This is a genomic window from Bradyrhizobium glycinis, from assembly GCF_016031655.1.
In the GTDB taxonomy this organism is placed as follows: Bacteria; Pseudomonadota; Alphaproteobacteria; order Rhizobiales; family Xanthobacteraceae; genus Bradyrhizobium; species Bradyrhizobium glycinis.
Window position 1 is genome coordinate 1 of record NZ_JACCHQ010000016.1, and the last position, 115343, is coordinate 115343.

Consider the following 115343-nt stretch of genomic DNA (forward strand, 5'->3'; position numbering starts at 1 on the left):
GTCATGGCTCGGCAATCCATGCTTAAGCACCAGCACGTCCTGCCAAAGATAAGCCTTCAGCCGCGCAAACAGCGCCATGTCGGTGCAACTCGTCGCTCCGCACAACGTGGCCATCAGGGCGATGAACAAGAGCTCCGTCAGATCGTGCAGCGCATTGTCCGCACGTGGGTCGGGCAGGTCTTCGAAGCACTCCGAAAATCGATCCATGGGTCGCTCCTTCCAACTCCAGGAGCCACCTTCAGAATCGATTTCTCTCCAAATCGCAATGCCTTAGGATCACATGCGATTCCCCTGCCCTGGAGGGGGAGGGTCGATCGCGCGCAGCGCGAGCGGGGTGGGGTGATCTCTCCACTCGAACAGTGCCCGTGGGGAGAGATCACCCCACCCCGTCTCACATGTCGCTGCGCTCCATGTGAGCCGACCCTCCCCCTCCAGGGGAGGGTAAGGCGGAATCCACAGCAGCTCAGTAGTTGCTGGCCGCCGCTCCGTTCGGAATGCCGTCGATCGGACATTCCTCGGTACCCGGCGTCGCGCGGGTCATGGCCTCGACCATGTCGCGCGTGCCTTCGGGATCCCTGATCCAGTTCTTGTAGAAATCATATGGGCAGGCCGCGACGCCGCGCGGGCTGTCGCCGGAATTGATCATGCCGGTGTAGCCGCGGTGAACCAGCTTGTAGAGATGGTTCTGTGACTGGCCGTTGCGGCGCGCATCGCGGATCAGATGCTTCGACAGCTGGGCGTACTGGATGCCGTAATCCTCCTCGCCGCATTCGCCGAGGGTGCGGCCGTCGAAGCCGATGATCGCGGAGTGGCCGAAATAGGAATAGACGCCGTCGAAGCCGGCGGCATTGGCGACGGCGACATAGACGTTGTTGGCCCAGGCCATGGCCTTGGAGATCATGACCTGCTGCTCCTTGGCCGGATACATGTAGCCCTGGCAGCGCACGATCAGCTCCGCGCCCTTCATGGCGCAGTCGCGCCAGATCTCAGGATAGTTGCCGTCATCGCAGATGATCAGGCTGACCTTGAGCCCCTTCGGGCCCTCGGAGACATAGGTGCAATTGCCGGGATACCAGCCCTCGATCGGCACCCACGGCATGATCTTGCGGTACTTCTGCACGATCTCGCCCTTGTCGTTCATCAGGATCAGGGTGTTGTAGGGCGCCTTGTGCGGATGCTCCTCGTGGCGTTCGCCGGTGAGCGAGAACACGCCCCACACTTTTGCCTTGCGGCAGGCTTCCGCGAAGATCGCGGTCTCCTCACCCGGCACCATTGAGGCCGTCTCGTACATCTCGTTGGCATCGTACATGATGCCTTGCGTGGAATATTCCGGGAAGATCACGAGATCCATGCCGGGCAGGCCGACTTTCATGCCGACGATCATGTCGGCGATCTTGCGGGCGTTGTCGAGCACCTCGGCCTTGGTGTGCAGGCGGGGCATCTTGTAATTGACCACGGCGACGCCGACCGTGTCGTTGCTGCTGGAGATGTCACCGTGAAGCATGTCGAGCGCTCCTGTCTCTTATTCGTTTGAGGTCATCGCGGGGGGTTAGTGACTGATCATCCAGGGACGTGCGGTCGGAAAGCCCTTGGCGCCGCTCCTGGTCTTGGTCATCAGCCGCGCCGGCTTTGTCCTGTCCGCCGTGCCCTTGTCCTTCACGGTCTTGCCCGAGGAACAGCAGCCGCAGCCCGGACCGTGCGAGGCCTTGTATTGCGCCAATGTCTGCGGCGCGTGCGTGCTGCGTTCGTTGACGGCGCGGGCCTTGCGCTTCTCCGCCGGCATGCAGAAGAAGTTCGGCGCCGTCAGGATGACGCGGGGCGCCATGGTCGCGCAATGCGGGCAGCTTTGCGGATCATCGCATTCCGCCATCGGGCGCAGGTCCTTGAAGGGACCGCAATCGTCACAGAGATATTCGTAGACCGGCATCGCATCACCTACGCTGTTGCTTGTTCACAACTCGCTACCACCATTCGCGTGGAGACAGCCCCTCACCCCAGCCCTCTCCCCGTAAGAACGGGGAGAGGAGCGCACCGCCTACTTGTCCGGCGAGATCGGCATCTGAATGTCGCCGGTGATGTGCTTGATGGGACCTGCCGCCGACGGCATCACGTCGAAATCGAAGATCTCGGTCGGCAGCCACAGCGTGGCGCAGGCGTTGGGCACGTCAACGACGCCGGAGATGTGGCCCTGGCACGGCGCGGTGCCGAGGATGGAATAGGCCTGGGCGCCGGAATAGCCGAACTTCTTCAGATATTCGATGGCGTTGAGGCAGGCCTGGCGATAGGCGATGTGGACGTCGAGATAATGCTGCTTGCCGGCTTCGTCCACCGAGATGCCTTCGAAGATCAGATAGTCCTTGTAGTTCGGCGTGATCGGCGACGGCTTGAAGATCGGGTTCTTGATGCCGTACTTGGCAACGCCGTCCTTGATCACCTCGACTTTCAAGTGCAGCCAGCCGGCCATCTCGATGGCGCCGCAGAAGGTGATCTCGCCGTCGCCCTGGCTGAAGTGCAGGTCGCCCATGGAGAGACCGCCGCCGGGGACATAGACCGGGAAATAGATCTTCGAGCCGCGCGAGAGATCCTTGATGTCGCAATTGCCGCCATGCTCGCGCGGCGGCACGGTGCGCGCGCCCTCGGCGCCGATCTTGGCCTTGACGTCGCCCTTGGCGCGGCCGCCGTGCGCGGTCGGCGCGAACGGCGGATTGGCCAGACCAGGCACGCGGGTCGGGTTGGTCGAGATCAGCTCGGCCTCGCGCTTGTTCCAGGTGTCCAGCATCTTGGGATCGGGCAGACAGCCGATCAGGCCGGGATGGATCAGGCCGGCGAAGCTGACGCCGGGCACGTGGCGGGACGAGGTGTAGAGACCCTTGATGTCCCAGATCGACTTCTGCGCCAGTGGGAAATGATCGGTGAGGAAGCCACCGCCGTTCTGCTTGGAGAAGAAGCCGTTGAAGCCCCACAGGCTCTCCTTGAGCGGGCCGACGTCGAGCAGGTCGACGACGAGGAGATCGCCCGGCTCGGCGCCCTTGACTCCGATCGGACCGGACAGGAAGTGCACGATCGACAGATCGATGTCGCGCACGTCGTCGGCGGAATCGTTGTTCTTGATGAAGCCGCCGGTCCAGTCATAGGTCTCGATGATGAAATCGTCGCCGGGATTGACCCAGGCCACGATCGGGATATCGGGGTGCCAGCGGTTATGCACCATGTCGTTTTCATAGGCCGATTTGGTGAGATCGACCTTGATCAGTGTCTCTGGCATCGAGATGCTCCCCTTTTACACGGTTGGTTAGACGGACAGATATTTCGAGACCTGCGCGGCATCGACGGCGTCGCGCGGATCATCGCGCACGATCTCGCCGTTCTCGATCACCAGCACGCGGTCGGCGATGTCGAGCGCGAAGCTCAGGACCTGCTCGGAGACGACGATCGAGAGCCCCTTCTCGTCGCGGATGCGCTTCAACGTGCGCGCCATCTCCTTGATGATCGAGGGCTGGATGCCTTCGGTCGGCTCGTCCAGCAGCAGCACCTTCGGCTTGGTGGCGAGCGCGCGGGCGATCGCGAGCTGCTGCTGCTGGCCGCCGGAGAGATTGCCGCCGCGGCGGCCTTTCATCTCCAGCAGCACCGGGAACAGCTCGTAGATGTCGTCAGGCACCTCCGACCCGCCAGAGACGACGAGCCCGGTCTCGATGTTCTCCTTCACCGTCATGGTGGAGAAGATCATGCGGCCCTGCGGCACATAGGCGAGGCCCTTGGCGACGCGCTCAAAGCTCTTGAGGTTTCCGAGCTCGGCGCCATCCATGTTCACCGAGCCGCTTTTAGCCGGCAGGATGCCCATCAGCGACTTCATCAGGGTGGTCTTGCCCATGCCGTTGCGGCCCATGATCGCGACGATCTCGTTGGCCGCGACCTTGACGTTGAGCCCGTGCAACACCTCGCTCTGGCCGTAGGCGACGTGAAGATCGGAAATAGCCAGCATCGATTACTCCCAGGCTCGGTGTGTCTCTTTCCTTCTCCCCTTGTGGGAGAAGGTGGCGCGGGCGAAGCCCGCGACGGATGAGGGGTCTGCATCGGTGGATGCGACAGGCAGTTGGATGCGCGGAGAGATACCCCTCACCCGGATCGCATCTTGCGATGCGATCCGACCTCTCCCACAAGGGGCGAGGTGCACCGTCACTGCCGCAACAGATGCGCTCGACATCGCCACGGTCAGTGCCCCAAGTACACTTCAATGACCTTGGGATCGTTCTTCACCTTCTCCATCGTTCCTTCCGAGAGGATCTGGCCCTGGTGCAGCACGGTGACCTTGTGCGCGATGTCCTCGACGAACTTCATGTCGTGCTCGATCACCAGCACCGAACGGTTCTTGATGATGCGGTTGAGCAGCTCGGCGGTCTTGGCGCGCTCCGATACGCTCATGCCGGCGACGGGCTCATCTAACATCAACAGGTCGGGGTCCTGGATCAGCAGCATGCCGATCTCGAGCCATTGCTTCTGGCCGTGACTGAGCTCGTCGGCATAGGTGTTGAGCTTGTCCTTGAGGAAGATCATCTCCGCGACCTCCTCGACCCGGTCCTCCACCAGTTGATCGCGCTGAAAGGTCAGCGAGCCGAATACGGTGCGGCCGCGCGGGAACGAGATCTCGAGATTCTCGAACACGGTGAGATCCTCGAACACCGACGGCGTCTGGAACTTGCGCCCGACGCCGGTCTGCACGATCTCGTTCTCCTTCATCTTCGTGAGCTCCTTGCCACGAAACTGAATCGAGCCCGAGGTCGCCTTGGTCTTGCCGCAGATCAGGTCGAGCACCGTGGTCTTGCCGGCGCCGTTGGGGCCGATGATGACGCGGATCTCGTTCTCCTCGACATAGAAGGAGAGGTCGTTGACCGCCTTGAACCCGTCGAACGAGACGGTGAGGCCGGAGACCGCGAGCAGGAATTCCTTGGGCTGATGACCGATGAGCATGATTTCATCTCCTCACTGTCAGCGCGGCATCGGCATCGTGATGTCCGATGAGCATGATTGACCCCTCACTCTGCCGGCGCGCCGTCGGCGACGGAATTGTCAGCCCACCCCGCCTTCGCCCTGCGCGAGGCGAACAGCCGATCGATGCGCGGCTGCACGTAATCGGCCCAGAGCCCGGACAGACCGTTGGGGAAAGCAAGCACGACGGCGATGAACAGCGCGCCGAGACCGAACAGCCAGAGTTGCGGGAAGGATTCCGACAGGCTGGTCTTGGCGAAATTCACCAGGATGGCGCCCCAGATCGCGCCGAAGATCGACATCCGTCCGCCAACCGCGGTGTAGATCACCATCTCGATCGACGGCACGATGCCGACGAAGGACGGCGACATGAAGCCGACATTGAGCGCGAACATGGCGCCGCCGATCGCGGCGAAGATCGCGGCCATGCAGAAGGCGAAGATCTTGAAATTGGCGACGCTGTAGCCGGAGAAGCGGACGCGGTCTTCCTGCTCGCGCATCGCGACCAGGATGCGGCCGAGCTTGGTCAGGCGGATGAACTGCGCGATGCCGATGCAGGCGAACAGCAGCACCACCTCGACGAAGTACAGGATGATCTTGGCATGGTCGGGCCGGATGTCCCAACCCTTCAGCGTGCGCAGGTCGGTCATGCCGTTGATGCCGCCGGTATAGCCCTGCTGGCCGACAATCAGGATGGTGAGGATGGCGGCGACGGCCTGGGTGATGATCGCGAAATAGGTGCCGCCGACGCGGCGCTTGAACATCGCGGTGCCGATGATCAGGGCGAACAGGCCGGGGACCAGGATGATGGCGAGGATGGTGAAGGTGAGGCTGTGAAACGGCTGCCAGAAGAACGGCAGCGCCGTGATCTGATTCCAGTCCATGAAGTCAGGAATGCCGGGCGTCGATTGGATCTTGGTGTTCTCGACGCTGGAGGCCTCGAGCTTGAGGAACATCGCCATGCAATAGCCGCCGAGGCCGAAGAACACGCCCTGCCCCAGGCTCAGGATGCCGCCATAGCCCCAGCACAGCACGAGGCCGATCGCGACAAAGGCGTAAGTCAGATATTTCGCGACCAGGTTGAGGCGGAACACATCCAGCGTCAGCGGCAGGATCACGAACAGTACGGCCGCGAGCGCAATGAAGCCCATCAGTTCGGAGCGGTTGAAGAAGCGTGAGTTGATGATCATGACTTGCCTGCTTCTCGTTATTTGCGGACCTTGAGGGCGAACAGACCCTGCGGCCGCAGCATCAGGATGCCGACGACGGCGAGCAGCGTGAGCACCTTGGCCATCGAGCCCGACATGAAGAACTCGAGCGTCGATTGCGTCTGTGAGATCGAGAACGCGGAAGCGATGGTGCCGAGCAGGCTGGCGGCGCCGCCGAACACGACAACGAGGAAGGTATCGACGATGTAGAGCTGGCCCGACGTCGGCCCGGTCGAGCCGATCATGGTGAAGGCGCTGCCGGCGACACCGGCGATGCCGCAGCCGAGGCCGAAGGTGTAGCGGTCGACCTTCTCGGTGTTGATGCCGACCGCGCCGGCCATGATGCGGTTCTGCACGACCGCGCGCACCTGGCGGCCCCAACGCGACATGTAGAGAACATAGGCGACGGCAATGGTGATCAGCACGGTGAGGCACATCACGAAGACGCCGTTGATCGGCACCTCGATGCTGTCGGTGACGCGCAGCGAGCCCAGCATCCATTGCGGCAGCTCGACGCCGACCTCGCGCGCACCGAACACCGAGCGATAGGCCTGCTGCAGCATCAGGCTGAGGCCCCAGGTCGCGAGCAGCGTATCGAGCGGACGCTTGTAGAGGTGCCGTATCAGCACCCATTCCACCAGCATCCCCAGCGCGCCGGATGCGAGGAAGGCCAATATCATGGCAAGGAAGAAGTAGCCGCTGAACAGGCTCGGCAAATAGGCCTGGAAGAGATTGGAAGTCATCCAAGTGACGTAGGCCCCGAGGATCATGAACTCGCCATGGGCCATGTTGATGACGCCCATCTGGCCGAAGATGATGGCAAGGCCAAGTGCCATCAGGACATAGACCGAGAACAGGATCAGTCCGGCGAACCCCTGCATGACGAAGATCGAGCCAAGGTCGCCAATCGAATAGTCGCCGAACATCCATGTCCTCCGTCGGGAAAGGGTCCCGCGTCGCGAGCAGGTTCGCGACGCGGGGGCTTGAGGCATGGACTTGCGATCCACGCCAGGGAGCGGTTTTGCCTTGAGGGAAAGTGCGACGGGCGCCGCGACTTACTGGTAGCGCTTCTTACTGGTAGCCCTTCGGGAACGGATCCGGCTCGACGAGATCGGCGGTCTCGTAGATCAGCTCGAACTGGCCATCGAGCTTGGCGCGTCCGACGCGGGTCTTCGACCAGAGGTGATGGTTCTCGTGGATGCGCACATAGCCTTCCGGCGCACCCTTGAACTCGACGCCGGGCGAAGCCGCCGCGATCTTGTCGACGTCGAAGGAGCCGGCTTTCTCGACCGTCAGCTTCCACAGCCAGGGGCCGAGATAGGCAGCCTGGGTGACGTCTCCGATCACGGTCTTCTCGCCCCACATCTTCTTGAACGCGGAGACGAAGGCCTTGTTGTTCGCATTGTCGAGCGACTGGAAGTACTTCATGCAGGCATAGGCGCCAGCGATGTTCTCACCGCCGATGCCGTCGATCTCGTCCTCGGTCACCGAGATCGTGAGCAGTGGCTGCTTGGCGAGATCGACGCCGGCCGCCTTGAGCTGCTTGTAGAAGGCGACGTTGGAGCCGCCGACGACGTCGGTGAAGATCACGTCCGGCTTGGTCAGCTTGATCTTGTTGATGACCGAGTTGAACTGCGTCGAGCCGAGCGCATAATATTCCTCGCCGACGACCTTGCCCTTGAGCACGTTCTCGACGTGCTTGCGCGCGATCTTGTTGGAGGTGCGCGGCCAGATGTAATCCGAGCCGATGAAGAAGAACGACTTGGCGCCCTTCTCCTTGGCGATCCAGTTCAGGCCGGCAAGAATCTGCTGGGTCGCTTCCTGGCCGGTGTAGATGACGTTCTTGGACTGCTCGAGGCCTTCGTAGAAGGTGGGGTAGTAGAGCATGCCGTTATACTGCTCGACGACCGGAAGCACTGCCTTGCGCGAGGCCGAGGTCCAGCAGCCCATGATGGCCGCGACCTTGTCGTTGACGAGCAGCTTCTTCGCCTTTTCGGCGAAGGTCGGCCAGTCCGACGCGCCGTCCTCCTGGATGAACTTGATCTTGCGGCCGAGCACGCCGCCGGCCGCGTTGATCTGCTCGATCGCGAGCTTTTCGGCCTGGATCGAGCCGGTCTCGGAGATCGCCATGGTGCCGGTCGCCGAATGCAGGATGCCGACCGTGACCTCGGTGTCCGTGACGGCCAAACCCGTGGTGTTGACCGCCGAGGTCGCCGGCGCCTGCGCAAAGGATGCCCGCGGCAGCATGGTGATGGCCGGCACCGCGGCCATTCCCATCAACAATTTGCGCCGCAGCGGCGACAACAGGCCCTTGTTTGCTTCGTCTGACATGAGCACCCCACTTTTGTTCGAGAACACGCGATTGGTGGCTGTGAGGATGGCTCGAATTTATGCAGGCCGCGCATACGCAAGATCGCGTATACTGCACCGCAAAATGCCGACGTAGGCTTCTGGTACGGAATTTGCGAGGGGTCCGGGTCCGTATCGGGAGTGGGGTTAGTGGCAGGGCGGCAGCGAATAGACCGCGTCAGGCGCCAATACAATCAATGGGTCGCCAACCAGACGCTGGAAGATTACGCCCTGCGCTTCACCGCCAAGAGCGCGCGGCGCTGGTCCGCCGCCCGCGTCGCCAACACGGCACTGGGCGCGATCTCGTTCCTGGCGATGGAGGCGATCGGCGGGACCATCACGCTGAACTATGGCGTCACCAACGCGACTGCCGCCATCGTCGTGGTCTCCATCATCATCTTCGGCTGCGGGGTGCCCATTGCGTATTATGCCGCCAAATGCGGCATCGACATCGACCTGCTGACGCGGGGTGCCGGCTTCGGTTACATCGGCTCAACCGTCACCTCGCTGATCTACGCCTCCTTCACCTTCATCTTCTTCGCGATCGAGGCCGTGATCCTCGCCTCCGCGCTCGAGATGTGCTTCGGGATTCCGCGGCCCGTCGGCTATCTGATCAGCGCCGTCGTCATCATCCCACTGGTGGCCTACGGCATCACACTGATCAGCCGCTTCCAATTGTGGACGCAGCCGCTGTGGGTGATCCTTCACATCATTCCGTTCGCCGCGATCGCCTGGCACAACCCGCACTCCTTTGCGGAGTGGCACAAGTTCTCCGGCGAGCACGGCAATCTCAACGGGCATTTCGATCTGCTGTTGTTCGGCGTTGCGGCCTCGGTCGTGTTCTCGCTGGTGGCGCAGATCGGCGAGCAGGTCGACTTCCTGCGCTTCCTGCCGCGCGACCGCCGGGCTTCCAGGACCTCCTGGTGGGTGGCGCTGATGAGCGCGGGCCCAGGCTGGATCGTGCTGGGCGCGCTGAAGCTGCTGGCCGGCTCGTTCCTCGCCTTCTTCGCGCTCAGCCATGGCGTGCCGCCCGAGGAGGCCGCCGAGCCGGCGCACATGTATCTCGAAGCATTCCGCTACGTGCTGTCGCAGCCTGACCTCGCCCTGGCCCTGACCGGCACCTTCGTGATCCTGTCGCAGGTTAAGATCAACGTCACCAACGCCTATGCCGGCTCGATCGCCTGGTCGAACTTCTTCTCGCGCTTGACCCACAGCCATCCCGGGCGCGTGGTCTGGCTGGTATTCAACGTCATCGTGGCCCTGCTGCTGATGGAGATCGGCGTCTACAAGGCCCTGGAGCAGACGCTGGCGCTCTATTCCAACGTCGCGATCGCCTGGGTCGGCGCGCTGGTCGCCGACCTCGTCATCAACAAGCCGCTCGGATTGCGGCCGCAGCAGATCGAGTTCAAGCGCGCCCATCTCTACGACGTCAATCCGGTCGGCGTGGGAGCGATGACCATCGCGACCATCGTCTCGATCAGCGCCTTCTACGGCCTGTTCGGGCCGACCGCGAAGGCGCTGTCGGCCTTCATCGCGCTCGCGGCGGCCTTCCTGACCGCGCCGTTGATCGCCTGGGCCACGGACGGCAAGTACTACATCGCGCGCAAGCCGAAGCGGAGCTGGCAGAACATCGAGGCGATCCAGTGCTGCATCTGCGAGCACTCGTTCGAGCCGGAGGACATGGCCTCCTGCCCCGCTTATGCGGGCCCGATCTGCTCGCTGTGCTGTTCGCTGGATGCGCGCTGCCACGATCTCTGCAAGCCCCACGCGAGATTCCAGGCGCAGGTGTCGGAGACCCTGGGCCGGCTGATGCCGCAGCCGATCTACGCCCGGATCAACTCGCAGGTCGGCCACTATATCGGCGTGTTCGTGGTCTCCGCCGGCCTGATCGCCCTGGTGCTGGGACTGATCTATCTGCAGACGTCGGCGAGCGTTCACGGCGACAACGAGCTCGTGTCCGACGTGCTGTGGAAGGTGTTCTTCTCGCTGAGCATCATCATCGGCGTGGTGGCGTGGCTGTTCGTGCTGGCGCAGCAGAGCCGCCGCGCCGCCGAGGCCGAGACGCGGCGGCAGACCGCGCTGCTGATCCAGGAGATCGATGCGCACAAGCGCACCGACGCCGAGCTCCAGCGTGCCAAGGAAGTCGCCGAATCCGCCAACCTCGCCAAGAGCCGCTACGTGGTCGGGCTGAGCCACGAGCTGCGCTCGCCGCTCAATGCGATCAGCGGCTATGCGCAGCTGCTCGAGCAGGATACGAGCCTCGGCGCCAAGCCGCGCGACCAGGTCCGCGTCGTCCGCCGCAGCGCCGACCATCTCTCCGGCTTGATCGACGGCATCCTCGACATCTCCAAGATCGAGGCGGGGCGGCTGTATCTGTCGCGCGACGAGGTGCGCTTGAGCGAATTCCTCGACCAGCTCGTCGGCATGTTCCGTCTCCAGGCCGCCGCCAAGGGCATCGATTTCGTGTTCAGGCGGCCGCCAACGCTGCCGCGCGTGGTCTATGCCGACGAGAAGCGGCTGCGTCAGGTGCTGATCAACCTGCTCTCGAACGCCATCAAGTTCACCCAGTCCGGCAGCGTGCAGTTCGTGGTGCACTACCGCAGCCCGGTCGCCGAGTTCGAGGTGATCGACACCGGCCCGGGCATCCAGGGCGGCGATCTCGAACGCATCTTCGCGCCGTTCGAACGGGGTGCGCTCGGCGCCTCGCAGCCGCAGACCGGCACCGGCCTCGGACTCACCATCAGCCGCCTGCTCGCCGGCGTGATGGGCGGCGACATCAAGGTCACGAGCACGGTCGGCACGGGCTCGACGTTCAAGGTCAAGATCCTGCTCTCGGAGGTCACCAATCCCCAGCGCATCGCGCCGGTGGAGGCGCCGGTCTCCGGTTATCACGGCCCGCGCAAGACCATCCTCGTCACTGACGATGATCCCGTGCATCGCGACCTCCTGCGCGAGGTGCTGACGCCGCTCGGCTTCATCCTGCTCAGCGCGCCCGACGGCGCCGGCTGCCTTGCGCTGGCGCAGCATTGCCGGCCCGATCTGTTCCTGCTCGACATCTCGATGCCCGCCATGGATGGCTGGGCCGTCGCAGAGGCCTTGCGCGCCAGCGGCCATCATCAGGCGCGCATCCTGATGGTATCGGCAAGCGCGCTCGAGGCTCATGGCGCGCCGCTGGCGCAGCCCTTCCACGACGGCTACCTGATGAAGCCGATCGACATCCCGCGGTTGCTGGAGACGATTCGCCAGCTTCTCAAGATCGAATGGCAATACGGCTCGGACGAGGTCGCAGCGCCTTTCTGGCATCCGGAGACGGGATCGAAGCCGCCGCTACGGCACATCGAGGCGCTGATCGGGCTCGGCCAGATCGGCTACGTCAAGGGCATTCAGCTGAAGCTGGACGAGATCCGCAGCGAGCACCCCGAGCATGCCGACTTCGTCGCGCAGATGCGGTCGCTGGTCGATCGCTTCGATCTCGACCTGTACATGGCCACATTGAAGACGTTGCATGCTTATGAGCATTGAACCGAAGAAGCGCGACGTCGCGCTCGTCGTCGACGATTCCCCGGAGACGCTCCGGCTGCTCACTGATGCGCTCGACGGCGCCGGCATGACGGTGATGGTAGCGCTCGACGGCGCCGCGGCGATGCGCATCATCGACCAGATCACGCCCGACATCATCCTGCTCGATGCCGTGATGCCCGGCATCGACGGTTTCGAGACCTGCCGCCGGCTCAAGCGCGATGCGGGTCTCGCCAACGTCCCGGTCATCTTCATGACGGGTCTCGCCGAGACCGAGCACATCGTGCGTGGATTGGAAGCCGGCGGTGTCGACTACGTGACCAAGCCGATCGTGATCGAGGAGATGCTGGCGCGCATCCGCGTCCATCTCGGCAATGCCCGGCTGACCCAGAGCGCGCGCGCCGCGCTCGATGTCTCCGGCCGTTTCCTGTTCGCAGTCAATCGCCAGGGCAGCGTGCTGTGGGCGACGCCGCAGGCGCAGAAGCTGCTATCCGACCATCACGGCGCGCAGGCCGACGACTTCGTGCTGCCGCCGGCGCTGCTGCAATGGCTCGAGCAGGCGAAGGCCAAGAGCGGCTCGAAATCCCAGGCAGCGTCGCTGCCCGACAATCCTCAGCTCCGCGTCTACTACATGGGCGAGACCGCACCGAACGAATTCCTGCTGCGGCTGTCCAAGGAAGCCGGCACCGCACTGCCGCCCGAATTCACCAGCGAGCTCGGCCTCACGACACGCGAAGGCGAGGTGCTGGCCTGGCTCAGCAAGGGCAAGACCAACCGCGACATCGCGCAAATTCTGGGCCTCAGCCCGCGCACGGTCGACAAGCATCTGGAGCAGATCTACGCCAAGCTCGGCGTCGAGAACCGGACCGCGGCGGCGGCGATCGCCGCGAATGCGACGAGACGGAATTCGTAGCGGCGGTGTAGATGAGTTGAAGCGCTGCCAACCGAGCAAACGGTGTCGTCCCGGACAAGCGCGCCTCAAGCGCGCGCCGATCCGGGACCCATAACCCCAGGGAGTAGTTTGGCGAAGACTCGGAGTGACCAGCTCGCTTCATAACCACTCCCTGTGGTTATGGGTCCCGGGCTCGCTTCGCGCCCCGGGACGACAGTGGAGGGCGAGGCGAGCGCGTCGCCTCCCCTGCTACATCACCCGTAGACAAACGCCTTGTCGTCGAGGTCCGTCTTCGGGATCTCGTCCTTCTCGGTCCAGTAGTCCTGGCTGTGCTGCCATTCCGGCTTGTCGCCGCGCTTGGGCAACAGGTCCATGTTGCGCATCATGTAGCCGGGGTTGAAGTTCTCCGGATCGATCCAGGGCAGGATCGGCATGTTGTGGTCTTCAGGCCGCAGCTTGACTTCGACCTTCCTTGCACCCTTCGCCTTCATGTGGCCGAGCAACCGGCAGACGAAATCGGCGACGAGGTCGACCCGCAGCGTCCAGCTGGCGCGGAAGTAGCCGAACACCCAGACCATGTTCGGCACGCCCGTGAACATCATGCCGCGATAGGTGACGGTGTCGCCGAAGGCGAGCGGCTTACCGTCGATCTCGAAGGCGATGTCGCCGAGCGCGGCAAGATTGAAGCCGGTCGCGGTGACGATGACGTCGGCCTCGAGCAGCTTGCCGGACTTGAGCTGGATGCCGTTCTCGACGAAGCATTCGATCTCGTCGGTGACGACGGAGGCCTTGCCGCTGGCAATGCCCTTGAACAGGTCGGCATCCGGCACGAAGGCGATGCGCTGCCGCCACGGCCGGTATTTTGGCGTGAAGTGGGTCTCGACGTCGTAGTCGGGACCGAGCACGGCCCTGATCTGGCCGATCAGCTCTTTCTTCACCTGCTCGGGCTTGGACACGCAGAGCTTGGTGAAGGCGTCCTGCTCGAACAGGATCTTGCGCCGGACGATCTCGTGGATCCAGGCTTCGTCGACTTGCAGCCGGCGCAGCTCTTCCGCGATCTCGATCGCGTTGCGGCCGAGGCGGAAGTAAGTCGGCGAGCGCTGCAGCATGGTGACATGGGCGCACTTGTCGGTGATGTTGGGCACCAGCGTTGCCGCGGTCGCGCCCGAGCCGATCACCACGACCTTCTTGTTCGTGAGGTCGAGATCGTCGGGCCAGGTCTGCGGATGGACGATGCGGCCCTTGAAGCGGTCCATGCCCTTCCATTCCGGTGTGTAACCTTCGGAATGACGGTAATAGCCCTGGCACATCCAGAGGAAGTTCGCGGTGAAGGTCCTGGGCTCGCCGGTGTCGGTCGTCACCGCCTCGATGGTCCAGAGATTCTGCTCGCTCGACCAGCTCGCGGAATTGATCTTGTGCTTGTAACGAATGTGCCGCGCGATATCGTTCTCGTCGATCACCTCCTTCATATAGGAGAGGATCTCCTCGGCGGTCGCAATGGGCGGGCCGACCCAAGGCTTGAAGCTGTAGCCAAAGGTATGGAGATCGCTGTCGGAGCGAATGCCGGGATAGCGATGTGTGCTCCAGGTGCCGCCGAAAGTTTCCTGCGTCTCCAGGATGACGTAGCTCGTGCCCGGAAGCTGCTTCTGGATGTGATAGGCGCTACCGATGCCGGAGATGCCGGCGCCGACGATCAGCACGTCGAAATGTTCAGAACCCTGTTTGGCCGTGGCGTGACTGCGAACAGCGACATTCATTGTTGCTTCTATGCCTTGCTTGTCTTTGTGGCCGTCCTTGATGGACAGCGCGTTTCCTCCGCGACGGGCATGATCACCCGCCGCGCCTCCGCTTCAAAATGACATAGATCAAGTCGCGGTCAAATCACAGAGCCGCACCCCAGCTCCGCGCGGTCTGCAAGATCCAGTCGCGATAGAGCGTCAGCGGCGTCAGGCCGGTCAAGCCCCCGCAACCGTCGGCGTTGTTCGGTCCTGTCGACCAGCTGATGAGGCCGACGAGCACGGGACCGTTCGGCCTGTCCTCGAACACGGGACCGCCGGAATCGCCGGTGCAGGCGCCAATTCCGTCGCGAACACCGTTGGTTACCGGATCGACCAGGCGAATCTGGAGCGTGCCGGGCTGTCCGGTTGCAACGAGGCCGGCAACGCGCGTCGTGCCGCCGCTCTTGCCGTCACCGCGAACCGTGACGCCGATGCCGGCGATGACGAAGCGGCTGCCGACCTGAATCGGAATGGTCGGCGCGCCGACCATCACCGTGGATTTTCCTTTCAATGGAATTTCCAATTGCAGCAGCGCCACGTCGGCGGTGGCGCGATGCGCCTGCATCGCCTGCATGTTGAAATTCGGATGGATCGCGACGGTGCGCACGTTCAGCAATTGCGGCTGGCCGTCGGCGCCGCGATCGACGACCTTGTAGTCCGCGCCGGGCTGCACGCAATGGGCGACCGTCAACACCAGCTTCGGGGCGATCAGGCTGCCGGTGCAGAAATTGCCGCGCGAGCCGACAATGGTGACGACGGCGCGGGCGACGCCGTCGGCCTGCGGCGTGCCGCCGCCGACGATGGCGAAGGCTGGCGTCGCAAGCAGCAGCGCGGCTGCGATGAAAGCGGCAGGCATCTTCATGGGAACAGGCATCGGATGAAGGCGGGCGATTGCTTCGGACTGGTTCTTGGCGATAGCGCATGCTAGCCCTGTTGGAAAGCAATTGACGAGGGCAGGACCTTGGCGATCGAGGCGGTGATCTTTGATTTCGGCGGCGTGCTGACGAGCTCGCCCTTCGAGGCGTTCACGCGGTTCGAGACCGAACGCGGCCTGCCCGCCGATATCATCCGGCGCACCAACGCCGCCAATCATCTGGAAAACGCCTGGGCCAAATTCGAGCGGGCCGAGGTCGATATCGAGACGTTCGACGAATTGTTCGCTGCCGAATCGCTCGCGCTCGGCGCGGAGGTGCGCGGTCGTGACGTGCTGCCGCTGCTGCAGGGCGATCTGCGCCCGGAGATGGTCGAGGCCCTGAAGCGCATCAAGGCGAAATTCAAGACCGGCTGCATCACCAACAATCTGCCGGCCAACGCGATCGGCAGCATGACGGGGCGCTCCCTCTATATCGCCGAAGTCATGGTGCTGTTCGATCACGTCATCGAATCCGCCAAGATCGGCCTGCGCAAGCCGGATCCACGCATCTACCAGATGATGGTCGAGACGCTGAAGGTCGATCCGAACAATTGCGTTTATCTGGACGATCTCGGCGTCAACCTGAAGCCGGCGCGTCAGATGGGCATGACGACGATCAAGGTCACGAGCGGGGCGCAGGCGATCGCGGAGCTGGAGAAGGCGACGGGGCTGAAGCTGCGGTAGCGTGTCATTCTCCGTCATTGCGAGCGCAGCGAAGCAATCCAGACTGCATCCGCGGAGGAATTCTGGATTGCTTCGCTGCGCTCGCAATGACGGCCGTGGCGAGATATCGCCCGGCCAAGGCTACTTCACCGCAGCAGAGCTCCGCTCCGGAAACGCCGCCGCCAGCGATGCGCGATCCGGCTTCAGCACGCCGCGCTCGGTGATGAGACCGGTGACGAGCCGCGCCGGTGTCACGTCGAAGGCGTAGTTCGCGACCGGCGAGCTCTCGGGCACGATGCGCACTGTCTCCAGCCGGCCGTCCGAGGTGCGGCCGGTCATGTCGGTGACCTCCACGCCGCTGCGCTGCTCGATCGGGATGTCGCGGATGCCGTCATGAACGGCGAAATCGATCGTCGGCGACGGCAGCGCGACGTAGAACGGCACGCCGTTGTCATGCGCGGCCAGCGCCTTGAGGTAAGTGCCGATCTTGTTGCAGACATCGCCATTGGCGGCGACGCGGTCGGTGCCGACGATGGCAAGATCGACCATGCCATGCTGCATCAGGTGCCCGCCGGTATTGTCCGGGATCACCGTGTGCGGCACGCCGTGATGGCCGAGCTCCCAGGCGGTGAGCGAGGCGCCCTGGTTGCGCGGACGCGTCTCGTCGACCCAGACATGGACCTTGATGCCGCGCTCGTGCGCAAGATAGATCGGCGCCGTCGCCGTGCCCCAATCGACGGTGGCGAGCCAGCCGGCGTTGCAATGGGTCAGCACGTTGACCACGTCGCCCGGCTTTTTCGCCGCGGTCGCCTCGATCAGCTTCAGGCCGTTGTCGGCAATGCCGCGGTTGATCTCGACGTCCTGCTCGGCGATCTCGTCGGCGCGCGCATAGGCCGCTTCCGCTCGTTCCACCGGATCGATCGGCGCGAGCGAAGCGCGCATCTCGTCCAGCGCCCATTTCAGATTGATCGCGGTCGGCCGCGCCACGACGAGGGTGTCATAAGCGCGTTGCAGCCCGGCGTCGGAGGCGTCCTCGCGCATCGCGAGCGCCATGCCGTAGGCGGCGGTGGCGCCGATCAGCGGCGCGCCGCGCACAAGCATGTCGCGGATGGCAACGGCCGCATCTTCACACGAGGTCAGCTGCGCAATGACGAATTCGTGCGGCAGCCGGCGCTGATCGATCGCCCCGACCGACCAGCCGTCGCGCTCGCGCCAGATGCTGCGGAAATGCTTGCCGTCGACCTTCATGGCATTCTGCCTTTTCGTTCTAGTCTCACGCCCGCAGGATGCGCCCGGCCACCGCGTCGAGCTTCTTCAGGAGCTCGGGATCGCGCGCCTCGGGCGCCGTGATCAGCGCGCTGTCGAGCGCACGGTCCGAACCGATCGGGCACGGCTCGTGCTCACGCGGAAAATCCTTGGCCAGCCGCGCCACCAGCGCCTTCGCCTTGTCGGCGTTCGAATTCAGCACGCGGATGATGTCCTGCACCGTGACCGCATCGTGGTCGGGATGCCAGCAGTCGAAATCCGTCACCATCGCGACGGTGGCGTAGCAGATCTCCGCCTCACGCGCGAGTTTCGCTTCGGGCATGTTGGTCATGCCGATCACGGAATAGCCCAGCGTCTTGTAGGTCATGCTTTCCGCGTAAGTGGAGAATTGCGGTCCTTCCATGCAGACATAGGTGCCGCCGCGCGCGATCGCGATGCCTTCCGCTTCCGCGGCGGCCGCCAGATGGATGCGCAGCCGCGGCGAGACCGGGTGCGCCATCGACACATGCGCGACGCAGCCCCGGCCGAAGAACGAGCTCTCGCGCTTGTGGGTGCGGTCGACGAATTGGTCGACGAGAACGAAGGTGCTCGGCGGCAGTTCCTCCTTGAAGGAGCCGCAGGCCGAGAGCGAGATCAGGTCGGTGACGCCGGCGCGCTTCAGCACGTCGATATTGGCGCGATAATTGATGTCGGAGGGGGACAGCCGATGCCCCTTGTCATGCCGCGGCAGGAACACGACCGGCAGGCCAGCGATGGAGCCGCGCCGCAAGGGCGCGGACGGCTCGCCCCAGGGGCTCTCGATCACCTCTTCGCGCGCACCCTCGAGGCCGGGCAGGTCATAGATGCCCGAGCCGCCGATGATGCCCAATACCGCCTGCGCCATGCCTGCTCCACCCTGTCCGCCAATGTGACATGGTTAAGCTATGCCAGTTTTGCGGCGGATTTGGAACGGGGTGGGGAGATGCGCCCCCTGGTTAAGCCGCGGTCGCCGGCTGCAGCTGGGTCGCCACCATGCGCTCCAGCGTCTCGACGGACTGGAAATTCTCCGGCGTGATCTCGGACTGCGGGATGGTGAAGTCGAATTCGGCCTCAACGCCGAGCATGAGATTCACCATGTCCATCGAGGTCAGGCCGATATCGACGAGCTTGGCCGAGGGCGTAACGTCTGCGGGAAGCGAATTCTGTTCGAGGATGCCCTTCACCAGCTTGATGATGCGATTGCGCAAATCGGTATCGAAGGCCTGCATCGGCAAATTCCCATCTGTCTATCGGGTCGGACCGGACTGCCGGCTACGATGGGTGCGGGCTGCCGGTCCTGCAATGGGCGGCACCAATACTTCGCGTTTCTTAGTAAACGATGACTCGGATTGTCGAAAAATCCAGGCTTCTTCCAGAGTCCTAACGCGATGGGAGAAAATCCGGTGATGCGAACAACCGAGCCTTAACTGTTCGTTCGGAATCGGGTTTTGTTTACCCTCTATTTCATCGACGAATTTGAATTAAATCCGTAGCCTCGTCTCACAAGCAAAGATCGCCGGAGGATCGCTTCAGCGGCATCGCGAATGATGCCGGCGATCTCGAACGGCAAACGGAGGCGGACGAGTATGAACGTGCGTGAAGCAGTCCTCACTGGCGACGAAATGCAGACGAGCTTTCTCGAGCAGGGTCCCTCCCTGATCGAGCGCGCCGCCCGGACCGCCGCAGCGGCCGCGGCCGACGCAGACGGGGTCGATCGCGACGCCCGCTTCCCGCACAAGGCCTTCGACGTCGCGCGTGATCAGAAGCTGCTCGGCGTGATGGTTCCGGTCGAGTTCGGCGGCTTCGGCGCCTCGATCCACGACGTCACCGACATCTGCTACACACTCGGACGCGCCTGCGCATCCACGGCGATGATCTACGCGATGCACCAGACCAAGGTCGCCTGCGTCATCAGGCACGGCCATGGCATCCCCTGGATGGAGACCATGATGCGCCGGGTCGCCCGCGACCAGTGGCTGCTCGCCTCCTCCACCACCGAAGGCCAGAACGGCGGCAACATCCGCGCCAGCGCCGCTGCGGTCGACCATGCCGGCGATACCGTCTCGCTGGTGCGCGACGCCACCGTGATCTCCTACGGTGCCGAAGCCGATGGCCTCGTCACCATCGCCCGCCGCGCCACCGACGCCGCCGCCTCCGACCAGGTGCTGCTGGCGCTCGCCAAGGACGATTATTCGCTGAAGCGGACGCTGGGCTGGGAAACGCTCGGCATGCGCGGCACCTGCTCGACCGGGTTCGAGCTGAAGGTCGACTGCCCCGCCGACCGCGTCTTCCCGGAATCCTATGACAAGATCCACGCCCAGACCATGACGCCGTTCGCGCATCTGTGCTGGTCGTCGGCCTGGGCCGGCATCGCCGCTGCGGCGGTGACGCGCGCACAGGGCTTCATCCGAAAGGCGGCCCGCGCGTCCGGCGGACAGATGCCCCCGGCCGCGGCGCACTTCACCGCCGCCAAGATGTCGCTGGCCAAGCTGCGGGCGCTGATCGCCGCCAATATCGACGCTTTCGCCCGCGTCGAGCATGACGAGCGTGCGCTGACCTCGCTCGACTTCCAGTCCTCGATCACGCTTTTGAAGGTGCAGGCCTCCGAGCTCGCGGTCGAGACCGTGATGCACGCGATGCGCACCGCGGGCCTTGCCGGTTACCGCAACGACGGCGAGTTCACCATGGGCCGCCACCTCCGCGACGTGCTGTCGTCGCCGATCATGATCAACAACGACCGGATCCTGGCCAATGCCGCGACATCGACATTGATGAGCGGGGTGCCGACGAGCCTTCGCGACTGACGTGCCTCCGCGACCGCTTCAACAAGAACAATTTTGAGATAGCAGGACATCGAACCATGAATATTGCCGTCCTTCCCAATTCGCCCGCCACCGCGCCGCAGACGATCGATCCGCTCGATCATCTCGCTGACAAGCTGTTCCACCGCATGGGCGCCGATGGTGTCTATGCCCGCACCGCACTCTATGAGGGCATCGTCGAGAAGCTCGCCGCGCTGATCACCGGTCATCGCGAGGCTGGCACCGAGGTGATGCGCTTCCCGCCGGTGATGAGCCGCTCGCAGCTGGAGAAGTCCGGCTATCTCAAGAGCTTTCCGAACCTGCTTGGCTGCGTCTGCGGTCTGCACGGCACCGAACGCGAGATCAACGCGGCGGTGAGCCGCTTCGATGCCGGCGGCGACTGGACCTCTTCGCTGTCGCCGGCCGATCTCGTGCTGTCGCCGGCCGCCTGCTATCCGGTCTATCCGATCGCGGCGAGCCGCGGCCAATTGCCGAAGGGCGGCCTGCGCTTCGACGTTGCCGCGGATTGCTTCCGCCGCGAGCCCTCGAAGCATCTCGACCGGCTGCAATCGTTCCGGATGCGCGAATATGTCTGCATCGGCAGCCCCGACGACGTCGCCGATTTCCGCGAGCGCTGGATGGTGCGCGCGCAGAAGATCGCGACCGACCTCGGCCTCACCTTCCGCGTCGACTATGCCAGCGATCCGTTCTTCGGCCGCGTTGGCCAGATGAAGGCGGTGAGCCAGAAGCAGCAGCAGCTCAAGTTCGAGCTCCTCATCCCGCTGCGCTCGGAAGAGCAGCCGACGGCGTGCATGAGCTTCAACTATCATCGCGAGCATTTCGGCACGACCTGGGGAATCCAGGATGCCAACGGCGAGCCGGCGCATACCGGCTGCGTGGCCTTCGGCATGGACCGTCTGGCGGTAGCCATGTTCCACACCCACGGCACCGATCTGTCCGCCTGGCCAGCCAGGGTGCGGGACGTCCTGAGCCTGCAGCCGCCTGTCGCGGCCGAGGCCCATGGCGAAGGCTGGCGCTGACACAACTCACGAGGCCGGCCATTTCCACGGGCAAGACGAGCGTGATCCATACCAAGGTCCGATGCCGCGAGATCACCGAGTCCGACGTCGACAAGATCGCGGACTTGCTGACGCGCGGCTTCGTCGGCCGTTCACGCGACTACTGGATCCAGGGCCTGCGCCGCCAGGCCTTCCGGACCGTGCCGGAGGGCTATCCGCGCTTCGGCTACATGCTTGACGACGACGGCACGCCGGTCGGCGTGCTGCTCTTGATCTACACCGCACGCAAGGAGGGCGAAGAGACCGCCATCCGGTGCAATCTGTCGAGCTGGTATGTCGACCCGCCCTACCGCAACTACGCTCCGCTGCTGACCAAGATCGCCCAGCGGCACAAGCACGTCACCTATTTCAACATCAGCCCGGCGCCGTGGACCTGGCCGATCATCGAGACGCAGGGTTTTCAGGCCTATTGCCGCGGCATATTCTTCTCGGTCCCGGCGCTGGCGCGCGTGCCGCGCTGGAGCGAGATCGAGGTCATTCCGCCGCACGCCAAGGAGATCAAGGGGCTTTCCGAGGCGGAGACCGAGCTGCTGACGCGACATGCGCGCTACAATTGCCTCAGCCTCGTCTGCCGCACGCCGCAGGGAACGTTCCCCTTCATCCTGCAACCGGTGCGCATCCGCCGTGGATTCATCGCACCGCCCGCCATGAAGCTGATCTATTGCCGGAGTGCCGCAGACTATGCCGAATGCGCCGGCCGCATCGGACGGCTGCTGCTGCGGCTCGGCAAGATCGCGGTGGCGGTCGATGCCAATGGTCCGATTCCCGGCCTCTTCGGCATCTACACCGAGCGGCGCGGCCGGAAATATTTCAGGGGCCCGCACCAGCCACAGCTCGGCGATCTCACCGATACGGAGCTCGTGCTGTACGGGCCGTAGTTGGAGCCACAGCCAACAATCCAGCACCGTCATCTTCGTCATCGCCGGTCACCCTCCGTAAACTAACGCGCTTAAGGGAATTTTCCGGCCTCTTCGCTAGCCTCGGCGGCTGAATTAGGTTGCATTCAGTCTATCGCCTGCCGAGGCCTTGCCGACCCATGACGTCGACCCGCGACAGCGAGCTTGGTACAGGCCGTGAGCAGAGCCCAGGCGCCCTGGTCGCGCTGAGCCAGCTTGCGCTCGACCACATGGAGCAGGGCGTCTGCGTCTACGATGCCGACAACCGGATCGTGCTGGCGAACCAGCGCTACCTCACGCTGTTCGACATGTCGGCCGACATCGTGCGGGTCGGCACCAGCTACCGGGAGGTGCTCGCGCACAGTGCAAGCCGCGGCAACTTTCCGCAAGACCAGCTCGACGCGTTGTATTCGACGCGAATGGCACAGATCGCCGCGGGCAAGCCGTTCCGCACCGAGCAATTGCTGGCGAGCGGCCTCGTCATGTCGCTCGAGCTGAAGCCGCTCCCCGGCGGCGGCTGGATGACGATCTGCGACGACGTCACCCGCCTCGCCCGGCTCGAAGCGGAAGTGCGCGTTCAGACCGAGCGCAGCCAGCACGCGCTCGCCAACATGTCGCACGGTTTGATCATGTACAACGTCGACAGCCGTGTCGTCGTCTGCAACGAACGGTTCCTGAAGCTTTATAACCTCGATCCTGACATCGTGAAGCCTGGCATCGCGCATTCCACGGTGATCGAGCACTGGATGTCGCGCGGCAACCTGCCGGGCATGTCGGGTGACGAATTCTACCAGAGCCGGCTGGAGGATGTGCGCAGCAGGAAGCCGAAGACGCTGCTGGTGATGCGCTACGACGGACGGATGGTGCAGGCGGTCTCCCGCTTCCTGCCCGACGGCGGCTGGGTGACGGTGCACGAGGACGTCACGGAGCGGCTGCAATACGAGGAAACGCTGCGGCAGCAGAATTTCATGCTCGATGCGGCGCTGGAAAACATGGCGCACGGGCTCGCCTTCTATGACGGCGACATGCGGCTTCGGATCTGCAACACCACCTACCGCAAGATCTACCTGTTGTCGCCGGAGGAGGCCCGGCCCGGCACCCATCTGGCCGAGCTGATCGAGCGATCGATGGCGAACGGCGCGTTCAACTCGGAGTACAGCCCGCAGCAGATCCTCGAAGCCGCCCGCGCCCGGATCGCGAGCCGTGACTCCTCGCCGATGCGCCGGCGCATGTCGAACGACACCGTGATCTCGGTGCGCTATTGCGCGCTGGCCGAGGGCGGCTTCGTCGCCACCTATGAGGACATCACCGAGCGCGAGCGTGCGATCGAGGAGCTGAGCGAGCAGTACCGCCGGTTCGATGCGGCCCTGAACAACATGAGTCAGGGCCTGTGCATGCTCGACGCGAGCCTGCGCGTGATCGTCTGCAACCGCCGCTACATCGAGATGTATGGATTGTCGCCGGAGATCGTGAAGCCAGGCGTCTCGATGCGGGAGATCATGGAGCACAGCTGCGCGCTCGGCATCCATCCGAACATGACCGGCGCCAAGCTCTATGCCGACTACGTCGAGAGGCTGCGCGAGGGCGAGCACACGCTGCACCGCCATTTGAACGACGGCCGCATCATCAAGCTCAATCACAAGCGCATGGAGCACGGCGGCTGGGTCGTGACCTATGAGGACGTTACCGAGCGCCACAAGGCCCAGGCACGCGTCGCGCACATGGCGCGGCACGATTCGCTGACCGACCTGCCCAACCGCACGCTGTTCCGCGAGAAGATGGGCGAGGGATTGAACCAGGTCGCGATCGCCGGCGGCGCCATGGCGGTGCTCTGTTTCGACCTCGACAATTTCAAGACCGTCAACGACCGCCTCGGCCACGCTGCCGGCGACCGCCTGCTGCGCTGGGTCGCGGCGCGCCTCAAGGAGAATGTCGGCGAGCACGATACCGTCGCGCGGCTTGGCGGCGACGAGTTCGCCGTTCTCCAGCGCGGGCCGCAGCCACAATCGGCCGAGGAGCTCGCCCGCCGCCTGGTCGACATCATCGGTCATCCGCCGCCGCTGGAAAGCCAGTCGATCCATGTCGGCGTCTCGGTCGGCATCGCGATCGCGCCCGACCACGGGCTCGATGCCGATGAGCTGATGAAATGCGCCGACCTCGCGCTGTACAAGGCCAAGGCCAAGGGGCGCGGCGCCTATCAGCTGTTCGAGCCCGAGATGGAGGAACAGGCGCGCAGCCGGCACGCGCTGGAGCAGGACCTAGTCGGCGCGCTGGAAGGGCGTGAATTCCACCTCGTGTTTCAGCCGCAGATGCGGCTCGATTCCTCCGAGCTCACCGGCTTCGAGGCATTGCTGCGCTGGAAGCATCCCTCGCGCGGCTTCGTCTCTCCGGCCGAGTTCATCCCGATTGCGGAGGAGAACGGGCTGATCGTTCCGATCGGCGAATGGGTGCTGCGCACGGCCTGCGCGGCCGCCGCGTCCTGGCCCGGCGTCACCGTCGCGGTGAACCTGTCTCCGGTGCAGTTCCGCTCCCGCGCCCTGGTGGCGATGGTCACGAGCGCGCTCGCGGAAGCCGGCCTACCGCCGCAGCGGCTCGAGCTCGAGGTCACCGAGACGGCGCTGCTCGACGACAGCAAGGCGACCATCGACATCCTGCACCAGCTCCGCGGGCTCGGGGTGCGCGTCAGCCTCGACGATTTCGGCGTGGGCTATTCCTCGCTGAGCTACCTGCGCAAGTTTCCGTTCGACCGCATCAAGATCGACCGCTCCTTCGTCGGAACGCTCGGCGAAAGCCCGGAGAGCGTTGCCATCGTCAGAACGATCGCGAGCCTCGGCTCCGTGCTCGGCGTCGAGACCACGGCGGAGGGCGTGGAAACCGAGGAGCAGCTCGACTTCGTCCGCGAATGCGGCTGCACCGCGGTCCAAGGCTATTATTTCGGCAAGCCGTGTCTCGCCTCGGACGTCGGCCGCACCATCGAGACGCTGAACATGGTCCGGCGCGTGGCCTGATCGCTTCGGCCGCTCAAATTCCGCCTCTCGGCACGCGACCAAACGACGAATTGTCGCATATGTCGGCTCTGTCCGCGTTAGCTGACCGACGGCCGCACAGCGATGTGCGCAATACGCTTTTCTTCTCCGTCAAATTCAGGAACAATCGCCTCACAAGAACGAGAGACGGCGCCCCCAGAGAGGCGCCGCGAGGGAGGCTTTGGATGTCGGGATACGGGCTGAAGACGATTGCATTTGCCGCGGTGCACGCCGTCATGGGCGCATTGCTCTCCACGGCCGTCAATGCGCAAGACTATCCGACGAAGCCGATCACGTTGATCGTGCCTTGGCCGGCCGGCGGCTCGACCGATATCTCGATGCGCGCGATCGCCGACAGCGCCTCGAAGGTGCTGGGCCAACCGATCGTGATCGACAACAAGGCCGGCGGCGGCGGCACGGTCGGGCCGGCGACGATGGCGGCGGCGGCGAAACCGGACGGCTATACCATCTCGCAGATCCCGATCACCGTGTTCCGCCTGCCGCTGATGCAGGAGGTATCGTGGGATCCGGCAAAGGATTTCACCTATATCGTCCATCTCACCGGTTACACTTTCGGCGTGACGACCAGCGCGGAATCGCAGTTCAAGAGCTGGAAGGACGTGGTGGAGTTCGCAAAGGCGAATCCGGGCAAGGTGACCTATGCTACGCCCGGCGCCGGCACCTCGCTGCATATCGGCATGGAGCAGATCGCCGCGATGTCCGGCATCAAGCTGACGCAGGTCCCGTTCAAGGGCGGTGCGGAGACCAACGCCGCCGTGCTGGGGCAGCACACCATGCTGCAGGCTGATTCCACGGGATGGCGGCCGCTGGTCGACGCCGGCAAGCTGCGGCTCCTGATGGTGTGGACCGGCGCACGGTCGCCGAACTATCCCGACGTGCCGACGCTGAAGGAGCTCGGCTATCCCATGGTCTATGATTCCCCGTTCGGCATTGCAGGGCCGAAAGGGATGGATCCCAAGATCGTCGCCAAGCTGCACGATTCCTTCAAGAAGGCGATCGAGGATCCCGCGGTGATCGCCACGCTCGCCAAATACGACATGGTGCCGAACTACAAGAGCACCGAGGATTACAAGAAATTCGTCATCGAGGTCACGGAGTCCGAGCGCAAGGTGATCGAAACGCTCGGGCTTGCGAAGAAATAGAGCCAAACCACCTGCGTGTCCCGGACGCGGTGCAGCGCTCCTTCAGCGATGCACCGCAGAGCCGGGACCCATCTTTTCGTCCACACTCATGGGCCCCGGCTCTGCAGCGCATCAGTACCTGCTGCGCTGCGTCCGGGGCACGAGAATCGCGATGAACAACGACACCAACGTCAAGCTCCGCCTCGGCAACTCCGAACTCTGGGGCGGGCTGATCGGACTCGCGCTCGGCGGCTTCGTGATCTGGTCGGGCTGGAGGCTCAAGCTCGGCACCATCAACGATCCCGGCTCCGGCTACGTGCTGTTCTACACGGGCATCCTGATGTGCGTGTTCGCAGGCGCGATCATCGTCTCGGCGATCACCGAGGGCGGGCCGACGCTGGCCTCGCGCTGGGAGAACGTGCGCTGGAGCAAGCCGCTTGTCCTCATCGCCTGCCTCACCGCGTTCGCCTTCGCGCTGGAGCCGCTGGGCTTCCTGCTGTCATCGATCCCCCTGATGCTGCTGCTGTTGCGGCTGATCGATCCGGTGCGCTGGACGCTGGCGGTCCCGATCGCGGTGCTGGTGCCCTCGGGCATGTGGTGGGTGCTCAAGCGGCTGCTGTTGATCCAGTTGCCGTCAGGTCTGTTCGGGATCGGCTGACCGCATGGATACGCTCGTCAACGTGGCACATGGATTCGGCATCGCGCTGCTGCCGGTCAACCTGCTCTACTGCTTCATCGGCGTCTTCATCGGCACGCTGGTCGGCGTGCTGCCCGGCATCGGCCCGATCTCGGCGATGTCGCTGCTGTTGCCGGTGACGCTGTCGGGCACGCCGGAATCAGGCATCATCATGATGGCCGGCATCTATTACGGCTCGATGTATGGCGGCTCGACCACCTCGATCCTGGTCAACATCCCCGGCGAGGCCGCCTCGGTCGTGACCTGCATCGACGGCCACCAGATGGCGAAGCAGGGCCGCGCGGGCCCCGCGCTCGGCATTGCCGCGTTCGGCTCCTTCGCTGCCGGCACCTTTGCGCTGGTTGCCTTGATGCTGGTGGCGCCGAGGCTTGCCAGCCTCGCCATTGCCTTCGGCCCGGCCGAGTATTTCAGCCTGATGGTGCTCGGCCTCGTCGTGCTCACCTTCCTCACCCAGGGATCGATGCCGAAGGCATTGCTGATGGCGTGCATCGGCGTCGTGCTCGGGCTGATCGGGCTCGACAGCATCACCGCGCAGCCGCGGCTGACCTTCGGCCGCATGGAGCTGATCGACGGCATCGGCCTCGTGCCCGTGGTGATGGGCCTGTTCGGCGTCGCCGAGGTGCTGCTCAACACCGAGCAGACGATCAAGCGCGACGTCATCAACACCAGGATCACCCATCTCCTGCCCAGCAAGGAGGACTGGAAGGCGAGCGCAGGTCCGGTCGGCCGCGGCACCATCCTCGGCTTTTTCCTCGGCATCCTGCCGGGCGGCGGCGCGGTGGTCTCGTCATTCGCGTCCTACGCGCTGGAGAAGCGGCTGTCGAAGACGCCCGAGCGGTTCGGCCATGGCGCAATCGAGGGCGTCGCCGGCCCGGAATCGGCGAACAACGCCGCGGCGGGCGGCGCCTTCATTCCGCTGATGACGCTCGGCATCCCCCCGAACGTAGTGATGGCGCTGCTGCTCGGGGCCTTCGTTATTCACGGCCTGCAGCCGGGCCCGCTGCTGATCACGCAGAACCCCGGCCTGTTCTGGGGCATCGTCGCCAGCATGTATATCGGCAACGTCATGCTGCTGATCCTGAACCTGCCGATGATCGGCATGTGGGTGCAGCTGCTCAAGCTGCCCTACAACATCCTGTTCCCCTTGATCATCCTGTTCACGATCCTCGGCGTCTACTGCTCGAGCAACAACGTGTTCGACGTCTATGTGATGATCGCGTTCGGGATCATCGGCTATTTCATGCGCAAGCTCGGCTACGAGCCGGCACCGCTGGTGCTGGCCTTCGTGCTCGGTCCGATGATGGAGAACAATTTGCGCAAGTCGCTGATCCTGTCGCAGGGCGATCTCTGGACCTTCGTGCAGCGGCCGATCTCGGGGGCGTGTCTCGCGCTTGCCCTGGTGCTGCTGATCGCGCCGCTACTGCCGTCGCTGCGCAAGAAGCGCGAGCTGGTGGCGCTGGACGAGGGGGCGTGAGAATTTGTAGCCGCGGGCGCGATCTCTTCCTTCTCCCCTTGTGGGAGAAGGTGGCGCGAAGCGCCGGATGAGAGGTTCTATCCGCGAATCTTATCGCGACAGTTTTGCACGCAGATAGAACCCCTCACCCGTCTCGCCGCTACGCGGCGAGCCACCCTCTCCCGCAAGTGGAGGGGGAAACAAGAACGCCGGGCGATTAGAACGATTAACTCCTACCCCGCCGCAGGCAGCACGCTGCCCGGCGGCACGCCCCACGGGCGCTCCGCCGAAGCCAGCCCGATCAGGCGGCCCTGGATGTAGTCGCAGCCCCAGTCGCGCAGCATGTTCGCCGCTTCCTCATCCTGCACCCATTCGGCGACGGTCTTGATGTCGAGGCGGCGGGCGAGATCGATCAGGGTCTGCACGAAGGCGCGGTCGTCGGCGGAATGGGTGATGTTCTGCACGAAGGCGCCGTCGATCTTGACGATGTCCACGCCGAGCTTGCGCAGATTGCGGAACGAGGTGTAGCCGGCGCCGAAATCGTCGATGGCGATGCGGCTGCCGAAATGCTTGAGGCGGCTGACGAAGGCGCGGACGTCGTCGATGTCCTGGATCGCGACCGTCTCGGTGATCTCGACGATCAGACGCTCGGCGACGCCGGGATGGGCCAGCATCAGCGATTCGATCCCCGCCCACCAGTCCGGATCCATGGTCGTATCCGGCGAGATGTTGAGGCTGAGGCAGACATCGGGCGCCGCCGCAAGCTCGGCGACCACGAGCTCGAGCACGCGATGATCGACCAGGCGGATCAGGCCGAGCCGCTCGGCGACCGGCACGATGTCGGGCGCGAGCAGCACCTGGCCGTCGCCCTGGTCCATCCGGACCAGGCATTCATGGAATGCGCGCTCGCGCGAGACAGCCGAGACGACGGGTTCATAGGCGAGCCTGATGCGGCGTTCGTTGAGCGCGGTAACGATCTCGTCGGTGACGCGGATGTTGACGCGGCGCTGTGCGTCGCGCGCGGCATCCGGGCGCCAGGCCGCGAACGAGCCGGAGCGGCGGCGCTTGGCGGCGTCCAGCGTCTCGTGGGCGCGATTGACGGCCTCGTCGGTGTTGCGCGCATAGCGCGGCAGGCTGACCGCGCCGATCGATGCGGTGACCGAGACCGGACCGGATTTGGTCGGCACCACCTCGTCGCGGATGCCGGCCAGGAAGCGCTCGGCGGCCACATTCATGTCGTCGACGGTGCAGTTCTTCAGGATCAGGCCGAACTTGTTGCCAGAGAAGCGCCCGAGCACGTCGCCGCCGCGCAGGCGCGCGCGAATGCGCTTGGCGATGTCGAGGATCACGGCGTCGGCGACGTCGAAGCCGAAGGCATCGTTGACGCGGGCGAGATGATCGATACCGACCAGCATGAAGGCGGCGGTCGAGCGGAAGCGGGTCGTCTCCTCGATCGCCTCGGCCAGCGCCGCGATCAGATGTGAGCGGTTGAGCTCGCCGGTCAGCGGATCGAGCCGAGCCAGCCTGCTCAATTCCTCATCGCGGGCGTGGCGCTCATTGTTGATGCGGACGGAGCCGATCGCTCGTGTGGGACGGCCGTCGGGACCTGCGAACCAGCGGCCAGTCTCCTCGATCCAGATCACGGGGTCGGAGGCGCTCATGCGCACGCCGTACTCGACCCGGTAGGGCGTGCCGTCGGCGCCGTGCACCGGGGACGTCAGCGCCAGCGCTGCCGTCCGCAGCGTTTGCGCGGGCTCGATCAGCTTGGCGAATTCGGCGCCGGTCGCGAGCCGCTCGGCGGGAACGCCGGGGAAGACGGCGCTGACCTGCTCACCCCAGACGATGGCATCGCTGGCGATGTCCCAGGCGAACACGGCCTGGCCGAGCGCGGCCAGGATGTCGGAGGCTTGCGGCAGTCCAGCGGTCAAAGTCGCCTCGTTTCGGGACAGTGGAGAAGTCCTGAGCCGGCACAGGATAGAGCCAGATTCGCCCCCGACCCTAGGCAAAGTTGATAAACAATTTGGAAACCACGTTTCCCCGGCGCGGGGAACCAAGCCGGCCCGGCCGGCATAGGCCTTGCGAGTACAGGACTCGCACCGGCGCCCGCGTCCCGAAACGCGACAGTCTCGCCGGATCAACGGTGATTGCGATGTTGAGTACTGATCGATCGGACGCGGCGGACAACGGCACAGGCACGGCCCTGGTGCCGCTGATGCCGACGTTGCAGTGGGTCCGCAAGGCGCCGCTGCCGCGCCCCGATCCGAGCTTCGTCACACAATTGATCGCCAATGCCGAGCAGCTGCCGCAAACGACCCGGCTACGCCGCGCCTCATCCGAGGATGCGCTGATGGCCTATGGCAGCAAGCGCCCGCTGCAAAGCGTCAGCGCGCGGACACGGCAGGTGGCTTGAGGCTAATTCGAAGTGAGATGGCGCTTCTTACCTCTCCCCGCTTGCGGGGAGAGGTCGGATCGCCTCGGCGATGCGTAGCATCGTCCGGTGCGATCCGGGTGAGGGGGTACAGGTCTCACGGCTATCTCATCCCCGGAGAGAGCCCCTCACCCCAACCCTCTCCCCGTAAGAACGGGGCGAGGGAGCACACTGGCGCCGCGGTGAGATGCGCGCAAATTCAGGAAAATCAGCGCGGCGGCGCGTCGGAAGACGGCGTGCCGTTCCCCGGCTGCAACTGCGGCGAGGGAATTTCCGGCGAAGGCGCGCCCTGCACGGGCTTGGGCGCAGGGTGGTCCATCAGCACGGATTCCGCGACGGACTGCGCGGAAGGGGCGGGCGGCGCCGCCGGTGCCGGCTGCGGCGCAATCACCGGCTCGAACTTGCGCTCAGACTCCACATCCTCCGCCGGCGCTTCGGCCCTGCGCTTGGCCTTGCGCGGCGCCGGCACCGTCGTTTCGGCGACATAGGTGACGCGGCGGCGCGTGCGCTGGGCAATGCCGCCGAGGAAGTCGGCCATCGCGAGCAGCACCAGCAGGAAATAGGTGGAATTGCCGAATTTGGGCCACATCACGAATTCGGCGGCGGCCGCGCCGAAGATGATCAGCGACAGCAAATGGTCCATCAGGAATTTCGAGCCCGGCCGCGCGCCCTTGACCACTTCGAGCAGCAGCAGCATGACGCCGAGCGCGAGCAGGAGATCCGCGAGCGTGACCGGCCAGGCTTCGCCCGTGATCATCGGCACCTTGAACAGCACGTCCGAGAAGGACACGCTGGGCATCAGGAAGGCGATGATGTTGTACACCGCGAGCGGAATCAGGAGCAGCGGGAAACCGACCATCGGCTTGATGCTTTCTCGATCAAGATATCCGGACAGAACAATGCAGCGGCGAAGCATCCGCTCCGCCGCCGTCACCGTCTATCTCATGGGTTGGCCGAATCGGGCGGGTCCGATCTCCCGCCCGAGAAAGATCCTGGCTTCAGGACTCTTTCTTCTTCAGGACCTGGCGGCCCTTGTACATGCCGGTCTTGAGGTCGAGATGGTGCGGACGACGGAGCTCGCCGGAGTCCTTGTCTTCCACATAGGTCGGCTTCTTGAGGGCGTCCGCCGAGCGGCGCATGCCACGGCGCGACGGCGAGGTTTTTCTTCTCGGAACGGCCATTTCAATATCCTCTAGGGATTGGTGTCATCAGGGCATCGTCCGCGAAGGGACGGCTCAGCACCCGCAATACGAGGCGAGCTGAATGCCGATCAAGGCCGCGCTTATAGAGGAAGGCTGGCCGTAAAGCTAGGCTCTTGGGCCGGAAAATGCGCCCGGAACGGGCCAAAAATCAGCGATTTTCGCGCCAACAGGTCGCAAGCGAGCTCGCCTGCCCCCGCGCCATATAGGTGGCCGCCAGCCGCCGGACGCCCGGTCCCGGGGTCCGGGCGCTGCGCTTGACCGGATTCGGCAGGATCGAGGCTAGAAGCGCCGCCTCGCGGGGCGAGAGGCTTTCGGCCGATTTGCCGAAGGCATAGGCGCTGGCCGCCTCGACCCCGAACTGCCCCTGCGGGCCGAGCTCGGCGATGTTGAGGTAGATCTCGAGAATCCGCTGCTTGGGCAGGACGAGATCGATCCAAAGCGCCAGCGGGAATTCGAGCGCCTTGCGGACGAAGTCGCGCCCCTGCCACAGGAACAGGTTCTTCGCCACCTGCTGGGTGATGGTGGAGGCGCCCCGGAAGGCGGTGCCGTCCTCCCTGGCGTCGTCGATCGCCTCGCGCAGCGCGCCCCAATCGATGCCGTGATGCTTGCAGAAATGGGCATCCTCGGCCGCGACCACCGCGCGCGGCAGAGAGGGCGACATATCGGCGAGGTCGATCCATTCCCGCTGCATCGGCGCGCCGCGCAAGCTGCGCCAGGCCATCAGCGTCGAAACAGGGTGGCCGGTGCGGTAGAACGGCGCGATCACATAGGGCGCGAGGACCACAACCGCGAGCACCACCAGCAGGATTTTGACGATGCGCAAATCGACCTTTCCGGCGCAAACTTAAGAGCGGCCACGGGCTGGAGCGTTAAGTCTGTGATAATTCGGGCCTTTTCCAGCACTTTTTAGGCCTTCCAAACGATTGACTGGCGCGGGCGCATAAAGGATTGTCCCGCCGAATTTTAGTTCTGGAGCCCCTCTTGATGACCGGCACGTCCCCGTCCGATTTCACCAAACGTCTGGACAAGACCGCTGATGACACCGAAGCCCTGCTCGGGCGCCTGCTGTCGGACGACATCCTGCACGACGAAATCGCCCGGCCCAAGCGACTGATGGACGCAATGCGGTATTCGAGCCTGAACGGCGGCAAGCGCCTGCGGCCGTTCCTGGTGGTCGAGAGCGCCGCCGTGTTCGGCGTGCCGCGCGAGGCGGCCCTGCTCGTCGGCGCCGCGCTCGAATGCATCCATTGCTATTCGCTGATCCATGACGACCTGCCGGCCATGGACAATTCAGACCTGCGCCGCGGCCGCCCGACCCTGCACAAGCAGACCGACGACGCCACCGCGATCCTCGCCGGCGACGGTCTTCTGACCCTCGCCTTCGACATCATCACCCGCGACGAGATCCATCGCGACGCCAATGTGCGGCTGCTCTTGACGCGCGCGCTGGCGCGCTGCGCCGGCATCGGCGGCATGGTCGGCGGCCAGATCCTCGATCTCGCCGGCGAAGGCCGCTTTGGCGGCAACGAGCCGATCGATGTCGCCCGTATCCAGCAGATGAAGACGGGCGCGCTCCTGCGCTACGGCTGCATCGCCGGCGCGATCCTCGGCCAGGCCTCGAAGGCGGAATATCAGGCGCTCGACGATTACGGCCGCGCGCTCGGCGAAGCCTTCCAGATCGCCGACGATCTGCTCGACGTCGAGGGCGATGCGGCCGCGCTGGGCAAGCCGGCCGGCGCCGATGCCGCGCTGGGCAAGACCACCTTCGTCACCCAGCTCGGGATCGAAGGCGCCAAGCAGCGCGTGCGCGACCTGCTCGCGCGCGCCGACAGCGCCGTCTCGATCTTCGGTGACCGCGCCGCCGTGCTACAGGCCGCCGCGCGTTTCGTGGCCGAGCGGAAGAACTGACTTAATCGTATCGCGCTTTAGCGTTCAGGGGATGCGGCTCCCCTTCAGTTGCAGACCTCGACATTGGCGTCGACGTGGGGGCCGCCGCCCCCGCGATAGACGAGGCGGCAACCGGGCCTGACCGGCCGGCAGAGCAGAGCGTTGCAAAAGATCTGACCGCTGCCGCTCGAAGCACGGTTCGCGCCAGCCGCAGCCGCACCGTAGCCGCCCGCTGCAGCACCGGCCTGCGGCCGCTGCCGTGCAGGGCGGTCCTCGCCGTCGTCGCGCCGCGAGATCGCGGGCTTTGACGCGGGCTTGCCGGCGCGCTTCTTCTCGCATTCATTGTCGTCGTTCAGCACATAGCCGTCGCCGCAAACGATCCTGGTGCACTTGTCGCCTTCGGCCTTGAAACCGTGCTCGCAGACCAGCGGGCAGACCCGCGACGGCCTGGCCTTGACCGCATCGAGTGCATCGGTGCTCGCCACCTTCACGTCGAGCTTGGTGCCGGCATAGCGGTTGAACTGCGACAGCGAACGCTGCGAGGACGTATTCCAATTGCCGTCGGCCGGCCCGGAGAAACAGCCGACGCGGCCGAGCTCGCTCTGCACCGAGCGGTTGAGATCGGCCGGCGCGGTCGCCGGGGTCAGCGAGGCGACGTTGGTGCCGGCGGCGCTCGCGGCCGGCGCAGCGCTTGGCGCCGTAGCGGCGAGATTGACGCGCTGTTGCTCGGCGGCGGCCGCCTGTTGCTGTGCCTGCTCCTTGGCCTTCTGCGCGGCAAGCTGCGCCTGTTCGGCAGCCTTCGCATCGGCCGCGGCCCTGGCTTGCGCATCCTTCTGCGCGCCGAGCGCAGCAAGGCGGTCGCGCTCGGCCTCGGCCTGCTTCGCCTTCGCGATCGCCGTCGCATGCGCCTGTTCGGCGCCGATCTTCTCGAGCTGGAGCTTGGCGAGGCTCGCATAGAACCCGTCCGGATGCTGGGCGAGGAAGGCTTCCCACGCCGGCCGGTTGCCGACCTGGAGCGCGAGCTCATAGTCGCGGCGGATATCCGCCTGGGGATTGGCCACGGGCGCCGCCGGCGCCAGCTTGACCGGCACCAGCGGCACGTCCTCGCCGCCGAGCGAGCCGTAGACGAACGGCTCCTGCTTGTTGCCGGTCGACTTCAGCACGTCGTCGCGCACGAAGCCGAAGGCACGGCGGACATCGAGGCCTGGCGTCGTCAGATGCTTCGACAGCGCGATGGTGAACGGGCTGTTGGCACCGTCGCCATCCTGCGCGGTGAAGCCGGCCTTGGCCGAATAGGCGATCAGCGTGTTGGGACTGGACGGCTCGACCTGGGCGAGGCCGCGGCCGATGCCGCGCGAGGCAATCGTGCGCTTCATCCGCTTGCTGAACGGATTGTCGCGGCAGGCATCGAGGATCACCAGACGCAGCTGCTTGGCCGGCTCGACCGCGACCAGGACACGGTCGAGCGAGAGCGCCTCGTCATAGACGTCGGTGTCGCGCTCGAGCTTGGCGTCCACCGGAATCAGATAGTTCGAGCCCTCGACCTCGATGCCGTGGCCGGCATAGTAGACCACGGCGATTTCGGCGTCGCGGGTCGCGTCGGCGAAGTCGCGCAGCACGCGCCTTGTGTCCAGCGCCGACAGATCGTGCCGGGAATCGACGACGTCGAAACCGGCCTCCTTCAGCGTCTTGGCCATCACCGACCCGTCATTGACGGGATTGGCGAGCGAGGGCGCGTGTTGATAGGCCGAATTGGCCAGCACCAGCGCCACGCGCTTTCCGGCCAAAGCCGGCCCGGCGCCGAACATCAGGCCGAGGGCGACGACAAGCGGACAAAGTCTCAGCAAGCTGCGCATGACACGACTTCCGATAGTTCCGGGCCGTGCGGCCCTTTGGGACCGCTTTAGCAACATCCACCGCCGGCGCTTGTGATGGAGGTCACGAAGGCGACCCCGACGACAGGCCGGACGCCCTCTTTTGTTTGTCGCGCCAACGCTGTCGCGGTTCGCCAACGAACGGCGGTGCGGACCGGGTTCCGTCAGACGACCCCGATGTGCTCCCGATATTGCGGCAGATCGTCCGCAATCTCATGCCAGGGCGCCTTCGAGCCGACGAAAATATGGGCGCTCGGCCGGATCGAGGGGGCATCGACCAGGGTTCCCATGGCAACGTGGACCCACTCTCCTTCGCGGACCCGGGAATAGAGCAGCGAGCCGCAGCGGCCACAATGCGCGTCATGGGTAGTGTCGTCGCCGACAATCATCCGGAGATCGCCGCCCCTGACAATGCGAAGCCTGTCCTGCCGGATGCCGGCGAAGGGCTTGAAGGCGGCGCCGGTGGTGCGCCGGCAGTTCGAGCAGTGGCAGTTCATCGCGTAGGCGAATGCATCGGCCACCTCGAAGCGCACGGCGCGGCAAAAGCATTCGCCGACAAGAATGCGAGCGTTCGAATTTTCTGATTCTGTCATCGTGACGCCTCTCGCAAATCGCCGACACACCCATAGCGCATTTCTGCATGTACGACTAAGTTGGCCCGAAGCCATCATGCAAGGGAACGATCCATGAGCCAGGACCGGTCGAGCGTCGAAGCCGTCGTGCAATCCTATTTTGACGGACTTTATGAGGGCGACGCCGACAAGCTCGGCGCCATCTTCCATCCCTCCGCCGATCTGCGCTGGGTCGAGAAGGGCGAGCTCCAGGTTCTGACCGTGCCGGACTGGCTCGACCGCGTGCGCAAGCGCGCCTCGGCCAAGGCCGAAGGCAAGCCGCGCGAGGACTTCATCGTCACCATCGACCGTTCGGACGACAAGACCGCCTTCATCAAGGTGCGCTGCCAGCTGCCGCCGCGCTATTTCACCGATTATCTGGTGGCGATGAAGCTCGCCGACGGCTGGCAGATCGTGTCGAAGTCGTACCGATATGATTTGAGGGAGTGACGGGCGCCGTTCCGCTGCCCGAATTCGGACGCACTCGCTATCCAATTCTCTGTCATCGCGAGCGCAGCTCTCGCCGCGTCATTGCGAGGAGCCCTTGCGACGAAGCAATCCAGAATCCCTCCGCGGAGACGGGCTGGATTGCTTCGTCGCTTCGCTCCTCGCAATGACAGTACGGAAAACGCGCTCTATCTCCCATCCCCACTCGCCTGGAAATTCCCATGCTGCTTGATCGCCGCTCCCTGCTCGCCTCGCTCTGCTGGATGGCCGCCTCTCCCGCTCTGGCCGCGGACGCGCCGCCGGAGTTCGAATCCTACGAGCGCGAGAGTGGCGGCCGGATCGGGGTCTACGCCGAAAATCTCGCGACTGGCGCAAAGCTCGCCTGGCGCGCCGACGAACGGTTCGTGATGTGCTCGACGTTCAAGGCTTCGCTCGCAGCTAACGTGCTGGCGCGGGTCGATCGCGGCGAGGAGCAGCTCGCGGCCATGATCTCCTATGGCCAGGCGGATCTGCTGGAATACGCACCGGTGGCGAGGCAAAATCTCGCGGCCGGCAAGATGTCGGTCGGCGAGATGTGCAAGGCCATCGTCGAGCTCAGCGACAACACCTGCGCCAATCTGCTGCTGGCGCGGATCGGCGGCCCTGCCGCGCTGACCGCATTCTGGCGGTCGCTCGGCGATACCACTTCGCGCCTCGACCACAACGAGCCCGAGCTCAACCGCTCGCAGCCCGGCGACCCCCGGGACACCACGACGCCGGCGGCGATGGCGGGAAATTTGCGCCGGCTGGTCACGGGCGAGGCGCTGTCGCCTGCTTCGCGGGCCCTGCTCACCGACTGGATGGTGAACTGCAAGACCGGCGCAAACCGCCTGCGTGGCGGACTCCCGGCGGGCTGGAAGATCGGCGACAAGACCGGCAACAACGGCAAGGACGCCTCGGGCGACATCGCGGTCGCCTGGCCGAAGCCGGACACGCCGATCCTGATCGCGGCCTATACCCAAGGCGGCACGCCGAGTGCGGCGCAGACCGCGGCGGCGTTCGCGCGGATTGGCCGGATGGTCGCCGAACGGCTGGCGTGAGCCGCGCATTGACGTAGCCGTCGCTTCCGGGTCAAGACAGACCCATCATGGAAGCGACGTTTCAGACCTTTCTCATCCTGCTGGCCGTGCTGGCAGGCGTGGCACTGGTCGCACGACGCTTCAGCGTCGCCCCTGCCATCCTGCTGATGCTGGCAGGCGTCGGCCTCGCTTTCGTGCCGGGCATGCCGACGGTGGAGCTGCCGCCGGAGCTGGTGCTGCTGGTGGTGCTGCCACCGCTGATCTACTCGGCCAGCGTCGCCATGAGCTGGCGCGAATTCAGGAAGAACCTGCGCCCGATCGTGCTGCTCGCGGTCGGCGCCGTGATCTTCACCACGGCGATGGTGGCGGCTGCCACGCACTACATGATCGGCCTGCCCTGGACCGTCGGCTTCCTGCTCGGGGCCATCGTCGCGCCCCCCGACGTGGTGGCGCCGCTCGCGATCGCCCGCCGCCTGAACATGCCGCGCCGCATCCTGGTCGTCCTCGAGGGCGAAGGTCTCGCCAACGACGCCACCGCGCTGATCCTCTACCGCTTCGCCCTCGCCGCGATCCTCGTCGGCCATTTCTCATTGCCGCTCGCGGCCGGTGAATTCCTCCTCATCGTCGCCGGCGAGATCGCCTTCGGCATCGGCGTCGGCTGGCTCTCCTTGCGCTTCCGCAAATGGTCCGGAGATCCGCAGGTCGAGCTGACGCTGTCGCTGATCACGCCCTATGTCTCATACTGGCTGCCCGAGCATGTCGGCGGCTCCGGCGTGATCGCCACGGTGGCCTGCGGGCTCTATGTCAGCTGGAACGGCCCATTGCTGATCTCCTCGGCGACGCGCCTGCAAGGCATCTTCTTCTGGGATCTCGTGATCTACCTGATCGAGGGCATGCTGTTCCTGCTCACCGGCTTTCAGATGCGCGCGCTCTACGAGAAATCGAAGACTTTTCCGCTCGACGACATTCTCATCGCGACCGCATTCGTCCTGGTGATCGTCGTCATCGCGCGTTTTGCCTGGCTCTATCCCGCGACCTATCTGCCGCGAATGTTCTCCAGGTCGCTGCGCGAGCGCGATCCGTCGCCGCCATGGCAATGGCCGTTCGTGCTCGCCTTCACCGGCGTACGCGGCGCGGTGTCGCTGGCCGCCGCGCTGGCGCTGCCGTTCGCGCTGCCGAACGGCGAGGCCTTTCCGTATCGCGACCTGATCCTGTTCGTCGCGTTCGGTGTCATCTTCGTGACGCTCATCGGCGTCGGCTTGACGCTGCCGCCGGTCGTGCGTTGGCTTGGCGTCGCCGAAGCCGGTCGTCACGAGCATGCCGCCGAGCACGAAGCGGAGATCGTCGCGCGGCGTCAGGCGCTGGAGGCCGCGCTGAAATCGCTCGACGCGCTCACTGCGGAAAAAGCGGTTTCCGACGAGGTGATGCGGCTGCTGCGCGCCCGCCACGATATCCGCCTCAACCAGCTCCCGGACTCGCTCGATCCCGACCGTCACGACATCTCCGCCGCCGGCACCGCTCTGACCCGCGATCTGATCGCCGCCGAGCGCAAATTCATCCACAACCTCCTGCGCGACGGCCAGATCACCGACGAGACGCGGCGGCGGATCGAGCGCGATCTGGACCTGGAGGAGGCGAGCCTGGCGAACCGGGAATATCGGGCCGGGCCGCTGTAACCTTTTGTCATTACGAGCGCAGCGAAGCACTGCCTCTGCGGAAGGACTCTGGATTGCTTCGCTGCGCTCGCAATGACGGGGGCGCGGAAGCACCTGAGCCAACTAGCGTCGCTCGCAAAACTCCCTCATTGCAGCAGCGACTGCTTGCGCGACGGTCTCCTGCCGCTCCGGCGAGTTCATCTCCATTTCCTCGTCGCGATTGATGATCGAGCCGGCCTCGAGCAACACGGCGGCGCTGCGCGTGCGCGACAGCACGACGAGCCCGTCATAGCGGTAGACGCCGACATCCTTGTCGAGCAGCTGGCGCTGGTAGCGGCCCATCAGCGGCAGGGTGTACTGGCTGGCATAGTGTAGGCCCTGCTCCTTCAGCTGCTTGCCGATCATGCGGGCCAGCATCAGGCTGGTGGCAAAGTGCGGATTCTGCCGCGACACGAACAGCGAGTGGCCCGAAAAGCGATCACTGAAATAGCTCTTTGCGCCGTCGAATTCCCAGGTCTCCAGCAGCTTGTCCGGCACCGAATCATGATGGACCGACAGGAACAGATCGGCACGGCTTTCGTTCGCAGCACCGACGCGCTTGAACAGGCTCGGCCGTGCCTTGCCATCGGTGACGAGCAGGCGGGTTGCGGCAAAGCCGTCGGACTTGAGCCTGGCCGTGATGAGCCGTGCGAGGCGAAAGTTGAAGCCGAACTCCGGATCGTTGCGCGCGCTCAACGCACCGTAGGAGTCGGGGGTGTGGCCGACATCCACGACGATCCGGAGTTTTCGCGGCTCGCATTTCTCCGGCAGGGAGAGTCTCGGTTTCGGCTTTGCAGCCTTCCGCGGCCCGGCCGCTTGGCTTTGGTCAGCGGACGAAAACAGAAACGGGATCAGTAAAACGACAATGGCGACGAAGGCGCGCCACAATTTGCTCACACCGGCCTCTCCCCCTTCACCGTCACGCGCGTGCCCGAGCGTGTGTGCGGCCAGTAGTCCCACATCGCGCGGTGCTGGGTGCAGCGGTTGTCCCAGAACGCGATGGCGTTCTCGGTCCAGCGGAAGCGGCACTGGAACAGCGGGTTTTCGGCGTGCTGGTAGAGATAGGCGAGCATCGCGTCGCTCTCGTCGCGCGGGATGCCGTTGATGTGGCGGGTGAAGCCGCGGTTGACGTAGAGCGCCTTCTTGCCGGTGACCGGATGCGTGCGCACGACGGGATGCTCGGCATGGGGATAAGACGGACGGTCGGCGACGGCGTAATTCGCATAGAGCCCGCGATAGATCGGTTCGCCGTCGTGCAGCGCCGTCAAGCCGTCGAGATAGGCCTTCATGCGCTCCGACAGCGCCTCATAGGCCGCGTACATGTTGGCGAACAGCGTGTCGCCGCCGCGCGGCGGACATTGCTTGATGTAAAGGATCGAGCCCATTGGCGGCTCGAGATCGCAGGACACGTCGGAATGCCAGCCCTCGCCATTGGCGCGCGGTGAGTTCTTATCCGCATAGATCTTCATCAAGGCCGGGTCTTCGTCCTCGTGGGGAGCTGCGGGATGGACATGCAGCTCGCCGAACTTGCGGCCGAAGGCTAGGTGCTGCTGCGGCGTGATGTGCTGGTCGCGGAAGAAGATCACAAGGTTTTCGGCGAGCGCACGGTGGATCTCGTCCATCTGCCGATTGGAGCGGGCATCGCCATCGACGAGCTTGCCGATATCGACGCCCGAGATCTCCGCGCCGATGATGGGTGTGAGCTTTTCGACGGCGATGGTCTCATACGGCGCACCGTCTTCAGCGGTGTGGCGATAGCGCGGGCCCTGCTTGCCGGCGAGTGAGCTCATGGCGTGTCTCCCGATCGTTGTTGATTGGGAGCTATCGTAGCGCGCGAAGGCGGATACGCAATCTGCACCGCAAACACAGTCGTCGTCCCGGGGCGCGCGTACCCGTCGTAACCGCACAGTCCTGTCGTTATGGGTCCCGGATCGGCGCGCGCTTAAGGCGCGCTTGTCCGGGACGACGGAGATGGGTGAGGCGTCAGCGGAGCAAAACTACTCCGCCGCTGATACCGGCACCTTGGTGCCCTGGCCATAGCGCTGGTCGATGTAGTCGATCACCAGCGCCTTGAAGTCGGCGGAGATGGTCGGGCCGCGCAGCGTGCGGAACTTCTTGCCGTCGACGAAGACGGGCGCGGCCGGCGCTTCGCCGGTGCCGGGCAGCGAGATGCCGATATTGGCGTGCTTGGATTCGCCGGGGCCGTTGACGATGCAGCCCATCACCGCGACGTTGAGCTCTTCCACGCCGGGATATTTGGTCTTCCAGGTCGGCATCTCGTCGCGGATGAAATCCTGGATCGAGCGGGCCAGCTCCTGGAACGTGGTCGAGGTGGTGCGGCCGCAGCCCGGGCAGGCCGCAACCAGCGGCACGAAGGTGCGGAAGCCCATGGTCTGCAACAGCTCCTGGCCGACCTGCACCTCGCGGGTGCGGTCGCCGCCGGGCTCGGGCGTCAGCGAGATGCGGATGGTGTCGCCGATGCCCTGCTGCAAGAGGATGCCGAGCGCGGCCGAGGACGCCACGATGCCCTTCGAGCCCATGCCGGCCTCGGTGAGACCGAGGTGGATGGCGTAGTCTGAACGCGCCGCAAGATCCTGGTAGACCGCGATCAGGTCCTGCACCGCCGAGACCTTTGCGGAGAGGATGATGCGATCCTTGGGCATGCCGAGCTCTTCGGCGCGCGCGGCCGAGAGCAGCGCCGACTGCACCATGGCCTCGCGCGTCACCGCGCGCACGTCGCGCGGGTTGGGCGAGGCTGCATTCTCGTCCATCAGCTTGGTCAAGAGCTCCTGGTCGAGCGAGCCCCAATTGGCGCCGATGCGCACCGGCTTGTTGTTCTTGTTGGCGATCTCGATGATGTCGGCGAACTGGGTGTCGCGCTTGTCCTTGAAGCCGACATTGCCGGGATTGATGCGGTATTTGGCCAGCGCCTCGGCGCAGGCCGGATAGGCCGCGAGCAGCTTGTGGCCGATATAGTGGAAGTCACCGATCAGCGGCGTGGTGATGCCGCGCTTGGCGAGGCCGTCGCGGATGTACGGAACGGCGGCCGCGGCCTCCTCGCGGTCCACGGTAATGCGGACCATTTCGGAGCCGGCGCGCGCGAGCGCTGCGACCTGGGCGATGGTGCTTTCGACATCGGCGGTGTCGGTGTTGGTCATCGACTGCACGACGATGGGCGCACCGCCGCCGACGGCAACGTTGCCGACCTTGACCTGGGTGGTGCGGTGCCGGGGCGCCGGGCCCGCGATGTCTGAATCGAGAGGGTTTTCGAGCTTGTTCATGGCGGTCCAAATATCAGGTTTTGGTGACGTTCAGCAATGCATCGCGCGGCGCCGCAACCGTGTGGCTGGGACGGTTAACCAGAAAAAGCCCAGCAATTACAAGGACCGCTGCGGCCCCGAATGTCAGGCTGAGGGTGTCGTGCATGATGAAATAGCTACCCACCACGCCAAACAAAGGGGTGATGAAGGTAAAAGCCGACAATTTGCTGGCCGAATAGGCCTTCACCAGCGCGAACCAAAGCGTGAACGTGGTTCCCACCACCCAGATCGCCTGAAACGCCATCAGCCCGAGCGAGAGCGGGGCCGGCATGTGCGTGATGGATTCGCCGAACAGCCAGGCCGCCAGCCCCAGGATCGGGACCGAGGTCGCGACCTGATATCCCAGCGCCTTCTCGGGCGCGGCGAAGCGCAGCCGCGTGCCCTTGGCAACCAGCGTGGTCGCGGCCCACAGCGCGGCACCCCCGACGATCAGGAGATCGCCGAGCAGAACCTGCGAATCGACATTGGGCTGGGGCACGCCGATCGCAAGCGCCACGCCGGCAAAGCTGATGGAAAGGCCCAGCCATTGCGAGCCGCCGAGACGCTCGCCGAGCACCTGATAGGAGCCGAGCGCAACAAAGAACGGCGCCGTGTAAAGGAATACCACCGCACGGGAAGCGGAGGTGAGACGCAGCCCCTGGAAGATCAGCACAAATTCGATGCCGAACATCAGCCCGGCGATCAGGCCCGGCTTCCAGGTGCCGTCTCGTTCGAAGAATTTGACACCGCGAAAGGTGCCAATGAGGAACAGCACCGGCAGCGCGCCCATCGAGCGGATGGTGGCCTGGAGCATGGGCGGAATGTCCGGCAGCACCAGCTTCACCGCGATCTGGTTGAAGCCCCAGGTCAGGCACAGCATGAGCATCAGGGCGATGGCGCCGGCACTGAGGGGACGACCGGCGGACGGTATGGCTTCGGTTGCGGACATTTCTTCCCAAAAATCCGGCTTTGCGCCGTTGTTGCTTCAAGACATTTTCTGACAATGCGTGCAGACGCCCGTGATCTCCACCACAGACAGCTTTGGCGCGAAGCCTGAGCTGCGCGCGGCGGCGTTGAGGTCCTTGGCGAAGGATGCCGAGGGGATCTCGCCGACCAGGCCGCAGCGATCGCAGATCAGGAACGCCACCGCCGAGGTCGAATCGTGGTCGTGGGCGGCGCAGGCGAGATAAGCGTTGCGACTCTCGATGCGGTGCACGAGGCCGTTGGCCATCAGGAAATCGAGCGCACGATAGACCGTGATCGGCGCCGGCCGCGCCATGGACTTGGCGAGCTCGTCGATGATCTCGTAGGCGCCGAGCGGGCGGTGATTGGAGAGCAAAGCACCCAGCACCTGGCGGCGGATCGGCGTGAATTTCTGCGCGCGCTGCTCGCAGACCACTTCAGCATGCGCGAGCGCGTCCGCGGTGCAGCGGCCGTGATCATGGTCGGGCGCGGGGAATGCCGGCTTTGCGAGGCTCATGTCCCCGTCTTCTAGCATTTCGCCGGGGGAACCCAAAGCACGACGAGCCGCCCGGCTGCCAGCCATGCTCCTCCCGCGGGACAGCACCGCGCCACCGGTCCGTGAAATAATCGTAAGCTTGCTTATTATATGCGAAGCTTATTGGAGATGAAGCTCATGACGCGCGGGTCGGTCGACCAGAATTTCCTGTTCACGCTCGGTGAGCTCTACCGCCTCCTGCGCGTCTACGCCGACAAGGAGGCGTCCCGCTTCGGCATCACCCGCGCGCAATGGGCGGTGCTGGCCAAGGTGGAGCGCAGCGAGGGCATGAAGCAGTCCGAGCTCGCCGAGCTCCTGGAGATGCAGCCGATCACACTGACGCGGCTGATCGACAGGCTCTGCGACAACGACTGGATCGAGCGCCGCAACGACGCTTCTGATCGCCGGGTCAAGCGCCTGTACCTCAAGAAGGCCGGGCGGCAGCTGCTCGGCCGTATGAGCGGCCTGAAGTCGGAGCTCACGGCGAACGCACTCGACGGCATCAATCCGGCGGATGCGCACCGCCTCCTCACCCAACTCGAGACCATCAAGGAAAACGTGCGAACCGCGATCCAGACATCAGGCGCGGAGCAAGCACGCAAGGAGCAGCGCTATGGCTGATCAGGTCATCAAGTTCCAGCCCGAGCAGAAGAGCGACAGCGGCAAGCCGACCAAGAAGGCCGGCACCGATCCGCGCCGCCGCCTGCTGGCGGGCCTGCGCCGCTATCGCCGTTTCCTGCTCCTGGTCGTGCTGCCGGTGATCGTCGCCGTCGGCGGCGTCACCTTCTATCTGCATGGGGGTCGCTATGTCGGCACCGACGATGCCTATGTCGGCGCACAGAAGGTGCTGGTGACGCCCGACATCTCCGGCAAGATCCTGAAAGTCGTCGTGAAGGAAGGTCAGGTCGTCAAGCAGGGCGACGAGCTGTTCGAGATCGACCCGGTTCCATTCCGCCTCGCAGTGGATGAAGCCAAGGCGCAGCTCGCCCAGGCGCGCACGACCTACGACAACCTCGTTGCCAACATCAAGATCTACGGTGACATGCTCAACCTTGCGCAGCAGGGCGTCGAGCTGAAGCAGCGCGACGTCGAGCGCAAGCAGGCGCTGGTGAAGAACAATTTCGGCTCTCAGCTCGATCTCGACAACGCCGCCAACGCGCTGGTGACGGCCGGCGCACAGACGCAGTTCGTCAAGCAACAGCTGTCCAACGCCAAGACGCAACTGCTCGGCAACCCCGATCTGCCGCTCGAGCAGTTTCCTCCCTATGTGCAGGCCAAGGCCAAGCTCGACGACGCCCAGCGCAATCTCGACCATACCGTGCTGCGCGCCCCGATGGGTGGCGTGGCGACGCAGGTCGAGCAGATTCAGCTCGGCCGTTACGTCGCCGCCGGCACGCCGGTGTTCTCCATCATCGACGTTGCCCATCCCTGGGTCGACGCCAATCCGAAGGAGAGCGATCTCACCTATGTCACCGAAGGCCAGGCGGTCACGCTCGAGGTCGACGCGTTCCCGAACCATGTGTTCAAGGGCAAGATTGGCTCGCTCTCGCCCGGCACCGGCGCGCAATTCGCAATCCTGCCGCCGCAAAATGCCACCGGCAATTTCGTCAAGGTGGTGCAGCGCGTACCGATCCGCATCTATTTCGACGAGACCGACAAATATGTGCGGAAGCTGAAAGCCGGCATGAGCGTCTACGCCACGATCGACACCGGCCATCAGCGCTCGCTTGCCGGCCTGCTCGGCCTGTCGGCGACCGCGGGACAGGATAAAGACTAGGCCAAAGACCAAGAAAAAGAACAAGGACCGACCCGATGTCCGGCCCCAATGCCAGCCTGATGGTCCCCGGCCTGCGCCGGAACATGGTGACGATCTGCGCCATGACGGCGACCATCATGCAGGCGCTGGACACCACCATCGCCAACGTCGCGCTGCCCTACATGCAGGGCACGCTGTCGGCCTCGCAGGACCAGATCAACTGGGTGCTGACCTCCTACATCGTCGCCGCCGCGATCATGACGGCGCCGGTGGGCTGGATCGCCAACCGCTTCGGCCGCAAGCGCATCTTCATCATCTGCTCGGCCGGGTTCACCATGGCGTCGGTGCTTTGCGGCCTCGCGCAGGACATCAACCAGATGGTGCTGTTCCGCCTGCTGCAGGGTGTGTTCGGCGCTGCCCTGGTGCCGCTGTCGCAATCGGTCATGCTCGACTATTACACACTCCAGGAGCGCGCCAAGGCGATGTCGATCTGGGGCATGGGCGTGATGATGGGCCCGATCATGGGACCCTCACTCGGGGCCTGGCTCACCGAGACCTATTCCTGGCACTGGGTCTTCTTCGTCAATCTGCCGTTCGGCGCCATCACTGTGCTCGGGCTGATCGTCTTCATGGACGAGACCGAGAAGAACCTCAGCCTCAAATTCGACTGGTTCGGTTTCGCCGCGCTCGCGGTTGCGATCGGCGCGCTGCAGCTCGCACTCGACCGCGGCGAGCAATTGGGCTGGCTGGAATCGAACGAGATCCTCACGGAGTTCATCGTCTCGGCCGTCGCGTTCTACTTCTTCCTCGCGCATTCCTTCACGACCTCGACCCCGTTCATCCGCTTCGCCCTGTTCCGGGACCGCAACTTCGTCACCGGCTGCCTGTTCATGATCGTGATGGGGCTCGTCCTGTTCTCGACCATGGCGCTGGCCTCGCCCTACATGCAGAACGTGATCGGATATCCCATCATCACCGCCGGCCTGCTGCTGGCGAGCCGAGGGCTCGGCACCTTCTTCGCCATGATGCTGGTCGGCCGCATAATGCGCTATTTCGAGGCGCGCACGCTGATCATCTCAGGCCTGACGCTGACGGCGGGCTCGCTGTTCCAGATGACCGGCTGGACCGATCTCACCCAGGTGCCGGAGATCGTCACGGTCAGCGTCATCCAGGGTTTTGGCTTTGGCCTCGTCTTCGTGCCGCTCTCGACCGTGGCATTCCTGACGCTGTCGAACGAGCTGCGCACCGACGGCACCGCGATGCTGACCCTGATGCGCAACGTCGCAAGCTCGGTCGGTATTTCCATCGTCATCGCCGAGCTGACGCAGGGCACGCGGCGGACCTATGCGATCCTCTCCGAGCACGTCAGCCCGTTCAACCACGCGCTGCAGATGCCTGATGTCCGCGGCCTGATCAATCTGTCCACCGACGCCGGCCGCGCCATGGCCGACCGGATGGTCAGCGTGCAGGCGCAGATCATCGCCTTCGCGCACGACTACCAGCTGGTGATGCTTTTCGTCCTCTGCACCATCCCGCTCGCTCTCTTGATCGGCTCGACCAAGGCCACACTGCGCAAGCAGGCGGCGGGGCCGGAGCATGCGGTGATGGAGTAGCAACCGCCTGGCGGTCTCGTGTCCCGGGCGCGGTGCAGCGCGTAGCGATGCGCCGCAGAACCGGGACCCATTCTCCTGTCGGATCTGGGCCCCGGCTCAGCAGCGCATCACTTGCGTGCTGCGCTGCGTCCGGGGCACGAGAGATCATCCCAACAGCTCCTCACAGCCCAAATCGTCCACGGCCGCAAACACCCGCTCCAGATTGTTCCACCAGATCAGCGGCGGGATGTTGATGCTCCACTGCCAGACCGGCCGCGTGATCTGCCAGAGCACCGCCCAGCGGTAGTCGCGATCGAGCGCGCCGCGCGTGTAGCCGGTGATGCCGCTGTCGATCAGCGTGTCGTGGTAGAGATTGAGCAGCAGCCGTTCAAGCGCCTGCCGGCGTTCCGGATACCAATGCATGGCCATCATGTAGGCGAGGTCGTGGGTCGGAACGTTGATGCTCCAGAGATCGAAATCGAAGATGCGCACCGTGTCATCGACGCCCGTGCGCGGCAGCAGGAAATTCCAGACATGAGCGTCGCCATGCGCGATGCTGAGGTGGCGGCGTGAATGGTAACGCTGGGATAGCCGCTCCGACTGATCGATGAGCCGACGGTAGATAGTTCGCCGCTCTTCGTTGAGGCGGTCACCGAGAAGATCGGCAAAGCGATCGTAATGCCCCGCGAACGTCTCCATCCGCTCTGCGCTGTCCTCCACGCTCGTCCAGGTGCCGACGGTGTCGCCGAGGCTCGGATGGTCCCACCAGGCTGCATGCCAGCGGGCCAGCGTGGTGACGATGGCGAACGTCTGCGCGCGCGACGGCGGCACCGGCCAGGTTGTCGCGACCTCGTGGCTGTCGGTGAGATCCTCCAGCAGCAGATGCCAGGCGAGGCTGTCCTCGTCGAAATGCCCGTCAAAGCAGCGCGGCACGAGTCCCGGCGGCATCTGCGGCACCAGTTGCGTGTAATAATCCACCTCGCGCCGTCCGCCATTGGCGAGGCGCGCGCCGAAAGCGGAATTGGGAGTCTTGAGGATCAGCGACTGCGGGGCACCGGCGGATTCGCCGACGTAGCGCAGTCCAAGCCTGACGATATGCGACACCACGGTGTCGCGCTGATGCAGCACCTTCACCTCGCGGACGGCGCCTGCATCCAGCGCGCCGCCCCGGCGTAGCGCGGCCGTCATTCGGGCGGGCTCAACGACCGCCGGCAATTGTGGAGATGTCATGAACCGCGATGCCCCTGTCCCGCGTCATACTGCACGATCACATGCCCGGGCACCAGCGGCTGCGGCCGGCTCAGGCTGCGGCGGTCGAGTCGCGCACGGTCCGCACGACGATGGCGCGCAGCTGCTCGAGATTGGCCGCCATCCCGGTGATCGCCTGCCGCACATCCGCGGCGCGCTCGTTGACCGAGGCGGCATCGCGGCTGACGTCGCCGATCTTGGCCGAGACCTCCTTCGCCGCCGAGGCCGATTCGGAAATCGACCGCGTGATCTCCCGCGTCGCGGCATCCTGCTCTTCCATCGCCGCAGCGACCGAAGTCGCCACGCCGTCGATCTCGACGATGTGGCTTCCCATGGCCTCGACGGCGTCGACCGCAGCCTGCGTCGAGGCCTGGATCTCGGCAATCAGCCGCCCGATCTCCTCGGTGGATTTGGCGGTCTGGTCGGACAGGGATTTCACTTCGGCGGCAACCACCGCAAAGCCGCGGCCGGCCTCGCCGGCGCGCGCCGCCTCGATCGTCGCGTTGAGCGCGAGGAGGTTGGTCTGGCCTGCGATGCCGCCGATGAGGTCGGAGACCTCCGCGATCTTCTTCACCGATCCGGCCAGCGCCTGAATGGTCGAACGCGCCTGCTCGCGGCCGGCAACCGCCGATTTGGTGACGGTGCTGGTCCGCGCGACCTGGCTCGCGATCTCGCGGATCGAGGCGCTCAGTTCTTCGGCCGCAGCGGAGACGGCCTGCGAACTGCCGAGCGCCTGCGTCGAAGCCGCCGCGACCGCCTGCGACTGCGCAGAGAGCGACTTTGCGATCTCGGAGAGGCCGGAAGCGGCTTGCTCCACGCCCTGCGTCGCCGCAGTCGCGGTATCGACCGAGCGGCCGGTCTCGCGTTCGACCGTTTCGGCCATCTGGTGCAGGGCGGAGCGCTTCGCAAGCGCCGCCGCCTGCTCCTGCCGCAACTGCTCCTCGCGCAGACGGGAATTCTCGACCGCCGCCTGCTTGAATACCAGAAGCGCGCCCGCCATCGAGCCGACCTCGTCCTGGCGCTGGGCGAACGGAATGTCTGCGGCGAGATCGCCGGTTGCGAGCTTCTGCATCGTGTCGGTCATGCGCACGATCGGGCGCACCACGCCGAGGGCAACACCCAACAGGCCGGCGGCAACGAAGGCGAGGACGGCGATGGAGACGCCGAGCAGGATATAGAGCATCGCGCTGTCGCGGTCCGCGGCCAGCTTCTCCATGGCGGCATTCTGCTTGTTGGCACTCTCGACGATGCTGTCGATGACGGCGCGGTGCGCGGTATAGGCCTCCTTGAGCTGCGCATAGGCGCGCTCGGAAGCCGCCACGTCCTTGGCCTTGAGGGCGGGCAGAAGCTGATCCGACGCCTTCCAGAATTTCTGCACCTCCGCATCGGACTTCGACACCAGCGCGGTCTTGAGGTCGGCCGAAAGGCTGGAGGAGACCCAGAACGCCTTGCGCTCGTCGTAGTCCTTGCGCAGCTGGACCAGACGTTCGCCGTGGGCCGTCAGCTGATCCGGCTCGCGCATGGCCAGCGTCGCCTCGAGATAGGCTTCGATGACGTATTCGGGCGGCGGCAGGATGTCGGCGATGAGGTCGTTGCCGAGCTTGATGTCGGCATAGAGCGGGCCGCCGACCTTGAGCTCTTTTAGGGCGTACAGGCTGGTCGAAACAACGGCGGCAAAACCAATGGCGAGAACGATGCCGAACGCGACGATCGCAGAGGACAAGGACAGACGAAATTTCATGAAACAATCCAGGTCGGCGTCGAAACTGAGGCCACCCTAAACGACTACGGTAAATACGGGATTTATTCCCGCCGGAATTGTATTTCGCGAAGCCCGCATAAATACGGGAATTGGGCGTCAATGCATCGGTATTGAGTCAGCGAGGCTGACGCACAAACGCGCAAATGAACGCGTCTGATGGGGGCAATGCAGCGCCGGCTCGGATGCCCCGAATGAGCCTGCCGAGGAGCAGGCCTCCTCGGCACGCCTTGCCTTCACACGTCGAAGAACACCGTCTCGTTGTCGCCCTGCAGGTACAGGTCGAGCCGGTAGACCGGCTTGCTGGCCTCGCGGACCGCAGTGAGCGTGGCCCGGCGGTCAGCCGGCACCAGCGCCAGCACGGGATCGGCGGCGTTGCCGGCTTCGTCGTTGAAATAGATGCGGGTGTAGAGATGTCGCAGCATGCCGCGGGCAAACACCGCAACCAGGATGTGCGGCGCCTGCGGCTTGCCGGCGGGATCGGGCACCGCGCCCGGCTTGATGGTCTCGAAAGAATAATTGCCGTCCTTGTCGGTGCCGCAGCGGGCAAAGCCGCGGAAGCTCGCATTCGGCAGCGCGCGCTTGTCCTGGGGATCGGCGAAGCGGCCCTGCACATCCGCCTGCCAGATCTCCAGCATGGCGTCCGGCACGGCAACGCCGTCGCCGTCGAACACCCTGCCCTCGATGCGGATGCGGTCGCCTGAGACGTCCGGGGTCAGCGTCGAATTGGTGAACGCGTCGTTCCAGGCGTACTCGCCGGTCGGCGTCAGGCCGTATTTGAAGAACGGACCGACGGTCTGCGATGGGGTGATCCCGTCGGGCTTTACAGAATCCTGCACGTTAATGGTTCTCCATGGGTGTGGCGTCCTTGCCGCGCAGCACGATGTCAAAGCGGTAGCACAGCGCCCATTCCGGCTGGGTATTCTCTAGATCGAAAGAGGAGACCATCCGCGCCCGCGCCTTCTCGTCCGGCACCGAGTTGAAGATCGGATCGAACGGGAACAAAGGATCGTTCGGGAAATACATCTGCGTCACGAGACGCGTGACGAAGGAATAGCCGAACACCGAGAGATGGATGTGCGCAGGCCGCCAGGCATTGTGGTGATTGCCCCAGGGATAGGCGCCGGGCTTGATGGTGACGAAGCGATAATAGCCGGACGCATCGCTCACGGTGCGGCCCGCGCCGGTGAAATTCGGATCCAGCGGCGCCGGATGCTGATCGCGGACGTGGACATAACGGCCGCAGGAATTGGCCTGCCAGATTTCGACGAGCGAGTTCGGCACGCCGCGGCCGTCCTCGTCGCGCACATGGCCATGCACGATGATCCGCTCGCCGAGCGGCTCGCCCGCGTGCTGACGGGTGAGATCATTGTCGCCCTCGCGCACGGTCTCGTGGCCGTAGACCGGCCCGGTCAGCTCCGACAGCGTATGGGGCATCGGGATCAAGGGCTTGTTCGGCGCGCGCTTGATCGAGCTCTTGTAGTCGGGCGACAGCGGCAGCGGATGCGCCGTATTGCTGCCAATCGGATAGATGAATGTCATTGGCGAACTCCTCCCCGGCCATTTTCGGTCCGGCCGGTCAACGCTTGCGCCAATCATTATAGGATATAACTAATTTGGGAAAGCCGGTTTAGCGGCGTTCCCGCGCATGGCAGCCGGCCGCTCCTACCTGATCGGCGCACGCGGAAGCACGGCCTCTCCGGCCTCGAGCCGGTAGGTATGGTCGAGCGAATACCAGGGCACCGAGGCGTCCTTCACCGTCGGATGCGGGCTACCGTGGCGCACGAATTTGCCGATCAGCGCCTGTGTCACACCGAACTGCACGTCGCTGTCGATATGGGGGTCGCTCGGATCATACACCTGCGAGATCAGCACCTTGAATCCTGGCTTGAAGATCAGGGCGTGCAGATGCGCGGGACGATAGGGGTGGCGGCCCTGCGCCTCGAGCAGGCGGCCGACGACACCATCGGTCGGAATCGGATAGCCGACCATCATCACCGAGCGGAAGGCGAAGCACCCGTCGGAATCGGTCGTGAACTTGCCGCGCAGGTTCATGTCGGCCTGCCCGGGGTCCTGGTTCTCGTAGAGGCCGACCGGCGAGGCGTGCCAGACATCGACCTCGGCACCGGCGACGGGCTGGCCGTCCTTGCCAACGACGCGGCCGCTGACGAACAGCGTGGCCCCCGGTGTCTCCGAGCGCACGATCGATCCGCCATTCTCGACCCGGGGCGAGTTCAACCGCCAGAACGGCCCGAGCAATGATTGATCGGTCTCCGTATTGCCCTGATCGCCGTTGTTAAGCAGGCACACCAGCGAGGAGACGCCGAGCGACCCCGCCATCAGCACCACTTCGTTATGCGTATCGGTGGTCAGCTTGCCGAGCTCGGCCACGATCGCCGTGGCGTCACGGAACTCCTTCTCGGTGAGCCTGACATCGCGGACGAAGGCATGCAAATGCTTGACGAGGGAGACCATGATCTCGCGCAGCCGCGGATCGGATGTCCGCTCCATCACCGCCAGGGCTGCGGCCGTGACGTCCTTCTCGCGCTCGATGATCATGCTGCCATTCTCTCCCTGTCATTCCGGGGCGCGAGAGAAACGAGCGAACCCGGGCTCTTCGCCTCTCCCCGCTTGCGGGGAGAGGCCGGAATTTGCGACAGCAAATTCCGGGTGAGGGGGACTCTCCGCGAGTCCAACTGTCACCGTCCTTGCGGAGACTCCCCCTCACCCCAACCCTCTCCCCGCGAAGAGCGGGGAGAGGGAGAGGAAAGACCGTCAATTCAGCTTTTCGATCGCAACGGCGACGCCCTGGCCGACGCCGACGCACATGGTCGCGAGCGCGAGCTTGCCGCCGCGCTTCTCCATGCCGTGCACGGCGGTGAGGGCAAGGCGCGCGCCGCTCATGCCGAGCGGATGGCCGAGCGCGATGGCGCCACCATGCGGATTGACGAAATCGGCATCGTCCTTGACGCCGAGCTGGCGCAGGCAGGCGATGCCCTGCGAGGCAAAAGCTTCATTCAGCTCGATCAGGTCGAAATCGCTGATCTTCTTGCCGAGACGTTCCATCAGCTTGCGCGTCGCCGGCACCGGGCCGATGCCCATGATCCGCGGCGGCACGCCGGCCGAGGCGAGCCCGAGGATGCGCGCCCGCGGCGTCAGGCCGTGCTTCCTCACGGCCGCTTCCGAGGCCAGGATCATGGCGGCGGCGCCGTCATTGACGCCGGAGGCGTTGCCGGCCGTCACGGTGCCGGGATTGCGCACGATCGGCTTCAGCTTGGCGAGACCTTCCAGCGTGGTCTCGGGGCGCGGATGCTCGTCCTTGTCGATCGTAACAGGGCCGGCCTTGCCGCCGGGAATGGTGATGGGCGTGATTTCTTCCGCGAAATAGCCCGCCGCAATCGCGGCGCCTGCCCGCTGCTGCGAGCGGATGGCGAAGGCATCCTGATCGGCGCGCGAGACCTGGAACTCCTCGGCAACGTTCTCGCCGGTCTCTGGCATCGCATCGACGCCGTACTGCGCCTTCAGCAGCGGATTGATGAAGCGCCAGCCGATGGTGGTGTCGAAGATCTCGGCCGAGCGCGAAAAGGCCTCCTGCGCCTTGCCCATCACGAAGGGCGCGCGGGTCATCGATTCGACGCCGCCGGCAATGGCAAGCTCGATCTCGCCGGAACGGATGGCGCGGCCCGCCGCGCCGACCGCATCGAGGCCGGAGGCACAGAGCCGGTTCAGGGTCTGGCCGGGAACCGAATCCGGCAGGCCCGCCAGCAGCAGCGCCATGCGCGCGACGTTGCGATTGTCCTCGCCGGCCTGGTTGGCGCAGCCGAAGAACACTTCATCCACCTGCGCCCAATCGAGATTGGGGTGCTTGGCCATCAGCGCCTTGATCGGCGCGGCAGCCAGGTCGTCGGCACGCACCTTGGCGAGCGAGCCGCCGAAACGGCCGATCGGGGTCCGCACGGCATCGCAGATAAAGACGTCACGCATCGTTGTTCTCCCTGAATGCCGCGGTTCGGCCAAATTCTTCAATGTCGGCGGAGTTTTAGGAGGGCGCCCGCGGCAGGTCAATTGACGGTTTCGCGGGTGGCGTATTCAGAACTCTCCGTCATTCCGGGGCGCGCGGAGCGCGAGCTATGGTGCGCAATTGCGCACCTGAGAATCCATAACCACGAGCCGGGGTTATGGATTCCGGGCCTGCGCCTGCCGGCGCATCCCGGAATGACGACCGAGAATGTGGCAGCACCTCGCGCCCCCACGGACAACGTGGAAAACCTTCGCTTCCCAGGCAAAGCAAATAGGAGCAGGTGCCGAAATTTTGTAGGTTGCGCCGCCCATGACGATGCAACAGCCGATACAAGTTCCGCCCCCCGACGAAGCGCCCGCGCCGCAGGCCGAGGCTGCCGCGCGCGTCACGCCGATGATGGAGCAGTATCTGGAGATCAAGGCAGCGCATCAGGGCTTGCTGCTGTTCTACCGAATGGGCGACTTTTACGAGCTGTTCTTCGAGGACGCCGAGATCGCATCGAGGACGCTCGGCATTGTCCTGACCAAGCGCGGCAAGCACCAGGGCGCGGATATCCCGATGTGCGGCGTGCCGGTCGAGCGCGCCGAGGATTATCTGCATCGTCTCATCAGCGCCGGGCATCGGGTCGCGGTCTGCGAGCAGACCGAGGATCCCGCGGCGGCGAAAGCGCGCGGCAACAAGAGCGTGGTGCGCCGCGGCGTGGTGCGGCTGGTGACGCCGGGCACGCTGACCGAGGACACGCTGCTCGATGCGCGTGCCAACAATTACCTGCTGGCAATCGCGCGCGCCCGCTCGTCGGCCGGCGGCGACCGCTTCGGTCTTGCCTGGATCGACATCTCGACGGCCGAATTCATGGTCACCGAGGTCTCGGGCGGCGAGCTCGCCGCGACGCTGGCGCGCATCAACCCGAACGAGGCGATCGTCACCGACGCGCTCTTTGGCGACAACGAGCTCGGCCAGATCCTGCGCGAGCTGCCGGCCGTGACGCCGCTGACCCGCGACGTGTTCGATGGTGCCACCGCCGAGAAGCGCCTCTGCGACTACTTTGCCGTCGCGACCACGGACGGGCTCGCGCAGCTGACGCGCCTGGAAGCCACCGCCGCGGCCGCCGCCGTCACCTATGTCGACCGCACCCAGGTCGGCAAGCATCCGCCGCTGTCGCCGCCCGCGCGCGAGGCCTCGGGCGCGACCATGGCGATCGACCCGGCCACGCGCGCCAATCTCGAGCTGACGCGCACCCTCGCCGGCGAACGCCGCGGCTCGCTGCTCGACGCGATCGACTGCACCGTGACCTCGGCAGGCTCCCGCCTGCTGGCGCAACGTCTGGCGGCGCCGCTGACCGACGCGCCGGCGATCGCCCGGCGGCTGGACGCAGTCAGCGCCTTCGTGGCCGATTCCGCCGCGCGCGAGGACATCCGCAGCATCCTGCGCGGCGCGCCCGACATGTCGCGCGCTCTGGCTCGGCTCTCGGTCGGCCGCGGCGGCCCGCGCGACCTCGCCGGCATCCGCGACGGCATCATCGCCGCCGACCAGGTGCTGACGCGGCTCGCCGAAATGGATCAACCGCCACAGGAAATCGCGGCGGTGATGGCGGCGCTGCAGCGGCCGTCGCGCGAGCTTGCTGCCGAGTTCGCCAGCGCGCTCGACGAGCAGCTGCCGCTGATCAAGCGCGATGGCGGCTTCGTGCGCCAGGGCTACGAGCCGGCGCTGGACGAGGCGCGAAACCTGCGTGACGCCTCGCGCCTCGTCGTCGCCTCGATGCAGGCGCGCTACGCCGACGCGACCTCCGTCAAGGGCCTCAAGATCCGGCACAACAACGTGCTGGGCTATTTCGTCGAGGTCACCGCACAGCACGGCGACAAGCTGATGTCGCCGCCGCTGAACGCGACCTTTATCCATCGCCAGACGCTGGCGGGACAGGTGCGCTTCACCACCTCCGAGTTAGGGGAGATCGAGGCCAAGATCGCCAATGCCGGTGACCGCGCGCTCGGCCTCGAGCTCGAGATCTTCGAGCGGCTCTGCGGCAAGGCGCTCGCGATCAGCGACGATCTGCGCGCCGCAGCGCAAGGCTTTGCACTGCTCGACATCGCGACGTCGCTGGCCAAGCTCGCCGTGGACGAGAACTATGTGCGGCCCGAGGTCGACGGCTCGCTCAGCTTTGCCATCGAGGCCGGCCGCCATCCCGTGGTCGAGCAGGCGCTCAAGCGCAACGGCGAGCCGTTCATCGCCAACGCCTGCGACCTGTCCCCCGCGCCGGCGCAGAAGTCAGGCCAGCTCTGGCTGCTCACCGGTCCCAACATGGCCGGCAAGTCGACCTTCCTGCGCCAGAACGCGCTGATCGCCTTGATGGCGCAGATCGGCAGCTTCGTGCCGGCCACGCGTGCGCGGATCGGCATCGTCGACCGCCTGTTCTCGCGCGTCGGCGCCGCCGACGATCTCGCCCGCGGCCGCTCCACCTTCATGGTCGAGATGGTCGAAACCGCGGCGATCCTGAACCAGGCCGGCGAGCGTTCGCTCGTCATTCTCGACGAGATCGGCCGCGGCACCGCGACCTTCGACGGCCTCTCCATTGCCTGGGCCGCGATCGAGCATCTGCATGAGAGCAACCGCTGCCGCACCTTGTTCGCGACGCATTATCACGAACTGACTGCGCTCGCGGCAAAACTGCCGCGCATGTTCAACGCCACGGTGCGGGTGAAGGAATGGCAGGGCAACGTCGTGTTCCTGCACGAGGTGCTGCCGGGCTCGGCCGACCGCTCCTACGGCATCCAGGTGGCGAAACTCGCGGGCCTGCCGCCGGCGGTGATCACGCGCGCCAAATCGGTGCTGTCCAAGCTGGAAGCGCAGGACCGCGGCCAGACCGCGCGGGCGCTGGTGGACGATCTGCCGCTGTTCGCAGTGCCCTCACGCGCCGCCACTGAAGCCGCGCCGCCGAGCGAAGCCGAGCTGCTCATGGAGGCGGTGAAGGCGCTACACCCCGACGAGATGTCGCCGCGCGAGGCACTGGACGCGCTGTATGCGTTGAAGGCCAAACTGCCGAAGCAATAAGAGATGCCGTAGGGTGGGCAAAGCGTAGCGTGCCCACCATGCAACAGCGAATTCGCAGAAGCGTGGTGGGCACGGCTCGCAAACTGCGAGCCTTTGCCCACCCTACGATTCTGTCGCCGCATATCGCTCGCTCATGCGCGCTACGATATTTTCTGCACCGAAAGCGAAACGCCTGGCTTACGCCCTCGCCGCGATCGCCGCGGCTTCCGCGGCGGCGCGCTGCATGCTGGTCGACATCTCGTTGGTCACCGTGCTCTGCTCCTCGATCGCGGCGGCGGTCGAGGTCACGTACTCGCTGACATTGTTGATTGCCTGCTTGATCGAGCTGAGCGCACTGACGACGTCGCCGGAGATGCTGTTGAGGCTGGCGATCTCCTGACCGATCTTGTCGGTCGCCTGCTTGGCCTGGTTGGCGAGGCTCTTGACCTCGGAAGCGACCACCGCGAAGCCACGGCCGGCCTCGCCCGCGCGCGCCGATTCGATCGTGGCGTTGAGCGCGAGCAGGTTGATCTGCCCGGTGATGTTGTTGATCATCTCGACGATGCCGCTCATCGCCTGCGCGGCCTCGGTGAGCCGCTGGGCCTGCGCGTCGGCGGCGCCGACCTGCTCGACCGCGCCCATCGCGGTCTCGCGCGACTTGGTCATGGCTTCGGAGATCTCCCGCACCGAGGCGTTGAGCTCCTCCGAGCCGGCGGCGACCGATTCCATCATGCCGCGGACACGCTCGTTGCCCATGCGGACCAGGACCTGCTTGGTGACGTCGGTGGCGTATTTGACGACCTTGAACGGCTTGCCGTTGAGGTCGAGGATCGGATTGTAGGAGGCCTGGATGTAGACCTCCTTGCCGCCCTTGCCGATGCGCTTGTATTCGGCCGCCTGGTACTGGCCGCGATTGAGCGCGGCCCAGAACTCGCGATAGCGGGCACCGTCGCGCTCGGAGGGCTCGACGAACATGCTGTGATGTCTGCCCTTGATCTCGGCCAGCGAATAGCCGAGCGCGCCGAGGAAGTTGGCGTTGGCGGTGATGATCGTGCCGTCCATGTTGAACTCGATCACGGCCTGGGCCTTGTCGATCGCCTCGATCTGGCCGGCGAGATCGGCATTCTTCAGCTTCTCCGCGGTGACGTCGGTCGCGAACTTGACGACGCCGTACGGCTTGCCCTTTTCGTCGAGCAACGGATTGTAGGAGGCGAGGATCCAGACCTCGCGGCCGCCCTTGCCGATCCGCTTGAACTCGCCCGCCTGGTATTCGCCGCGGTTGAGCGCAGCCCAGAATTCGCGATAGGCCGAGCCGTTGCGATCGGCGTCCGCCACGAACAGGCTGTGATGCTTGCCCTTGATCTCGTCGAGCGAGTAGCCGAGCGCCTTGCAGAAATTCTCGTTGGCCGTGACGACGGTGCCGTCGAGTTTGAACTCGATGACGGCCTGGGCGCGGCTGATGGCAGCGATCTTGGAGGCGTCCGTCATGCTGCGGATCTTCTTCTCGGTGATGTCGGTCGCAATCTTGGCGACCATCACCGTCTTGCCGTTGCCGTCGAGCACCGGATTGTAGGATGCTTCGATCCAGACCTCGTGGCCGTCTTTCGCGATCCGCTTGAACTCGCGCGCCTGATACTCGCCACGGTTCAATGCAGCCCAGAACGCCTTGTACTCGGCGCTGTCGCGCTGATCGGCCGGCACGAACATCGAGTGATGCTTGCCCTGGATCTCCTCGAGCCGGTAGCCGAGTGCGTCGAGAAAATTCTTGTTGGCTGTGATGATCGTCCCATCGAGATTGAATTCGATCATCGCCTGCGAACGGCCGAGGGCATCGAGCCGCGCTTGTGCATCACCATGGGACTTGCGACCGAACATCAGGAAATCTCCATCTCGAAATTGAGCCGAAGGGGGATATGCCCGTCGGTATCGCGGAACTGATCGTGCAGCAGTGCTGACATATTCCAATCGGCGCCCCCCGGATCCGATGAGTTGGATGCAGGTCCATCACGATTTGTACGGACAGCAGCGGAAGCGAGCGGGCAGCCTGATTCTCTACGGCAAAAGCTCGAACAAAGTTCTAATTTTACGGTCGGGAATTCGACGGGGTGAATCACCTGTCCGCGCGAACAGGCGCTGGAACTCACGCCGGAACAGCACGGCAGGACTTGAAATGATGGCGCTCGTTCAACGGTTTGAGAAGATGCCTCGTTTCTTCGCGTGACTCGAGCGGCCACATCGGCTTCTCGCGACGTCGTGTCGCCCATATCCGTAGTCTCACGGCATCGGCCGCGCGTGGCGCAAGGCGCGTCGTCCAATTCCCCACAGCGTCAGATTCCAGGCCACGCAGGTTGCGAGCGCGATGCACAGACCGACGGCGGAGCCGAACCACACGACTGCCACGTGCAGGACGGCGATGGCCATGCCAAAGCCGAGCAGGCCCCAGGCGGAGTTGGCGAGCACGGCGGCGGTCGGCGGTCCACCGATGCGCGGATGCAGGATCACCATGATGCTGGAGAACACCACGGGAAAGAGTGCGATGATGCCGCTGATGCGCGGGCCGACCCAGCTCGATGTCGAAACCACGATGGCGACGAGGGTCGCAACCAGCGCAGCGCGCATCGGCACATCGTACCAGCGGCGCGTCGCCAGCGGCATCTTCACATGGCGATAACGCGCGAGCAGTGGAATGCAGATGCCGAACGCGATCAGATTGGCGGCGAGCCCCGCCGCGAGCGACCAGTCGAACTGGCGGATGATCGAGGCCATCCCGATCCATATCGCGAAAGCGCTCCCGCAACTCACCAGGAGGGTGTGCCGCTGCGACAGCACGACGTAAGTGAGGCACATCAAGATCGTCGCCGCATTGACCGGCAGACTCGCCAGCGCGCCCTGCGCGATGAACGCGGCGTCATGATCGATCGCAAGAAAGACGTAGGACGGCCCGGCCGAGACCGGCAGGGTCGCGATCAGCGCGCCGATCACCGGTCCGGAGCGTTCGGTGATGATCGATGCCGTCACCACGAACGCCGCCGCGATCGCCATGCGCAGGAGCAGGAAGAGGAGGAAGTGGAGGTCGAGGGACATTTTTGGCTTCTTACCCTCCCCTGGAGGGGGAGGGTCGGCTCATCTTGAGCGCAGCGAAATATGAGACGGGGTGGGGTGATAGTCTCTCGACGGATACGGTGCCCGAGTGGAGAGATCACCCCACCCCGCTCGCGCTGCGCGCGATCGACCCTCCCCCTCCAGGGGAGGGTAAGAGTCACATCCGCTGCATCGACACCGAAACCTTCGGGCCGTTCTTGATGGTCTGGTAGACCACACAATACCGCTCGGTGAGCTTGAGCAGCAGGTCGAGCTTGTCCTGCGGGGCGTCGGTGTCGACCTCGAAGCGCAGACGGATCTCGGCGAAACCGACGGGAGTCTCCTTGTCGATGCCGAGCGTGCCGCGGAAATCGAGATCACCCTCGGCGTAAACGTTGCCGGTCTTCAAGGGCACCTCGATCGCGGTCGCGACCGATTTCAGGGTGACGCCGGCACAGGCGACCAGGGCTTCGAGCAGCATGTCGCCGGAGCAGAGCTCGAGGCCGGAGCCGCCGGTGGCGGGGTGGAGACCAGCCGTTGCGATGGCGCGGCCGGTTTCGACCTTGCAGGCGATACCGTCGCTGTCGGTGGAGCCCTTGGCCTTCAGCGTGATCAGCGCAGCCTTGGGATCGGTCTTGTAGCGCTCCTTGATCGGGGCCTGCATCTGGCGCAGCTCTGCAGCGTCCATCTTGTTCTCTCCCGGGGATATCGACGAGCGGTATAGAGGGCGATTGGTTTGGTGTCAGCCCATGATTGGTAGAGGCAGTCATGAGCAGCCGGGATCCAAGAGAAAAATCTGAGCACATTCATGACGTTACCCCGGGCACCGATACGGGGGTCGGGGCCGATTCATCTGCGTGGCGAAACTCGCCGGTCGTGCCGTTGCGAATGTCTCGTGACAGCGCCTGTCACCTCTTATATCCGGTGAGACATGGACAGCGTCGCGACTGAGCAGAAGCCACAGGTGGACGAGCGCTTCGATACCGCACGGATCACCGCCGCGGTCGATGCGCTCGCCGAGAAGCACGAGGGGCGCGAGGACGCGTTCCGCACGGCGATGGCGCTATTGCTCAAGGCGGAGCTGATCGCGGCGCGCGCCGCCGCCCAGGCGATCCTTCTGAAGGACCGCCACGGCCGCCGCTGCGCCGAGCGGCTGTGCCACGTGCAGGACGAGATCATCCGCATCCTGTATTCGGCCGCGACGCGCCATCTCTACCGCTCGCCGATCCCGAGCGGCGCCGAGCGCATGGCGGTGGTGGCGACCGGCGGCTACGGCCGCGGCCTGATGGCCCCGGAATCGGACATCGATCTGCTGTTCATCCTGCCCTACAAGCAGACCGCCTGGGGCGAGCAGGTCGCCGAAGCGATCCTCTATTGCCTCTGGGACATGGGGCTGAAGGTCGGTCACGCCACGCGATCGGTCGACGAATCGATCCGGCAGGCGCGCGGCGACATGACGATCCGCACTGCGATCCTGGAGACGCGGTTCCTCACCGGCGACAAGCCGCTCTATGAGGAGCTGGTCGAGCGCTTCGACAAGGAAGTGGTGCAGGGCACCGCGTCCGAATTCGTCACCGCAAAGCTCGCCGAGCGCGAGGAGCGCCACCGCCGCGGCGGCCAGTCGCGCTACCTGGTCGAGCCCAACGTCAAGGACGGCAAGGGGGCCTTGCGCGACCTGCACACGCTGTTCTGGATCGCCAAATACGTCTACCGCGTGCGCGATACCCACGAGTTGGTCGGGCGCGGCGTGTTCGACGCACAGGAATATCGCACCTTCCGCCGCTGCGCCGATTTCCTCTGGTCGGTGCGCTGCAATCTGCATTTCTACTGCAACCGCGCCGAGGAGCGCCTGTCCTTCGACCTCCAGCGCGAGATCGCGATACGTCTCGGCTACACCTCGCATCCGGGCATGCAGGACGTCGAGCGCTTCATGAAGCATTACTTCCTGGTCGCCAAGGAAGTCGGCAACCTCACCGCCATCCTCTGCGCCAAGCTCGAGGACCAGCAGGCCAAGCCCGCCCCGGTGCTGAGCCGGATGATGGCGCGGCTGCGACCCAGCGCGGTGAAGCGGCGCGTCCCCGACAGCGACGACTTCATCGTAGACAACAACCGTATCAACGTCGCCGCGCCCGACGTGTTCAAGCACGACCCGGTCAATCTGATCCGCATCTTCCGCCTCGCGCAGAAGAACAACCTCGCCTTCCACCCGGATGCGATGCGCGACGTGACGCGCTCGCTCGGCCTGATCAACGCGGGCTTGCGCGAGAATCCCGAGGCCAACCGGCTGTTCATGGAGATCCTGACCTCCGACAATGCCGAGATCGTGCTGCGGCGGATGAACGAGACCGGCGTGCTCGGCCACTTCATCCGCGCCTTCGGCAAGATCGTCTCGATGATGCAGTTCAACATGTATCATCACTACACCGTCGACGAGCACCTGATCCGCTGCATCGGCTTCCTGCAGGACATCGAGCGCGGCGGCATCGAGGAGTTCGCGCTGGCGAGCGACCTGTTCCGCAAGATCCGGTCCGAGCACCGCGCGGTGATCTATATCGCAACGCTGCTGCACGACGTCGCCAAGGGCCGGCCCGAGGACCACTCCATCGCCGGCGCCAAGGTGGCGCGGCGGCTCTGCCCGCGGCTCGGCTTCAGCCCAGCCGACACCGAGCTCGTGGCCTGGCTGATCGAAGAGCACCTGACGATGTCCACGGTCGCGCAGTCGCGCGACCTCTCCGACCGCAAGACCATCGAGAATTTCGCTGCCGTGGTGCAGTCTGTCGAGCAGATGAAGCTGCTGACCATCCTGACCACCGCCGACATCCGCGGCGTCGGGCCGGGCGTGTGGAACGGCTGGAAGGCGCAGCTCTTGCGCTCGCTGTACTACGAGACCGAGCCGGTGCTGACGGGCGGCTTCTCGGAAGTCGACCGCGGCAAGCGCCTTGCCGCTGCGCACGCCGAATTCCGCATGGCCTTCGCCGAATGGCCGAAGGACGAGCTCGATGCCTATATCGGCCGGCACTATCCGGCCTATTGGCTCAAGGTCGAGCTGCCGCGCAAGATCCGGCACGCGCGTTTCGTCCGCTCCAGCGAGCAGGCCGGCCACAAGCTCGCCATCAATGTCGGTTTCGACGAGGTGCGCGGCGTCACCGAACTGACGATCTTCGCCGCCGACCATCCCTGGCTGCTGTCGATCATTGCCGGCGCCTGCGCCTCGGCCGGCGCCAACATCGTCGACGCCCAGATCTACACCACGACCGACGGCCGCGCGCTCGACACCATCTCGATCTCGCGCGAATACGACCGCGACGAGGACGAGGGACGGCGCGCCACGCGCATCGGCGAGATGATCGAGGACGTGCTGGAGGGCAAGCTGCGCCTGCCGGAAGTGGTGGCGCGGCGCACCGTGCGCAGCAAGGCAAGACCCTTCGTGATCGAGCCGGAGGTGACCATCAACAACCAATGGTCCGATCGCTACACCGTGATCGAGGTCTCCGGGCTCGACCGGCCCGGCCTGCTCTACGAGCTGACCACCGCGATCTCCAAGCTCAATCTCAACATCGCCTCGGCCCATGTCGCGACCTTCGGCGAGCGCGCGCGCGACGTGTTCTACGTCACCGACCTCCTGGGCGCGCAGATCAATGCGCCGACGCGCCAGGCCGCGATCAAGAGCGCGCTGACCCATGTGATGGCCGGCGACAAGGCGGTGCAGCCGGCGGCGTAGGCAGACAGAAGGTCCCGCGCAAAGCATCTCCTCTCGTCATTCCGGGATGGCCGAAGGCCAGGCCCGGAATCTATAACCACAGCCGGTGGATATGGATTCCGGGCTCGCGCTACGCGCGCCCCGGAATGACGATGGGGAGAGACCTAGACCTCCACGCCCTCGTGCCGCAGCAGCCAACGCTTGCGCGCGAGGCCGCCGCCGTATTTCACCAGCGAGCCGTCCGCACCGATCAGGCGGTGACACGGCAGCACCACGCTGATCGGGTTGGAGCCGTTGGCGTGGCCAACGGCGCGAATCGCCCTGGGCATGCCGATGGTCGCGGCGAGCGCGCCGTAGCTCAGCGTGGTGCCAGCTGGGATTTGCGAAAGCGCGATCCAGACCTTCTGCTGGAACGGCGTGCCGGCGGTGCGCCAGGCGATGCCGGAGAGCTGATCGAGCTCGCCTTCGAAATAGCCCGACAGCGCGGTGCGCATCTCTGCCGGCGCCGGCCGATCGCTGAGATCGACTGTCCCATAATGCAGGCGCAACAGCTCGCGCATCCGCTGCTCGTAATCATGCCAATCGAGCGCCCGCAGCTTGCCCTCGGCATCGGTGACCAGCAGCGCGATCCCGATCGGCGTCGCCAGGCGATCGAGGCCGAAGCGTTCAGGCATCTTGGTTGATCGAGCGGGCATACGGCACCAGGGGAGCGGAACACATCGATCGCACTTGCCATGGCGCGCATGCTAACGTCCACCCGAAAGCTGACGCTTTTGGGGGAGCTCACCTTGCAAGCGCTGCCGGCGGCAATCGCACTAATTGCGATGTTTCTCGCCTGAGACGCTACGGCACAGCGCCGCGATCCTTGCGCTGCGGCGAACCTTCCTCCACAATCTTCGGCAGCGATGGCGACCGTTGCAATCAACGGAGAAAGACCATCGGCCTAAAATTCCGTCAGGAGGAACGAACCAAAATGAACAATCGCAGAGCCTTCTTAGCTGCCACGGCGGCGTTCGCCGTCACAGTCTCGACCAGCCAGGCCCTCGCCCAGAAGAAATACGACACCGGCGCAAGCGACACTGAGATCAAGATCGGCCAGACCGTGCCGTTCTCCGGCGCCTATTCGGTCTATGCCAATATCGGCAAGACCCAGGCCGCTTACTTCAAGATGATCAACGATCAGGGCGGCATCAACGGCCGCAAGATCAATTTGATCCAGTATGACGATGCCTATTCGCCGCCGAAGACCGTGGAGCAGGTGCGCAAGCTGGTCGAAGGCGACGAAGTGCTCTTCACCTTCCAGCTGATCGGCACAGCCGCGAACGCCGCCGTGCAGAAGTACCTCAATGGCAAGAAGATCCCTCAGCTGCTGGCCTCGACCGGCGCCGCGCGCTTCAACGATCCGCAGAACTATCCCTGGACCATGGCCTACAATCCGAACTACGTGTCCGAGGGACGGATCTACGCAAAATACATTCTCGCCAATCATCCCAACGCCAAGATCGGCGTGCTCTACCAGAACGACGACATGGGCCGTGACTATCTCGCCGGCCTCAAGAGCGGCCTCGGCGACAAGGCCAGCATGATCGTCGGCGAGGTCTCCTACGAGGTGACCGACCCGACCGTCGATTCGCAGGTGGTCAAGCTGAAGTCGATGGGCGTCGATCTGTTCTACGACGCCTCGACGCCGAAATTCGCAGCGCAGGCGATCAAGAAGCTCGCCGACCTTGGCTGGACGCCCGTGCACATCCTCGACATCAATGCGAGCCCGGTGTCGGCGACGCTGAAGCCGGCCGGCCTCGACATCTCCAAGGGCATCATCTCGACGAACTACGGCAAGGATCCCGGCGATCCCCAGTGGAAGGACGATCCGGGCGTGAAGGCCTTCTTCGCCTTCATGGACAAATATTTCCCGGAAGGCGACAAGCTCAACACCGTCAACACCTATGCCTATTCGGTGGCGGAGCTGCTGGTGCAGGTCTTGAAGCAATGCGGCGACGATTTGACGCGCGAGAACGTCATGAAGCAGGCCGCCAATATCAAGGGCTTCGTACCGAGCCTGGCGCTGCCCGGCATCAAGATCAACACCGGGCCGAACGACTACCGCGTCAACAAGCAGATGCAGATGATGAAGTTCAACGGCGAACGCTGGGAGCTGTTCGGACCGATCATCGAGGACACCGGCCCGTCGGGCTAGGACGCTTCTGCCTCTGCGACGTCATGCCCGGGCTTGTCCCGGGCATCCACGTTCTTGGCCGAAGGGAATTCGTGGATGGCCGGGTCAAGCCCGGCCATGACGATGGCGAGAGATTCGCCACATGACATTCAGGTGGGTATCTCCCCAAAGTTCTTCCCGACCGGCAGCACGGCGTGCCGGATCAGCCGCGAATCCTCCACCGCGGCTTGGCGGTGCTTCACAGCCTCACGATAGACGGGGTCGCGGATCATCTCGACGAAGGCGGCGACGCTCGGATATTCGGCGATGAAGCAATGGTCCCAGCGTTCCTCCTGCGGTCCGATCAGCATCAGCTCGAATTTGCCCTGCCAGACGATGCGGCCGCCGAGACGTTCGAACACCGGGCCGCTTTCGCGGCCATAGGCCGCATAGGCTTCCGCGCCGCTGGCCTTGCGGCCGTCAGGATAGGCCGCCTCTTTGCGCAGGCGCACCAGGTTGAGCATGTGAATCGGGCCCGGGCGATCGTTCTCCCGGAATTGCGCGAAGATCTCCTTGGTCGGATCGATATGGCCCATGGCGCTCCCTCTTCTTATTGGTGCCGGCGATCCTAGCCTCGCCGCCCCGGAAGCGGAACTGCGGACGGCGAATGCCGCATCTCCTAATCGTGCGTTAACGCCGGGGTAACCCGGCCTTAAACAGCGACCGCTAGCGTCTCGGCGGGGCGGGCTGACCGGGCATTTGGCGTATGGCGTGGGGAAAGAAAAAGGGTGCGCGGAAGGAGCCGCTGTTCGGCTTGCCCGCGGCGCTCGCCGATCTGCGCCTCACCCCGGCAGACCGCGTTCCCGGCGGCGACGACAAGCCGAAGAAATCTGCCAAACAATCCGCCAAGCGCAAGAGCGAGGACGCAGGCGACGAGCCGCCGCGCGAGCGCAAAGCGCCAGCCAGCCGCAGCGGCGCCAAGCGGCGGTCGAAGTCGCGCTTCGGTGCCGGCCTCGGCCGCCTGGTCTATTGGGGCGCGGTGCTGAGCCTGTGGGGCGTCATCGCCGTGATCGGCGTCGTGATCTATGTCGGTGCGCATTTGCCGCCGATCCAGTCGCTGGAGATCCCCAAGCGCCCGCCGACGATCCAGATCGTCGGCATCGACGGCAGCATTCTGGCACAGCGCGGCGAGATGGCCGGCGCCAATGTCGCGCTGAAGGATTTGCCGCCGTATTTGCCGAAGGCGTTCATCGCCATCGAGGACCGCCGCTTCTATTCGCATTTCGGCATAGACCCGGTCGGCATCCTGCGCGCCCTCGTCACCAACGTGCTCCATCGCGGCGTGTCGCAGGGCGGCTCGACCTTGACGCAGCAGCTCGCGAAAAACCTGTTCCTGACCCAGGAGCGCACCGTGCAGCGCAAGCTGCAGGAGGTGGAGCTCGCGATCTGGCTCGAGCGCAAGCATTCCAAGGACGAGATCCTGGAGCTTTATCTCAACCGGGTCTATTTCGGCTCCGGCGCCTACGGCGTCGAGGCGGCGGCGCAGAAATATTTCGGCAAGTCGGCCAAGACCGTGACGGTGGCGGAAGCCGCCATGCTGGCCGGCCTCGTCAAGTCGCCCTCCCGCCTTGCCCCGAACCGCAACCCCGAAGGCGCCGAAGCGCGGGCGCAGATCGTGCTCGCGGCGATGGCGGACGCAAAATTCATCACCGACGCACAGGCAAAGGCCTCGATCGGCCATCCCTCCTACAACGTGAAGCCGGCCGGCGCCGGCACGGTGAACTACGTCGCCGACTGGATCGGCGAGGTGCTGGACGATCTGGTCGGGCAGATCGATGAGAGCATCAAGGTCGAGACCACGATTGATCCGAAGCTGCAGAGCGTGGCGGAGGCCGCCATCATCGACGAGCTGGCGGCCAAGAGCGTGAAGTTCAACGTCAGCCAGGGCGCGCTGGTCGCCATGACGCCCGACGGCGCGGTGCGCGCCATGGTGGGCGGGCGGAACTATTCCGAGAGCCAATACAATCGCGCGGTCACGGCCAAGCGCCAGCCAGGCTCCTCGTTCAAGCCGTTCGTGTACCTGACCGCGCTCGAACAGGGCCTGACGCCGGACACGATGCGCCAGGACGCGCCGATCGAGGTGAAGGGCTGGAGACCTGAGAACTACACCCATGAATATTTCGGCGCGGTGACGCTGACGCAGGCGCTGGCGATGTCGCTCAACACGGTCGCCATCCGTCTCGGCCTCGAGGTCGGGCCGAAGAACGTGGTGCGCACCGCGCACCGGCTCGGCATCTCCTCCAAGCTCGAGCCCAATGCCTCGATCGCGCTCGGCACGTCGGAAGTCTCGGTCGTCGAGCTGGTCGGCGCCTATGCGCCGTTCGCCAATGGCGGGCTCGCAGTGGCGCCGCATGTGGTTACGAGGATCAGGACGCTCGGCGGCAAGCTGCTCTACATGCGCCAGCCCGAAGAGCGCAACCAGGTCATCGACCCCCGCTATGTCGGCATGATGAATGCGATGATGCGGGAGACGCTGATATCGGGCACCGCCAAGAAGGCGGAGATCCCCGGCTGGCCAGCCGCGGGCAAGACCGGCACCAGCCAGGATTACCGCGACGCCTGGTTCATCGGCTACACTGCCAGCCTCGTCACCGGCGTCTGGCTCGGCAATGACGACAACTCTCCGACCAAGAAGGCGACCGGCGGCGGCCTGCCGGTCGAAGTCTGGTCGCGCTTCATGAAGACGGCGCACGAGGGCGTGCCGGTGGCAGCCTTGCCGAGCTCCCCTGGCGGCTGGGGCCTGTCGAGCCTCACGCAGGCGGCCTCGCAGGTGTCGCCGCCGACGCCCACGCCACCGCCACAAGCGAATGCGGGCGGCTATCGCCCGCCGCCTCCGACGCGCGCCAATGTGCGCCCCGAGGCGGCCGCTGGGCTCGACGGCTGGCTGATGGACCGGTTGTTTGGCGGGAATCGGTAGCCACGGGCTGAGGCCAGTCGGGGCCTCAAAACAAAAGTGCGAAAACAACCCCATGCACAGTAGCCGACGATAACAAAATCAACAGCTTGTCGCGGGGGCACAGACGGTGGAGGCCCGAACTCGGGTGTCACTCCCTCCCGAAGGGAGCAGTCGGCAAGCTCTCGCCTCACACTTGGTGCCATCCTCGCGAACGCGGGGATCCATAACCACAGAAAGTCGCTTCGGCACACAACTCGTAACCCCGAGTCTTCGCCAAGACCTCTCCCTGTGGTTATGGGTCCCAGATCTGCGCTCCGCTTCGCTGCGCTTGTTCGGGACGACGGGGAGTATGAATTGATACCGCCGTCCTAATCCTCGACGCCGTACCTGTGCAGATCGTTGCCGCAGGTGTCGAGCCACTTCTTGGCGCGCTCCATCGACGGGCAGATCTTGCCGCAGACGCGCCAGAAGCGCGGCGAGTGGTTCATCTCGACGAGATGGGCGACCTCGTGCGCGGCGAGGTAGTCGAGCACGAAGGGCGGAGCGAGGATCAGCCGCCAGGAGAACGACAGTGAGCCGGCCGAGGTGCAGGAGCCCCAGCGGCTGGACTGATCGCGGATCGAGAGCCGCTTGACCCTGACGCCGAGCTCGGCCGCGTAGACCTCCGCCGAGCGCTGCAGGTCGCGGCGCGCCTCGCGCTTGAGGAAATCGCTGACGCGCCGATCGACATGCTCGAGCCCGCCGGCGACGCAGAGAATGCGCTCACCGCTGTCGCGCATCTCGGCCCACACCGTGCCGCGCTGACCGGCGCGATGAACGATGCGATGGGGCGTGCCGCGCAGTGGTATCACCGTGCCCGGCTGGAAGGGTGCGGCCTTCGGCAAACGGCCGAGGCGCGCGGCGATCCACGCACCGTGACGCTGTGCGAAGTCCTTGGCCTCGGCAAGCGTGCCGCGCGGCGGCATGGTGAGGATGGCTTCGCGGTCGCTCGGATGAATTCTGAGCGTGTAGCGCCGCGCGCGGCGGTGCCGGCGCAGCCGAATCGCAAAGAATTGCGATCCGTGAGTGATGACGAGGGTCTTCGGTTCGTGGGGCCGACGATAGAGGAGTGCGCGAGTGGCCATGTCTGTCAGTCCGGGGAGCAGGAGTGCGCCCGGATTCTGCCATAACCGCCGCCAGGGAAAGCGCTCGGCGCAAAAACAAATCATTTGCCCAATATACAGGGGTCAGGCGTCCGGGAGACCCTACAGACTGGGGTTGGAACCATCAATTTTCGCCCCCGCTGGACGCATGCGACACCCCCAAGGGGTGAGGGTGGACTCACTCCTATAAAGCTACCTAAATACCGCGAATCTGGCGGGAACTTGCCCCCGCTGGAGGCTCTGGCAGGGGTCGAAATTTCGACGGGAAAGCCGAAATTCGCGGTTATTCAGCCGCGCGGGCCTGCAACGACGCAGGATTCGCAGCTGAAACCATGAAATCGTGAATCCGCGGCACGATCTCCGACTTGAAACGCGATCCGTTGAACACGCCGTAATGTCCGACGCCCTTCTGGACGTAATGAACGCGGCGATGATCGGGAATCGCGCTGCACAATGTATGCGTCGCTTCGGTCTGACCGAGACCGGAGATGTCGTCGTTCTCGCCTTCGACCGTCATCAACGCGACGCGCTTGACCTTGGAGGGATCGACGCGAGTTCCGCGATGGGTCATCTCCCCCTTCGGCAGCGCGTGCTTCACGAACACGGTGTCGACGGTCTGCAGGTAATACTCGGCCGGCAGATCCATCACCGCGAGATATTCGTCGTAGAAATCGCGATGCTTGTCGACGAGGTCGCCGTCGCCCTTCACCAGATTGGCAAACAGCTGCTTGTGCGCATCCATGTGCCGGTCGAGATTCATGCTGATGAAGCCGTTGAGCTGCAAGAATCCCGGATAGACGTCGCGCATCATGCCCGGATGCGGGAACGGCACCTTGGTGATGACGTGGTTGCGGAACCAGTCGATGCCGCGCTCCTGGGCGAGGTTGTTCACCGCGGTCGGATTGCGGCGGGTGTCGATCGGGCCGCCCATCAGCGTCATCGAGGTCGGCACGAACGGATCGCGCCGCGCTTCCATGATCGAGACGGCCGCGACGACGGGCACGGAGGGCTGGCACACCGCCATCACGTGGGTGTTGCCGCCGAGCACATGCAGCATCTCGATGACATAGTCGATGTAATCGTCGAGATCGAAGCGGCCTTCGCTCAAGGGCACCATGCGGGCATCGGCCCAGTCGGTGATGTAGACCTCATGTGCCGGCAGGAAGGCTTCCACCGTGCCGCGCAGCAGCGTCGCATAATGGCCGGACATCGGCGCCACGATCAGCACGCGCGGCTGCGGGCTGCGCAACGGACGGGCGAACTTGCGATCGAAGTAGAGCAGCTTGCAGAACGGCTTTTCCCAGACCGAGCGGATCTCGACGGGGACGCGGATGCCGTTGACCTCGGTGTCGTTGAGGCCCCATTCCGGCTTGCCGTAACGGCGCGTGGTGCGCTCGAACAATTCGCAAGCCGCGGCGACCGACTTGCCGACCTCGGTGCGCGACCAGGGATTGAGGGGATTCTGAAACAGCAGCTTGGTCGCGTCGGTGACCGCACGCGCCGGATTGAGAGAGGCGTGCGCCATCTCGTACATCCAGTACATCGGCGTCGTCAGGACCGGGCTGCCTTCTGCCGCCAGGGGCGGCGCGCCGCCAAACTCACCAATAGGCATATTATAATCCTCTTCGCATCGCAGCATACTGCCGAATGCGCAATATTGCGTCAATGCATGGTTCCGTACATCTACGTGCTCGAAACGGCCAAATCAGCATGAATCCACGGGAAAGTGACGTTATTCACCGACGGACAGCAGCGAGCCGTGCCGCTTTGCGCTGCGCAAAAGGGCAAGGAATGCCCCAAAAGATGCAACCAAAAGGACGGCATTGATGAACAACGCCTCCAGCATCAGATCGGTCCTAAAGGTCTGCTCGATCAGGAGCGCGCGCATTCCCTCGAAGGCATAGGTCGGCGGCAATGCCCAGGCGACGTATTGCAGCCAGACCGGCAACACGCTGACGGGATAGTAGACGCAGGCGAGCGGCAGGATCGCGAACATCAAGGTCCAGACGATGCTCTCGGCGCCGAGGCCGTTACGCACCACGAGGCCCGAGACGAAGATGCCGACCGACCAGCTCGTGAAGATCAGATTGCAGAAGAACGCGATCAGCGGCAGGCCGAGGGCATAGACGTTGAAGTGAAACAGGAATAGCGCGAGCAGGGTCATCGGAATGATCCCGATCGCAAGCCGGATCAGGCTCATGACCATCAGCGCCAGCAGAAACTCGATCGGCCTCAAGGGGCTCATCATGAGATTGCCGAGGTTGCGCGCCCACATCTCCTCCAGGAACGAGATGGAGAAGCCGAGCTGGCCGCGGAACAGGATGTCCCAGAGGATGACGGCGCCGATCAGCGTGCCGCCGGCGCGCGCGAAGAAATTGGCATTCTCGGCGATGTAGAGCTGCAGAAAGCCCCAGGTGATGACCTGCAGCGCCGGCCAATAGAGCAGCTCGAGCAGCCGCGGCCAGGACGACAGCAGGAGATACCAATAGCGCAGGATCATCGCGCCGATGCGATGGAGCGAGATACCGCGGTGGAGGGAGAGGTCGGTCATGGCGCGGCCCTTTGCCCGATCAAAGTCCCGTCATTCCGGGGCGCGCGGAGCGCGAGCTATGATGCGCAATTGCGCATCTGAGAATCCATAACCACAGGCGGTGATTGTGAGGCGAGACTGTTAACTCCGAGTCTCCGTCAAATTCAGTCCTGTGGTTATGGATCCCGGGCTCGCGACGATGTCGCGCCCCGGGATGACGGGCTCCCTCCGGGCTACGATTGCAGCTCACCGCACCGCCTCCTTCGCCCCGTTTGCCCGGCCGCGGGCGACGTCCAGAAACACCTCCTCCAGCGTGGTGCGGTTGTAGCGGGCCATGATCGCCTCGGGCGTATCGTCGTCCTCGATGCGGCCACGCTTCATGATGATAACGCGGTCGCAGAGCCGCTCGACCTCGAGCATGTTGTGCGAGGCGAGGAGAATGGTGGCGTTGTTGTCCCGGCGATACCGCTCCAGATGCGCCCGCACCCAATCGGCGGTATCAGGATCGAGCGAAGCGGTCGGCTCATCCAAAAGCAGCAGCTCGGGCTGATTGATCAGCGCCTTCGCCAGCGCAACGCGGGTCTTCTGCCCGGCGGAGAGCTTGCCGTTGGGGCGGTCGATGAAATCGGTGAGGTCGAGGTCAGCGGCGAGCCTGGCAATGCGGTCAGCGAGGTTCTTCACCGCATAGAGCTTGCCGAACACGGTGAGGTTCTGCCGCACGGTGAGCCGCATCGGCATGTCGACATAGGGGCTTTCGAAATTCATCCGCCCCAGCACGGACGCGCTCTCCTCCGGCATCTCGTGACCGAGCACCTGCACGCGGCCGGAGGTCGGCAGTACCAGACCCATGATCATCGCGATGGTCGTGGTCTTGCCGGCGCCGTTGCCGCCGAGCAGCCCCGTGATGCTGCCGCGCGGCAGCGAAAAGGAGATGTCGTCGACGGCGCGGGTCTGCTTGTAGACCTTGACGAGGTGATCGACGGCAATTGCCGCGGACAAACCTCGATCCGCGACAGTCGGCCGACTTGAAGCCTTGCCATTCTCGGTCATGCTGGCCGTTCTTCTGCTATTGCATCGGCGAGCGCAAGGCTCGATGTAAGGGCTCCTCACCGGGCGGTTCCGTTCGCCCAGCGTTCGTGACCTTGGAAGGCGCCGCCCCATTGGCCGATATGACCGAAATTGCCGATTCCGACTTCCGCCACGCGCAGAGGCATATCCGGCTGGACACGATCCTGCGGCTGCGCTGGCTGGCGGTGCTGGGGCAGCTTGCCGCGATCTTCATCGTGGCCCAGGGGCTGGAGTTCAACGTCGAGATCATTCCCTGCGTCAGCATCATCGCCCTCTCGGCGGCGCTCAACCTTGCACTCCAGACCGCGGCCAATCCGATGCAGCGGCTGGAGCCGATGCAGGCGGCCGGGCTGCTCGCGCTGAACATCGTCGAGCTGGCCGGCCTGTTGTTCTTCACCGGCGGACTGCAGAACCCGTTCTCGTTCCTGTTCCTCGCGCCGGTGCTGATCTCGGCCACGGCGCTGCCGGCCCGTTTCACCTTCGGCCTCGGCCTGCTCGCGGTGGCCTGCGCGTCGGTCCTGTTCTTCTTCCATTTTCCGTTGCCGTGGGATTCAGACGATCCCCTGGTGCTGCCGCCGATCTATCTCGTTGGCGTCTGGCTCTCGATCGCGCTCGCGATCGGCGTCACCAGCCTCTACTCCTTCCAGGTCACCGAGGAAGCACGCAAGCTCGCGGACGCGCTGGCCGCGACCGAGCTGGTGCTGACGCGCGAGCAGCATCTGACCCAGCTCGACGGCCTTGCCGCCGCGGCCGCGCACGAGCTCGGCACGCCGCTCGCCACGATCTTCCTGATCTCGCGCGAGCTGGAAAAGACGGTGAAGGACCCAAGTATCGCCGCCGACCTGAAGACCTTGCGCGAGCAGACCCAGCGCTGCCGCGACATCCTCAGCAAGATCACCCAGCTCTCCCCCACCGGCGCGCCGTTCGACCACATGAAGCTGTCGGAGCTGATCGAGGAGGTGGTGGCGCCGCACCGCGATTTCGGCGTCGAGATCAAGGTACGGATCGCCGTCGCCGCGGCGACCGAGCCGGTCGGCTCACGCAATCCCGCGATCCTCTACGGCATCGGCAACATCGTCGAGAACGCGGTCGATTTCGCCCGCACCACCGTCGAGGTGAACGCCTGGTGGAACAAGGACCAGATCGAGCTCGTGATCTCCGACGACGGACCGGGCATTCCACCCGATATCCTCAACCGGATCGGCGAGCCCTATCTGTCGCGGCGACGCCCCCAGGATGATGGCGGCGGCGAACGGCGCGGCCTCGGCCTTGGCGTCTTCATCGCGCGCACCTTGCTGGAGCGCACCGGCGCCAAGGTCTCGTTTACCAACCGGATCTTTCCGGACCACGGTGCGGTGGTTCAGATCACATGGCCGAGACAGCGTTTTGAGGCTATCGAGACGCTCGAAGAAACAATAGGATAGCCGCGACCTTGCGTCGCACAACGGGCCGGGTCGACCATTTGCCGCCTTGGCACCGCGCCATCGCGACGCCATATGTCAATGCGCTGGAGAGAGGACACAACCTTGAACGCCATTGCCGAACTGAACGAACAGACCGACCGCTCGCTGCTCATCGTTGAAGACGACAAGCCGTTTCTGGAGCGTTTGTCGCGGGCCATGGAGAGCCGCGGCTTTTCGGTGACATCATGCGACACGGTTTCGGACGGACTTGCGCAGATCGGCAAATCGGCGCCAGCGTTCGCGGTGGTGGATTTGCGGCTCGGCGACGGCAACGGCCTCGACGTGGTCTCGGCGTTGAAGAAGAAGCGGCCGGATGCGCGTGCGATCGTGCTGACCGGCTACGGCAACATCGCCACTGCGGTGACTGCAGTGAAGATGGGCGCGATCGACTATCTCTCCAAGCCCGCGGATGCCGACGACGTCGTCGCCGCGCTGCTCTCGACCAACACGGACAAGTCCGAGCTGCCGGCCAACCCGATGTCGGCCGACCGCGTCCGCTGGGAGCACATCCAGCGCATCTACGAGATGTGCAACCGCAACGTCTCGGAAACGGCGCGCCGGCTCAACATGCACCGGCGCACGCTACAGCGGATCCTGGCCAAGCGCGCGCCGAGGTAACGGTCTCGTAGGGTGGGTTAGCATGCGGATGCGCGAAGCGCAGTCCGCTTGCGTAACCCACCATGCATCAGCATTTGCAGAACGAAGTTGGTGGGTTACGCCTTCGGCTAACCCACCCTACGGACTCATTCCCAGAAATCCGCGTGGCCCTGCGGATCGACCAGGCGGTTGATCCGCAAGGCCGCCGCCATCGCGAACCGCACCGTCATCTGCTTGCGCGTGGCGGCGGCGAGCTTGTGTTCGGGCGCCTCGCAATATAGGTGCGCGCCGTAGGCGTCGGCGACGATCAGGCCGGTGTCATCGGGGAAGATCTCGCACGGCAGATCCTGCGTGAAGGCGAAGAACAGCCGGTCGCAATGGGCGCGGTATTCGTGCCATTTCTGATCGGCGCGCAGATCCTCGACCGACGACTTGATCTCGACGATCCAGATCTCGCCGCGCTCGTTCAGCGCGACGAGATCGGCACGCCGGCCCGACGGCAGCGGCAATTCGCTGATGCAGGAGAAGCCGAGCGAGCGCAACAGACGCGCGGTGCCGCGCGCGATGGCGAGCGCTGTTTCCGACTGGCGCCGATCCGGCGGCGGCACGAGGGTGATGCGGGCGGTGTTTTCCATGGCGGGGAGGATAGCCGATTCCATCCCACCCGTCATTCCGGGGCGCGCGCAGCGCGAGCTACGGTGCGCAATTGCGCACCTGAGAATCCATAACCACAGGGAGTGCTTGTGGAGCAATGCTGGTAACTCCGAATCTTCGTAAAACTACTGCCTGTGGGTATGGGTCCCGGGCTCGCGCGTTGCGCGCCCCGGGACGACTGCGAGGCCCGCGGAACTGCCTTCGCCCTTAACACTTATCACGCAGCCGCCGCACCCGGGCGGAACCATCCAGGCCGCTCGCGCATGATCGACGATCTCTGGTACAAGAACGGCGTGATCTATTGCCTGTCCGTCGGCTCCTATATGGACGCCGACGGCGACGGTATCGGCGATTTCAAGGGCCTGCTCCGGCGGCTGGATTATCTGCACGGGCTCGGCATCACCACAATCTGGCTGATGCCGTTCCAGACCTCGCCGGGCCGCGACGACGGCTACGACATCGCCGACTATTACAGCGTCGATCCTCGCTACGGCACGCTCGGCGATTTCGTCGAGTTCACCCATGGCTGCAAGCAGCGCGGCATCCGCGTCATCATCGACCTCGTCGTCAACCACACCTCGGACCAGCACCAATGGTTCAAGGAAGCGCGGCGCGACAAGAGCTCACCCTATCGCGACTGGTACGTCTGGTCGGACAAGAAGCCGGCCAATGCCAACAAGGGCATGGTGTTTCCGGGCGTGCAGAAATCAACCTGGACGCGCGACAAGGAATCGGGCGCCTATTACTTCCATCGCTTCTACGATTTCCAGCCGGATCTCAACACCTCGAACCCGCATGTGCAGGCCGAGATCCTGAAGATCATGGGCTTCTGGATCCAGCTCGGCGTCTCCGGCTTCCGCATGGACGCCGTTCCCTTCATCATCGCCACCAAAGGCGCGAAGGTGAAGAAGCCGGTCGAGCAATACGACATGCTGCGCGCCTTCCGCGAGTTCCTGCAATGGCGCCAGGGCGACGCCATCATCCTCGCCGAAGCCAATGTGCTGCCGAAGACGGACATGGAATATTTCGGTCGCGACGCCGACCGCATGCACATGATGTTCAACTTCCACGTCAACCAGCACTTGTTCTATGCGCTGGCCTCGGCGGATGGCCGTCCGCTGGCGAAGGCGCTGAAAGCAACAAAACCGCGGCCGGCGACGGCGCAATGGGGCCTGTTCCTGCGCAATCACGACGAACTCGATCTGGGCCGCCTGACCCAGTCACAGCGCGATACGGTGTTCAAGGCATTCGGCCCCGACAAGGACATGCAGCTCTACGACCGCGGCATCCGCCGGCGGCTCGCGCCGATGCTGGGCGGCGATCGCAGGCGGCTCGAGCTCGCTTACAGCCTGATGTGCACGTTGCCAGGGACGCCCGTGATCCGCTACGGCGACGAGATCGCGATGGGCGACGATCTCTCGCTGCCCGAGCGCGATTGCGCGCGCACGCCGATGCAATGGTCGACCGAGCCGCATGGCGGCTTCACCAAGAGCGACAAGCCGGCATGCCCGGTCATCGACAAGGGCCCGTACGGCTTTCCGCACGTCAATGTCGCGAAACAGCGGCGCGATCCGAACTCCATGCTGAACTGGACCGAGCGCATCGTCCGCATGCGCAAGGAGGTGCCTGAGGTCGGCTGGGGCGATTTTACCGTCATTGCCGTGCGCGATCCCGCCGTGTTCATCATGCGCTACGACTGGCGCAACAATTCGGTGCTGTTCGTGCACAATCTCGACGAGAAGCCACGCGAGATCGCGTTCTCCGTGGGGCTGTCAGGCGAGACCGGCGCGCATCTGATCAATCTGCTCGCGGAGGACCACAGCCACGCCGACAAGCGCGGCCAGCATCGCATCGTGCTGGAGCCATATGGCTACCGCTGGTACCGTGTCGGCGGGCTGGATTATCTGTTGAAGCGGAGCGATATCGACGGGGACGCCGTGGGCGGGAAGAAGCATCCGGGGTAGCCAAAAATGTCGGGTCTGCCCCGCCGTTTCAACGATCGTCATTGCGAGGAGCTCTTGCGACGAAGCAATCCAGTCTGCTTCCGCGGAGACAGACTGGATTGCTTCGCTGCGCTCGCAATGACGAGGAGATAGCGGTGGCTACCTTCTCCGCCATTCTCCCGGCGAAAGCGACTCCTACGACGGCGCCACCACCACGCCCTCGTTGCCGCGCAGGTCCAGCACGCCTTCGATCTCCTCACCTTCGCGGTCCAGGAACGTCGACAGCAAGATGCTGCTGCCGAAACGGATCGCGCTGGTGGTCACCGCGACCGGATCGGGGCCGAGATTGAGCGCCACGATCACGGCCTTGCCGCCGGCCTCGCGGCGGTAGATCAGGAGATCGCCCTGCGCGGCGATCGGATGATAATCGCCGGTGACCAGCGGGGGACAGCGCTTCCGCAATCCGATCAGGCGCTTGTAGAGAGCGAGGATCGAGCGCGGATCGGCTTCGAGATTGGCGACATTCTCGCGGATGTGGTCTTCCGGCAGCGGCAGCCACGGCCTAACCCCGGAGAAGCCGGCGAAGTTCGAGGAATCCCATTGCATCGGCGTGCGGCAGCCGTCGCGGCCGACGCCGATGCCGGGCACGTTCTTCTCGAAGGGATCGCGCACGTCCTCCGGCGCGATCGCGAGCTGGTGCATGCCGATCTCGTCGCCGTAGTAAAGCGTCGGCGTGCCGCGCAGCGTCAGCAGCAGCATCGCCGCGACGCGGGCCTGCTCGGGCCCGACGCGGCTCGCGACGCGGGGGCGATCGTGATTGCCGAGCACCCAGTTGGGCCAGGCACCGCGCGGCAGCCCCTTTTCGTAATCCTCGATGATCTTCTCGATCGAGCGGGCGCTCCAGAAGGTCGAGAGCAGCGCGAAGTTGAACGGCATCTGCGCGCCGGTGAGGTCGTTGCCGTAATAGGCCATGAGCCGGTGCAGCGGCAGATAGATCTCGCCGATCAGGACGCGCGCGCCATAGGAATCGGTGACACGCCGCATCTCGGCGATGACGTCGTGCACCTCCGGCTGGTCGGTGGAATATTGCGTGAGGATTCTCTCGTTCGGCGGGCGGCCCTCGACGTAATGCGGGTTGGGCGGGTTGTCGCGGAATTCGGCGTCCTTGATCAGGTGCCAGATCACGTCGACGCGAAAGCCGTCGACGCCCTTGTCCAGCCAGAACCGCGTCACGTCGTAGATCGCGGCGCGAACGTCGGGATTGCGCCAGTTGAGATCCGGCTGCTGGGCGAGGAAGGCGTGGTAGTAATATTGCCCCGTGGTCTCGTCGAAAGTCCACGCGCTGCCGCCGAATTCGGACAGCCAATTGTTCGGCACGCCACCGCCTGGCGCAGGATCGCGCCAGATGTACCAATCGCGCTTGGGATTGTCGCGCGAGGACCGGCTTTCGACGAACCAGGGGTGCTGGTTGGAGGTGTGGTTCGGCACAAGGTCGAGGATCAGCTTCAGGCCGTTGTCGTGGGCGGCCGCGAGCAATGCATCGAAATCCGCCATCGTGCCGAACAGCGGCTCGATGCCGACATAGTCGGAGATGTCGTAACCGAAATCCGCCATCGGCGAGGGAAAGATCGGCGACAGCCAGATCGCATCGACGCCGAGCGACTTGACGTAAGGCAGTCGCCGCAGGATGCCGGCGAGATCGCCGACGCCGTCGCCGTTCGAATCCTGAAACGAGCGCGGATAGATCTGATAGAAGATGCCGTCGCGCCACCAATTCTCGTTGTCGTGAGCCATGCCGAAGACCACCCAAAATCTGCCGCCTTGCGCGGGAGAACGCGACAGCAACGCCCCGGTTCAAATTGGCAGGCCAATTGGGACGGCCGTGTGACGGTTGTTCCCCGGCGCGGGCACGAATCTTTTGCTTGGCGGTCCGGCAAAAATCGGCATTGTGAGGCCATGACCGAGCAAAACGACACCCAAGAATCCCGGCAAGCCAAGGCGGGCGCGATCATCGTTCCCGTGACGCTGTTCGAGCAGAACTGCACCATCATCTGGGACGAGCCTTCCAAGAAGGCCGTGGTAATCGATCCCGGCGGCGACGTGCCGAAGATTCTGGATGCGATCAAGCAAACCGGCGTCACCGTGGAGAAGATCTGGCTGACCCACGGCCATATCGATCACGTCGGCGGCGCGGCCGAGCTGCGCGATGCGCTCAACGTCCCGATCGAGGGGCCGCATGTCGCAGACAAGTTCCTGCTCGACAACGTCGTGGCAAGCGGCGCGCGCTTCGGCATGACCGGGGGACGCGATTTCACGCCCGACCGCTGGCTCGACGAGGGCGACAGCGTGTCGATCGGCGGCTTGCAGTTCGACATCCTGCATTGCCCGGGTCATTCGCCCGGCAGCGTGGTGTTCTTCAACAAGGAGCTGCGGTTTGCCCATGTCGGCGACGTCCTGTTCGCCGGCTCGGTCGGACGCACCGATTTGCCCGGCGGCAGTCACGCCACGCTGATCAACTCGATTCTGACGAAATTGCTGCCGCTCGGCGACGATGTCGGCTTCATCTGCGGCCACGGCGCCGGCTCGAGCATCGGCCAGGAGCGGATGACCAATCCGTTCATCACCGGCGAGATGTAGGCTTTTTGCTTGCGCATGATCTCATCGGAAAACCGCTTCACACTCTGCGCTAGCGCGGCCCTTCGGGTCCGGATCATGCGCTATTCGGCAGCCTCGGTGAGCACGGGCTCGCCGAGGTTTCGTTCACCCCATTCGCGGATTGCCGCGACGACGGGCACGAAACTCTTTCCTTTTCGCGTCAGGCGGTACTCGACCTTGGGCGGCACCTCGCCAAAATCCTTGCGGTCGATCAGGCCGCTCATCGTCAGGGCCTTCAATTCGCGGCTGAGCACGCGCGGGGTGATCTCGGCGCTGCCTGACGCGCCGCGCAGCAGGCCGCTGCGGATCTCGCCGTAGCGGCGCGGGCCGTCCTTGAGATCCCAGACGATGCGCAGCTTGTACTTGCCGCTGATCATCTTCTGGAACGCCGCGACCGGACAGGTGCGCGCGGGGGACGCCTTCGCCATGTCGTTTCCTCCATGCGGAAGATTCTTGTTTTGACGCGTTTTCTTTACGCGAACCGATATCCACTTCGTTCGAAAACGCTATGCGATGAGGATAGGAGCAACGGCGAAAAAGTCCATACTATCAAATTTGTCCATACTTGCGGGATCGTATCTAGCACGCAGATGATGACGCACAAGACGAAGCAAGGAGCGTCACATGAAGCACTTCATGATCAGATACCAGTTCAGGAACGGCACGACGGAGGAATGGCACCGGGAGATCGGCCGCTTCATCAAGGCGATCGACGCCGATGCGGAGCTGAAGGGGAGGATCGACTATCGTTGCCTGAAGCATCGCGACGACGGCAGCTATCTCCACTTCGCCAGCGTCGCCGACGATGCTGCGCAAAAAACGCTGCAATCGCGCGACTTCTTCAAGCACTATCAGGAGATGACGCGGAAGGTCGCGGCCGGCGAGGTGACGGTGACGCCGGTCGAGGTGATCGATCAGACGGGGTAGCTTTTTCGCGGAGCTGAATCGACGGCGCCGCCACAACTCCGCTGTCATCCCGGACAAGCGCAAGCGCAGATCCGGGATCCATAACCACAGGGAGATGTGGTTACGGGGACTCGGAGTTACCTCTTCGTGCCCAACTTTGTCCTGTGGCTATCGGTCCCGGATCGGCGCGCGCTTGGGGCGCGCTTGTCCGGGACGACGGCGGGGCTACTTCATCAATCCCGCGGCCGTGAGCGCGCGCGTGATGATCTGGCCCAGGTCGAAGCTGCGCGCCTTCTCGCGCTGCGGCTCGGCCGGCTCTGCGGCGACCGCGGCGCGGATCGAGCGGGCGAGATGCGGTGCGGGCGAGAGCGCCGGTTTTGCGGCAGGCTTCGTGGCGGACTTCACGGCAGGCTTGGCGTCCGCCTTCGTCGTCGCGGCGTCCGGAATCCAGCCGGTGAGGCCGAAGAACTTCGCGATGTGGTAGGATGAGGAGATGCCGGCCTCGATCAGGAAGGCGCCTTCGATGCCATAGCGCTGATCGTTGTCGGCGAGCCCGAGCGGGGTGCCGTGCGCCATGTCGGTGATGGCATAGGACTCGACCAGCGTCTCGCCGTCCTTGTCCCACCAGGCCTGGCGCGGATAGCCGTCGACATTAGTCTCGGCCATCGGCACCTCGGGCAGGCCATGCAGGTCGAGCCACTGCTTGACGATCTCGTTGGCATTGCCGGGATTGACGGTGCGGTCGGCGCTGCCGTGCCACACCGAGACCCTCGGCCACGGCCCGCGATGATCGGAGGCACTGCGCACGAGATCGCCGAGCTCGCGCGCAGGACGCGCCGGCGAATGAAACATGCCGTCGAGCGCCTCGCGCAAGTTCGAGGCGATGCCGTAAGGCAGCCCGGCAATAATCGCACCGGCCGCGAAGATCTCCGGATAGGTCGCGAGCATCACCGAGGTCATGCCCCCGCCGGCCGATAGGCCGGTGATGAAGATGCGCCTGGGATCGATGCGATGGCTCTTCACCATGTGCGCAATCATGGCGCGGATCGACCGCGGCTCGCCAGAGTCCCGCGCGGTGTCCTCCGGATTGAACCAGTTGAAGCAGGTGTTGGCATTGTTGCTGCGCTGCTGCTCGGGCATCAACAAGGCAAAGCCGTAATGCTGCGCGAGCGTCGACCAGCCCGCGCCGAGATCGTAAGCGGCCGCGGTCTGCCCGCAGCCATGCAGCACGACGACGAGCGCGCGCGGCCGCTGCAATTGCGCCGGCACGAACGCGAACATGCGCAAGGCGCCGGGATTGTCGCCGAAGCCGGTGACCTCCTGCAGCGGGCTGAATCCATCTGCACCGCGGCCGGGCTCGGCGAAGCGCAGTCCGTCCAGCCGGGGCAGACGTCTCAACAGATCGATATTTCTGGCTAACGACACGGCAAATTCCTGGTGGGCGACGTTTAACGTCCAGCCCAACCAGATAGTTGCTGCGATGCAAAATAAAAAGACCGTGCGCTGTCAATCTCGGTGAAATTCGCGGGAAATCCGCAGGAATCCGCACGTATTAACCGCAAGGTCTCGATCTCGTGCCGATGCGCGGCGCATCCGCGCCGGAAATGCGGCGCCGATCATGGCGAATGTCACAAACTGTACGAGCGAGGCGAGGAATTCTGCGCGTGCTGATTGTGAAGCGTTCGATGCCCGGGCGTCGACGCGAATGAACGAACCGGCCCAGTCGCGCTGCCGTGTCGTTATCGTGACGAAGCGCGAAGCGGGCGAGGAATACGCAACGTCTCGCGCGCCGCCGCGCATGCCTGCATTCCACCGCGCGGGACATCGCGTGATTGCGTTCGTGCCGTCAGGCACGTAGCCTGACGCGACCAACAAACAGAAAATTCAGCCGGAGAGACCGCCATGGCGCGCCTGAAGTTCGGAGCCTTTCTTGCCCCGCATCATCCGATCGGGGAGCATCCGATGCTGCAGTTCCGGCGCGATCTCGACCTGGTCGAGCAGCTGGATGCGCTCGGCTATGACGAGTTCTGGTGCGGCGAGCATCATTCCTCGGGCTGGGAGATGATCGCCTCGCCCGAGATGTTCCTGGCTGCGGCCGGCGAGCGCACCAAGCGGATCAAGCTCGGCACCGGCGTGGTGTCGTTGCCCTATCACCATCCCTTCAACGTCGCCCAGCGCATGGTGCAGCTCGACCATATGACCGGCGGCCGCGCCATCTTCGGCTCCGGTCCCGGCGCGCTCGCCTCCGACGCGCACACGCTGGGCATCGATCCGATGACGCAGCGCGACCGCCAGGACGAGGCGATCGGCATCATCCGCCGCCTCTTCAACGGCGAGCGCGTCACCGCCAAGAGCGACTGGTTCACGATGAACGACGCCGCGCTGCAGATCCTGCCCTTGCAGGAGGAGATGCCATTCGTGGTGGCTTCGCAGATCTCGCCCTCCGGCATGACGCTGGCCGGCAAATACGGCATCGGCATCATCTCGCTGGGCTCGATGACGACGCACGGCCTGATGTCGCTGCAGCAGCAATGGCAGTTCGCCGAGGATGCCGCCAAAAAGCACGGAACCACGGTGCGTCGCGCCGACTGGCGCGTGCTCTTGACCTGGCACATCGCCGAAACGCGTGAACAAGCCCGCCGCGAGGCCGGCGCCGGCCTGATGCGCTGGCACAACGAGTATAATGTCGGCACGCTGCAGCGGCCGGGCCTCACCGCGTTCTCGTCGCCCGACGAGGCCGTCGACAAGACCGCCTTCGTCGAGGGGGCGGCCTCCACCATCGGCACGCCCGACGATCTCGTCAAGACCATCAAGAACGTGATGCAAGTCTCCGGCGGCGTCGGCGCCATCATCGGCTTCGTGCACGACTGGGCCAATCCGGAAAACACCCGCCGGAGCTGGGACATGGTGGCGCGCTACGTCGTGCCGGAGATCAACGGCTACATCGACGGGCTGCGCAGGTCGCAAAAATTCGTGATCGAGAACCGCGCGATCTTCGAGCGTGCGGGCCAGGCCGTGATGGCCAAAATCATGGAGAACGAGAAGGCCGCCGAGGCGCTGAAGGTCACCGGCCCCGGCCGCGTCGCCATCCCCGCCGTCAACGCGCCGGATCTGCAGAAGGAAGCGGCGAAGCGGTAGGCCGCAAGGCTGGAGCTCGTATCTTCTCGACGGCGCCTGAGCGAGCGCCTCATCCTTCGAGACGGCGCTTACGCGCCTCCTCAGGATGAGGCTAATCGGCGTCAATGCCCGTTAAAACTGCTGCGGCGCATTCCGCCCTCATCCTGAGGGCCTGCCGAAGGCGGGCGTCTCGAAGGATGGCGGCGGGGATGCCGCTCTCGAGCGCCATTGCCTTCGCCGGGATGACGATGGTGGAGTGACGACATTGTGCACGAGACGATCGGCGCGTTGGCCTGCTCGAATGTGCTATGCTTGCGGGGTCAGCCAACCGGAGCAATCGTCATGTCGATGCAGAATGTGGCCGCCTCTGCGCTTCCGTTCACTCCGCCCAGGCGCAATGAGCTGACCCACATTCCCGGTGACGAGGGCTGGCCGATCATCGGCAAGACCTTTCAGGTGCTCGCCGATCCCAAGGGCCATATCGAAGCGAACGGCGCCAAATACGGCCTGGTCTACCGTACGCACTTCTTCGGCGAGACCAATATCGTGCTGCTCGGGCCCGAGGCCAACGAGCTCGTGCTGTTCGACCAGCAGAAACTGTTCTCCTCGACCCATGGCTGGGACAAGGTGCTGGGGCTGTTGTTTCCGCGCGGATTGATGCTGCTTGATTTCGAGGAGCATCGCCTGCATCGTAAGGCGCTCTCGGTCGCGTTCAAGTCCGGGCCGATGAAGTCCTATCTCGGCGATCTCGACCGCGGCATTTCCGCGCGCGTCGCGCAGTGGAAGGCAAAGCCGGGCGAGATGCAGCTTTATCCGGCGATGAAGCAGCTCACGCTCGATCTCGCCGCGGCCTCGTTCCTCGGCGCCGATATCGGGCCCGAGGTCGACGAGATCAACCGCGCCTTCATCGACATGGTGGCCGCCGCCGTCACCCCGATCCGCCGCCCCCTGCCCGGCACCCAGATGGCGCGAGGGGTGAAGGGACGCAAGCGCATCATCGCCTATTTCCGCGAGCAGATTCCGCTACGACGCGGCAATCACGGCGGCGACGATCTGTTCTCGCAGCTCTGCCGTGCCACCCATGAGAACGGCGCGCTGCTGTCGGATCAGGACATCATCGACCATATGAGCTTCCTGATGATGGCCGCACACGACACGCTGACCTCGTCGCTGACCTCCTTCATCGGCGAGCTCGCCGCCAATCCGGACTGGCAGGATCGCTTGCGCGCCGAGGTGCTCGCGCTCGGCCTTGCCTCCGGCGCGCCGACCAGCTTCGACGATCTGGAAAAGATGCCGCTGACCGAGATGGCGTTCAAGGAAGCGCTGCGGCTCAAGCCGCCGGTACCGTCGATGCCGCGCCGCGCGATGCGCGATTTCAGCTTCAAGGGCTTTGCGATCCCCGCCGGCACGGCGGTCGGCATCAACCCGCTCTACACGCATCACATGAAGGAGATCTGGCCGGAGCCGGACCGCTTCGATCCCCTGCGCTTCACCGAGGACGCGCAGCGTGGCCGCCACCGCTTCGCCTTCGTGCCGTTCGGCGGCGGCGCGCATATGTGCCTCGGCCTGCACTTCGCCTACATGCAGGCGAAATGTTTCGCGCGGCATTTCCTGGAGAATATCGAGGTGTCGCTCGCGCCGGGCTACAAGCCGGACTGGCAGATGTGGCCGATCCCGAAGCCGCGGGACGGGCTGCGGGTGCGGGTGAAGGCGGTCTAGCGCTCATCTCGTGTCCCGGACGCGCGCAGCGCGAGCCGGGACCCAGAAAGCCATAAGTCAGCTGCGGATGGATGGGCCCCGGCTCTGCGGAGCGGCACTTCGCGCCGCACCGCGTCCGGGGCATGAGACCATCCGCTACGCCCCCTGGTCGAACGCCTTGCGCAAGGCCACATAGCCCTGCTGCTGTTGGCTCCAGTTGCGGCCGCCGGTCATGGCGCCGTCAACGACGAGGTCGTGGCCGTTGACGAAGCTGGATTCGTCGCTGGCCAGGAACACTGCGGCATGGGCGATGTCGTCGGGCAGGCCGGCGCGCGGGATCGGCTGCGCCTTCTTGTAGACCTCGCGCATCACGGCCGGCGTCTTCTCGGCGGCATCGGTCGACAGCCCCAGCGCCTTGCCGAAGATGCCGGTCGCGATCGCGCCGGGCGAGATCGAATTGACCCGAACGTTGGATTCGCCGAGCTCCATCGCCACGCATTTGGTGAGATGGATCACCGCCGCCTTCGCCGCGCTATAGACCATCGACGACGAGAAGCCGGCGAGGCGGCCGGCAATGCTGCCATTGTTGATGATGCTGCCCCCGCCCTGCTTCTTCATGTGCGGCGCGGCGTGCTTCATGCCGAGCATGACGCTGCGCACCAGCGTCGCCATGGCCGCATCGAACCGCTCGACCTCGAGGCCCTCGATGCCGCCGGTCTGTGCCGGCCCGCCCGCATTGTTGAACAGGCAATCGATTCTGCCGAACTTGTCGACCGCGAGCGCTATCAGCGCCTGCATCTGCGCTTCGACCGTGACGTCGGTTTGACGGAAGACGCAACTTTCCCCGAGCTGCTTCGCCAGCGTCTCGCCTTCCGGTACGCGCCGGCCTGCGATCACAATTTTGGCACCTTCGGCAACGAAGACTTCCGCAGTGCGCAATCCGATGCCGCTCGTCGCCCCCGTGATCACCGCAACCTTGCCGTCCAGCCTGCCCATGGAATGTTCCTGTTTTCGAGTGATTTGATGCCAGATGGCGAATGCCGGCCGCCGCCGTCGCCGCCGCGGTCACTATTCCTGCCCCCTTGCGACAAGGCAAGCTATGCTTCGACGGGCGGCATGCGTAACATCCTCACCGGCCGCTCGATCGTCGAACGCCTATCGCAACCAGGCAGCGCATGAGGAAGCTGATCGAGGAGTTCCGCAAGGGCTGGCAGGGTGCGGCGCCGCCCTCGCTCGGTTTGAGCATCGGCTTTGCTGTGGTCTGCCTGTTGTGTGCAACCCTGGTCCGCTGGGGGCTCGCTCAGGTTCGCCCCGACATCTATTTCACGCCGTACTTCCCGGCCGTGTTCTTTGCTGCCGCCCTGGGCGGATTCCGGATCGGCATCGTGACGGCGCTCGTCGGTGGCGTGCTCGGCATCGTCCTGAATTTCGGCGATGCGTTTGCCGATCGCCCGCGGTTTGTCCTGCTGGCGCTTTACTGGGCCGTGTGCGCGATGACCATCTGGGGTGTCGAGCACTATCGCGCCATGCTGGCGGAGCAGCGGCGAATCTCCAGACGCCTGATCGAGGAAGAGGACTATCGCAAGCTGCTGGTGGAGGAGCTTCAGCATCGGCTGAAGAACAAGCTGTCGACGGTGCATGCCGTGGTGCACCAGGTGTTGCACGACCAGCCGCAGGTCTGGGCTCGGGTCGATCCGCGGCTGCGCTCGCTGGCCGCAACCGATGATCTGATTTCGCGGATCGACAAGGCCGGCTGCGACATCCGCGACCTCCTGATCTCCGAGCTCGGGCCTTACGGCCATGTCCGCTTCACGCTCAACGGCGCGCGGCTGTTCCTGCCGCCCAAGCTCGCGGTCACGCTGTCATTGATGTTTCACGAGCTTGCCACCAATGCAGGCAAGTACGGCGCATTCTCCGCGCCGCGCGGTCTGTTGCAGGTGTCATGGACCATCACCGATGACCGCCTGACGATCACCTGGGACGAAACCGAAGGACCGAGCGTGGACAAGGTGTCAGAGCCTGGTTTCGGCACCAAGCTCTTGAAATCGGCGCTGTCGGCGTTCGACGGCAAGACCGAGATCTCGTATCTGAAAACCGGGCTGCATTGCATCATGCAGTGTCGAATTCCACCAAGCGACGAGCGGTAAGGCTCAAGTGTCGCAACGTGGAAGGCGCGCTTCCTCCCCGCTTGCGGGGTTGGGGAGAGGGTATCTCCGCAATCGAGAGGCCCCAAGAGGAGAAACCCTCACCCGTGCCTTCGGCACGACCTCTCCCGCAAGCGGGAGAGGTGCACCGACCCTGCGGCCAATTGAGTCAGTCCAATCAAATCCGGCGCTAGACTCGATCCAAGCAAAAGCGGTCTGCGCACCTCGCCCGCTGTTTTACTGAGCGCGTTGACGCTCCGTTAATGACGATCGCCAGCACGCGTCGGATCGTCGCAAGTTTTCTCCAAAACACCCCCGTATTTCTCCCGACCCCTTAACCAAACTTAAGAGGGAACCACGGAAGATCGCGCCCATTGCAAAGGCGCGCTGAAACAACAAGATTCATGGCTTCTATGAACGACAATCAATATTCCGGCGCGACTGAAGCCGAGCTCGGTTTTCTCAAGGAAATCGTTAGAATGCTGCCGGCCGGCCTCACCGTGCAGGACGCGCATGGCGAGCTGCTGCTGGTCAACGATGCCGCCGCCGCGCAGCTCGGCCTGGATGGCAGCCGTCCTTCACCCGATCTGACGCCACGGCGCGAAGCCTGCCGCCAGGCCTTGAGCGACGGGCAGCCGGTCGTGACCGAGGAAGCGCTTCACGTCGGCGCTGCGCGAAAGGTGCTGCTCACGACCCACCGCCCCGTTCGTCTCGACGGACGCGAGCTCCTGATCTCGGCATCCTCCGACATCACCGAGCAGAAGAATTTCGAGGACCAGCTGTTCCGCTCGGCCTATTTCGACGAGCTGACCGGGCTGCCCTCGCGTCGCGTGATCGAGCATCGCGCCAATGCCCTGCTCGCGCGCGACCGCGGCGGCGAACGCTTTGCGCTGGCCTTTCTCGACGTCGACAATTTCAAGCACATCAACGATTATTACGGCCACGCCGTGGGCGACGCGCTGCTGGTCGAGCTATCGAAGCGGCTCGGGCGCGACTTGCGCGATTCCGACATGCTCTCGCGCATCTCGGGCGACGAATTCCTGCTGCTGCTGTCACCGATCCAGAGCCAGGAGGAAGTTGCCGAATTCATGCAATCGACGCTGGAGCGGCTGACCGCGCCGTTCTTCATCGACCATTCGGAAGTGTTCGCCTCGACCTCGGTCGGCATCAGCCTCTATCCCGACCACGGACGCAGCTTCGAGACGCTGCGGCAGAACGCGGACATCGCCATGTACCGCATCAAGAACAACGGCAAGGGACTTGCTGCCTTCTTCGATGCCAGCATGGAACGCGAGGCACAGGCGCGGATGAAAGTCGAGCAGTCGTTGCGGCTCGCGATCCTGGAAAAGCGCTTCTGCTGCGCCTTCCAGTCTAAGGTCGACATCCGCACCCAGGCCGTGAAGGGCATCGAGGCCTTGGTGCGCCTGCGCGACGACGAAGGCGTGATCCAGGCGCCCGGCTCGTTCATCAATCTTGCCGGCGAGCTCGGCCTGATCGACGAGCTGACTCATCTCGTGCTCGCCGAGATCGTCAAGTCGATCGACTTGATCAACGACACGTTCGGCCCGGAAGCGACCATCAGCATCAACGTCGCCGCCAAGCAGGCCGGCAATCCCGAATTCATGCGCAGCTTTGCGCAGGCGCTGGAGGAGACCGGCTTTCCGCAGCGGTTCATGCTCGAGGTGACGGAAGATGCTTTTGTCGCAAAGAATCATTTTCAGGCCGAAATCCTGCCCATGTTCCGCAAGCTCGGCGTCGGCATCTCCATCGACGATTTCGGCACCGGCTATTCCTCGCTCTCGGCGCTGGCCGACATCACCGCCGACGAGATCAAGATCGACCGCTCCTTCATCACCGACATCCATAAGCGCCCGCGCAGCCAGGGCATCCTGCGCGCGATCGAATCCTTAAGCGAAGCGCTCGGCATGACGGTGATCGCCGAAGGCCTCGAATCCTACGAGGAGCTGGCCTATCTGCAGGCCGCCACAAAGATCCGCTACGCCCAGGGCTATTATTTCTCCCGGCCGATCTTCCTGGAGGAGCTGAAGCTCGCAACGCCCGCCTCGAGCGAGGCTCGGGTCAGCGTGGCAACCCGCCCGGCGCAACAGAACCGCCAGGGCTATTCGCGGGCGAGCGGGTACCGGCGATAGGGGCGGCGCGACACATACCGCTGTCGTCCCGGGGCGCGAAGCGAACCCGGGACCCATACCCAAAGGGAGCAATTTAGCGAAGACTCGGAGTGGGAGCGTCGCGCAGCAACTGCGCCCTGTGGTTATGGGTCCCGGGCTCGCGCTTTGCGCGCCCCGGGACGACAGCGATTGCTGAGCTGGGTTCAGCGCCCATTCCTCCTTTGGCCCCATTTCCCCCTTTGAAATCGCTGCACTTTTGCTAATACACAGGGAGACCTCCCCGAGGTATCTCATGCTTGGCGCCGCCTCCTCAATCAGCGATCCCGCCTATCTCCGTGCGCGCGCGATGGAGACGCTGTTCGAGCGGCTGGAGAAGCTCTGCGAGGGCGCGATTGCGATCGATCGCGGCGGGCGCGTCGTCTACGTCAACGAGAAATATCTTGCCGCGCTCGGTCTCGACCATGCCAGCGAGGCGATCGGTCGGTCGATCGAGGAGGTCATCCCGAACAGCCTGATGCGGAAGGTGGCTGAAACAGGCGAGCCGATCCTGCTCGACATCATGGAGCTCGGCGGCGAGCAGCTCGTCGTCACCCGCATGCCGATCGAGGACGAGAACGGGGCGGTGATCGGCGCGATCGGCTTCGTGCTCTATGATCATCTCGAAAGCCTGAAGCCCCTGCTCGCCCGCGTCGCCCAGCTCGAGAGCGATCTGCGGCTGGCGCGGCGGCAGTTGTCCAACGCCCGCGCGGCGCGCTTCACCTTCGCCGATTTCGTCGGCACGACGCCTGCCATCGCGCGCGCCAAGGAGCTCGCAAGCCGCGCCGCGCGCCAGAGCGTCACGGTGCTGCTCACCGGCGAGACCGGGACGGGAAAGGAGATGCTGGCGCAGGCGATCCACAACGCCTCCTCGCGCGCCGAGAAGCCGTTCGTCAGCGTCAATGTCGCCGCCATCCCCGAGACGCTGATCGAGTCGGAGTTCTTCGGCACCGCGCCGGGCGCCTATACCGGCGCCGACCGACGAGGACGCGAGGGCAAGTTCCGCATTGCCGACGGCGGCACGCTGTTCCTCGACGAGATCGGCGAGATGCCGCTGCAATTGCAGGCCAAGCTGCTGCGCGTGCTGCAGGAGCGCGAGATCGAGCCGCTCGGCTCGGACAAGATCACCAGGGTCGACGTCCGCGTCATCGCGGCGACCAATGTGGATCTGCGCAAGCGCGTCAGCGACGGCGCATTTCGCGCCGATCTCTACTACCGTCTCAACGTACTCTCGGTCGACCTGCCGCCGCTGCGTCACTGCCTCGACGATCTCCCCGACATCTGCGCCCGGCTGCTCGACGACATCAGCGCATCGGGCGATTACGTCAAGGCGAAGATCACGCCGAGCGCGCTCGCCGCGCTCGCCCGTTACGATTGGCCGGGCAATGTCCGCGAGCTCCGCAACATCCTCGAGCGCGCGCTGATCCTCAGCGATTCCGGGCGGCTTACGGCTGAGGATGTCGCCCGCATCCTCCCTGTCGGCACCGAGGTCAGGCTCGCACCGGCCGAGCGCCCGGCCGGATTGGTGGTCCCCTATGCCGAAGCCGAGGCCGAGTTCGAGAAGCAGACGCTCGAACAGGCGCTCGCCGCCAGCAACGGCCAGATCACCGAGGCGGCCAGAATGCTGCGGATCTCGCGCGCGACCTTCTACAAGAAGCTCGCCAAGTTCGGCCTCGCCTCGGGATCGGCACCCGTCTGAGTTTCGAGACACCGGACTGTCCGGAGTCTCGGATTCCGGACACCGCACCCGGCTGCTCTCCCGGGGTGAATTGCAGGCAATTGCCGCAGATTTCAGCGGTTTTGCGCGAAGCTGCGGGATCTGGCGCGGACCTTGCTATCCGCTTTGCCGTCTTTCATTCGCGAGGAGCAGCCTGTTCCGGGGCAGCGCTTCGCGATAAGATCAAGCACAACAAGGCCTACGGTCCAGGGAGCGGGAGGAACGCCGTGAGCCATCACCCAGCTCTGCCTTACTTGCGCAACTCCGAGAAGGGCAAGGTCGTCTCGGCGAATGAAGCCGTCATGCTGATCCGCGACGGCGACACGGTGGCAACCGGCGGCTTCGTCGGCATCGGCTTTGCCGAGGAGATCGCGATCGCACTGGAGGAGCTGTATCTCTCTCACGAGGGCGATGCGCCCTATACGCAGGGCAAGCCGCGCAATCTGACGCTGGTCTATGCGGCCGGGCAGGGCGACGGCAAGCAGCGCGGCCTCAATCATTTCGGACATGAAGGCCTGGTGCGGCGCGTGATCGGCGGGCATTGGGGTCTTGCGCCGAAACTGCAGCAGCTCGCGATCGCGAACCAGATCGAGGCCTATAACCTGCCGCAGGGCGTCATCACGCACCTGTTCCGCGACATCGCGGCGCACCGGCCCGGCCACATCACCCGCGTCGGCATGGGCACCTTCGTCGATCCCCGGCACGGCGGCGGCAAGCTGAACGCACGCACCACCGAGGATATGGTGGAGCTGATCACGCTGCGCGGCGAGGAGTGCCTGCTTTACAAGACCTTCCCGATTCAAGTCGGGATCATCCGCGCCACCACCGGCGATCCCGACGGCAATCTCACCATGGAGAAGGAGGCCCTGACGCTGGAGGCGCTCGCCATCGCCATGGCGGCGCATAATTCCGGCGGCATCGTCATCGCCCAGGTCGAGCGCGTCGCCGAGGCCGGCAGCCTCAATCCGCGCCAGGTGAAGATTCCCGGCATCCTCGTCGACTGCGTCGTGGTGTCGAGGCCCGAGAACCACTGGCAGACTTTCGGCACGCAATACAATCCGGCGTTCTCGAGCGAGATCCGCGTCCGCGCCGCCTCGCTGCCGGTGATGCCGATCAGCGAACGCAAGATCATCGCCCGGCGTGCCGCGCTGGAACTGAAGGCCAACAGCGTCGTCAATCTCGGCATCGGCATGCCGGAGGGCATCGCCTCGGTCGCCAACGAAGAACGTATCATCGACCTCATCACGCTGACGGCGGAGCCCGGCGTGATCGGCGGCATCCCCGCGAGCGGCATCGATTTCGGGGCGGCGATCAACACGCAGGCGGTGATCGACCAGCCCTATCAGTTCGACTTCTACGACGGCGGCGGCTTGGACGCCGCCTTCCTCGGACTTGCCCAGGTCGACCGCGCCGGCAACCTCAATGTCAGCAAGTTCGGGCCGAAGCTCGCCGGGGCCGGCGGCTTCATCAACATCAGCCAGAACGCCAAGGAAGTCGTCTTCGTCGGCACGTTCGGCGCCGGCAAGCAGCGCATTGCGGTGAAGGACGGCAAACTCGTGATTCTCGACGAGGCCAAATCGCGCAAGTTCGTAGATCACGTCGAGCACGTCACCTTCAGCGGCCCGTTCGCCGCCGCGCGCAAGCAGCGCACCCTTTACGTCACCGAGCGCTGCGTGTTCGAGCTCCGCCCGGGCGGGCTCGAGCTCATCGAGGTCGCGCCCGGCATCGACATCGAACGCGACATCCTGCGCCTGATGGACTTCAAGCCGCTGATCCCGCGCGATCCGCCGCTGATGGATGCGCGCATCTTCGGCGACGGGCTCATGGAGCTGCGCGAGCGCCTGCTCACCATTCCTCTCGACCAGCGCTTCACGCTGGACGAGCAGCAGAACCTGTTCTTCGTCAATCTCGAGCGCTATCCGCTGCGCAGCAAAGCGGAGATCGACACCATCGCTGCCATCGTCGAGGCCCGCCTGGCGCCGCTCGGACGCCGGGTCTACGCCATCGTCAATTATGACAATTTTTCCATCCTGCCGGAGCTGATGGACGATTATTCGGCCATGGTGCGCAGCCTCGTCGACCGCTTCTATTCCGGCGTGTCGCGCTACACCACGTCGGGCTTCCTGCGCATCAAGCTCGGCGAAGCCCTCGAGAAGCGCGGCGTCGCGCCGCACATCTTCGAAAGCGCGGAGGAGGCACAGTCGGACTGGCGCCAGGTCGAGTCCGGCGCGGCGGGCACAGCGAGCCAGGCTCAAAAATGATGCATGCTCACGCGCAAGCGCACTCCGCCGGAAGGTTTAATTGCAATGTTCGTAACGTTGTGCAAATCGCTGTTGGCAGAAACTTTAGATCAGGAGGGACCATCGTGCGTCGATCACTCATCATAACAACAACCATCCTCGCGCTCGCCGCGGGCACCTCCGCGCTCGCCGACGATCTCAAGATCGCGCTGATCCACGGCAAGACCGGTCCGCTCGAAGCCTACGCCAAGCAGACCGAGACCGGCCTGAAGATGGGATTCGAGTACGCCACCAAGGGCAGCATGACGCTCGACGGCCGCAAGATCGTCATCATCACCAAGGACGACCAGGGCAAGCCGGACCTGGCCAAGGCCGCGCTTTCGGAGGCCTATCAGGACGACAAGGCCGACATCGCGATCGGCACGACCTCCTCGGCCGCGGCGCTCGCCATTCTTCCGGTCGCCGAGGAGAACAAGAAGATCCTGATCGTCGAGCCCGCGGTCGCGGACCAGATTACCGGCGAGAAATGGAATCGCTACATCTTCCGCACCGCGCGCAACTCCTCGCAGGATGCGATCTCGAACGCGGTGGCGATCGGCAAGCAGGGCGTCACCGTGGCGACGCTGGCGCAGGACTACGCCTTCGGCCGCGACGGCGTCGCCGCCTTCAAGGAGGCGCTGACCAAGACCGGCGCGACGCTCGCGGCGGAAGAATATGCCCCGACCTCGACCACCGACTTCACCGCGGTCGGCCAGCGCCTGTTCGATGCGCTGAAGGACAAGCCCGGCCGCAAGGTGATCTGGGTGATCTGGGCCGGCGCGGGCAATCCGCTGGCTAAGCTCCAGGACATGGACCCGAAGCGCTACGGCATCGAGCTGTCGACCGGCGGCAACATCCTGCCGGCGCTCGCCGCCTATAAGGGCCTGCCCGGCATGGAAGGCGCGACCTATTACTTCTACGAGATCCCGAAGAACCCGGTGAACGACTGGCTGGTTGCCGAGCACCAGAAGCGCTTCAACGCGCCGCCGGACTTCTTCACCGCGGGCGGTTTTGCCGCCGCGATGTCCGTCGTCGCCGCCGTCACCAAGGCGAAGTCGACCGACACCGAGAAGCTGATCACGGCGATGGAGGGCCTGGAGTTCGATACGCCGAAGGGCAAGATGGTGTTCCGCAAGGAGGACCATCAGGCGCTGCAGAGCATGTATCACTTCAAGGTCAAGGTCGATCCGAACGTCGCCTGGGCCGTGCTCGAGCCGGTGCGCGAGCTGAAGATCGAGGACATGGACGTTCCGATCAAGAACAAGCGGTGAGTCTTGCCTCACCTCTCCCGCTTGCGGGAGAGGTCGGCGCGAAGCGCCGGGTGAGGGCTTTCTCCTCTTGGGGGCTCTCGCCAGCGGAGACAGCCCTCTCCCCGACCCTCCCCCGCAAGCGGGGGAGGGAGCCTACCGCGATCGCGGAAACATCTTCATTTTGTCACTTGCCAGACTTCCATGCCGCTCACCCTCGAAACCCGCGACCTCACCATTCGCTTCGGCGGCCATGTCGCGGTCAATAATGTCTCCTGTACGTTTCGCCCGGGCGAGCTCACCGCCATCGTCGGGCCGAACGGCGCCGGCAAGACCACCTATTTCAACCTGATCTCGGGCCAGCTCCGGGCATCTGGCGGCAGCATCCTGTTCGACGGCGCCGACATCACCGAGCATTCCGCACCGATGCGGACCCGCGCGGGTCTCGGACGCGCGTTCCAGCTCACCAATCTGTTTCCGAATCTCACCGTGGAAGAGAATGTCCGCCTGGCGGTGCAGGCGGCGAACGGCACGCATTACGACATGCTGCGGCCCTGGATGGTGCGCCGCGACCTGATCGCGCGCGCCGACGCCATTCTCGACCAGGTCGCGCTCGGCAATCGCCGCGGCGTCGCTGCGACCGCGCTGTCGCATGGCGACCAGCGCAAGCTCGAGGTCGCGCTGATGATCGCGCTGGAGCCGAAACTTTTCATGTTCGACGAGCCGACCGCCGGCATGAGCATCGACGAGGTGCCGATCGTCCTGAACCTGATCGCGCAGCTGAAACAGGACAGGAGCAAGATCATCCTCTTGGTCGAGCACAAGATGGACGTGGTGCGCTCGCTCGCCGACCGCATCATCGTGCTGCATAACGGGCAGCTGGTCGCGGACGGCGCACCTGCCGAGGTGATCGCCTCGCCGATCGTGCAGGAAGCCTATCTCGGCGTCGCGCCCAAAAACGCTGCAGGGAGCGCAGCATGAGCGATCTGCTCAAGCTCTCCGGCGTGCACACCCATATCGGGCGCTATCACATCCTCCAGGGCATCGATCTCGCCGTTCCGGAAGGACAAGTCACGATGCTGCTCGGCCGCAACGGCGCCGGCAAGACCACGACGCTGCGCACCATCATGGGGCTGTGGCAGGCCTCGAAAGGCGAGATCACCCTGGCAGGTCAGCGCATCGAGGGCCTTGCGACGCCCGACATCGCAAGGCGCGGCGTCGGCTACGTGCCGGAGAGCATGGCGGTGTTCTCCGATCTCACGGTGAAGGAGAACCTGGTGCTGGCGGCGCGCGACGCGCCGCTCGACGACAAGCAGTTGGACTGGATCTTCGGTTTCTTCCCGGCGCTGCGCCGCTTCTGGCTGTCGCGCGCCGGGAGCCTCTCGGGCGGGCAGAAGCAGATGTTGTCGATCGCCCGCGCCATCGTCGAGCCGCGCAAGCTGCTCCTGATCGACGAGCCGACCAAGGGCCTCGCGCCCGCCATCGTGATGGCGCTGATCGAGTGCCTGAAGGAGATCAAGCGCAAGGGCGCTACGATCCTCCTGGTCGAACAGAATTTCTTTGCCGCCCGCGAGCTCGGCGACAACGTGCTGGTGATGGACAACGGCACCATCGTCCATCGCGGCGAGATGGCGGCGCTCGCCGCCGACGTGCCGCTGCAGGAGCGGCTGCTCGGCCTGAGCCTGGAGGCGCATCAGTGACAGACCTTGCTGCAACCGATCCGCTGCCGAAGCCGAAGCGCGATCTCGCGCCGATCCTGCTGCCGCTCGCGCTCGCGCTGCTGATGATCCCGCTGATCGGATCGACCTCGTCCTGGCTGACCCTGACCGTCGCGAGCCTCGCCATGGGCATGATGATCTTCATCATGGCCTCAGGCCTAACGCTGGTGTTCGGTCTGATGGACGTGCTCAATTTCGGCCACGGCGCCTTCATCGCGGTCGGTGCCTATGTCGCGACCCTGGTGCTGGCGCCGTTCGCGGCGTCCATCCAGGTCGACTCGCTTCTAACGAACCTCGCCGTGCTGGCCCCGGCCGCGCTGCTCTCGATGGCGGTGTCCGGCGCGCTCGGCCTCGTCGTCGAGCGCGTGCTGATCCTCCCCGTCTACGGCCAGCACCTGAAGCAGATCCTGATGACGACCGGCGGCCTGATCGTCGCCGAGCAGACGCTCTATGCGCTGTGGGGACCGCAGATCATCCCGATGCCGCTGCCGGCCTCGCTGCGCGGCTCCTTCATCATCGGCGACGTCGCGATCGCCAAGTACCGCGTGCTGGCGATGCTGATCGGGCTTTCTGTCTTCATCGCGATCCAGCTCGTGCTCAACCGCACCAAGCTCGGCCTCCTGATCCGCGCCGGCGTCGAGAACCGCGAGATGGTGGAGGCGCTCGGCTATCGCATCCGCCGTCTGTTCCTCGGCGTGTTCATGACGGGATCGGCGCTGGCCGGCCTCGGCGGCGTGATGTGGGCGCTCTATCGCGAGCAGGTGCACGCCTCCATGAGCGACGACCTCACCGTGCTGATCTTCATCGTCGTCATCATCGGCGGGCTCGGGTCGATCGGCGGCTGCTTCATCGGCGCGATCCTGGTGGCGATGGTGGCCAATTACGGCGGCTTCCTGGTGCCGAAGCTCGCCCTCGTCTCCAACATCCTGCTGATGGTCGCCATTCTGATGTGGCGGCCGCGCGGCCTCTATGCGGTGACCAGCCGATGATGATCCTCTCAGGCGACCCGCCACGCAGCCGCGTCCTCACGCTCCTTCTCGTCGTCATCATCCTAGCGCTGGCAGCGACGCCGTTCCTGTTTCCGGGCGCCAAGGCGCTGAATGTCGCGGCCAAGATCTGCGTGTTCGCCGCGCTGGTCGCCTCTTACGATCTCCTGCTCGGCTATACCGGCTCGGTGTCGTTCGCCCACACCATGTTCTACGGCATCGGCAGCTACGCGATCGCGATCGCGCTGTACGGCATGGGTCCGAACTGGGCCGCGGTCGCCACCGGCATCGTCGCTGGCCTGCCGCTCGCGGCGCTGCTCGCGCTGGCCATCGGGCTGTTCTCGCTGCGCGTCGCCGCGATCTTCTTCGCCATGATCACGCTCGCGGTCGCCTCGGCCTTCCAGGTGCTGGCCTCGCAGCTGTCCTGGCTCACCGGCGGCGAGGACGGGCGCAGCTTCCAACTGCCCGAGCTGCTGCGCCCCGGCACGGTGCTGATCTCCAAGAACCTGTTCGGCTTCGAGATCAACGGCCGCATCCTGACTTTCTACCTGGTGTTCGCGATCTCGGGCCTGATGATCCTGGCTCTGCTCCGCGTGGTGAACTCGCCGTTCGGGCGCGTGCTGCAGGCGATTCGCGAGAACCGCTTTCGCGCCGAGGCGCTCGGCTTCCGCACCGTGTTCCACCTGACCTACGCCAACTGCCTCGCCGCCCTCGTCGCGGCCAGCGCCGGCATCCTGAATGCGCTGTGGCTGCGCTATGCAGGTCCCGACACATCGCTAAGTTTCTCCATCATGCTGGACATCCTGCTGATGGTGGTGATCGGCGGCATGGGCACGATCTACGGCGCGATCATCGGCGCCACCATCTTCATCCTCGCCCAGAACTATCTGCAGTCGCTGATGGGCGTCGCCTCCAAGGCGGCGGACGAAGCCGGGCTGCCGCTGCTGCCGGGGCTGTTGCATCCCGACCGCTGGCTGCTGTGGCTCGGGCTGCTGTTCATCGCCAGCGTCTATTTCTTCCCGACCGGCGTGGTCGGGCGGCTGCGCCATGGCGGCGGCAAGAAGTCCGCAAGCGCTTCGCATTAACCGATGATTCACGATGCGGCGCCGCGATTGCAGCGCGCGACACAACCAGCGCGTGCGATGCGCGCGGCGCAACCGATGGATGCGATCACACGCGCCGGATTAATGCTCAGGTAACTGGTTTTCCTAAGGTTTGCGCCATTTGTGCGGTGTATTCCTGTTCTTCCAGGGAGGGGGAATGCGCCAGGTCTTTGCCAGGGTAGCAGCCGGAATGTCTCAAGCCGCCAGAAACGGCTGGGAGGCCTTGGCGCGCCGTGGTCCCGTCCTGTGGCTGACGTTGTGCGGCGTGTTTCTGGTCGCGGGCATCTTCATCGCCACGGCCATCGCCATCGGCGAGTTTCGCGAGCGGACCCTCGCCAACCGCGAACGCGAGCTTGAGAACACGGTGAAGCTGATCGCGCGGCATTTCGATCAGCAGTTCAAGGATTCCGACATCGTCGCCGCCGACCTGATCGGGCAGATGAACTTGCCGGAGATCACCTCGCCTGCGATGTTCCGCGAGCGCATGTCCGGGCCTGCGGCAAACCAGATGCTGCGCAGCAAGATCAGCTCCGTGTCGTATCTCGGCGACATCGCGATCTACGATGCCGAGGGCGATCTGATCAACTGGTCGCGAGCCCAGCCGCTGCCCAAGCTCAACATCTCCTCGCGCGCCTATTTCCAGTCGTTCAAATTCAACCCGGCGGCCGAGCCGGTCATACTGGAATCGGTCCGCAGCCTCATCATCGGCAAATGGACCACGGTCGTCGCACGCCGGCTGCGCGGGGCGGACGGCATATTCCTCGGCACCATGGTGCGGCGGATCGACCCGGACAGCTATCAGCAATATTTCGCATCGGTCGCGCTCGCCGACGGCTCGGCCATTTCGCTGCTCGATCGCGAGGGCAAGTTGCTGGCGCGCTATCCGCACGCCGAGGAGCTGATCGGGCGGAACTTCAAGGATGCGCCGCTGATGCAGAAAGCGCTGGCCGAAGGCGGTCAGCAGACGCTCCGCGGCAGGAGCCCCGTCACCGGAGAGGAGCGGCTCGGCTCGGCTGCGTCGCTGACGCATTTCCCGCTGGTCATCATCGCCACCAACACCACGGCAGCGGCACTTGCGGACTGGCGGCAGCAGACCGCATTCATGGTGATCACGGCGACGCTCTCGGCCGCAATCATCGCGGTGATCCTCTATCTGATCATTCGCCAGATCAACCAGCAGAACCGCGAGGCCCAGCAGCGGATCGAGGCGGAGCGGCTGCGGCTCGACACCGCGCTCAACAACATGTCGCAGGGACTGGTCCTGTACGACGCGGGCGGCACCATCGTCACCTGCAACCGCCGCTACGCCGACATGTTCGGCCTGTCGCACGACGTCATCAAGCCCGGCTGTCACATCCGTGAGGCCATGTATCATCGCAAGGAGCGCGGCGCGTTCGACGGCGACGTCGAGGCGTTTTGCGCCGAGGTCATGCGGGTCGCCGCCGAAGGCACGGTCTCGACGCTGACCCATCAACTGGCCAACGGCCGCGCTTTCCAGGTCATCAACACGCCGCTCGCACAGGGCGGATGGGTCGCCACCATCGAAGAGATCACCGAGCGCCGCAAGCTCGAACAGGAGCGCGACCGCAACTACACCTTCCTGAGCGAGATCATCGACCACATCCCCTCGCAGATCACCGTGAAGGACGCCCGGACGCGGCAATATCTCTTGCTCAACGTCGTCGCCGAACAGCTGTTCGGTCACTCCCGCCAGAACGTCGTCGGCAAGACCGCTTTCGACATCTTCCCCGAGGGGGCCGCTGCCCACATCACCGAGGACGACAGCAGGGCGCTGGCATCGGCCAAGGGATTGTTCAAGGACGAGCACTCCTGGCAGATGCCCGGCATGGGCCTGCGCTACATTACCTCGACCCGGATCGGCCTTCGCGATGAAGCCGGCGAGCCGCGCTACCTCATTCATGTCATCGACGACGTCACCGAGCGTCGGCGCGCCGACGAGAAGATCGCGCATATGGCGCATTACGATGCGCTGACCGACCTGCCGAACCGGACCTTGTTCTGCGAGCAGATCGAACGCGAGCTGGCGAAGGTCGCCGACGGCTGCCAATTCGCGCTGCTCTACATCGACGTCGACGAGTTCAAGGGCATCAACGATTCGCTCGGCCACCATGTCGGCGACGAGCTGTTGAAGGCGATCGCGGGCCGCCTCCGCGGCTGCCTCAAGCAGGGCGACCTGATCGCGCGGCTCGGCGGCGACGAGTTCGCGGTGATCCAGACCGGGATTCAGTCCCCCGCGGACGTGCTGTCCTTCGTGACGAGGATCTACCAGGCGATCCGTCAGCCCTATCATTGTCTCGGCCACCAGCTCTCGACCGATGCCAGCATCGGCATTGCGCTGGCGCCGCAGGACGGCGCCGATCTCGACCAGCTGATCAAGAACGCCGACCTCGCGATGTACGGCGCCAAGGCCGAGGGCCGCCGCACCCACCGTTTCTTCGAGCCGGCGATGGATGCCAGCGCCAAGGCGCGCCTCAGCATGGAGCAGGATTTGCGCCAGGCCCTGGTGAACGGCGGCTTCGAGATTCACTATCAGCCGCTGGTCGACCTGCGCACCAACGAAGTGTCCGGCTGCGAGGCGCTGCTGCGCTGGCGCCATCCCGAGCGCGGCATGGTGTCGCCGGCCGAGTTCATTCCGGTCGCCGAGGACACCGGCCTGATCAACGAGCTCGGCGACTGGGTGCTGCGCATGGCCTGCAACGAGGCCGCGACCTGGCCGGCGCATGTGCGCGTCGCCGTCAACGTCTCGCCCGTGCAGCTCAAATGCGACACGCTGGCACTGCGGATTGCGAGCGCGCTCGCCGCCTCCGGGCTGGACCCGCGCCGGCTCGAGCTCGAGATCACCGAGGCCGTGCTGATCCGCGACGACGAGGCGGCGCTCTCGATCCTGCACCAACTGCGCTCGATCGGCGTACGCATCGCGCTCGACGATTTCGGCACCGGCTATTCCTCGCTGAGCTACCTGAAGCGCTTCCCGTTCGACAAGATCAAGATCGACCGCTGTTTCGTCGTCGACATCGCCGAGGCGAGCGGCTCGCCCGTCATCGTGCAGGCGGTGGTCAACATCGCGGCCGCCAGCAGCATGACCACGGTCGCCGAGGGCGTCGAGACCGAGGCGCAGCGTGACATGCTGCGCGCGCTCGGCTGCACGCAGATGCAGGGCTATCTGTTCAGCGCGCCGAAGCCGGCCAGCGAGGTACGCAAGCTGTTCGGTGCCGGCGATGGCTTGCCCGTGGCTGCGGTGGCGTGATGACGAAATCGCGCAAGAGCGTCGATGTCGCCGATTCCTACGCGGTACGGCTGATGCAGCACCTCGTGGTGCCGACCTTCGTGATCGACCCGAAGCGCCGCGTCGTGATCTGGAACAGGGCCTGCGAGCGGCTGACCGGCGTCGCCGCCTCGGAGGTGATCGGCACCAGCAAGCACTGGCAGGCGTTCTACGAGACGAGGCGCCCTTGCCTTGCCGACCTCGTCGCCCTCGACCGGCCCGAGCAGCTGCCGGAGTACTATTCGGAATATGCCGCACGCGGCCACAACGGGCTCGGCTTCTCCGCGGAGAATTGGTGCGTGATGCCCAAGCTCGGCAGCCAGCTCTATCTCGCGATCGACGCCGGCCCGATCCACGACGAGGCCGGCAACCTGATCGCGGTGGTGGAGACGCTGCGCGACCTCACCGACCAGAAGCGCGCCGAGATGGCGCTGAAGGAGCTCGCCACCAAGGACGGGCTCACCGGCCTGTCGAACCGTCGCGCCTTCGACCAGATGCTGCTCGGCGAATGGGCTCGCGCCCAGCGCACGCAGAAGCCGCTGGCTCTGCTGTTCGTCGACGTCGACCATTTCAAGCTGTTCAACGACCAGCACGGCCACCAGAGCGGGGACGAGTGCCTGCGCGCGGTCGCGGCCGTCGTCAGCCGGCACGCGGTGCGCCCGCTCGACCTCGCCAGCCGCTATGGCGGCGAGGAGTTTGCGCTGATCCTGCCGGACATGGATTGCGACAGCGCCTGCATGGTGGCCGAGGAGATCCGCTGTGCCGTGATGGCCTTGGCGATCGCCCATGGCGCTGCAGGCGCCGGCGATCACGTCACCCTCAGCGTCGGCGTCGCCAGCCAAATTCCAGGTGGTGCCGATGGCGGTCCAGACCGGCTGCTCGGCGCGGCCGACGAGGCGCTCTATGTGGCCAAACGCCTCGGCCGCAACCGCGTCATCTGCGCCGAGCGGGTGCTTGCCGAACTCGCCGCCTGCGGCGGCAAGGCGGTTCCGGCCCGCAAATCGGCCTGAGCGCGCCCCGCCGAGAAGCGGTTGCCCGCCCCGCGCCAATCGGCTAATGAACGTTCCACTAGCACCCGTAGCTCAGCTGGATAGAGCGTTGCCCTCCGAAGGCAAAGGTCACACGTTCGAATCGTGTCGGGTGCGCCAATTGCCAGCCGTTTTCACGCCGGCACTCACGTCAGCATCGCGACAATCGCCTGGATCTGGTCGGACGCGGTCGTCACCAGTCCGTCATACGACGTCTGGCCGTGTGCGGCGGCCTTCAGGATGCATTCGGCGACGGCCGCTTTCAGCCCGAACACGGACTGATCCGCCGGCACGCTCGCCATCACGGTCTCAAGGGCCTGACGCATCGTGCGGATGAGCTCGGAGCTGTATTGCATGTGGCCTGTCCTCCGCAGGCTCATATGGAAGCGCATGATCCGGCTTGCCACTCACAAGCGCGAGATTGATCTTTGAACCCGTCGAGGCTGATCGCCTCGATTCGACGCCGGATGGCCGCACTGAGCACGCCGGTAAAGGCGACTCAAGCCGCGCACAACGACTACTGACATCACCTCGCGCTTCTAGTCACCCGATTGTATCATCTTTCCATGAGCGAATCCGACCCGACGACCGGCGAGCCCTCGCCTGTCCGCAAGATCATCCACATCGACATGGATGCATTCTATGCGTCGGTGGAGCAGCGCGACAATCCGGAGCTGCGCGGCAAGCCGGTCGCGGTCGGCGGCTCCGCGGAACGCGGCGTCGTTGCGGCTGCGAGCTACGAGGCGCGCAGGTTCGGCGTTCGCTCGGCCATGCCGTCGGTGACGGCGAAGCGGCAATGTCCCGACCTGATCTTCGTCAGGCCGCGCTTCGAGGTCTACAAGGCGATCTCCAGGCAAATCCGCGACATCTTTGCCGAGCACACGCCCGTCATCGAGCCGCTGTCGCTGGACGAAGCCTATCTCGACGTCACGGAGAATCTGCAAGGTATCCCGCTGGCGCGGGACATCGCGCTGAACATCCGCGCGAAGATCAAGGCCGAGACCGGCCTCACCGCGTCGGCCGGCATCTCCTACAACAAGTTCCTGGCCAAGCTCGCGTCCGATCATCGCAAGCCCAACGGCCAATTCGTGATCTCGCCGGAGATGGGGCCGGCCTTCGTCGAGACGCTGCCGGTCGGCAAATTCCACGGCATCGGTCCGGCGACGGCGGCGAAGATGAACGCGCTCGGCCTGTTCACCGGCCGCGACATCCGCAACCAGTCGCTGGAGTTCATGAATGCGAATTTCGGCAAGTCGGGCGCGTATTATTACTGGATATCGCGCGGCGTCGACGAACGCCCCGTGCGCGCCAACCGGATCCGCAAATCCGTCGGCGCGGAGAACACGTTCTCGACCGACATCGACGCGTTCGACGCGCTTGCCGTCGAGCTCAGGCCGCTCGTCGACAAGGTCTGGCGGCATTGCGAGGCGACCGGCAATCGCGGCCGCACCGTCACCTTGAAGATCAAGTTTGCCGACTTCGAGATCATCACGCGCAGCAGATCCGTCGCGGCGGCCGTTGCCGGACGCGACGATCTGGAGCGGCTGGCCTGCGGCCTGCTCGAAGCCGAGATGCCGCTGCCCAAGCGCGTCAGGCTGCTGGGTGTCTCGCTGTCGTCGCTCCACGCCGCCGGCGAGTCGGAGCCGCAGCTGACGCTGGGCATCTGAACGCGGCTGGAGCCCCTTTAGAGATCGCAGCATCTTCATCCGCGACGCGGCGTGGAAACGCCGACCCTGGGGCTCAACATCGCGTTCAACTTGGTTGCCTCATCGCTCGACGGTCGCTTGCGACTTGAGCGCGAACCCGGTCCCGGAAACTCGATCGCCATCGAGTTTCCCACAGAATAGACATTGCTCTGCCGACCTTCGAGCCAGTGCCTGACGTGAGCCTGACAGAGCAGCCTCGATTGCGATTCGACGCACGGTCTCGAGCAAGATGTACTCATCGCTTTTCGTACGAGCGCGATCGACGCAAACTTTTTTTTGCGCATGCAGCCTGCTGGCGCCATTCAAATGACACGTACTGACGGATAGTCGTCGGCGTCTCGCGATGTTGCTCACGCGCAGCGCAGGAAATCGAAGAGATCAGTTGTGATTGGATTCATCGTCTCGCTTTCGAACTGCGCCTGAAGCTTTCGTTGTTCGCCGATCGAGGAGCTGATCGTTGACTCAACTCAACATGCGTTTGTCCGAGGACGAACAGTCCCGGAACGTACGAAACGGTGCGCTGGCTGCGATCGTCACTCAGGTCGTGCGTGTAGCGACACAGACCGGATCTGTCATCCTGCTCTCGCGCCTACTGACACCAGTCGATTTTGGTACCTATGCGATGGCTTCGCCGGTGCTCGCCTTTGCCGTGCTATTCCAGGATCTCGGTCTTGGACACGCGACCGTGCAAAAGGCCGAGTTGACGCACAACGAACTGAGTGCGCTGTTCTGGGTGAACCTGTCGGTCGGGGCGCTGCTCGCGGTCACCCAGGTTGCGCTATCGCCACTTGTCGCCCGGTTCTACAGCGTGCCGAATCTCGCCCCACTGACATCCGCCATGAGCGTCACGTTGCTGCTCAGCGGCGCCGACGTCCAGCATCTGTCGTTACTGACGCGCCAGATGAAATTCTGGACGCTGGCGAGTCTGGAATCCGCGGCCGCACTGACTGGATTATTGACCTCGGCCGTGGTCGCGTATGTCTATCACAGTTATTGGGCCATCCTCGCAGGTAGCTTGACATCAGGCCTGGTGCTTGCGGGCGGCGCGTGGCTGAGTTCGGGATGGTTGCCGTCGAGGCCCGGCTCGATCAGGGCTGCGCGCGACATGCTGAACTTCGGGCTCGGTGTGACTGGCTATAATCTTGCCGAATTCCTGTCCCGCAACACCGACGGGGTGCTGATCGGCAAGGTCTGGGGGGCTGCCGCGCTTGGCGCCTATAACCGCGCCTACCGGCTGCTGCTGTTTCCGCTTCAGCAAGTCAGCAATCCGATGGTGCGAATCATGCTGCCGACGCTGTCGGGCCTGCTGAAGGAGCCGGAGCGCTATCGGGCTTCGTTCCGGCGCGCGGTGCTGCCGGCGCTCCTCCTCGTGTTGCCCGGCGTCGCCTTCATGATCGCGTCCGCCGACACGCTCGTCGAAACTCTGCTCGGCGGCCAATGGAGCGAGGCCGCGCCGATCTTCGTCGCCCTCAGCATCGCCGCTCTGCTGCAGACCAGCAACAGCCCCGCCAACTGGCTTTTCCTGAGCCAGGGCCGCACCAACGAATACATGCGCTGGGGCCTTTTCAATGTCTCGACGTCGATTCTCGCCTTCATATGCGGGCTGCCGTTCGGACCAGTCGGCGTCGCCAGCGCATATTCAATCAGCGAGTGCGTGCGCACACCCATCCTGTGGTGGCTGATTGGGCGACGCGGCCCGGTGCGTCATCGAGATCTCATGGAAGCGGTCGGGCCTCATCTCGCCGGAGCACTCGCCTCCGTCGTGACGGTGTGTCTGCTACATCGCTGGCTGCTCGCGCGCTCGATCGGAGGGATCCCCGAATTGGCAGCCTGCCTCTGCCTTTCATATGCGGTCTCGCTCGTGATCGTCGCGCTGTTTCCGGCCTGCCGCAGAGAAATGTGGCGCTACGCACGCAGCAGTGGCGGATAGCACGACCGAAACGACGCTCGCTGGGAGACAATGGAGCGACCATATGCCAGAGCTGTGCGCCACGGGAGCGATCCGCGCTTCGCCGACCGTGGCGCACGTGTCTCGAACGTTCGGTCCGCGACCGCTCAATGCTTCATATGCTCGAACACCACGATCACGCCGGTCGGTTCGGGCTCATGCGCCATCAGGCGCGTCAGGTCGGAATCGCCCCAATCGGCGAGGCTGACGACCTCGCCGCTCTGACGGTCGCTGCCAAGCGATCCCGTGGGCTCGAGAACCTTGAGGCCCATCTCGTCCACGAAGAACGTGTGCTCGCCGAACATGCTGTTGAGCTGCGGCATCGCCGGATGTTCGTCGGGCAGCACCTGAGCGCCGAGCTGGTTGACGGTCTGCTTCACCTGTTCAGATGTGAGCTTCATTAGCTGCTCCGTTGTTGTATCCGGTTTCATCGAGCCAGGCGGGAGCGAGCATTCCCTGCGCCCTTGTGCGCCTGGCTCAGAGTCCCGAACAGGTGCTGCGGACAAATGTTCCTGCGAAATGCATTTCGTGATCGGAAGTTTCATCGGCCGCGTTCGCGGCACAAGATCGCCACAGGATGCACATGATCGGTCGATCGACGCGCTATTCGCTGCTGTTCTCGCCGACCGACAGCGCGCAGATGCGTGACAGATAGGTGTACGGCAAACCGGTCTCCTCGGCCCAGGCGTTGAACTGCGCCTGCACCTTGGCGAGATCGCCCTTCGACTTGACCTCCTCGGCGATATCGAGACCGGCAGCGCGCAGGCAGGCCACGACACCCTTCGACGTCACAAAGCCGTCCCAGCCGACGAAGCGGAGCAGCATCTGGCCGGTGTTGCCGCCCAGCCGGCTGCCGCGCTTGTTGAGGAGATCGAGCAGGCCAATCTCGTCAGAGGACGGCCACTTGGCCAGAAACTTGCCGAAGCTGCCGTGCTCCTTCGCGATCTCCTGGACAAACACGGCATTGTCGCGCACCGACATGATCTTGGCACCGTTGCGCACAATGCGCGCGTCGCGCAGCAGCCCCTCCCAATAGTCTTCGGGCTGGAAGGTGAGCTTGGCGGGCTGGAAATGCAGGAAGGCCTGTTCAAAGCCGTCCCATTTGGAATCGATCACGCTCCAGGCAAAGCCGGCGCAGAACACCCGCTTGGTCATTTCGGCGAGGATTCGGTCGTTGCCGAGCTTGGCCAGCCGCTTGAGGTCCGGCTTGGCCGGCATCAATTTGTCCAGCGCCTTGGGCCCGCCCTTGCGCTCCTCGGCGCGGGCGCGAATGGTCTTGAACGGGGTCATGTGAACACAGGTGTTGAGGGCAGGCTACGACACCAGAATTCGGCGATCCGGTCCAGCCCGCATTGCCGCCCCTTGCGCTCTACGACGGGGCGCAGCATGCTGTCGCTCATAGGATTGATGCAAAGGGGCGGCCGAGCTGGTCTGCTTCTTGCTTTATGACGTTTTTGGAATTCCCTGACATTTTGATCTCTGGCCGTCGGATTTTCCATGCGCTGCCTGGTCGTAGCCGACCTGCACTATTCGCTGCCCCAGCTCGACTGGCTGGTCAGCGCGGCGCCGTCATTCGACCTCGTGATCTTCGCCGGCGACGCGCTCGACATCGGCTCGATGGTGGATTTCCGCGCCCAGATCGTGGTGGTGAAGAAGTACCTCGCGCTGCTGGCCGCGACGACCCGCGTGATCCTCTGCTCCGGCAATCACGACCTCGACGAGCGCAACGCCGAAGGCGAGAAGATTTCGCGCTGGATCGCGGAGGTGCGCGAGCTCGGCATCGCCTGCGACGGCGACAGCCTGACGGTCGGCGATACCTTGTTCACGGTGTGCCCGTGGTGGGACGGACCTCAGGTCAAGCAACGCCTCGTCGAGCAGTTGCGCGATGCCGCGGCCGGCAGGCCGCCGCGCTGGATCTGGGCACATCACGCGCCGCCGGCGGATTCACCGACGAGCTGGGGCGGCAAGCGATTCTTCGGCGACGTCGAGCTGGTGCAGTGGATCATGCAATACCAGCCGTCGATGGTGATCTCGGGCCATGTGCATCAATCGCCCTTCATAAGCAACGGATCGTGGTTCGACCGGCTTGGCCAGACCTGGGTCTTCAACACGGGCCTGCAACCCGGCCGTCCCCCGACCTACATCGTGCTCGATCTCGATGCCGACAAGGCGTTCTGGCTGGCGGCCGGCGAGGCGCAGTGGATCGACCTGAATGCGCCGCTGCGGCGGCCCGCCGCCCCCATCGAGACGCCGCCCGACTGGCTCACATTCTTGGATCGGATTGCCGATCCGAGCCTGGCGAAACCTCAAGCGGCGGCAGGTTGATCATGCTCTGGAGTACCTCGCCGACCATCGCCAGATGCGTGCCGTGGTCGGCATATTGCCGTTTGAGATCGGCGAGATAGGTGTTGGCGACGTTGAGCCGCTGCGCCAGCATTTTTGCGATCAGCAGCGCCACGCCTGGCTCCTTCTCGAGGAACGAGGCGGCATCCTCGAATTCGTAGACGATCGCGTCGGAGCAGGCCCGTACGGTTGCGGTGTGCGGCTGGCCCAGCAGCACGGACATCTCACCCAGCACCGCGCCGGGTTCGGTGACGGTGGCGACCACCATCTCACCCTTGAGCACCTCGAGCCTGCCTTGCATCAGCACGAAGAGATGGCCGGAGGTGCCCCCCTCGGCGACGATGATGGTGCCGGCGGCAAGCTGCCGTTCCGTTCCGCCGGTGCAATAATCGAGGACTGCGCGCATGGTGCGAAAGCTCCCGTCGCGGGACGATACCCAACGCCGGAAGACTAGAGCACGATCCATGCCAGGCGGCAATCAGCGGGGAGCCGGCTGGCGCGCGAGGCGTGTCACACCTGGGAGAGCGAGGGCACTTCGCCGGGCATAATGGCCTGCAGGCCGCCAAAGCGGCGCTCGCGGCCATGGAAGGCGGCGAGCGCCTCGGCAAGATCGCCGGCATCGAATTCGGGCCACATCCGCTCGGTGAAGTGCAGCTCGGCATAGGCGCCTTCCCAAAGCAGGAAGTCCGACAGCCGCTTTTCGCCGGAGGTGCGGATGATGAGGTCGACGTCGCGAAGGCCAGCCTCGCCTGTGACGAGCTGCGAGAAGGCTTCGCGGGTGAGACTGGTCAGCGCGGCCGCCTTGGCCGCGGCGTTGAGGATGGCGTCGCGCGCGGAATAATCGACGGCGATGCGCACATGCAGCGCGCGGCCATCGGCGGTGGCCGCCTCGGCGCGCGCGATCGCGGCGGCGATGCCGTCGGGCAGGCGGTCGCGGCGGCCGATGACGGAGAGGCGCACGCCGTTCTTGACGAGGCTCTGCACCTCGTTCGCGAGGTAGAAGCGCAGCAAGGTCATCAGCGCCGCGACCTCGGCCTTCGGCCGCCGCCAATTGTCGGTGGAGAAGGCGTAAAGCGTCAGCGTGCCGATGCCCTGCTTGGGCGCGGCCTCGACGATGCGGCGGATGGTCTCGACGCCGGCCTCGTGGCCGCGCACGCGCGACAGGCCGCGCCGCGTCGCCCATCGGCCGTTGCCGTCCATGATGATGCCGACATGAAGCTTCTCGTTACGGGACGTGATTTCACTTTGCATTGCAAAGTCTCCGGTCAAAGAAGGGAGGATCAGGTCGAGGCGATACCGAGGCGGCCGAGCGGCGGCGCCTCGCGGCCGGCGGCCTTCGCCGCGTCGCGCACCAGCCGCTCGAGCACGGCGAGATAGTCGAGGAAGCGGCGGCGGCCGGCCTTGGTGAGGCGGCAGGTCGTGTGCGGGCGATTGCCCTCGTAGCCCTTGGTCACCTCGACGAGGCCGGCCTCCTGGAGCACGGCAAGGTGCCGGCTGAGATTGCCGTCGGTGAGGCCGCAGAGCTGCTTGAGATCGCCGAAGGCCAGCCCCTTGGGATGCGCCATCAGCGAGGTCAGAAGCCCGAGCCTCGCCTTCTCGTGGATCACGCGGTCGAGCCCTTCATAGGAGAAGGGCGCGCTGTCAATCTTCGACATCGTTGTCTCCGGACGCAAAATGCAGAATGGCCGCCATCACCGATTGCCCGATCACGAAGGGCAGCCCCATGGTCCATGGCGACAGCGTGTGGGTTCGGCTCGCGAGCACCACGACCGCGAAGCCGGACACGAAATACCAGGCGCCGGCAAACGCGACGGTGCGCGGTAGCGAGCGGACCGAGGCGAAGATGCCGAGCGACACCAGGATCTGCCACAGGCCCGGCAGCAGCCACAGCGTCTCGCTCGCGAACTTCCACATCACCACCGCGAGCAGAACGCCGGCAACGCCGGCCGGGAGGAACTGCTCGACCGCCTGGTGAATCATCGCGTCGGCGAGACCGGAATGATGGCGTCGCGACCGCGCGCGCATCTCGATGCCGATGATCAGCCCAGAGAGCGCGGCGGCGATGAACCAGCCGATGAAGAAACCGAGCGGCTCGCCGGTGGCATCATCCAGCAACCAGAATTGCAGAACGGCGGTGATGAGCGCAACGGCGCCGGTCGCAGCCATCGTCGCCGGGCCGTAACCGCGGAACGCCGTGCCCGCCGCGATCTGGCTGCGGATCGCAACGATGTCGGCCAGCGCCTTGTCGAGATCGCGCATCGGCACCGCCAAAATCTCATTCCACCCGGGCATTCGCGGGACAGCCTTGTCCCCGTCACTTTGTGTTGCAAAGTATATGGCGTCGCAAAGCAAATGCAAGCCCGAATTGCTTCGGGCAGCCGGACGATTGCAGCAGACAACTGGCGGTTGCGCCTCGCCTGTCCTCGCGGATAGAATGGATCCAGGCGTGTTTCCGGGGGCTGGTATGTGGTTGAGGTCGTTGGTCGTTGCGTTCGTGTTGCAGGCGAGTGCGGTCGTGGCGAATGCGGCGGGGCCGTTCGGCACCGTCAATGTCGGCAACTGGATCGGCGGCGCCTTCAGCAATGACGAGACGGGCGCGTTCTCCCATTGCGCGGCGACGACGCCTTACGCGAATGGGGTCATTCTCGTCGTGGGCTACAATGCCGCCGGCATCTGGACGCTGGCCTTTGCAAGTCCCAGCTATCGCTTCAAGCAGGGCGAGAACGCCGCGATCGACGTCATCTTCGACGGGCAGGAGCAGGCGAGGCTGTTCGCCACGGCACACCAGTCGAACATGCTCACATCCGTCATGCCCGCCAACGTCGTGCGAACGTTTCAGAAGGCGAGCCTGATGGTCGCGACGAGCGGCCGCACCGTCCTGAATTTTGACCTAACCTCGACCGGACCGGTGATCGCAGCCCTGGCCAATTGCGTCACCAGGGTGAAAGCCGACGGGCTCGCCAAGGCGGGCGATTTCACCAAGGGTGCGGCCAAGCCGGCAGTGGCCGGCGACAAGCAGGGAGCGCCTCCCGCCAAGCCGGCTCGGAGCGGGACCTTCACGGGGACTGGTTTCGTAGTGAGTCCCAACGGACATATCGTTACCAACAGTCACGTGATCGATAGCTGCACCGGAGACATCAAGGGCAATCTCGCCGGAGAGGCCGCCATGGTTCTGCGCGTCGTCTCCAGCGACGCGACCAACGATCTTGCGCTGCTGCAAGCGCCGGCGACGGCGTCATTCAAGGACTTCGCCAGGATTCGGGACCGCTCGATGCACTCCGGCGATTCCGTGGTGGCCATCGGCTTCCCGCTGCACGGCTATCTTTCCTCCGACCTGACCGTGACCACGGGCATCGTCAGCTCGCTCAGCGGCTTCCGCAATCACACGGGACGCCTGCAGATCAGCGCGGCGATTCAGGCGGGCAACAGTGGAGGCCCCCTGTTCGACATGTCCGGTCAGGTGGCAGGCGTCGTCGTTGCCAAGCTCAACGCGCTCAGGATGATCAAAGAGACCGGGCAGCTGACCGAGAACATCAACTTCGCCATCAAGACCGGCGCGCTGCGCGACTTCCTCGACAATTCCGTGGTGCCCTATCGGACTGGGGAACCAAAGGGCGAGCTGAAGGCCGCCGACATCGCCGCGAACGCTCGCGCCTACACGATGTTGATCTCGTGTCTCGGGACGGAGCAGGCGGACGCGAAGCGGTAGGAAGTGATGCGACCAACTCCCTCGTCCCGAGGCGCTCACACTGCAACGCAGTGGTGAGCCTCGAAGGATGAATCGGCCCGGATGCAGCCGGACCGCACCCTTCGAGGCCTGCGCTTCGCTCCGGCACCTCAGGGTGACGGCGACAGAGTAGAGCTCGCGGCGCGGCCCGCTTCCCTCACCCGTGACAGCACGCCGCCTTCGCCGGCTGCGGT

At 64.8% G+C, this 115343-nt stretch carries 98 protein-coding genes and 1 tRNA gene (1 of these 99 running past the window's edge); 45 read left to right on the forward strand and 54 right to left on the reverse strand.

What is annotated here, in order from left to right:
• The 9 genes from HZZ16_RS22095 to urtA all read right to left on the reverse strand — a co-directional run.
• Positions 1–207: transposase family protein (locus HZZ16_RS22095; protein ID WP_197951663.1), on the reverse strand; the 207-nt coding region annotated here is incomplete at its 3' end.
• Positions 208–463: 256 nt separating this feature from the next.
• Positions 464–1504 carry an aliphatic amidase gene (locus tag HZZ16_RS22100; RefSeq protein ID WP_197951665.1) on the reverse strand — a complete coding sequence of 347 codons (1041 nt, stop codon included), beginning with the start codon at positions 1502–1504 and terminating at the stop codon, positions 464–466.
• A 45-nt stretch (positions 1505–1549) separates the two neighbouring features.
• Positions 1550–1927, reverse strand: coding sequence for an FmdB family zinc ribbon protein (locus HZZ16_RS22105; protein ID WP_197951667.1), 378 nt, complete (start codon positions 1925–1927; stop codon positions 1550–1552).
• A 108-nt stretch (positions 1928–2035) separates the two neighbouring features.
• Positions 2036–3265 (reverse strand): formamidase, encoded by a 1230-nt coding sequence (gene fmdA / locus HZZ16_RS22110; protein ID WP_197951669.1) that lies wholly within the window; start codon positions 3263–3265, stop codon positions 2036–2038.
• Positions 3266–3292: 27 nt separating this feature from the next.
• A complete protein-coding gene (gene urtE / locus HZZ16_RS22115; protein WP_036002119.1) occupies positions 3293–3982 on the reverse strand; it encodes an urea ABC transporter ATP-binding subunit UrtE in 690 nt (229 codons plus the stop codon).
• Between the two features lie 230 nt (positions 3983–4212).
• Positions 4213–4968, reverse strand: coding sequence for an urea ABC transporter ATP-binding protein UrtD (gene urtD / locus HZZ16_RS22120; protein ID WP_197951671.1), 756 nt, complete (start codon positions 4966–4968; stop codon positions 4213–4215).
• A gap of 65 nt (positions 4969–5033) precedes the next feature.
• Complete coding sequence (urtC, locus tag HZZ16_RS22125; protein WP_197951673.1) at positions 5034–6176, reverse strand: urea ABC transporter permease subunit UrtC; 1143 nt, start codon at positions 6174–6176, stop codon at positions 5034–5036.
• 17 nt (positions 6177–6193) lie between these two features.
• On the reverse strand, positions 6194–7120 hold the full coding sequence (gene urtB, locus HZZ16_RS22130) for an urea ABC transporter permease subunit UrtB (RefSeq protein ID WP_128266094.1): 927 nt from the start codon (positions 7118–7120) through the stop codon (positions 6194–6196).
• 145 nt (positions 7121–7265) lie between these two features.
• Complete coding sequence (urtA, locus tag HZZ16_RS22135) at positions 7266–8525, reverse strand: urea ABC transporter substrate-binding protein (protein ID WP_025033323.1); 1260 nt, start codon at positions 8523–8525, stop codon at positions 7266–7268.
• Positions 8526–8693: 168 nt separating this feature from the next.
• Between urtA and HZZ16_RS22140 the strand changes: the two genes are divergently transcribed.
• Positions 8694–12065, forward strand: coding sequence for a hybrid sensor histidine kinase/response regulator (locus tag HZZ16_RS22140; RefSeq protein ID WP_197951675.1), 3372 nt, complete (start codon positions 8694–8696; stop codon positions 12063–12065).
• The gene (locus HZZ16_RS22145) at positions 12049–12975 is read left to right on the forward strand and encodes a response regulator (RefSeq protein ID WP_197951677.1); all 927 of its coding nucleotides are present in this window, start codon (positions 12049–12051) and stop codon (positions 12973–12975) included. The genes HZZ16_RS22140 and HZZ16_RS22145 overlap by 17 nt, the downstream gene beginning before the upstream one ends.
• A gap of 233 nt (positions 12976–13208) precedes the next feature.
• On the opposite strand, the gene HZZ16_RS22150 is transcribed toward HZZ16_RS22145, so the two are convergent.
• Positions 13209–14711, reverse strand: a complete 1503-nt coding sequence (locus HZZ16_RS22150; protein WP_197951679.1) for a flavin-containing monooxygenase — start codon at positions 14709–14711, stop codon at positions 13209–13211.
• A 124-nt stretch (positions 14712–14835) separates the two neighbouring features.
• Entirely contained in the window at positions 14836–15594 is a 759-nt protein-coding gene (locus HZZ16_RS22155; RefSeq protein ID WP_246510308.1) for a S1 family peptidase, read from the reverse strand.
• 99 nt (positions 15595–15693) lie between these two features.
• Here HZZ16_RS22155 and HZZ16_RS22160 point away from each other — a divergent pair, with 99 nt between their 5' ends.
• Entirely contained in the window at positions 15694–16329 is a 636-nt protein-coding gene (locus HZZ16_RS22160) for an HAD-IA family hydrolase (protein WP_197951683.1), read from the forward strand.
• A 120-nt stretch (positions 16330–16449) separates the two neighbouring features.
• Here the strand turns inward: HZZ16_RS22160 and mtnA are convergent, their stop codons facing one another.
• From mtnA to HZZ16_RS22175, 3 genes are all read right to left on the reverse strand, one after another.
• Positions 16450–17556, reverse strand: coding sequence for an S-methyl-5-thioribose-1-phosphate isomerase (mtnA, locus tag HZZ16_RS22165; RefSeq protein ID WP_197951685.1), 1107 nt, complete (start codon positions 17554–17556; stop codon positions 16450–16452).
• A 25-nt stretch (positions 17557–17581) separates the two neighbouring features.
• Positions 17582–18457 carry an S-methyl-5'-thioadenosine phosphorylase gene (locus tag HZZ16_RS22170; protein ID WP_197951687.1) on the reverse strand — a complete coding sequence of 292 codons (876 nt, stop codon included), beginning with the start codon at positions 18455–18457 and terminating at the stop codon, positions 17582–17584.
• Between the two features lie 91 nt (positions 18458–18548).
• Positions 18549–18821, reverse strand: a complete 273-nt coding sequence (locus HZZ16_RS22175) for a phosphopantetheine-binding protein (protein ID WP_197951689.1) — start codon at positions 18819–18821, stop codon at positions 18549–18551.
• A 357-nt stretch (positions 18822–19178) separates the two neighbouring features.
• On the opposite strand from HZZ16_RS22175, the gene HZZ16_RS22180 reads away from it, so the two are divergent.
• The 7 genes from HZZ16_RS22180 (at position 19179) to HZZ16_RS22210 (ending at position 28707) form a co-directional block, all read left to right on the forward strand.
• A complete protein-coding gene (locus tag HZZ16_RS22180) occupies positions 19179–20396 on the forward strand; it encodes an acyl-CoA dehydrogenase family protein (RefSeq protein WP_197951691.1) in 1218 nt (405 codons plus the stop codon).
• A 56-nt stretch (positions 20397–20452) separates the two neighbouring features.
• Positions 20453–21433 carry an amino acid--[acyl-carrier-protein] ligase gene (locus tag HZZ16_RS22185; RefSeq protein ID WP_197951693.1) on the forward strand — a complete coding sequence of 327 codons (981 nt, stop codon included), beginning with the start codon at positions 20453–20455 and terminating at the stop codon, positions 21431–21433.
• A 41-nt stretch (positions 21434–21474) separates the two neighbouring features.
• Positions 21475–22350 carry an acyl-CoA acyltransferase gene (locus HZZ16_RS22190; RefSeq protein ID WP_197951695.1) on the forward strand — a complete coding sequence of 292 codons (876 nt, stop codon included), beginning with the start codon at positions 21475–21477 and terminating at the stop codon, positions 22348–22350.
• A 158-nt stretch (positions 22351–22508) separates the two neighbouring features.
• Positions 22509–25376, forward strand: a complete 2868-nt coding sequence (locus HZZ16_RS22195) for a PAS-domain containing protein (RefSeq protein WP_197951697.1) — start codon at positions 22509–22511, stop codon at positions 25374–25376.
• A gap of 203 nt (positions 25377–25579) precedes the next feature.
• Positions 25580–26557 (forward strand): tripartite tricarboxylate transporter substrate binding protein, encoded by a 978-nt coding sequence (locus HZZ16_RS22200; protein ID WP_197951699.1) that lies wholly within the window; start codon positions 25580–25582, stop codon positions 26555–26557.
• A 151-nt stretch (positions 26558–26708) separates the two neighbouring features.
• Positions 26709–27194: a tripartite tricarboxylate transporter TctB family protein gene (locus tag HZZ16_RS22205; protein ID WP_197951701.1), complete on the forward strand. Its 486-nt coding sequence runs from the start codon at positions 26709–26711 to the stop codon at positions 27192–27194.
• Positions 27195–27198: 4 nt separating this feature from the next.
• A complete protein-coding gene (locus tag HZZ16_RS22210) occupies positions 27199–28707 on the forward strand; it encodes a tripartite tricarboxylate transporter permease (RefSeq protein WP_197951703.1) in 1509 nt (502 codons plus the stop codon).
• A 212-nt stretch (positions 28708–28919) separates the two neighbouring features.
• Here the strand turns inward: HZZ16_RS22210 and HZZ16_RS22215 are convergent, their stop codons facing one another.
• Positions 28920–30614 carry a bifunctional diguanylate cyclase/phosphodiesterase gene (locus tag HZZ16_RS22215; protein ID WP_197951705.1) on the reverse strand — a complete coding sequence of 565 codons (1695 nt, stop codon included), beginning with the start codon at positions 30612–30614 and terminating at the stop codon, positions 28920–28922.
• Positions 30615–30835: 221 nt separating this feature from the next.
• Here HZZ16_RS22215 and HZZ16_RS22220 point away from each other — a divergent pair, with 221 nt between their 5' ends.
• Positions 30836–31096, forward strand: a complete 261-nt coding sequence (locus HZZ16_RS22220) for a hypothetical protein (RefSeq protein ID WP_197951707.1) — start codon at positions 30836–30838, stop codon at positions 31094–31096.
• 226 nt (positions 31097–31322) lie between these two features.
• Here the strand turns inward: HZZ16_RS22220 and HZZ16_RS22225 are convergent, their stop codons facing one another.
• The 3 genes from HZZ16_RS22225 to mtgA all read right to left on the reverse strand — a co-directional run bounded on the left by HZZ16_RS22225 (position 31323) and on the right by mtgA (position 33139).
• Positions 31323–31973, reverse strand: a complete 651-nt coding sequence (locus HZZ16_RS22225; protein WP_197951709.1) for a hypothetical protein — start codon at positions 31971–31973, stop codon at positions 31323–31325.
• 139 nt (positions 31974–32112) lie between these two features.
• Positions 32113–32295 carry a 50S ribosomal protein L32 gene (gene rpmF, locus HZZ16_RS22230; protein ID WP_024509484.1) on the reverse strand — a complete coding sequence of 61 codons (183 nt, stop codon included), beginning with the start codon at positions 32293–32295 and terminating at the stop codon, positions 32113–32115.
• 169 nt (positions 32296–32464) lie between these two features.
• On the reverse strand, positions 32465–33139 hold the full coding sequence (gene mtgA, locus HZZ16_RS22235) for a monofunctional biosynthetic peptidoglycan transglycosylase (protein ID WP_197951711.1): 675 nt from the start codon (positions 33137–33139) through the stop codon (positions 32465–32467).
• 161 nt (positions 33140–33300) lie between these two features.
• Here mtgA and HZZ16_RS22240 point away from each other — a divergent pair, with 161 nt between their 5' ends.
• Complete coding sequence (locus tag HZZ16_RS22240; RefSeq protein WP_197951713.1) at positions 33301–34224, forward strand: polyprenyl synthetase family protein; 924 nt, start codon at positions 33301–33303, stop codon at positions 34222–34224.
• Positions 34225–34268: 44 nt separating this feature from the next.
• Here the strand turns inward: HZZ16_RS22240 and HZZ16_RS22245 are convergent, their stop codons facing one another.
• Both HZZ16_RS22245 and HZZ16_RS22250 read right to left on the reverse strand, forming a co-directional pair.
• Entirely contained in the window at positions 34269–36059 is a 1791-nt protein-coding gene (locus HZZ16_RS22245; protein ID WP_197951715.1) for a caspase family protein, read from the reverse strand.
• Positions 36060–36241: 182 nt separating this feature from the next.
• On the reverse strand, positions 36242–36670 hold the full coding sequence (locus tag HZZ16_RS22250) for a GFA family protein (protein ID WP_197951717.1): 429 nt from the start codon (positions 36668–36670) through the stop codon (positions 36242–36244).
• Positions 36671–36763: 93 nt separating this feature from the next.
• Here HZZ16_RS22250 and HZZ16_RS22255 point away from each other — a divergent pair, with 93 nt between their 5' ends.
• From HZZ16_RS22255 to HZZ16_RS22265, 3 genes are all read left to right on the forward strand, one after another.
• Positions 36764–37138: a nuclear transport factor 2 family protein gene (locus HZZ16_RS22255; RefSeq protein ID WP_025033299.1), complete on the forward strand. Its 375-nt coding sequence runs from the start codon at positions 36764–36766 to the stop codon at positions 37136–37138.
• A gap of 218 nt (positions 37139–37356) precedes the next feature.
• Positions 37357–38214 carry a class A beta-lactamase gene (gene bla, locus HZZ16_RS22260; protein ID WP_197951719.1) on the forward strand — a complete coding sequence of 286 codons (858 nt, stop codon included), beginning with the start codon at positions 37357–37359 and terminating at the stop codon, positions 38212–38214.
• Positions 38215–38261: 47 nt separating this feature from the next.
• The gene (locus HZZ16_RS22265) at positions 38262–39869 is read left to right on the forward strand and encodes a Na+/H+ antiporter (protein WP_197951722.1); all 1608 of its coding nucleotides are present in this window, start codon (positions 38262–38264) and stop codon (positions 39867–39869) included.
• A gap of 102 nt (positions 39870–39971) precedes the next feature.
• On the opposite strand, the gene HZZ16_RS22270 is transcribed toward HZZ16_RS22265, so the two are convergent.
• The 5 genes from HZZ16_RS22270 to HZZ16_RS22290 form a co-directional block, all read right to left on the reverse strand.
• Positions 39972–40754: an N-acetylmuramoyl-L-alanine amidase gene (locus tag HZZ16_RS22270; RefSeq protein WP_311974224.1), complete on the reverse strand. Its 783-nt coding sequence runs from the start codon at positions 40752–40754 to the stop codon at positions 39972–39974.
• Positions 40755–40780: 26 nt separating this feature from the next.
• Complete coding sequence (locus HZZ16_RS22275; protein WP_197951724.1) at positions 40781–41677, reverse strand: TauD/TfdA dioxygenase family protein; 897 nt, start codon at positions 41675–41677, stop codon at positions 40781–40783.
• A gap of 207 nt (positions 41678–41884) precedes the next feature.
• Entirely contained in the window at positions 41885–43168 is a 1284-nt protein-coding gene (ispG, locus tag HZZ16_RS22280) for a flavodoxin-dependent (E)-4-hydroxy-3-methylbut-2-enyl-diphosphate synthase (RefSeq protein WP_197951726.1), read from the reverse strand.
• Positions 43169–43181: 13 nt separating this feature from the next.
• Positions 43182–44135 carry a DMT family transporter gene (locus HZZ16_RS22285; RefSeq protein WP_197951728.1) on the reverse strand — a complete coding sequence of 318 codons (954 nt, stop codon included), beginning with the start codon at positions 44133–44135 and terminating at the stop codon, positions 43182–43184.
• 36 nt (positions 44136–44171) lie between these two features.
• On the reverse strand, positions 44172–44666 hold the full coding sequence (locus tag HZZ16_RS22290) for a Fur family transcriptional regulator (protein ID WP_197951730.1): 495 nt from the start codon (positions 44664–44666) through the stop codon (positions 44172–44174).
• 156 nt (positions 44667–44822) lie between these two features.
• Here HZZ16_RS22290 and HZZ16_RS22295 point away from each other — a divergent pair, with 156 nt between their 5' ends.
• The 3 genes from HZZ16_RS22295 to HZZ16_RS22305 are packed head-to-tail and all read left to right on the forward strand — an operon-like array spanning position 44823 to position 48053.
• Complete coding sequence (locus HZZ16_RS22295) at positions 44823–45305, forward strand: MarR family winged helix-turn-helix transcriptional regulator (protein WP_197951732.1); 483 nt, start codon at positions 44823–44825, stop codon at positions 45303–45305.
• A complete protein-coding gene (locus tag HZZ16_RS22300; RefSeq protein ID WP_197951734.1) occupies positions 45298–46461 on the forward strand; it encodes an HlyD family secretion protein in 1164 nt (387 codons plus the stop codon). Before HZZ16_RS22295 ends, HZZ16_RS22300 begins: the two co-directional genes overlap by 8 nt.
• Before the next feature lie 35 nt (positions 46462–46496).
• Entirely contained in the window at positions 46497–48053 is a 1557-nt protein-coding gene (locus HZZ16_RS22305) for an MDR family MFS transporter (RefSeq protein WP_197951736.1), read from the forward strand.
• Positions 48054–48197: 144 nt separating this feature from the next.
• On the opposite strand, the gene HZZ16_RS22310 is transcribed toward HZZ16_RS22305, so the two are convergent.
• The 6 genes from HZZ16_RS22310 to pcaF all read right to left on the reverse strand — a co-directional run bounded on the left by HZZ16_RS22310 (position 48198) and on the right by pcaF (position 55023).
• The gene (locus HZZ16_RS22310) at positions 48198–49220 is read right to left on the reverse strand and encodes a phosphotransferase (RefSeq protein ID WP_376707580.1); all 1023 of its coding nucleotides are present in this window, start codon (positions 49218–49220) and stop codon (positions 48198–48200) included.
• A gap of 112 nt (positions 49221–49332) precedes the next feature.
• Positions 49333–51021 (reverse strand): methyl-accepting chemotaxis protein, encoded by a 1689-nt coding sequence (locus HZZ16_RS22315; RefSeq protein WP_197951741.1) that lies wholly within the window; start codon positions 51019–51021, stop codon positions 49333–49335.
• A 254-nt stretch (positions 51022–51275) separates the two neighbouring features.
• Positions 51276–51878 (reverse strand): protocatechuate 3,4-dioxygenase subunit alpha, encoded by a 603-nt coding sequence (gene pcaG / locus HZZ16_RS22320; RefSeq protein ID WP_197951743.1) that lies wholly within the window; start codon positions 51876–51878, stop codon positions 51276–51278.
• 1 nt (position 51879) lies between these two features.
• Entirely contained in the window at positions 51880–52581 is a 702-nt protein-coding gene (gene pcaH, locus HZZ16_RS22325) for a protocatechuate 3,4-dioxygenase subunit beta (RefSeq protein WP_197951745.1), read from the reverse strand.
• Positions 52582–52704: 123 nt separating this feature from the next.
• The gene (locus HZZ16_RS22330; protein ID WP_197951747.1) at positions 52705–53598 is read right to left on the reverse strand and encodes a dioxygenase family protein; all 894 of its coding nucleotides are present in this window, start codon (positions 53596–53598) and stop codon (positions 52705–52707) included.
• A 216-nt stretch (positions 53599–53814) separates the two neighbouring features.
• Positions 53815–55023 carry a 3-oxoadipyl-CoA thiolase gene (pcaF, locus tag HZZ16_RS22335; protein WP_197951749.1) on the reverse strand — a complete coding sequence of 403 codons (1209 nt, stop codon included), beginning with the start codon at positions 55021–55023 and terminating at the stop codon, positions 53815–53817.
• Between the two features lie 346 nt (positions 55024–55369).
• Between pcaF and mutS the strand changes: the two genes are divergently transcribed.
• On the forward strand, positions 55370–58108 hold the full coding sequence (gene mutS / locus HZZ16_RS22340) for a DNA mismatch repair protein MutS (RefSeq protein ID WP_197951752.1): 2739 nt from the start codon (positions 55370–55372) through the stop codon (positions 58106–58108).
• 177 nt (positions 58109–58285) lie between these two features.
• On the opposite strand, the gene HZZ16_RS22345 is transcribed toward mutS, so the two are convergent.
• From HZZ16_RS22345 to HZZ16_RS22355, 3 genes are all read right to left on the reverse strand, one after another.
• Positions 58286–59962 carry a methyl-accepting chemotaxis protein gene (locus tag HZZ16_RS22345; RefSeq protein WP_197951754.1) on the reverse strand — a complete coding sequence of 559 codons (1677 nt, stop codon included), beginning with the start codon at positions 59960–59962 and terminating at the stop codon, positions 58286–58288.
• A gap of 399 nt (positions 59963–60361) precedes the next feature.
• Positions 60362–61171 (reverse strand): hypothetical protein, encoded by an 810-nt coding sequence (locus HZZ16_RS22350; protein WP_197951756.1) that lies wholly within the window; start codon positions 61169–61171, stop codon positions 60362–60364.
• A 175-nt stretch (positions 61172–61346) separates the two neighbouring features.
• A complete protein-coding gene (locus tag HZZ16_RS22355; protein ID WP_197951758.1) occupies positions 61347–61856 on the reverse strand; it encodes an OsmC family protein in 510 nt (169 codons plus the stop codon).
• Positions 61857–62099: 243 nt separating this feature from the next.
• On the opposite strand from HZZ16_RS22355, the gene HZZ16_RS22360 reads away from it, so the two are divergent.
• The gene (locus HZZ16_RS22360; protein ID WP_197951760.1) at positions 62100–64889 is read left to right on the forward strand and encodes a [protein-PII] uridylyltransferase; all 2790 of its coding nucleotides are present in this window, start codon (positions 62100–62102) and stop codon (positions 64887–64889) included.
• A gap of 143 nt (positions 64890–65032) precedes the next feature.
• Here HZZ16_RS22360 and HZZ16_RS22365 read toward each other — a convergent pair whose 3' ends face one another.
• Positions 65033–65563 carry a methylated-DNA--[protein]-cysteine S-methyltransferase gene (locus HZZ16_RS22365; RefSeq protein WP_197951762.1) on the reverse strand — a complete coding sequence of 177 codons (531 nt, stop codon included), beginning with the start codon at positions 65561–65563 and terminating at the stop codon, positions 65033–65035.
• 278 nt (positions 65564–65841) lie between these two features.
• Here HZZ16_RS22365 and HZZ16_RS22370 point away from each other — a divergent pair, with 278 nt between their 5' ends.
• Positions 65842–67065 (forward strand): ABC transporter substrate-binding protein, encoded by a 1224-nt coding sequence (locus tag HZZ16_RS22370; RefSeq protein WP_197951764.1) that lies wholly within the window; start codon positions 65842–65844, stop codon positions 67063–67065.
• 128 nt (positions 67066–67193) lie between these two features.
• Here the strand turns inward: HZZ16_RS22370 and HZZ16_RS22375 are convergent, their stop codons facing one another.
• Complete coding sequence (locus HZZ16_RS22375) at positions 67194–67619, reverse strand: DUF1330 domain-containing protein (protein ID WP_025033272.1); 426 nt, start codon at positions 67617–67619, stop codon at positions 67194–67196.
• A 170-nt stretch (positions 67620–67789) separates the two neighbouring features.
• On the opposite strand from HZZ16_RS22375, the gene HZZ16_RS22380 reads away from it, so the two are divergent.
• Positions 67790–70000: a transglycosylase domain-containing protein gene (locus HZZ16_RS22380; protein WP_197951766.1), complete on the forward strand. Its 2211-nt coding sequence runs from the start codon at positions 67790–67792 to the stop codon at positions 69998–70000.
• Between the two features lie 347 nt (positions 70001–70347).
• On the opposite strand, the gene HZZ16_RS22385 is transcribed toward HZZ16_RS22380, so the two are convergent.
• The 4 genes from HZZ16_RS22385 to HZZ16_RS22400 form a co-directional block, all read right to left on the reverse strand.
• Positions 70348–71187, reverse strand: a complete 840-nt coding sequence (locus tag HZZ16_RS22385) for a M48 family metallopeptidase (RefSeq protein ID WP_197951769.1) — start codon at positions 71185–71187, stop codon at positions 70348–70350.
• Between the two features lie 217 nt (positions 71188–71404).
• Complete coding sequence (locus HZZ16_RS22390) at positions 71405–72733, reverse strand: polyhydroxyalkanoate depolymerase (protein ID WP_197951771.1); 1329 nt, start codon at positions 72731–72733, stop codon at positions 71405–71407.
• A 120-nt stretch (positions 72734–72853) separates the two neighbouring features.
• Positions 72854–73672 carry an ABC transporter permease gene (locus HZZ16_RS22395; protein ID WP_197951773.1) on the reverse strand — a complete coding sequence of 273 codons (819 nt, stop codon included), beginning with the start codon at positions 73670–73672 and terminating at the stop codon, positions 72854–72856.
• A 225-nt stretch (positions 73673–73897) separates the two neighbouring features.
• Positions 73898–74701 carry an ABC transporter ATP-binding protein gene (locus tag HZZ16_RS22400; RefSeq protein WP_197951775.1) on the reverse strand — a complete coding sequence of 268 codons (804 nt, stop codon included), beginning with the start codon at positions 74699–74701 and terminating at the stop codon, positions 73898–73900.
• A 119-nt stretch (positions 74702–74820) separates the two neighbouring features.
• On the opposite strand from HZZ16_RS22400, the gene HZZ16_RS22405 reads away from it, so the two are divergent.
• Together HZZ16_RS22405 and HZZ16_RS22410 are read left to right on the forward strand one after the other, a co-directional pair.
• Positions 74821–76143: an ActS/PrrB/RegB family redox-sensitive histidine kinase gene (locus HZZ16_RS22405; RefSeq protein WP_197951958.1), complete on the forward strand. Its 1323-nt coding sequence runs from the start codon at positions 74821–74823 to the stop codon at positions 76141–76143.
• A 102-nt stretch (positions 76144–76245) separates the two neighbouring features.
• Entirely contained in the window at positions 76246–76800 is a 555-nt protein-coding gene (locus HZZ16_RS22410) for an ActR/PrrA/RegA family redox response regulator transcription factor (protein WP_271541680.1), read from the forward strand.
• 125 nt (positions 76801–76925) lie between these two features.
• Here HZZ16_RS22410 and HZZ16_RS22415 read toward each other — a convergent pair whose 3' ends face one another.
• On the reverse strand, positions 76926–77414 hold the full coding sequence (locus HZZ16_RS22415) for an MmcB family DNA repair protein (protein ID WP_197951960.1): 489 nt from the start codon (positions 77412–77414) through the stop codon (positions 76926–76928).
• Between the two features lie 282 nt (positions 77415–77696).
• Here HZZ16_RS22415 and HZZ16_RS22420 point away from each other — a divergent pair, with 282 nt between their 5' ends.
• Positions 77697–79397, forward strand: coding sequence for an alpha-amylase family protein (locus HZZ16_RS22420; RefSeq protein WP_197951779.1), 1701 nt, complete (start codon positions 77697–77699; stop codon positions 79395–79397).
• Positions 79398–79571: 174 nt separating this feature from the next.
• Here HZZ16_RS22420 and HZZ16_RS22425 read toward each other — a convergent pair whose 3' ends face one another.
• Complete coding sequence (locus HZZ16_RS22425; protein ID WP_197951781.1) at positions 79572–81170, reverse strand: alpha-amylase family glycosyl hydrolase; 1599 nt, start codon at positions 81168–81170, stop codon at positions 79572–79574.
• A 162-nt stretch (positions 81171–81332) separates the two neighbouring features.
• On the opposite strand from HZZ16_RS22425, the gene HZZ16_RS22430 reads away from it, so the two are divergent.
• A complete protein-coding gene (locus tag HZZ16_RS22430) occupies positions 81333–82013 on the forward strand; it encodes an MBL fold metallo-hydrolase (RefSeq protein ID WP_197951783.1) in 681 nt (226 codons plus the stop codon).
• A gap of 80 nt (positions 82014–82093) precedes the next feature.
• Here HZZ16_RS22430 and HZZ16_RS22435 read toward each other — a convergent pair whose 3' ends face one another.
• Positions 82094–82459, reverse strand: a complete 366-nt coding sequence (locus HZZ16_RS22435) for a winged helix-turn-helix transcriptional regulator (protein WP_197951785.1) — start codon at positions 82457–82459, stop codon at positions 82094–82096.
• A gap of 196 nt (positions 82460–82655) precedes the next feature.
• Between HZZ16_RS22435 and HZZ16_RS22440 the strand changes: the two genes are divergently transcribed.
• A complete protein-coding gene (locus tag HZZ16_RS22440) occupies positions 82656–82958 on the forward strand; it encodes a hypothetical protein (RefSeq protein ID WP_197951787.1) in 303 nt (100 codons plus the stop codon).
• Positions 82959–83162: 204 nt separating this feature from the next.
• Here the strand turns inward: HZZ16_RS22440 and HZZ16_RS22445 are convergent, their stop codons facing one another.
• Together HZZ16_RS22445 and HZZ16_RS22450 are read right to left on the reverse strand one after the other, a co-directional pair.
• A complete protein-coding gene (locus HZZ16_RS22445) occupies positions 83163–84362 on the reverse strand; it encodes an extracellular catalytic domain type 1 short-chain-length polyhydroxyalkanoate depolymerase (RefSeq protein ID WP_197951789.1) in 1200 nt (399 codons plus the stop codon).
• A gap of 81 nt (positions 84363–84443) precedes the next feature.
• The gene (locus HZZ16_RS22450) at positions 84444–84737 is read right to left on the reverse strand and encodes a hypothetical protein (RefSeq protein ID WP_197951791.1); all 294 of its coding nucleotides are present in this window, start codon (positions 84735–84737) and stop codon (positions 84444–84446) included.
• A 102-nt stretch (positions 84738–84839) separates the two neighbouring features.
• On the opposite strand from HZZ16_RS22450, the gene HZZ16_RS22455 reads away from it, so the two are divergent.
• Together HZZ16_RS22455 and HZZ16_RS22460 are read left to right on the forward strand one after the other, a co-directional pair.
• Positions 84840–86075 carry an LLM class flavin-dependent oxidoreductase gene (locus HZZ16_RS22455; protein ID WP_197951793.1) on the forward strand — a complete coding sequence of 412 codons (1236 nt, stop codon included), beginning with the start codon at positions 84840–84842 and terminating at the stop codon, positions 86073–86075.
• Between the two features lie 321 nt (positions 86076–86396).
• Positions 86397–87773, forward strand: a complete 1377-nt coding sequence (locus tag HZZ16_RS22460) for a cytochrome P450 (protein ID WP_197951795.1) — start codon at positions 86397–86399, stop codon at positions 87771–87773.
• A 135-nt stretch (positions 87774–87908) separates the two neighbouring features.
• Here HZZ16_RS22460 and HZZ16_RS22465 read toward each other — a convergent pair whose 3' ends face one another.
• Positions 87909–88748, reverse strand: coding sequence for an SDR family NAD(P)-dependent oxidoreductase (locus tag HZZ16_RS22465; RefSeq protein WP_197951797.1), 840 nt, complete (start codon positions 88746–88748; stop codon positions 87909–87911).
• Between the two features lie 179 nt (positions 88749–88927).
• On the opposite strand from HZZ16_RS22465, the gene HZZ16_RS22470 reads away from it, so the two are divergent.
• The 12 genes from HZZ16_RS22470 (at position 88928) to HZZ16_RS22525 (ending at position 105545) form a co-directional block, all read left to right on the forward strand.
• Positions 88928–89899: a sensor histidine kinase gene (locus HZZ16_RS22470; RefSeq protein ID WP_197951799.1), complete on the forward strand. Its 972-nt coding sequence runs from the start codon at positions 88928–88930 to the stop codon at positions 89897–89899.
• 410 nt (positions 89900–90309) lie between these two features.
• Positions 90310–92046, forward strand: coding sequence for a putative bifunctional diguanylate cyclase/phosphodiesterase (locus HZZ16_RS22475; RefSeq protein WP_197951801.1), 1737 nt, complete (start codon positions 90310–90312; stop codon positions 92044–92046).
• A 271-nt stretch (positions 92047–92317) separates the two neighbouring features.
• The gene (locus HZZ16_RS22480) at positions 92318–93760 is read left to right on the forward strand and encodes a sigma-54 interaction domain-containing protein (RefSeq protein ID WP_197951804.1); all 1443 of its coding nucleotides are present in this window, start codon (positions 92318–92320) and stop codon (positions 93758–93760) included.
• Positions 93761–94005: 245 nt separating this feature from the next.
• Positions 94006–96039 carry an acyl CoA:acetate/3-ketoacid CoA transferase gene (locus HZZ16_RS22485; protein WP_197951806.1) on the forward strand — a complete coding sequence of 678 codons (2034 nt, stop codon included), beginning with the start codon at positions 94006–94008 and terminating at the stop codon, positions 96037–96039.
• 104 nt (positions 96040–96143) lie between these two features.
• Positions 96144–97328 (forward strand): substrate-binding domain-containing protein, encoded by a 1185-nt coding sequence (locus HZZ16_RS22490; RefSeq protein WP_197951808.1) that lies wholly within the window; start codon positions 96144–96146, stop codon positions 97326–97328.
• Between the two features lie 180 nt (positions 97329–97508).
• Entirely contained in the window at positions 97509–98285 is a 777-nt protein-coding gene (locus HZZ16_RS22495) for an ABC transporter ATP-binding protein (RefSeq protein WP_197951810.1), read from the forward strand.
• Positions 98282–99004, forward strand: coding sequence for an ABC transporter ATP-binding protein (locus HZZ16_RS22500; protein WP_197951813.1), 723 nt, complete (start codon positions 98282–98284; stop codon positions 99002–99004). The genes HZZ16_RS22495 and HZZ16_RS22500 overlap by 4 nt, the downstream gene beginning before the upstream one ends.
• Positions 99001–100011, forward strand: a complete 1011-nt coding sequence (locus HZZ16_RS22505; RefSeq protein WP_197951815.1) for a branched-chain amino acid ABC transporter permease — start codon at positions 99001–99003, stop codon at positions 100009–100011. The genes HZZ16_RS22500 and HZZ16_RS22505 overlap by 4 nt, the downstream gene beginning before the upstream one ends.
• The gene (locus HZZ16_RS22510) at positions 100008–101093 is read left to right on the forward strand and encodes a branched-chain amino acid ABC transporter permease (protein WP_197951818.1); all 1086 of its coding nucleotides are present in this window, start codon (positions 100008–100010) and stop codon (positions 101091–101093) included. The genes HZZ16_RS22505 and HZZ16_RS22510 overlap by 4 nt, the downstream gene beginning before the upstream one ends.
• Positions 101094–101268: 175 nt before the next feature.
• Positions 101269–104379: a bifunctional diguanylate cyclase/phosphodiesterase gene (locus tag HZZ16_RS22515; RefSeq protein WP_197951820.1), complete on the forward strand. Its 3111-nt coding sequence runs from the start codon at positions 101269–101271 to the stop codon at positions 104377–104379.
• Entirely contained in the window at positions 104379–105407 is a 1029-nt protein-coding gene (locus HZZ16_RS22520; protein WP_197951822.1) for a sensor domain-containing diguanylate cyclase, read from the forward strand. The genes HZZ16_RS22515 and HZZ16_RS22520 overlap by 1 nt, the downstream gene beginning before the upstream one ends.
• A 61-nt stretch (positions 105408–105468) precedes the next feature.
• Positions 105469–105545 (forward strand) — tRNA-Arg (locus HZZ16_RS22525).
• A 26-nt stretch (positions 105546–105571) separates the two neighbouring features.
• On the opposite strand, the gene HZZ16_RS22530 is transcribed toward HZZ16_RS22525, so the two are convergent.
• Entirely contained in the window at positions 105572–105781 is a 210-nt protein-coding gene (locus HZZ16_RS22530; RefSeq protein WP_197951824.1) for a hypothetical protein, read from the reverse strand.
• Positions 105782–105991: 210 nt separating this feature from the next.
• On the opposite strand from HZZ16_RS22530, the gene dinB reads away from it, so the two are divergent.
• Positions 105992–107092: a DNA polymerase IV gene (gene dinB, locus HZZ16_RS22535; RefSeq protein WP_197951826.1), complete on the forward strand. Its 1101-nt coding sequence runs from the start codon at positions 105992–105994 to the stop codon at positions 107090–107092.
• Between the two features lie 496 nt (positions 107093–107588).
• Positions 107589–109061, forward strand: a complete 1473-nt coding sequence (locus tag HZZ16_RS22540; RefSeq protein WP_197951828.1) for a lipopolysaccharide biosynthesis protein — start codon at positions 107589–107591, stop codon at positions 109059–109061.
• A 125-nt stretch (positions 109062–109186) separates the two neighbouring features.
• Here HZZ16_RS22540 and HZZ16_RS22545 read toward each other — a convergent pair whose 3' ends face one another.
• On the reverse strand, positions 109187–109480 hold the full coding sequence (locus tag HZZ16_RS22545; RefSeq protein WP_036038628.1) for a hypothetical protein: 294 nt from the start codon (positions 109478–109480) through the stop codon (positions 109187–109189).
• A 202-nt stretch (positions 109481–109682) separates the two neighbouring features.
• Positions 109683–110369 carry a DNA-3-methyladenine glycosylase I gene (locus HZZ16_RS22550; RefSeq protein ID WP_197951830.1) on the reverse strand — a complete coding sequence of 229 codons (687 nt, stop codon included), beginning with the start codon at positions 110367–110369 and terminating at the stop codon, positions 109683–109685.
• Between the two features lie 207 nt (positions 110370–110576).
• Here HZZ16_RS22550 and HZZ16_RS22555 point away from each other — a divergent pair, with 207 nt between their 5' ends.
• Positions 110577–111404: a metallophosphoesterase family protein gene (locus tag HZZ16_RS22555; protein WP_197951832.1), complete on the forward strand. Its 828-nt coding sequence runs from the start codon at positions 110577–110579 to the stop codon at positions 111402–111404.
• Here the strand turns inward: HZZ16_RS22555 and HZZ16_RS22560 are convergent.
• From HZZ16_RS22560 to HZZ16_RS22575, 4 genes are all read right to left on the reverse strand, one after another.
• Positions 111343–111828 carry a Crp/Fnr family transcriptional regulator gene (locus tag HZZ16_RS22560; protein WP_197951834.1) on the reverse strand — a complete coding sequence of 162 codons (486 nt, stop codon included), beginning with the start codon at positions 111826–111828 and terminating at the stop codon, positions 111343–111345. The genes HZZ16_RS22555 and HZZ16_RS22560 overlap by 62 nt on opposite strands.
• A gap of 104 nt (positions 111829–111932) precedes the next feature.
• Complete coding sequence (locus HZZ16_RS22565) at positions 111933–112673, reverse strand: di-trans,poly-cis-decaprenylcistransferase (RefSeq protein WP_197951836.1); 741 nt, start codon at positions 112671–112673, stop codon at positions 111933–111935.
• Between the two features lie 29 nt (positions 112674–112702).
• Positions 112703–113077 (reverse strand): transcriptional regulator, encoded by a 375-nt coding sequence (locus tag HZZ16_RS22570; protein ID WP_197951838.1) that lies wholly within the window; start codon positions 113075–113077, stop codon positions 112703–112705.
• A complete protein-coding gene (locus tag HZZ16_RS22575) occupies positions 113064–113681 on the reverse strand; it encodes a hypothetical protein (RefSeq protein ID WP_197951840.1) in 618 nt (205 codons plus the stop codon). The genes HZZ16_RS22570 and HZZ16_RS22575 overlap by 14 nt, the downstream gene beginning before the upstream one ends.
• A 205-nt stretch (positions 113682–113886) precedes the next feature.
• On the opposite strand from HZZ16_RS22575, the gene HZZ16_RS22580 reads away from it, so the two are divergent.
• Positions 113887–115131, forward strand: coding sequence for a S1C family serine protease (locus HZZ16_RS22580; protein WP_197951842.1), 1245 nt, complete (start codon positions 113887–113889; stop codon positions 115129–115131).
• A gap of 175 nt (positions 115132–115306) precedes the next feature.
• Here HZZ16_RS22580 and HZZ16_RS22585 read toward each other — a convergent pair whose 3' ends face one another.
• A protein-coding gene (locus HZZ16_RS22585) for a DUF899 domain-containing protein (RefSeq protein WP_197951844.1) crosses the window boundary here: on the reverse strand, positions 115307–115343 show its final stretch. Its footprint extends 701 nt past the window's final position; the window shows 37 of its 738 coding nt (coding positions 702–738); its start codon lies beyond the right edge, outside the window; the stop codon is at positions 115307–115309.

Coding starts and splice junctions, on each gene's coding strand:
- HZZ16_RS22100 (WP_197951665.1), bottom strand. CDS start 1,504: ATGCTTCACGGTGACATCTCCAGCAGCAACGACACGGTCGGCGTCGCC.
- HZZ16_RS22105 (WP_197951667.1), bottom strand. CDS start 1,927: ATGCCGGTCTACGAATATCTCTGTGACGATTGCGGTCCCTTCAAGGAC.
- fmdA (WP_197951669.1), bottom strand. CDS start 3,265: ATGCCAGAGACACTGATCAAGGTCGATCTCACCAAATCGGCCTATGAA.
- urtE (WP_036002119.1), bottom strand. CDS start 3,982: ATGCTGGCTATTTCCGATCTTCACGTCGCCTACGGCCAGAGCGAGGTG.
- urtD (WP_197951671.1), bottom strand. CDS start 4,968: ATGCTCATCGGTCATCAGCCCAAGGAATTCCTGCTCGCGGTCTCCGGC.
- urtC (WP_197951673.1), bottom strand. CDS start 6,176: ATGATCATCAACTCACGCTTCTTCAACCGCTCCGAACTGATGGGCTTC.
- urtB (WP_128266094.1), bottom strand. CDS start 7,120: ATGTTCGGCGACTATTCGATTGGCGACCTTGGCTCGATCTTCGTCATG.
- urtA (WP_025033323.1), bottom strand. CDS start 8,525: ATGTCAGACGAAGCAAACAAGGGCCTGTTGTCGCCGCTGCGGCGCAAA.
- HZZ16_RS22145 (WP_197951677.1), top strand. CDS start 12,049: ATGCTTATGAGCATTGAACCGAAGAAGCGCGACGTCGCGCTCGTCGTC.
- HZZ16_RS22150 (WP_197951679.1), bottom strand. CDS start 14,711: ATGAATGTCGCTGTTCGCAGTCACGCCACGGCCAAACAGGGTTCTGAA.
- HZZ16_RS22155 (WP_246510308.1), bottom strand. CDS start 15,594: ATGAAGATGCCTGCCGCTTTCATCGCAGCCGCGCTGCTGCTTGCGACG.
- mtnA (WP_197951685.1), bottom strand. CDS start 17,556: ATGAAGGTCGACGGCAAGCATTTCCGCAGCATCTGGCGCGAGCGCGAC.
- HZZ16_RS22170 (WP_197951687.1), bottom strand. CDS start 18,457: ATGGCGCAGGCGGTATTGGGCATCATCGGCGGCTCGGGCATCTATGAC.
- HZZ16_RS22175 (WP_197951689.1), bottom strand. CDS start 18,821: ATGCAGGCCTTCGATACCGATTTGCGCAATCGCATCATCAAGCTGGTG.
- HZZ16_RS22180 (WP_197951691.1), top strand. CDS start 19,179: ATGAACGTGCGTGAAGCAGTCCTCACTGGCGACGAAATGCAGACGAGC.
- HZZ16_RS22185 (WP_197951693.1), top strand. CDS start 20,453: ATGAATATTGCCGTCCTTCCCAATTCGCCCGCCACCGCGCCGCAGACG.
- HZZ16_RS22195 (WP_197951697.1), top strand. CDS start 22,509: ATGACGTCGACCCGCGACAGCGAGCTTGGTACAGGCCGTGAGCAGAGC.
- HZZ16_RS22200 (WP_197951699.1), top strand. CDS start 25,580: ATGTCGGGATACGGGCTGAAGACGATTGCATTTGCCGCGGTGCACGCC.
- HZZ16_RS22205 (WP_197951701.1), top strand. CDS start 26,709: ATGAACAACGACACCAACGTCAAGCTCCGCCTCGGCAACTCCGAACTC.
- HZZ16_RS22210 (WP_197951703.1), top strand. CDS start 27,199: ATGGATACGCTCGTCAACGTGGCACATGGATTCGGCATCGCGCTGCTG.
- HZZ16_RS22220 (WP_197951707.1), top strand. CDS start 30,836: ATGTTGAGTACTGATCGATCGGACGCGGCGGACAACGGCACAGGCACG.
- HZZ16_RS22225 (WP_197951709.1), bottom strand. CDS start 31,973: ATGGTCGGTTTCCCGCTGCTCCTGATTCCGCTCGCGGTGTACAACATC.
- rpmF (WP_024509484.1), bottom strand. CDS start 32,295: ATGGCCGTTCCGAGAAGAAAAACCTCGCCGTCGCGCCGTGGCATGCGC.
- HZZ16_RS22240 (WP_197951713.1), top strand. CDS start 33,301: ATGACCGGCACGTCCCCGTCCGATTTCACCAAACGTCTGGACAAGACC.
- HZZ16_RS22245 (WP_197951715.1), bottom strand. CDS start 36,059: ATGCGCAGCTTGCTGAGACTTTGTCCGCTTGTCGTCGCCCTCGGCCTG.
- HZZ16_RS22250 (WP_197951717.1), bottom strand. CDS start 36,670: ATGACAGAATCAGAAAATTCGAACGCTCGCATTCTTGTCGGCGAATGC.
- HZZ16_RS22255 (WP_025033299.1), top strand. CDS start 36,764: ATGAGCCAGGACCGGTCGAGCGTCGAAGCCGTCGTGCAATCCTATTTT.
- bla (WP_197951719.1), top strand. CDS start 37,357: ATGCTGCTTGATCGCCGCTCCCTGCTCGCCTCGCTCTGCTGGATGGCC.
- HZZ16_RS22265 (WP_197951722.1), top strand. CDS start 38,262: ATGGAAGCGACGTTTCAGACCTTTCTCATCCTGCTGGCCGTGCTGGCA.
- HZZ16_RS22275 (WP_197951724.1), bottom strand. CDS start 41,677: ATGAGCTCACTCGCCGGCAAGCAGGGCCCGCGCTATCGCCACACCGCT.
- ispG (WP_197951726.1), bottom strand. CDS start 43,168: ATGAACAAGCTCGAAAACCCTCTCGATTCAGACATCGCGGGCCCGGCG.
- HZZ16_RS22285 (WP_197951728.1), bottom strand. CDS start 44,135: ATGTCCGCAACCGAAGCCATACCGTCCGCCGGTCGTCCCCTCAGTGCC.
- HZZ16_RS22290 (WP_197951730.1), bottom strand. CDS start 44,666: ATGAGCCTCGCAAAGCCGGCATTCCCCGCGCCCGACCATGATCACGGC.
- HZZ16_RS22295 (WP_197951732.1), top strand. CDS start 44,823: ATGACGCGCGGGTCGGTCGACCAGAATTTCCTGTTCACGCTCGGTGAG.
- HZZ16_RS22300 (WP_197951734.1), top strand. CDS start 45,298: ATGGCTGATCAGGTCATCAAGTTCCAGCCCGAGCAGAAGAGCGACAGC.
- HZZ16_RS22305 (WP_197951736.1), top strand. CDS start 46,497: ATGTCCGGCCCCAATGCCAGCCTGATGGTCCCCGGCCTGCGCCGGAAC.
- HZZ16_RS22310 (WP_376707580.1), bottom strand. CDS start 49,220: ATGACGGCCGCGCTACGCCGGGGCGGCGCGCTGGATGCAGGCGCCGTC.
- HZZ16_RS22315 (WP_197951741.1), bottom strand. CDS start 51,021: ATGAAATTTCGTCTGTCCTTGTCCTCTGCGATCGTCGCGTTCGGCATC.
- pcaH (WP_197951745.1), bottom strand. CDS start 52,581: ATGACATTCATCTATCCGATTGGCAGCAATACGGCGCATCCGCTGCCG.
- HZZ16_RS22330 (WP_197951747.1), bottom strand. CDS start 53,598: ATGATCATCGAGCGCGAGAAGGACGTCACGGCCGCAGCCCTGGCGGTG.
- pcaF (WP_197951749.1), bottom strand. CDS start 55,023: ATGCGTGACGTCTTTATCTGCGATGCCGTGCGGACCCCGATCGGCCGT.
- mutS (WP_197951752.1), top strand. CDS start 55,370: ATGACGATGCAACAGCCGATACAAGTTCCGCCCCCCGACGAAGCGCCC.
- HZZ16_RS22345 (WP_197951754.1), bottom strand. CDS start 59,962: ATGTTCGGTCGCAAGTCCCATGGTGATGCACAAGCGCGGCTCGATGCC.
- HZZ16_RS22350 (WP_197951756.1), bottom strand. CDS start 61,171: ATGTCCCTCGACCTCCACTTCCTCCTCTTCCTGCTCCTGCGCATGGCG.
- HZZ16_RS22355 (WP_197951758.1), bottom strand. CDS start 61,856: ATGGACGCTGCAGAGCTGCGCCAGATGCAGGCCCCGATCAAGGAGCGC.
- HZZ16_RS22360 (WP_197951760.1), top strand. CDS start 62,100: ATGGACAGCGTCGCGACTGAGCAGAAGCCACAGGTGGACGAGCGCTTC.
- HZZ16_RS22365 (WP_197951762.1), bottom strand. CDS start 65,563: ATGCCCGCTCGATCAACCAAGATGCCTGAACGCTTCGGCCTCGATCGC.
- HZZ16_RS22370 (WP_197951764.1), top strand. CDS start 65,842: ATGAACAATCGCAGAGCCTTCTTAGCTGCCACGGCGGCGTTCGCCGTC.
- HZZ16_RS22375 (WP_025033272.1), bottom strand. CDS start 67,619: ATGGGCCATATCGATCCGACCAAGGAGATCTTCGCGCAATTCCGGGAG.
- HZZ16_RS22380 (WP_197951766.1), top strand. CDS start 67,790: ATGGCGTGGGGAAAGAAAAAGGGTGCGCGGAAGGAGCCGCTGTTCGGC.
- HZZ16_RS22385 (WP_197951769.1), bottom strand. CDS start 71,187: ATGATTTGTTTTTGCGCCGAGCGCTTTCCCTGGCGGCGGTTATGGCAG.
- HZZ16_RS22390 (WP_197951771.1), bottom strand. CDS start 72,733: ATGCCTATTGGTGAGTTTGGCGGCGCGCCGCCCCTGGCGGCAGAAGGC.
- HZZ16_RS22395 (WP_197951773.1), bottom strand. CDS start 73,672: ATGACCGACCTCTCCCTCCACCGCGGTATCTCGCTCCATCGCATCGGC.
- HZZ16_RS22400 (WP_197951775.1), bottom strand. CDS start 74,701: ATGACCGAGAATGGCAAGGCTTCAAGTCGGCCGACTGTCGCGGATCGA.
- HZZ16_RS22405 (WP_197951958.1), top strand. CDS start 74,821: ATGACCGAAATTGCCGATTCCGACTTCCGCCACGCGCAGAGGCATATC.
- HZZ16_RS22415 (WP_197951960.1), bottom strand. CDS start 77,414: ATGGAAAACACCGCCCGCATCACCCTCGTGCCGCCGCCGGATCGGCGC.
- HZZ16_RS22420 (WP_197951779.1), top strand. CDS start 77,697: ATGATCGACGATCTCTGGTACAAGAACGGCGTGATCTATTGCCTGTCC.
- HZZ16_RS22425 (WP_197951781.1), bottom strand. CDS start 81,170: ATGGCTCACGACAACGAGAATTGGTGGCGCGACGGCATCTTCTATCAG.
- HZZ16_RS22430 (WP_197951783.1), top strand. CDS start 81,333: ATGACCGAGCAAAACGACACCCAAGAATCCCGGCAAGCCAAGGCGGGC.
- HZZ16_RS22435 (WP_197951785.1), bottom strand. CDS start 82,459: ATGGCGAAGGCGTCCCCCGCGCGCACCTGTCCGGTCGCGGCGTTCCAG.
- HZZ16_RS22440 (WP_197951787.1), top strand. CDS start 82,656: ATGAAGCACTTCATGATCAGATACCAGTTCAGGAACGGCACGACGGAG.
- HZZ16_RS22450 (WP_197951791.1), bottom strand. CDS start 84,737: ATGCGCGGCGGCGCGCGAGACGTTGCGTATTCCTCGCCCGCTTCGCGC.
- HZZ16_RS22455 (WP_197951793.1), top strand. CDS start 84,840: ATGGCGCGCCTGAAGTTCGGAGCCTTTCTTGCCCCGCATCATCCGATC.
- HZZ16_RS22460 (WP_197951795.1), top strand. CDS start 86,397: ATGTCGATGCAGAATGTGGCCGCCTCTGCGCTTCCGTTCACTCCGCCC.
- HZZ16_RS22465 (WP_197951797.1), bottom strand. CDS start 88,748: ATGGGCAGGCTGGACGGCAAGGTTGCGGTGATCACGGGGGCGACGAGC.
- HZZ16_RS22470 (WP_197951799.1), top strand. CDS start 88,928: ATGAGGAAGCTGATCGAGGAGTTCCGCAAGGGCTGGCAGGGTGCGGCG.
- HZZ16_RS22475 (WP_197951801.1), top strand. CDS start 90,310: ATGAACGACAATCAATATTCCGGCGCGACTGAAGCCGAGCTCGGTTTT.
- HZZ16_RS22480 (WP_197951804.1), top strand. CDS start 92,318: ATGCTTGGCGCCGCCTCCTCAATCAGCGATCCCGCCTATCTCCGTGCG.
- HZZ16_RS22495 (WP_197951810.1), top strand. CDS start 97,509: ATGCCGCTCACCCTCGAAACCCGCGACCTCACCATTCGCTTCGGCGGC.
- HZZ16_RS22500 (WP_197951813.1), top strand. CDS start 98,282: ATGAGCGATCTGCTCAAGCTCTCCGGCGTGCACACCCATATCGGGCGC.
- HZZ16_RS22510 (WP_197951818.1), top strand. CDS start 100,008: ATGATGATCCTCTCAGGCGACCCGCCACGCAGCCGCGTCCTCACGCTC.
- HZZ16_RS22515 (WP_197951820.1), top strand. CDS start 101,269: ATGCGCCAGGTCTTTGCCAGGGTAGCAGCCGGAATGTCTCAAGCCGCC.
- HZZ16_RS22520 (WP_197951822.1), top strand. CDS start 104,379: ATGACGAAATCGCGCAAGAGCGTCGATGTCGCCGATTCCTACGCGGTA.
- HZZ16_RS22530 (WP_197951824.1), bottom strand. CDS start 105,781: ATGCAATACAGCTCCGAGCTCATCCGCACGATGCGTCAGGCCCTTGAG.
- dinB (WP_197951826.1), top strand. CDS start 105,992: ATGAGCGAATCCGACCCGACGACCGGCGAGCCCTCGCCTGTCCGCAAG.
- HZZ16_RS22545 (WP_036038628.1), bottom strand. CDS start 109,480: ATGAAGCTCACATCTGAACAGGTGAAGCAGACCGTCAACCAGCTCGGC.
- HZZ16_RS22550 (WP_197951830.1), bottom strand. CDS start 110,369: ATGACCCCGTTCAAGACCATTCGCGCCCGCGCCGAGGAGCGCAAGGGC.
- HZZ16_RS22555 (WP_197951832.1), top strand. CDS start 110,577: ATGCGCTGCCTGGTCGTAGCCGACCTGCACTATTCGCTGCCCCAGCTC.
- HZZ16_RS22560 (WP_197951834.1), bottom strand. CDS start 111,828: ATGCGCGCAGTCCTCGATTATTGCACCGGCGGAACGGAACGGCAGCTT.
- HZZ16_RS22565 (WP_197951836.1), bottom strand. CDS start 112,673: ATGCAAAGTGAAATCACGTCCCGTAACGAGAAGCTTCATGTCGGCATC.
- HZZ16_RS22570 (WP_197951838.1), bottom strand. CDS start 113,077: ATGTCGAAGATTGACAGCGCGCCCTTCTCCTATGAAGGGCTCGACCGC.
- HZZ16_RS22575 (WP_197951840.1), bottom strand. CDS start 113,681: ATGCGCGATCTCGACAAGGCGCTGGCCGACATCGTTGCGATCCGCAGC.
- HZZ16_RS22580 (WP_197951842.1), top strand. CDS start 113,887: ATGTGGTTGAGGTCGTTGGTCGTTGCGTTCGTGTTGCAGGCGAGTGCG.